Origin of the sequence: Paenibacillus sp. LHD-38 (assembly GCF_031157315.1) — a bacterium.
Lineage (GTDB): Bacteria > Bacillota > Bacilli > Paenibacillales > Paenibacillaceae > Pristimantibacillus.
The window spans coordinates 288,358-403,700 of sequence record NZ_JAVIFU010000001.1; the positions used below are offsets into that span (position 1 = coordinate 288,358).

104 protein-coding genes, 2 pseudogenes and 1 other annotated feature (2 of these 107 only partly in view) are annotated in these 115,343 nt (G+C 48.7%); of the genes and pseudogenes, 79 read left to right on the forward strand and 27 right to left on the reverse strand.

What is annotated here, in order from left to right:
- Positions 1-3,413: the 3' portion of an urea carboxylase gene (gene uca, locus RCO25_RS01240; protein WP_308994469.1), read on the forward strand. The gene continues 223 nt to the left of window position 1, outside the view; 3,413 of the gene's 3,636 nt are visible here — the last part of the coding sequence; its start codon lies off the left edge, out of view; the stop codon is at positions 3,411-3,413.
- On the forward strand, positions 3,410-5,242 hold the full coding sequence (atzF, locus tag RCO25_RS01245; protein ID WP_308994330.1) for an allophanate hydrolase: 1,833 nt from the start codon (positions 3,410-3,412) through the stop codon (positions 5,240-5,242). Before uca ends, atzF begins: the two co-directional genes overlap by 4 nt.
- Positions 5,243-5,317: 75 nt before the next feature.
- Here the strand turns inward: atzF and RCO25_RS01250 are convergent, their stop codons facing one another.
- Positions 5,318-6,196: a LysR family transcriptional regulator gene (locus RCO25_RS01250; RefSeq protein WP_308994331.1), complete on the reverse strand. Its 879-nt coding sequence runs from the start codon at positions 6,194-6,196 to the stop codon at positions 5,318-5,320.
- Positions 6,197-6,306: 110 nt separating this feature from the next.
- Between RCO25_RS01250 and RCO25_RS01255 the strand changes: the two genes are divergently transcribed.
- Both RCO25_RS01255 and helD read left to right on the forward strand, forming a co-directional pair.
- Complete coding sequence (locus RCO25_RS01255; RefSeq protein ID WP_308994332.1) at positions 6,307-7,587, forward strand: adenylosuccinate synthase; 1,281 nt, start codon at positions 6,307-6,309, stop codon at positions 7,585-7,587.
- A gap of 385 nt (positions 7,588-7,972) precedes the next feature.
- On the forward strand, positions 7,973-10,390 hold the full coding sequence (gene helD / locus RCO25_RS01260) for an RNA polymerase recycling motor HelD (protein WP_308994333.1): 2,418 nt from the start codon (positions 7,973-7,975) through the stop codon (positions 10,388-10,390).
- Between the two features lie 149 nt (positions 10,391-10,539).
- On the opposite strand, the gene RCO25_RS01265 is transcribed toward helD, so the two are convergent.
- On the reverse strand, positions 10,540-11,082 hold the full coding sequence (locus RCO25_RS01265) for a hypothetical protein (RefSeq protein ID WP_308994334.1): 543 nt from the start codon (positions 11,080-11,082) through the stop codon (positions 10,540-10,542).
- 75 nt (positions 11,083-11,157) lie between these two features.
- On the opposite strand from RCO25_RS01265, the gene rbsK reads away from it, so the two are divergent.
- From rbsK to RCO25_RS01280, 3 genes are all read left to right on the forward strand, one after another.
- On the forward strand, positions 11,158-12,084 hold the full coding sequence (gene rbsK / locus RCO25_RS01270; RefSeq protein ID WP_308994335.1) for a ribokinase: 927 nt from the start codon (positions 11,158-11,160) through the stop codon (positions 12,082-12,084).
- Between the two features lie 80 nt (positions 12,085-12,164).
- Complete coding sequence (locus tag RCO25_RS01275) at positions 12,165-12,875, forward strand: MBL fold metallo-hydrolase (RefSeq protein ID WP_308994336.1); 711 nt, start codon at positions 12,165-12,167, stop codon at positions 12,873-12,875.
- 21 nt (positions 12,876-12,896) lie between these two features.
- Complete coding sequence (locus tag RCO25_RS01280; RefSeq protein WP_308994337.1) at positions 12,897-13,460, forward strand: TetR/AcrR family transcriptional regulator; 564 nt, start codon at positions 12,897-12,899, stop codon at positions 13,458-13,460.
- A 157-nt stretch (positions 13,461-13,617) separates the two neighbouring features.
- On the opposite strand, the gene RCO25_RS01285 is transcribed toward RCO25_RS01280, so the two are convergent.
- Positions 13,618-14,508, reverse strand: coding sequence for an ROK family protein (locus tag RCO25_RS01285; protein WP_308994338.1), 891 nt, complete (start codon positions 14,506-14,508; stop codon positions 13,618-13,620).
- A 257-nt stretch (positions 14,509-14,765) separates the two neighbouring features.
- Between RCO25_RS01285 and RCO25_RS01290 the strand changes: the two genes are divergently transcribed.
- From RCO25_RS01290 to RCO25_RS01330, 9 genes are all read left to right on the forward strand, one after another.
- A complete protein-coding gene (locus tag RCO25_RS01290; RefSeq protein ID WP_308994339.1) occupies positions 14,766-16,016 on the forward strand; it encodes an MFS transporter in 1,251 nt (416 codons plus the stop codon).
- A gap of 99 nt (positions 16,017-16,115) precedes the next feature.
- On the forward strand, positions 16,116-16,799 hold the full coding sequence (locus RCO25_RS01295; RefSeq protein WP_308994340.1) for a hypothetical protein: 684 nt from the start codon (positions 16,116-16,118) through the stop codon (positions 16,797-16,799).
- A gap of 301 nt (positions 16,800-17,100) precedes the next feature.
- A complete protein-coding gene (locus RCO25_RS01300; protein ID WP_308994341.1) occupies positions 17,101-18,399 on the forward strand; it encodes an ABC transporter substrate-binding protein in 1,299 nt (432 codons plus the stop codon).
- A gap of 114 nt (positions 18,400-18,513) precedes the next feature.
- Positions 18,514-19,410 (forward strand): carbohydrate ABC transporter permease, encoded by an 897-nt coding sequence (locus RCO25_RS01305; protein ID WP_308994342.1) that lies wholly within the window; start codon positions 18,514-18,516, stop codon positions 19,408-19,410.
- Entirely contained in the window at positions 19,411-20,244 is an 834-nt protein-coding gene (locus RCO25_RS01310; protein WP_308994343.1) for a carbohydrate ABC transporter permease, read from the forward strand.
- A gap of 182 nt (positions 20,245-20,426) precedes the next feature.
- The gene (locus RCO25_RS01315; protein WP_308994344.1) at positions 20,427-22,100 is read left to right on the forward strand and encodes a family 43 glycosylhydrolase; all 1,674 of its coding nucleotides are present in this window, start codon (positions 20,427-20,429) and stop codon (positions 22,098-22,100) included.
- A 33-nt stretch (positions 22,101-22,133) separates the two neighbouring features.
- Positions 22,134-23,441 (forward strand): ABC transporter substrate-binding protein, encoded by a 1,308-nt coding sequence (locus RCO25_RS01320; RefSeq protein ID WP_308994345.1) that lies wholly within the window; start codon positions 22,134-22,136, stop codon positions 23,439-23,441.
- A gap of 10 nt (positions 23,442-23,451) precedes the next feature.
- On the forward strand, positions 23,452-25,275 hold the full coding sequence (locus RCO25_RS01325; RefSeq protein ID WP_308994346.1) for a cache domain-containing sensor histidine kinase: 1,824 nt from the start codon (positions 23,452-23,454) through the stop codon (positions 25,273-25,275).
- Complete coding sequence (locus tag RCO25_RS01330; protein ID WP_308994347.1) at positions 25,268-26,899, forward strand: response regulator; 1,632 nt, start codon at positions 25,268-25,270, stop codon at positions 26,897-26,899. The genes RCO25_RS01325 and RCO25_RS01330 overlap by 8 nt, the downstream gene beginning before the upstream one ends.
- Before the next feature lie 8 nt (positions 26,900-26,907).
- Here RCO25_RS01330 and RCO25_RS01335 read toward each other — a convergent pair whose 3' ends face one another.
- From RCO25_RS01335 to RCO25_RS01345, 3 genes are all read right to left on the reverse strand, one after another.
- Entirely contained in the window at positions 26,908-27,807 is a 900-nt protein-coding gene (locus tag RCO25_RS01335; RefSeq protein WP_308994348.1) for an ArsR/SmtB family transcription factor, read from the reverse strand.
- A 272-nt stretch (positions 27,808-28,079) separates the two neighbouring features.
- Positions 28,080-28,307, reverse strand: a complete 228-nt coding sequence (locus RCO25_RS01340; protein ID WP_308994349.1) for a 3-dehydroquinate dehydratase — start codon at positions 28,305-28,307, stop codon at positions 28,080-28,082.
- Between the two features lie 146 nt (positions 28,308-28,453).
- Complete coding sequence (locus RCO25_RS01345) at positions 28,454-29,365, reverse strand: AraC family transcriptional regulator (RefSeq protein ID WP_308994350.1); 912 nt, start codon at positions 29,363-29,365, stop codon at positions 28,454-28,456.
- A gap of 171 nt (positions 29,366-29,536) precedes the next feature.
- Here RCO25_RS01345 and yicI point away from each other — a divergent pair, with 171 nt between their 5' ends.
- From yicI to RCO25_RS01390, 9 genes are all read left to right on the forward strand, one after another.
- Positions 29,537-31,858 (forward strand): alpha-xylosidase, encoded by a 2,322-nt coding sequence (yicI, locus tag RCO25_RS01350; RefSeq protein WP_308994351.1) that lies wholly within the window; start codon positions 29,537-29,539, stop codon positions 31,856-31,858.
- 207 nt (positions 31,859-32,065) lie between these two features.
- Complete coding sequence (locus tag RCO25_RS01355; protein WP_308994352.1) at positions 32,066-32,836, forward strand: sugar phosphate isomerase/epimerase family protein; 771 nt, start codon at positions 32,066-32,068, stop codon at positions 32,834-32,836.
- A gap of 31 nt (positions 32,837-32,867) precedes the next feature.
- Positions 32,868-33,890: a Gfo/Idh/MocA family protein gene (locus RCO25_RS01360; protein WP_308994353.1), complete on the forward strand. Its 1,023-nt coding sequence runs from the start codon at positions 32,868-32,870 to the stop codon at positions 33,888-33,890.
- Positions 33,891-34,099: 209 nt separating this feature from the next.
- A complete protein-coding gene (locus RCO25_RS01365; RefSeq protein WP_308994354.1) occupies positions 34,100-34,420 on the forward strand; it encodes a PadR family transcriptional regulator in 321 nt (106 codons plus the stop codon).
- The gene (locus RCO25_RS01370) at positions 34,417-34,974 is read left to right on the forward strand and encodes an HAAS signaling domain-containing protein (RefSeq protein WP_308994355.1); all 558 of its coding nucleotides are present in this window, start codon (positions 34,417-34,419) and stop codon (positions 34,972-34,974) included. The genes RCO25_RS01365 and RCO25_RS01370 overlap by 4 nt, the downstream gene beginning before the upstream one ends.
- Positions 34,971-35,807 carry a DUF4097 family beta strand repeat-containing protein gene (locus tag RCO25_RS01375; RefSeq protein WP_308994356.1) on the forward strand — a complete coding sequence of 279 codons (837 nt, stop codon included), beginning with the start codon at positions 34,971-34,973 and terminating at the stop codon, positions 35,805-35,807. The genes RCO25_RS01370 and RCO25_RS01375 overlap by 4 nt, the downstream gene beginning before the upstream one ends.
- A 134-nt stretch (positions 35,808-35,941) precedes the next feature.
- Positions 35,942-36,628: a peptidoglycan recognition protein family protein gene (locus RCO25_RS01380; protein ID WP_308994357.1), complete on the forward strand. Its 687-nt coding sequence runs from the start codon at positions 35,942-35,944 to the stop codon at positions 36,626-36,628.
- A 230-nt stretch (positions 36,629-36,858) separates the two neighbouring features.
- Positions 36,859-37,713 carry a CAP domain-containing protein gene (locus RCO25_RS01385; RefSeq protein WP_308994358.1) on the forward strand — a complete coding sequence of 285 codons (855 nt, stop codon included), beginning with the start codon at positions 36,859-36,861 and terminating at the stop codon, positions 37,711-37,713.
- Positions 37,714-37,835: 122 nt separating this feature from the next.
- Positions 37,836-38,474 carry a 3D domain-containing protein gene (locus RCO25_RS01390; protein ID WP_308994359.1) on the forward strand — a complete coding sequence of 213 codons (639 nt, stop codon included), beginning with the start codon at positions 37,836-37,838 and terminating at the stop codon, positions 38,472-38,474.
- A 59-nt stretch (positions 38,475-38,533) separates the two neighbouring features.
- Here the strand turns inward: RCO25_RS01390 and RCO25_RS01395 are convergent, their stop codons facing one another.
- Positions 38,534-39,358: a polysaccharide deacetylase family protein gene (locus RCO25_RS01395; protein WP_308994360.1), complete on the reverse strand. Its 825-nt coding sequence runs from the start codon at positions 39,356-39,358 to the stop codon at positions 38,534-38,536.
- A 143-nt stretch (positions 39,359-39,501) separates the two neighbouring features.
- Here RCO25_RS01395 and RCO25_RS01400 point away from each other — a divergent pair, with 143 nt between their 5' ends.
- Entirely contained in the window at positions 39,502-40,395 is an 894-nt protein-coding gene (locus tag RCO25_RS01400; protein ID WP_308994361.1) for a fumarylacetoacetate hydrolase family protein, read from the forward strand.
- A 79-nt stretch (positions 40,396-40,474) separates the two neighbouring features.
- A complete protein-coding gene (locus RCO25_RS01405; protein WP_308994362.1) occupies positions 40,475-41,284 on the forward strand; it encodes a (2Fe-2S)-binding protein in 810 nt (269 codons plus the stop codon).
- Between the two features lie 195 nt (positions 41,285-41,479).
- On the opposite strand, the gene RCO25_RS01410 is transcribed toward RCO25_RS01405, so the two are convergent.
- Entirely contained in the window at positions 41,480-42,742 is a 1,263-nt protein-coding gene (locus RCO25_RS01410) for a methyl-accepting chemotaxis protein (protein WP_374992042.1), read from the reverse strand.
- 516 nt (positions 42,743-43,258) lie between these two features.
- On the opposite strand from RCO25_RS01410, the gene RCO25_RS01415 reads away from it, so the two are divergent.
- Positions 43,259-43,663 (forward strand): O-methyltransferase, encoded by a 405-nt coding sequence (locus RCO25_RS01415; RefSeq protein ID WP_308994364.1) that lies wholly within the window; start codon positions 43,259-43,261, stop codon positions 43,661-43,663.
- Between the two features lie 52 nt (positions 43,664-43,715).
- Here the strand turns inward: RCO25_RS01415 and RCO25_RS01420 are convergent, their stop codons facing one another.
- Positions 43,716-44,627 carry a TIGR03943 family putative permease subunit gene (locus RCO25_RS01420; RefSeq protein WP_308994365.1) on the reverse strand — a complete coding sequence of 304 codons (912 nt, stop codon included), beginning with the start codon at positions 44,625-44,627 and terminating at the stop codon, positions 43,716-43,718.
- Positions 44,624-45,643 (reverse strand): permease, encoded by a 1,020-nt coding sequence (locus tag RCO25_RS01425; RefSeq protein ID WP_308994366.1) that lies wholly within the window; start codon positions 45,641-45,643, stop codon positions 44,624-44,626. The genes RCO25_RS01420 and RCO25_RS01425 overlap by 4 nt, the downstream gene beginning before the upstream one ends.
- 120 nt (positions 45,644-45,763) lie before the next feature.
- Positions 45,764-46,024: a binding site (T-box leader), on the forward strand.
- A gap of 55 nt (positions 46,025-46,079) precedes the next feature.
- Here RCO25_RS01425 and trpS point away from each other — a divergent pair.
- The gene (gene trpS / locus RCO25_RS01430; RefSeq protein ID WP_308994367.1) at positions 46,080-47,069 is read left to right on the forward strand and encodes a tryptophan--tRNA ligase; all 990 of its coding nucleotides are present in this window, start codon (positions 46,080-46,082) and stop codon (positions 47,067-47,069) included.
- Positions 47,070-47,102: 33 nt separating this feature from the next.
- Here trpS and RCO25_RS01435 read toward each other — a convergent pair whose 3' ends face one another.
- A complete protein-coding gene (locus RCO25_RS01435) occupies positions 47,103-47,276 on the reverse strand; it encodes a DUF5325 family protein (RefSeq protein WP_308994368.1) in 174 nt (57 codons plus the stop codon).
- A 133-nt stretch (positions 47,277-47,409) separates the two neighbouring features.
- Between RCO25_RS01435 and RCO25_RS01440 the strand changes: the two genes are divergently transcribed.
- Complete coding sequence (locus RCO25_RS01440) at positions 47,410-47,622, forward strand: alpha/beta-type small acid-soluble spore protein (RefSeq protein ID WP_054023438.1); 213 nt, start codon at positions 47,410-47,412, stop codon at positions 47,620-47,622.
- A gap of 164 nt (positions 47,623-47,786) precedes the next feature.
- Here the strand turns inward: RCO25_RS01440 and RCO25_RS01445 are convergent, their stop codons facing one another.
- Positions 47,787-48,776, reverse strand: coding sequence for a metal-dependent hydrolase (locus RCO25_RS01445; protein ID WP_308994369.1), 990 nt, complete (start codon positions 48,774-48,776; stop codon positions 47,787-47,789).
- A gap of 61 nt (positions 48,777-48,837) precedes the next feature.
- Between RCO25_RS01445 and RCO25_RS01450 the strand changes: the two genes are divergently transcribed.
- Positions 48,838-49,173 (forward strand): hypothetical protein, encoded by a 336-nt coding sequence (locus RCO25_RS01450; RefSeq protein WP_308994370.1) that lies wholly within the window; start codon positions 48,838-48,840, stop codon positions 49,171-49,173.
- Here RCO25_RS01450 and gerQ read toward each other — a convergent pair.
- Positions 49,163-49,744, reverse strand: a complete 582-nt coding sequence (gene gerQ, locus RCO25_RS01455) for a spore coat protein GerQ (RefSeq protein WP_308994371.1) — start codon at positions 49,742-49,744, stop codon at positions 49,163-49,165. The genes RCO25_RS01450 and gerQ overlap by 11 nt on opposite strands.
- 37 nt (positions 49,745-49,781) lie before the next feature.
- Positions 49,782-50,204, reverse strand: a complete 423-nt coding sequence (locus RCO25_RS01460; protein WP_308994372.1) for a cell wall hydrolase — start codon at positions 50,202-50,204, stop codon at positions 49,782-49,784.
- A 240-nt stretch (positions 50,205-50,444) separates the two neighbouring features.
- On the opposite strand from RCO25_RS01460, the gene cyoE reads away from it, so the two are divergent.
- A complete protein-coding gene (cyoE, locus tag RCO25_RS01465) occupies positions 50,445-51,323 on the forward strand; it encodes a heme o synthase (protein ID WP_308994470.1) in 879 nt (292 codons plus the stop codon).
- A gap of 23 nt (positions 51,324-51,346) precedes the next feature.
- Complete coding sequence (locus RCO25_RS01470) at positions 51,347-51,952, forward strand: SCO family protein (protein WP_308994373.1); 606 nt, start codon at positions 51,347-51,349, stop codon at positions 51,950-51,952.
- Here RCO25_RS01470 and RCO25_RS01475 read toward each other — a convergent pair.
- Positions 51,949-52,320, reverse strand: a complete 372-nt coding sequence (locus RCO25_RS01475; protein WP_308994471.1) for a toprim domain-containing protein — start codon at positions 52,318-52,320, stop codon at positions 51,949-51,951. The two genes, RCO25_RS01470 and RCO25_RS01475, sit on opposite strands and share 4 nt — an antisense overlap.
- A gap of 393 nt (positions 52,321-52,713) precedes the next feature.
- Positions 52,714-53,883 (reverse strand): MFS transporter, encoded by a 1,170-nt coding sequence (locus tag RCO25_RS01480; RefSeq protein ID WP_308994374.1) that lies wholly within the window; start codon positions 53,881-53,883, stop codon positions 52,714-52,716.
- Positions 53,884-54,044: 161 nt separating this feature from the next.
- Between RCO25_RS01480 and RCO25_RS01485 the strand changes: the two genes are divergently transcribed.
- The 20 genes from RCO25_RS01485 (at position 54,045) to RCO25_RS01580 (ending at position 74,613) form a co-directional block, all read left to right on the forward strand.
- Entirely contained in the window at positions 54,045-54,494 is a 450-nt protein-coding gene (locus tag RCO25_RS01485) for a hypothetical protein (protein WP_308994375.1), read from the forward strand.
- Positions 54,495-54,499: 5 nt separating this feature from the next.
- Entirely contained in the window at positions 54,500-55,648 is a 1,149-nt protein-coding gene (locus RCO25_RS01490) for a transglutaminase domain-containing protein (RefSeq protein WP_308994376.1), read from the forward strand.
- A gap of 48 nt (positions 55,649-55,696) precedes the next feature.
- Entirely contained in the window at positions 55,697-57,784 is a 2,088-nt protein-coding gene (locus tag RCO25_RS01495; RefSeq protein WP_308994377.1) for a peptidoglycan D,D-transpeptidase FtsI family protein, read from the forward strand.
- A 204-nt stretch (positions 57,785-57,988) separates the two neighbouring features.
- Positions 57,989-58,948, forward strand: coding sequence for a metal ABC transporter solute-binding protein, Zn/Mn family (locus tag RCO25_RS01500; RefSeq protein ID WP_308994378.1), 960 nt, complete (start codon positions 57,989-57,991; stop codon positions 58,946-58,948).
- A gap of 27 nt (positions 58,949-58,975) precedes the next feature.
- Positions 58,976-59,791 (forward strand): metal ABC transporter ATP-binding protein, encoded by an 816-nt coding sequence (locus tag RCO25_RS01505; RefSeq protein ID WP_308994379.1) that lies wholly within the window; start codon positions 58,976-58,978, stop codon positions 59,789-59,791.
- A gap of 2 nt (positions 59,792-59,793) precedes the next feature.
- The gene (locus RCO25_RS01510) at positions 59,794-60,735 is read left to right on the forward strand and encodes a metal ABC transporter permease (RefSeq protein WP_308994380.1); all 942 of its coding nucleotides are present in this window, start codon (positions 59,794-59,796) and stop codon (positions 60,733-60,735) included.
- Entirely contained in the window at positions 60,732-61,601 is an 870-nt protein-coding gene (locus RCO25_RS01515; RefSeq protein ID WP_308994381.1) for a metal ABC transporter permease, read from the forward strand. Before RCO25_RS01510 ends, RCO25_RS01515 begins: the two co-directional genes overlap by 4 nt.
- A gap of 167 nt (positions 61,602-61,768) precedes the next feature.
- Positions 61,769-63,184: an ABC transporter substrate-binding protein gene (locus RCO25_RS01520; protein WP_308994382.1), complete on the forward strand. Its 1,416-nt coding sequence runs from the start codon at positions 61,769-61,771 to the stop codon at positions 63,182-63,184.
- Positions 63,185-63,458: 274 nt separating this feature from the next.
- A complete protein-coding gene (locus RCO25_RS01525) occupies positions 63,459-64,211 on the forward strand; it encodes a Cof-type HAD-IIB family hydrolase (protein ID WP_308994383.1) in 753 nt (250 codons plus the stop codon).
- Positions 64,212-64,218: 7 nt separating this feature from the next.
- Positions 64,219-64,701: a DUF456 domain-containing protein gene (locus RCO25_RS01530; RefSeq protein WP_308994384.1), complete on the forward strand. Its 483-nt coding sequence runs from the start codon at positions 64,219-64,221 to the stop codon at positions 64,699-64,701.
- A 20-nt stretch (positions 64,702-64,721) separates the two neighbouring features.
- A complete protein-coding gene (locus RCO25_RS01535) occupies positions 64,722-65,447 on the forward strand; it encodes a ThuA domain-containing protein (RefSeq protein ID WP_308994385.1) in 726 nt (241 codons plus the stop codon).
- 20 nt (positions 65,448-65,467) lie between these two features.
- Positions 65,468-67,102 (forward strand): putative polysaccharide biosynthesis protein, encoded by a 1,635-nt coding sequence (locus tag RCO25_RS01540; RefSeq protein WP_308994386.1) that lies wholly within the window; start codon positions 65,468-65,470, stop codon positions 67,100-67,102.
- A 177-nt stretch (positions 67,103-67,279) separates the two neighbouring features.
- Positions 67,280-67,978: a response regulator transcription factor gene (locus tag RCO25_RS01545; protein ID WP_308994387.1), complete on the forward strand. Its 699-nt coding sequence runs from the start codon at positions 67,280-67,282 to the stop codon at positions 67,976-67,978.
- A gap of 60 nt (positions 67,979-68,038) precedes the next feature.
- Complete coding sequence (locus RCO25_RS01550) at positions 68,039-69,388, forward strand: sensor histidine kinase (RefSeq protein ID WP_308994388.1); 1,350 nt, start codon at positions 68,039-68,041, stop codon at positions 69,386-69,388.
- A gap of 414 nt (positions 69,389-69,802) precedes the next feature.
- Positions 69,803-71,419, forward strand: coding sequence for a copper amine oxidase N-terminal domain-containing protein (locus RCO25_RS01555; RefSeq protein WP_308994389.1), 1,617 nt, complete (start codon positions 69,803-69,805; stop codon positions 71,417-71,419).
- A 52-nt stretch (positions 71,420-71,471) separates the two neighbouring features.
- Positions 71,472-71,819, forward strand: coding sequence for a thioredoxin family protein (locus RCO25_RS01560; protein WP_308994390.1), 348 nt, complete (start codon positions 71,472-71,474; stop codon positions 71,817-71,819).
- A gap of 157 nt (positions 71,820-71,976) precedes the next feature.
- The gene (locus RCO25_RS01565) at positions 71,977-72,900 is read left to right on the forward strand and encodes a COX15/CtaA family protein (protein ID WP_308994391.1); all 924 of its coding nucleotides are present in this window, start codon (positions 71,977-71,979) and stop codon (positions 72,898-72,900) included.
- 43 nt (positions 72,901-72,943) lie between these two features.
- Positions 72,944-73,117, forward strand: a complete 174-nt coding sequence (locus tag RCO25_RS01570) for a hypothetical protein (RefSeq protein WP_308994392.1) — start codon at positions 72,944-72,946, stop codon at positions 73,115-73,117.
- Positions 73,110-73,811 carry a Cthe_2314 family HEPN domain-containing protein gene (locus RCO25_RS01575; protein ID WP_308994393.1) on the forward strand — a complete coding sequence of 234 codons (702 nt, stop codon included), beginning with the start codon at positions 73,110-73,112 and terminating at the stop codon, positions 73,809-73,811. The genes RCO25_RS01570 and RCO25_RS01575 overlap by 8 nt, the downstream gene beginning before the upstream one ends.
- A 25-nt stretch (positions 73,812-73,836) precedes the next feature.
- Positions 73,837-74,613 (forward strand): SDR family oxidoreductase, encoded by a 777-nt coding sequence (locus RCO25_RS01580; protein WP_308994472.1) that lies wholly within the window; start codon positions 73,837-73,839, stop codon positions 74,611-74,613.
- Between the two features lie 115 nt (positions 74,614-74,728).
- On the opposite strand, the gene RCO25_RS01585 is transcribed toward RCO25_RS01580, so the two are convergent.
- Positions 74,729-74,974, reverse strand: coding sequence for a NifU family protein (locus RCO25_RS01585; protein WP_054026871.1), 246 nt, complete (start codon positions 74,972-74,974; stop codon positions 74,729-74,731).
- A gap of 98 nt (positions 74,975-75,072) precedes the next feature.
- On the opposite strand from RCO25_RS01585, the gene RCO25_RS01590 reads away from it, so the two are divergent.
- Positions 75,073-75,333, forward strand: a complete 261-nt coding sequence (locus RCO25_RS01590) for a YuzB family protein (RefSeq protein WP_308994394.1) — start codon at positions 75,073-75,075, stop codon at positions 75,331-75,333.
- A gap of 6 nt (positions 75,334-75,339) precedes the next feature.
- Here RCO25_RS01590 and RCO25_RS01595 read toward each other — a convergent pair whose 3' ends face one another.
- Positions 75,340-76,407: an NAD(P)/FAD-dependent oxidoreductase gene (locus tag RCO25_RS01595; protein WP_308994395.1), complete on the reverse strand. Its 1,068-nt coding sequence runs from the start codon at positions 76,405-76,407 to the stop codon at positions 75,340-75,342.
- Positions 76,408-76,469: 62 nt separating this feature from the next.
- Positions 76,470-77,573 (reverse strand): aminofutalosine synthase MqnE, encoded by a 1,104-nt coding sequence (gene mqnE, locus RCO25_RS01600; protein ID WP_308994396.1) that lies wholly within the window; start codon positions 77,571-77,573, stop codon positions 76,470-76,472.
- A gap of 244 nt (positions 77,574-77,817) precedes the next feature.
- Here mqnE and erpA point away from each other — a divergent pair, with 244 nt between their 5' ends.
- Both erpA and RCO25_RS01610 read left to right on the forward strand, forming a co-directional pair.
- A complete protein-coding gene (gene erpA, locus RCO25_RS01605) occupies positions 77,818-78,180 on the forward strand; it encodes an iron-sulfur cluster insertion protein ErpA (protein WP_308994397.1) in 363 nt (120 codons plus the stop codon).
- 235 nt (positions 78,181-78,415) lie between these two features.
- Positions 78,416-78,580, forward strand: coding sequence for a hypothetical protein (locus tag RCO25_RS01610; RefSeq protein ID WP_308994398.1), 165 nt, complete (start codon positions 78,416-78,418; stop codon positions 78,578-78,580).
- A 35-nt stretch (positions 78,581-78,615) separates the two neighbouring features.
- Here RCO25_RS01610 and RCO25_RS01615 read toward each other — a convergent pair.
- Together RCO25_RS01615 and RCO25_RS01620 are read right to left on the reverse strand one after the other, a co-directional pair.
- Positions 78,616-79,029: pseudogene (locus RCO25_RS01615) on the reverse strand (tyrosine-type recombinase/integrase); the annotation flags it as partial.
- Between the two features lie 197 nt (positions 79,030-79,226).
- Positions 79,227-79,502: a helix-turn-helix domain-containing protein gene (locus tag RCO25_RS01620; protein ID WP_308994399.1), complete on the reverse strand. Its 276-nt coding sequence runs from the start codon at positions 79,500-79,502 to the stop codon at positions 79,227-79,229.
- On the opposite strand from RCO25_RS01620, the gene RCO25_RS01625 reads away from it, so the two are divergent.
- The 17 genes and pseudogenes from RCO25_RS01625 to RCO25_RS01705 all read left to right on the forward strand — a co-directional run bounded on the left by RCO25_RS01625 (position 79,485) and on the right by RCO25_RS01705 (position 96,766).
- Entirely contained in the window at positions 79,485-79,736 is a 252-nt protein-coding gene (locus RCO25_RS01625; RefSeq protein ID WP_308994400.1) for a hypothetical protein, read from the forward strand. The genes RCO25_RS01620 and RCO25_RS01625 overlap by 18 nt on opposite strands.
- A 92-nt stretch (positions 79,737-79,828) precedes the next feature.
- Complete coding sequence (locus RCO25_RS01630) at positions 79,829-80,053, forward strand: helix-turn-helix transcriptional regulator (protein WP_308994401.1); 225 nt, start codon at positions 79,829-79,831, stop codon at positions 80,051-80,053.
- Between the two features lie 249 nt (positions 80,054-80,302).
- Positions 80,303-80,815: a DUF3189 family protein gene (locus RCO25_RS01635; RefSeq protein WP_308994473.1), complete on the forward strand. Its 513-nt coding sequence runs from the start codon at positions 80,303-80,305 to the stop codon at positions 80,813-80,815.
- Positions 80,816-81,307: 492 nt separating this feature from the next.
- A complete protein-coding gene (locus RCO25_RS01640; RefSeq protein ID WP_308994402.1) occupies positions 81,308-81,484 on the forward strand; it encodes a hypothetical protein in 177 nt (58 codons plus the stop codon).
- 4 nt (positions 81,485-81,488) lie between these two features.
- Positions 81,489-81,713 carry a cold-shock protein gene (locus tag RCO25_RS01645; protein WP_308994403.1) on the forward strand — a complete coding sequence of 75 codons (225 nt, stop codon included), beginning with the start codon at positions 81,489-81,491 and terminating at the stop codon, positions 81,711-81,713.
- A complete protein-coding gene (locus RCO25_RS01650) occupies positions 81,713-82,153 on the forward strand; it encodes a hypothetical protein (protein ID WP_308994404.1) in 441 nt (146 codons plus the stop codon). The genes RCO25_RS01645 and RCO25_RS01650 overlap by 1 nt, the downstream gene beginning before the upstream one ends.
- Before the next feature lie 736 nt (positions 82,154-82,889).
- A pseudogene (locus RCO25_RS35085) lies at positions 82,890-83,111 on the forward strand (transposase zinc-binding domain-containing protein); the annotation flags it as partial.
- A 290-nt stretch (positions 83,112-83,401) separates the two neighbouring features.
- Positions 83,402-85,015: a response regulator gene (locus RCO25_RS01660; protein WP_308994406.1), complete on the forward strand. Its 1,614-nt coding sequence runs from the start codon at positions 83,402-83,404 to the stop codon at positions 85,013-85,015.
- A gap of 2 nt (positions 85,016-85,017) precedes the next feature.
- Complete coding sequence (locus RCO25_RS01665; RefSeq protein WP_308994474.1) at positions 85,018-86,808, forward strand: cache domain-containing sensor histidine kinase; 1,791 nt, start codon at positions 85,018-85,020, stop codon at positions 86,806-86,808.
- A complete protein-coding gene (locus tag RCO25_RS01670; RefSeq protein ID WP_308994407.1) occupies positions 86,805-87,791 on the forward strand; it encodes a substrate-binding domain-containing protein in 987 nt (328 codons plus the stop codon). Before RCO25_RS01665 ends, RCO25_RS01670 begins: the two co-directional genes overlap by 4 nt.
- Before the next feature lie 254 nt (positions 87,792-88,045).
- Entirely contained in the window at positions 88,046-89,563 is a 1,518-nt protein-coding gene (locus tag RCO25_RS01675; RefSeq protein WP_308994475.1) for a sugar ABC transporter ATP-binding protein, read from the forward strand.
- Complete coding sequence (locus RCO25_RS01680; RefSeq protein WP_308994408.1) at positions 89,560-90,549, forward strand: ABC transporter permease; 990 nt, start codon at positions 89,560-89,562, stop codon at positions 90,547-90,549. The genes RCO25_RS01675 and RCO25_RS01680 overlap by 4 nt, the downstream gene beginning before the upstream one ends.
- A 72-nt stretch (positions 90,550-90,621) precedes the next feature.
- Positions 90,622-91,635, forward strand: a complete 1,014-nt coding sequence (locus RCO25_RS01685) for an ABC transporter substrate-binding protein (protein WP_308994409.1) — start codon at positions 90,622-90,624, stop codon at positions 91,633-91,635.
- Positions 91,636-92,123: 488 nt separating this feature from the next.
- Positions 92,124-92,855, forward strand: a complete 732-nt coding sequence (locus tag RCO25_RS01690) for a response regulator transcription factor (protein WP_308994410.1) — start codon at positions 92,124-92,126, stop codon at positions 92,853-92,855.
- The gene (locus RCO25_RS01695) at positions 92,852-93,946 is read left to right on the forward strand and encodes a sensor histidine kinase (RefSeq protein WP_308994411.1); all 1,095 of its coding nucleotides are present in this window, start codon (positions 92,852-92,854) and stop codon (positions 93,944-93,946) included. Before RCO25_RS01690 ends, RCO25_RS01695 begins: the two co-directional genes overlap by 4 nt.
- A gap of 125 nt (positions 93,947-94,071) precedes the next feature.
- A complete protein-coding gene (locus tag RCO25_RS01700) occupies positions 94,072-94,848 on the forward strand; it encodes an ABC transporter ATP-binding protein (RefSeq protein WP_308994412.1) in 777 nt (258 codons plus the stop codon).
- On the forward strand, positions 94,823-96,766 hold the full coding sequence (locus RCO25_RS01705; protein ID WP_308994413.1) for an FtsX-like permease family protein: 1,944 nt from the start codon (positions 94,823-94,825) through the stop codon (positions 96,764-96,766). Before RCO25_RS01700 ends, RCO25_RS01705 begins: the two co-directional genes overlap by 26 nt.
- Positions 96,767-96,832: 66 nt before the next feature.
- Here the strand turns inward: RCO25_RS01705 and RCO25_RS01710 are convergent, their stop codons facing one another.
- Positions 96,833-97,207, reverse strand: coding sequence for a hypothetical protein (locus tag RCO25_RS01710; protein ID WP_308994414.1), 375 nt, complete (start codon positions 97,205-97,207; stop codon positions 96,833-96,835).
- 98 nt (positions 97,208-97,305) lie between these two features.
- On the reverse strand, positions 97,306-98,070 hold the full coding sequence (locus RCO25_RS01715) for a VCBS repeat-containing protein (RefSeq protein ID WP_308994415.1): 765 nt from the start codon (positions 98,068-98,070) through the stop codon (positions 97,306-97,308).
- Positions 98,071-98,310: 240 nt separating this feature from the next.
- Between RCO25_RS01715 and RCO25_RS01720 the strand changes: the two genes are divergently transcribed.
- Positions 98,311-98,904 (forward strand): NAD(P)H-dependent oxidoreductase, encoded by a 594-nt coding sequence (locus tag RCO25_RS01720; RefSeq protein WP_308994416.1) that lies wholly within the window; start codon positions 98,311-98,313, stop codon positions 98,902-98,904.
- Between the two features lie 72 nt (positions 98,905-98,976).
- Here the strand turns inward: RCO25_RS01720 and RCO25_RS01725 are convergent, their stop codons facing one another.
- Positions 98,977-99,327 (reverse strand): hypothetical protein, encoded by a 351-nt coding sequence (locus tag RCO25_RS01725; protein ID WP_308994417.1) that lies wholly within the window; start codon positions 99,325-99,327, stop codon positions 98,977-98,979.
- Positions 99,328-99,526: 199 nt separating this feature from the next.
- On the opposite strand from RCO25_RS01725, the gene RCO25_RS01730 reads away from it, so the two are divergent.
- From RCO25_RS01730 to RCO25_RS01740, 3 genes are all read left to right on the forward strand, one after another.
- The gene (locus RCO25_RS01730; protein ID WP_308994418.1) at positions 99,527-108,892 is read left to right on the forward strand and encodes a family 43 glycosylhydrolase; all 9,366 of its coding nucleotides are present in this window, start codon (positions 99,527-99,529) and stop codon (positions 108,890-108,892) included.
- Between the two features lie 311 nt (positions 108,893-109,203).
- On the forward strand, positions 109,204-109,461 hold the full coding sequence (locus RCO25_RS01735) for a DUF7667 family protein (RefSeq protein ID WP_308994419.1): 258 nt from the start codon (positions 109,204-109,206) through the stop codon (positions 109,459-109,461).
- A 174-nt stretch (positions 109,462-109,635) separates the two neighbouring features.
- Positions 109,636-110,052 (forward strand): VOC family protein, encoded by a 417-nt coding sequence (locus tag RCO25_RS01740; RefSeq protein ID WP_308994420.1) that lies wholly within the window; start codon positions 109,636-109,638, stop codon positions 110,050-110,052.
- A 111-nt stretch (positions 110,053-110,163) separates the two neighbouring features.
- Here RCO25_RS01740 and RCO25_RS01745 read toward each other — a convergent pair whose 3' ends face one another.
- Positions 110,164-110,478, reverse strand: coding sequence for a helix-turn-helix transcriptional regulator (locus RCO25_RS01745; RefSeq protein WP_308994421.1), 315 nt, complete (start codon positions 110,476-110,478; stop codon positions 110,164-110,166).
- Positions 110,450-111,244 carry a hypothetical protein gene (locus tag RCO25_RS01750; RefSeq protein WP_308994422.1) on the reverse strand — a complete coding sequence of 265 codons (795 nt, stop codon included), beginning with the start codon at positions 111,242-111,244 and terminating at the stop codon, positions 110,450-110,452. Before RCO25_RS01750 ends, RCO25_RS01745 begins: the two co-directional genes overlap by 29 nt.
- Before the next feature lie 212 nt (positions 111,245-111,456).
- On the opposite strand from RCO25_RS01750, the gene RCO25_RS01755 reads away from it, so the two are divergent.
- Together RCO25_RS01755 and RCO25_RS01760 are read left to right on the forward strand one after the other, a co-directional pair.
- Positions 111,457-112,575: a saccharopine dehydrogenase family protein gene (locus RCO25_RS01755; protein ID WP_308994423.1), complete on the forward strand. Its 1,119-nt coding sequence runs from the start codon at positions 111,457-111,459 to the stop codon at positions 112,573-112,575.
- A gap of 83 nt (positions 112,576-112,658) precedes the next feature.
- Positions 112,659-112,952 (forward strand): hypothetical protein, encoded by a 294-nt coding sequence (locus RCO25_RS01760; RefSeq protein WP_308994424.1) that lies wholly within the window; start codon positions 112,659-112,661, stop codon positions 112,950-112,952.
- Positions 112,953-113,052: 100 nt separating this feature from the next.
- On the opposite strand, the gene RCO25_RS01765 is transcribed toward RCO25_RS01760, so the two are convergent.
- Positions 113,053-115,343 carry the 3' portion of a beta-glucosidase family protein gene (locus RCO25_RS01765; protein WP_308994425.1) on the reverse strand. The gene runs 7 nt beyond the window's last position, so only the last 2,291 of its 2,298 coding nucleotides appear in the window; its start codon lies beyond the right edge, outside the window; its stop codon occupies positions 113,053-113,055.

Genomic DNA, 115,343 nt, shown 5'->3' on the forward strand with positions numbered 1-115,343 from the left:
CGCAGGCGATTCATCCCGGCTATGGCTTCCTTAGTGAAAATGCGGATTTTGCCCGGGCCTGCCGTGAGCACGGCATTGTATTCATCGGTCCGACTCCGGAGCAAATGGAGATGTTTGGCCTAAAGCATTCGGCGCGGGAAATCGCTGAGCGGGCGGGCGTCCCGTTATTGCCGGGGACGGCATTGATTACGGAGCTTTCGGAAGCGCTGGAACAGGCTGCGCAGATCGGCTATCCCGTTATTTTGAAAAGCACGGCAGGCGGCGGCGGTATCGGGATGCGGGTTTGCGCGGATGAGGATGCGCTGCGCTCGGCTTATGACGGCGTAAAGCATTTGGCGGAAACCAACTTCAAAAACGGCGGTTTGTTTTTGGAGAAATATATTGCGAGAGCACGTCATGTCGAGGTGCAAATTTTCGGGAACGGCTTCGGCGAGGTCGTCACGCTGGGCGAACGCGATTGCTCCATTCAGCGACGCAATCAAAAGGTGATCGAAGAGAGTCCGGCTCCAAATCTGACAGATGAGGTTCGGAATGCAATGTTCGATGCTTCGAAGCGCCTCGCGGCCGAAGCGGGCTATCGCAGCGCGGGAACGGTAGAGTACTTGTACGATCCGGAATCCGGCGAATTTTATTTCCTTGAGGTGAATACGCGGCTGCAGGTAGAGCATGGCGTAACCGAAGAGGTGCTGGGCGTAGATCTAGTCGAATGGATGGTTCGAGAAGCGGCGAATGAGCTTACTGATTTGCAGTCGCTTGTGAAAGCGCCGGTTGGACACAGTATCCAAGCGAGAATCTACGCAGAGGATTGCTTGCAGAACTTCCGGCCAAGCGCGGGACAATTGGATCAAGCTGTATTTTCAGCTAACGCTCGCAATGAATCCTGGGTAAGAGACGGTCTTACGGTGACAACGCTCTATGATCCGATGCTGGCTAAAATCATCGTGCATGGCGCAGACCGGGAGGAGGCCATCGGGAAGCTGATTCAGGCGCTCGGCGAGACGAGGATGTACGGCATTACGACGAATTTGCAATACTTGCAGGCGCTGCTTGGGGATCAAGAGGTAGCGGACGGCAATGTCTACACGCAGCTGTTAAACTGTTTTGAGCCTGCCGAGCCTGCGCTTGAGGTGGTCGACGGCGGCGTGCAAACGACGGTACAGGATTGGCCGGGCCGGGTAGGGCACTGGGATGTCGGCGTTCCGCCGTGCGGACCGATGGACCCATATTCCTTCCGTATAGGCAATAAATTGCTCGGCAACGACAATCATGCTGCCGGCCTTGAGCTTACACTGCGCGGCGGCTCGTATAAATTCCGCAGCGGCGTATGGTTTTGCGTAACCGGCGCCGATATGCAGGCAGAGTTGGACGGCGTTAAGGTAGAGTCCTACAAGCCGACGTTTGCGGAACGCGGACAGGTGCTTAGCTTTGGGGAAGCGCAAATGGGCTTGCGTACGTATTTGCTCGTTGCCGGAGGCTTCGATATGCCGCGTATTCTCGGAAGCACTGCTACCTTCACCCTTGGAGGTTTCGGCGGTCACGGCGGCCGTGCGCTGCGCGCGGGGGATGTGCTTGGCTTAAACAAAGGCGCTGAACCGCTTGTTTTGGCGGAGCTTGCTTCCGCCGAACGGCCGCAAATGACACGGGAATGGACGATTGGCGTCATTCCCGGACCGCATTGCACGGGAGAATTCCTGAAGCCTGAATATTTAAACCAGCTTTCGGAGACGGCTTTTGAGGTTCATTTTAACAGCTCGCGCACCGGTGTTCGCTTGATCGGGCCGGCCCCGCTATGGACGCGGGAGGATGGTGGAGAAGCGGGGCTTCACCCCTCGAATATTCATGATAATGCCTATGCGATTGGCACGTTGGATTTGACGGGCGATATGCCGATCCTGCTTGGACCGGACGGACCGAGCCTCGGCGGGTTCGTGTGTCCGGTGACGACGGCATCGGCGCAGTTCTGGAAAATCGGGCAGCTTCATGCTGGCGATAAAGTGCGGTTCCAGCTGTTGACGCTTGAGGAAGCCGATGAGCTGCGGGACCTACAGGAGCGTAATTTGGAGGCGATTGGGAAATCGGCGCGCATTGGCCTGCCTAATGCAGAGATGAAGGCCGCATCTGCTGTTTTAACGCCGGATTATCCGCTTCTCGTTAATGAGGTGGAAGGCCGCAGGTTTCCAATTAAGATCCGCTGCAGCGGCGATGAGAATTTGCTCGTGGAATATGGCGATTTAGAGCTTGATCTTCTGCTGCGCTTTCAAGCGCATGCGCTTATGCAAGCCATCGAGCAATCGGGACGTATTCCGGTGCTGGATTTGACGCCGGGCATTCGCTCCTTGCAGGTGCATATTGACCGCTCCAACATTACGGTTAGCGAGGCATGCTCGATTATTTTGGAGCTGGACAGCATGCTGCCGCCGTTGGAGTCGATACAGGTGCCATCGCGTATTGTCCGCCTGCCGCTGTCCTGGGATGACCCGGCCACGCAGCTTGCGATTGAACGCTACCAGCAAACGGTTCGCCCTGACGCGCCTTGGTGCCCAAGCAATATTGAATTCATCAGGCGCATTAACGGGCTGGATAGCATAGAGGATGTGCAAAAAATCGTATACGAAGCCAACTATTTGGTGCTTGGCTTAGGCGACGTCTACTTGGGCGCTCCGGTTGCAACACCGGTCGATCCGCGTCATCGCCTCGTTACGACGAAGTACAATCCCGCGCGTACGTGGACACCGGAAAATGCGGTCGGCATCGGGGGCGCGTATATGTGTGTATACGGGATGGAGGGGCCTGGGGGCTATCAATTCGTCGGACGCACGATCCAAATGTGGAACCGCCTGCGCAGCACGGAAAGCTTTAAGCCTGGCAAACCTTGGCTGCTGCGGTTTTTTGACCAAATTCAGTTTTATCCTGTGGAGGCGGATGAGCTGCTGAAGCTGCGCGAGGATTTCCTTCGCGGCCGTTATGAAGCGGATATTACGGAAACGACGTTTGATCTTGGCGAGTACTTGAAGTTTCTAGCATCCATTGAAGAAAGCGCGGCGGCGTTTAAGGAAAAGCAGCAGGCATCATTCCAAGCGGAGCGCGAGAGCTGGAAGGAGCTGGGACTTGCCGAGTATGCAGCAGAGCATGAGCCGCCGCGGAGCGAGCAGGAGGAGGAGCTGCAGGAGGGTGCTGCCGCGATTCGCTGCACGATGCCGGGCAGTGTATGGAAGGTGCTTGTGAGTCCCGGCGAGCAGGTGAAAAAGGGCGATACGCTCATCATTGTGGAAAGCATGAAAATGGAGTTTTCACAGCAAGCCTCCTGCGACGGCGAGGTATGCTCGGTGCATGCGGAGCCGGGTGACCAAGTTCATACGGGGCAGTTAATTGTCGGTATTCTGCAGCATAAGGAAACGGAGGCGGTTGTATGACAAAGCGCGGATTTCCCCTTCATTTGACGATGGAATGGCTTCAAATCGGCTACAAGAGCGGGGCGTTGACGCCTGAGGATGTTATGCTGGAAATCATTCGGCGAGCGGAAGCGGATTCGGATATGAATGTTTGGATTACGCCTCCGTCGATGGCTGTGTTGAAGCCTTATTTGGAAAGGCTTATCGAGATGGACCCGGCGAATGCGCCGCTTTGGGGTATTCCCTTCGCCATTAAGGATAATATCGATGTAGCCGGGATTCCGACGACGGCCGGCTGCTCTGAATTTGCATATACGCCAGTGGAGCATGCAGCGGTAGTGGAACGGCTGGTAGCCGCAGGAGCAATTCCTCTAGGCAAAACCAACCTCGATCAATTCGCGACGGGACTTGTCGGTACTCGCAGTCCCTACGGCGAGGCGCATAATGCGCTTCGTCCGGAGCTGATCAGCGGCGGCTCGAGCTCCGGCTCGGCCGTTGCGGCAGCCCGCGGGCATGCGGTGTTTTCGCTTGGTACGGATACGGCTGGCTCCGGCCGCGTACCCGCAGCGCTAAATGAGCTTGTGGGCTATAAGCCGAGTCTTGGGTCGTGGCCGGTAAAGGGCGTCGTTCCGGCTTGCGCAAGTCTGGATTGCGTTACGGTATTTGCTCATAGTCTGGAGGAAGCGCTTATTGTGGACGGCATTGCTCGCGGCATACACGAGAACGATCCTTGGTCGCGTGATGTGAAGAAACAGCAGCCTAAGCTTCCGGCTAAGCTCTGTTTGCCTAAGCAGGCCGTTGCTTTCTTCGGGCCGTTCGCGGAGCAGTATGAGCGCGCTTGGCATGCGGCAATTGGTCGGTTGGAGCAATTAAACCTTCCGATCGAGTATGTGGATTATGATTTGTTTTCGGATGCGGCAGCGATTTTGTACGGCGGACCGTGGGTTGCGGAGCGCTGGGCAGACCTAAGCGGGTTCATTGATTCGAATCCAGGCGTAGCCTTCCCTGTGACAGAACGGATTTTACGGTCTGGCGCAGCAGCGGAGCATGATGCGGCATCAGTGTTTAGCGCCATGCATAAGCTGCAGGCATATAAGCTGGAAGCGAGAAAGCTGCTGCAGGATGCGGTGCTCGTCATGCCGACCTGCGGCGGAACCTGGACGCGCGAGCAGGTAAGAAAGGAACCATACAGCACGAACAGCGATATGGGGCGTTACACGAACCATTGCAACTTACTCGATTTGTGCGCGGTAGCGGTACCTTCGGACGCTGCAGAGGAGCGGCTGCCCTTCGGCATTACGCTGTTCGCGCTTGCGGAAAACGAGCATCTGATGAATGAAGCTGCGCGTTCGTTTCTAAGCGGAGGGGAGCGGGCTGCTGCGGCTGTTCCAGTGGAGTCGACACGATCAGTCTCGGCGCGGACAGGGTTCGCGGCAGAGGATATCGCCCTCGAAGCTAATACCGTGGAACCGTCGATTACCGTAGCGGTATGCGGTCTGCATATGCGCGGTTACCCGCTTGAGAAGCAAATGATCGGTTTGAATGCGCGTTTTATGCGCGAAGCCAGCTCAGCGCCCCGCTACAAACTGGTTAAGCTGCCAACGACGCCAGCGAAACCGGGTATGATCAAGCAGCTGCAAGGCGGAGCAAGCATCGAGCTGGAGCTGTGGGAAATGTCCCCGGCATCCTTCGGGATATTTACTTCCTTAATCCCGGCGCCGCTTGGCATCGGGAAAGTCGAGCTGCTGGACGGCACGGAGGTTTCCGGCTTCGTATGCGAGGCTTATGCGGCTGCAGAGGCGGAGGATATTACGGCATATGGCGGCTGGCGCCGCATTCCACAGTCATAAAGGTTTGAGGTAGGACTTCCTTTGTCTCGTTAATGAGACGAAGGAAGTCTTTTGCTTGCTGCCGTGCGGCAGAGCCTAGGGCAGCAGCTCAAGAAAGCGTTTGGCTGCCGAGGACCTCGGCACGCGGCGAAGCGTAGCGATGCCGATGCTGCGCACGGGTATGGGAGGGTGCAGCGGGATTTCGATAAGCGAGCCGGAGGCAAGTTCGTCTTTTACATATTCACGAATAAGGAAGGCTAGCCCAAACCCTCTCCGCGCGAATTGGGCAAGCAAATCGAAGCTGCCAAGCTCAAGCTCCGGATTCAGCTTCACGCCATGCGATTCGGTGTACACGTCAAGGAAACGGCGGGTGCTGGCGTCTTTTTCCAAGAGCAGCAAGGGTTGCCGAGATATATCCGCAAGATTCATTACAGAGCTGCCGAGCGATGAATAAGCATGGCCGCAGGCGAGTATATCCTGTATCGGCGTGCTTTCTCGAAAGTCGAGCTGACTGTCGGAGGCAGGCATGTGAACGATGCCGAAATCGATCTTCCCCTCTTTAAGCAGCGCTATCGTCTCAGGAGTTGTACGATTGGTCACACGGATGCGGATGCCGGGATATTCGGATCGGAACCGCTCCAAATAAGGCATTAAATAATGTTTGCATAACGTATCGCTGGCGCCAATGCTAATTTCACCGCTATGCAGATTATGCATTTCAGCAAGCATTTTCTCCCCAGATTCCATGAAGGTATAGGCTTGCTCGATGTAACGGTAAAGCATCTCGCCTTCTGTCGTAAGCTTAACTCCCTTTGCCATGCGAAAAAACAGCTGTCCGCCCAGTTTTGCCTCTAATTGCTTAATGGTATGCGTGACGGCAGGCTGCGTAATATAAAGCTGCTCGGCCGCACGTGACAGACTGCCTGTCTTGGCCGTCCAGTAAAAGACGCGGTACCACTCCATATTAACGATCATATCCATTACCTCACCTAATACATGATATTAGTTATATCAATTATTTTAATGCTATTTCTATCATTATAATGAACGATGTAAGGTGAAAACAAGATCGGGAGGCGATTGCTTTGACGGTAACGGCGATTGTAGGGGCGAACTGGGGAGATGAAGGCAAGGGAAAAATGACGGATGCGCTGGCGGCAAAGTCCTCTTTTGTCGTACGGTACCAAGGCGGCAGCAATGCCGGACATACGATTATAAACAGCTACGGAAAATTTGCGCTCCATATGCTGCCATCCGGTGTTTTTTATCCGGCGATTACGAACGTTATCGGCCCAGGTACGGCACTCGATATTGATGTGCTGCTGCGGGAGCGCGATGAACTGCTCAGCAGAGGCGTTCCCGAGCCTCGCATCCGAATATCGGAACGGGCGCAGGTCGTGCTTCCGATTCACCGGCTGTTCGATGAGCTGGAGGAGACGCGGCTCGGCGAGAAGAGCTTTGGATCGACCAAGCGCGGAATTGCTCCATTTTATGCAGATAAATATGCAAAGCTTGGCGTTCAGGTTGCGGATTTATTCGAGGAGGAGCGGCTGCTGAAGCGTCTCGAACAATCATTGGCTGCGAAAAATATTGTTCTGGAGCAGCTATACAACCGCAAGCCAATTCACGCAAGCGAGCTGCTGCCTGAGCTGCGCAGTCAAGCAGAGAAGCTGAGACCGTATGTATGCGATACAAGCAGTCTTCTCCATGACGCTTATCGTAACGGAGAGACGATTTTGCTGGAGGGACAGCTTGGCGCATTGCGTGACCCCGACCACGGCATTTATCCGTATTCGACCTCTTCATCGACGCTGGCTGGTTTTGCGCCGGTCGGTGCGGGACTGCCGCCTTATGCGATTACGCGAATTATTGCGGTAGTAAAAGCGTATTCCAGCTGCGTGGGAGCGGGCCCTTTTGTTAGCGAGTTGATGGGCGAAGAAGCGGATCAGCTGCGCCGATTGGGCGGCGACGCCGGAGAATTCGGAGCAACGACGGGAAGGCCACGCCGAGTGGGTTGGTTTGATGCGGTTGCTACGCGATACGGCTGCATGCTTCAAGGAGCTACGGAGGCTGCGCTTACGAATCTCGATGTGCTCGGCTACTTAGAGGAAATCCCGGTTTGCGTCGGCTATGAGCTGGATGGGCGAATCGTGAAGGATTCGTTTCCCGTAACGGGTAAGCTGCAAGAAGCGAAGCCGGTCTTGGAGCGCCTACCCGGATGGAGATTCGACATCTCGCACATACGCAGGTTCGAGGATTTGCCCGAGTCGGCGCAGCAGTATGTTCGTTTTGTAGAAGCTTCCATTGGCGTAAAGGTCGGAAGCGTATCGGTTGGGCCAAAACGCGAGCAGCTCATTACGCTCTAACGAATAGGAGATCATCTCCTTAGTTGGCAGCCCAACCGGTAAGGGAAATAAAGTTCTTTAATTATTTGTTATCACAATTCAGAGCCAGTGGACATAAAAAAGATGACCCCTGATGAATTCGAGGGTCATCTTCTGGCAGCTTATCTCCGCGGTGGTTTGTTTAAACCGTTCACAATCCGGGTCACTGTTCAGCTTTGCCGGAGGGTACAATAAAAAATAAATTGAACATGAAATAACGCTATGATATAATCGATAGCGTTATTGACAAATTAAATTAAATAGTGCGTACAGTTTTATTCCTACTTTAATTGTACATCTGGCACTTCAATTTGTCAATGCTCTTTTTTTATCCCAGAAAAAGGAAAAAGGAGTGTGTTCGGGAGAGATGGAAACGAAGGATTGGCGGCAGGAACAGGAGCGGCAGGAACGGGTCAGGAACAAGCTGCAGGCGAGAATCGCCGAACTGGAGCCGGAGGTTGCCGGGCTGCGCGATCAAGCTACGGACATCCGCAAGCGGTTTTGGGAAGAAGTTACGATCAACACAAGCACGTACGAAGATTTCGAAGAGACTTTCTATACGATTAACCAGCAGTCCGCGGTATTGGCCGAACGGGAGCGCGGCCACGAGCTGTTGACGGAGCAATGGAAAAGCATGAACCGTCTGCTCCAGTCTCCTTATTTTGGACGCATCGACTTTCAGGAGGATGGCCTGGACCTCAGCGAGCAGATCTATATCGGCGTATCTTCCTTCGTCGACGAAGATGGATTGAGCTTTCTGATCTATGACTGGCGTACGCCAATCGCTAGCCTGTACTACGACTACTCCCCCGGCCTGGCGTCTTATGTCACGCCGGCCGGACGAATCGAAGGGACGATGGAGCTCAAACGGCAGTTTCAGATTCAAAACGGGCAAATCCGCAACATGTTTGACGCGAGCGAAACGATCGGAGACGAATTGCTGCAGCAAGTGCTCGGCAAAGGTGCGGACTCGCAAATGAAGAGTATCGTGGCAACCATCCAGAAGGAACAAAACGCCATCATCCGCAATGACAAAAGCCGGATGCTTATCGTACAAGGGGCTGCCGGCAGCGGTAAGACTTCCGCGGCATTGCAGCGGGTGGCGTACTTGCTGTACAAACACCGTCAGACGATCAAGGCTGATCAGATCGTTCTTTTCTCACCGAATCCGATGTTTACCAGTTATATCTCCACCGTCCTTCCGGAGCTCGGTGAAGAGAATATGCAGCAGACGACTTTTCAAGAATATCTCGACTATTGGCTAGGTTCTTCGTTACGGCCGGAGGATTCTTTTGATCAGATCGAATATGTTCTGACCGCACAAGGAGCGCCGGGGTATGAGGCTCGTCTTCAGGGGATCGAGTATAAAGCTTCCGAGGCCTTCCTGCAAGCCCTGCAGAACTATGGAATGTGGCTGGGACGGGAAGGCATGCGATTCAACGGTATTCGGATTCGAGACCGCGATTTGATTACCGCGGAGCGAATGAGAGCGGAATTTTACGGTTATGACCGTTCCCTGCCGTTGCTCAATCGTGTCGTTCTCTTACAGGAATGGCTGCTGAATGAACTGGCTTTGCTGGAACGCATGGAACGGGAAGCGCCTTGGGTACAGGAAGAGTTGAATTATCTCGACACCGATCAGTACGCGGAAGTCTTCGGAATGCTGCATAAAGAGAAGGAAGTATTCGACGTTGCGGAACAATACGCCACAGTTCGCGAGAAAATTAACAACAAGCGCCGGGAAGATGAAGGCGACTTTGACTACGCCCAGAGGGAGGAAGATCTGCTCCGCCGAAGGATCGTGAAAGAAAGCTTTAAACCGCTAAGGAAAAGTGTGAAGAAATTCTCGTTTGTAGATGTCAAAGGCATATATGGCCAATTGTTTGAGGGCGAAGCCGCTTATCGGGAGAAAACGAATGGGGCCTTCATCCCCCCGCTGTGGCCTGAAATATGCAAGCAAACCAAGGATAACCTGCTCCGGAACGAGTTGTTCCATGAGGATGCGACTCCGTATTTATATGTAAAAGAACTGATCGAAGGCGTCCGGACGAACACGGAAATCCGGTATGTCTTCGTTGATGAGGGTCAGGATTATTCGTCGTTTCAATATGAATATCTAAAAAAGCTGTTTCCCCGTGCCCGGATGACGGTGCTCGGCGATTTTGGGCAAGCTATCTTCATGCAGGCTACAAGTTTGACCGCATCCGATTCACCGCTGGTCCGCCTTTTCGGCGAAGCCGAAACAAGCCTTGTCTGCCTGGTACGCAGTTATCGTTCAACCAGGGAGGTTGTTGAATTTACGAAATCGATGCTTCCAGGCGGAGAAGAAATTGAACCGTTTGAAAGGGGAGGCCAAAAGCCCCTTCTGACGAGACTGGACGGCGGGGAGAAGCGTGATGCGCAAATTCTGGCAGACATCGCGGTGCTCATGGCCGAGGGCTTCGATTCCATCGCCGTCATTACGAAGACCGCAGCCGAAAGCCGTGAGGCCCATGAATCGTTACGGATTCATGGAGGCGATGCTCTTCAGCTCATTACGAAGGAGACGCTGGGCTTTGAAAAAGGAGTGATGGTCATTCCCGTGTATCTCGCCAAGGGTGTCGAGTTCGATGCAGTCTTGGTCTATGATGCTTCGCTTGAAGCATACGGCCGGGACAACGAACGCAAGCTGCTTTATACGGCGTGTACGCGGGCCATGCACCGGCTTAATCTATACACGACGGGCGATTGGTCGCCGTTCGTGCAGGCATTGCCTTCGAATTTGTACGAGAAAGCGCCAAATTGACGGATCAGGGTGGCGTCTGCCGCAATAAGCTGCGCTCATGATTCAGCAAATCTTCGGCGCCATCCTGTAGCCCGTCATCAAGGCCGACACGCGGTAATAGGAGTCGTCGTGTGATTCATGCTATGTAGGAAAAAGCAGTATCCTGGCAATCAGGATACTGCTTTTTCTTTGCGCGGCCATAACGTATAGCTAAAGCTGATGACAAAATCGATGCCGAGCACGAGCAGCCAAAATCGCAGCGCTTGAAGCAAAGCTTCCGTTCGTTCCTCATCGCCAACCATGATAATCATGCCGTACAAAATGAGCGAGCCGATCACCCATGCGAGCAGATGATGCAGCCATCCGTTTCGCTCATAGCTCGCATGCTCTTTTCCGTATTTTGGTTTGCCGGCAGGTGCGGGACCGCCGGCGAAGCGGTAGGCGAACCGCTCATCCGCCCATTTAATCATCCGGTGCCCGAAGGCGATGGAAACGCCGATATATACGGCAGCCAGGCTGTGGGCGAAGGTCGCTTCCGCGCCGCCGCGCAAATCATAAACCGTGGCGATAACCAACGCCAGATCAATAAGCGGCGTACTGAATAGGAAGAGCTTACCCAGCTTCTTTAACCGGAAGATATAGCGGCATAATAAGCCAGCGAGTACAAATACCCAAAAACCAATTTCACAGCCAATAATAAAGGCGGTAATCATGTGAATGTCTGCTCCTTCTGTTAAAATAGTGTTGCGATTATCTTGAGTTTCATAATAGAGGGGATGAGTCAACCTATGAATAAATTGCTCGTGGTTGGAAGCATAAACATGGATATCGTCAGCTCTGTGGGGGAATTTCCGCTTCCAGGCGAAACAATACCCAGCGTGGCCACATCCTTCTATCCGGGCGGCAAGGGCGCAAATCAGGCCGTTGCCGCTGCCAGGGCAGGAGCCGATTGCGCAATGATTGGCGCGGTAGGCGAAGACCCTTTTGCCGAAACGCTGCTGGCAGCTTTACAAGAAAATGGAATTGGCATCGATCACATATTACGCAAGCCATGCAGTTCAGGTTTCGCAATTATTACCGTAAACGAGGAAGGCGAGAATTATATCGTTTTATCAGAGGGTGCTAACGGACAACTTACGGCATCGGATGCAGCGGCAGGCGCAGGGGAATGGACCGATGTGTATGCCGTGCTGCTGCAAAACGAAATTCCGTGGGAGACCACTTTATCGGTTATGAACAGCGCAAGCAGCAGCGGCGCCTGCGTCTTTTATAATCCTGCGCCTGCGCGCGCCATACCTCAGAATGTTCTGCCGCTCATCCATACGCTCATACTGAATGAAACGGAGGCGGCGGCCGTTACAGGCTTAGCCGTCAGCGATGCTGTATCGGCCCAAGCAGCCGCAAATTGGGTTTTGGATAAGGGGACGAAAAACGTCATTATCACGCTGGGCGAGAAGGGCTGTTTTTATCAAAATGAACAGGGATCCTCGTATATGATTCCTGCGTTCGCTGTGAAGCCCGTCGACACGACGGCAGCAGGCGATACCTTTTTTGGTGCATACGCGGCAGCAAGCGCGGATGGCCGATCAGCAGAACAGGCATTAACTTTTGCATCGGCAGCGGCAGCGCTTGCGGTTACGAAGCAGGGCGCGCAAGCTTCGATTCCTGATAAAGCAGAGATTGAAGCATTTCTTCTGAAAAACAAAGAAAAATAAAATGGGGCTTGCTAAAACTAATCGTATTAGTTTATTATAAAACTAACGACATTAGTTTTTATTCGAGGGGGCCGATTGGAATGAGAATGACGCGTGAGAAAACGGTAGTACAGCTGACCTATTTACCGAAGGTATTTCCGGTAAACTGTTATTTGGTTGAGGAGGAAAATAGCTTAACTTTGGTGGATGCAGCGCTTCCTAATAACGTTAAAGCTATTTTGCAAGCAGCGGAAAAGCTTGGCAAGCCAATTACGCGTATCATTTTAACCCATGCTCATGATGACCATATCGGCGCTCTCGACGGATTAAAGGAACTGCTTCCAGGGGTTCAGGTGTTTATTTCCAAAAGAGACGCAAAGCTGCTCCAAGGCGACCGCTCGCTGGAGCCGGGTGAACCAAGCGGGCCGATCCGCGGCGGCGTACCCAAAAAAGTGCTTACCAAGCCGGATGTATTGCTGCAGGATGGCGATCGTGTTGGCTCATTGCTCGCAGTAGCCTCACCTGGACATACGCCGGGTTCAATGGCATTCCTTGATACCAGGAACGATATTCTTATTGTTGGCGATGCATTTCAAACACGAGCAGGCGTCGCGGTTTCCGGGCAGCTGAAGCTGTTATTTCCCTTCCCGGCTATGGCTACATGGGATAAACAAACGAGCTTGGAATCAGCACGCCGTCTTAGAGATTTAAAGCCCACTCTGCTAGCCGCAGGTCACGGGAATATGATCAATCAGCCGAAGCATTGGATGGAGAAAGCAATCTCCGAAGCAGAGCGTTCCTTAGCAAAATAGAAGATTCAGGGGGATAGCCTCATGTCACCGAGAAGAGGACTAGATTTGTTGACCATTGTGGAAGAGGCGGCTGCCATCGCAGATGAGCAGGGCATACAAGAAGTAACGCTTGCATCACTGGCGCAGAAGCTTGGCGTACGTTCTCCTTCATTGTATAACCATGTAAACGGACTTACTGGTTTGCGGAATCAGCTGGCTATTTACGGTTTAAAGAAGCTGACCGCAGCCATCAATGACTCATTGAAGGATCAAACAGGCGATGAGGCGATTCACGCGATTGCATCCGCGTATATTTCTTTTGCAAGATTGCATCCGGGCTTATACGAGCTGACTCTGCGCTCGCCGGATGCGGATGACGAGGAATATGCCGCAACCGCGCGGGAGCTGGTCGATATATTAGTGTTGACGCTCAGCTATTATAAACTGGACCAGGAGCGGTCCATTCATATTGTAAGGGGCTTGCGCAGCTTTCTGCATGGCTTCGCATCAATCGAGCAGAAAGGCGGTTTTGGAATGCCGCAGGCTATCGATGAAAGCTTAACAATCACAATCCAAACGTATTTGAACGGACTTCAAAAGAGCTAGCAAACTAAAAAAAGAGCAGCAGCCTGCTATACAGAGGCTGCCGCTCTTTTTTGAAATATAAGAATTTATAAGTTTTTGTGCTTATCGGAATTCTTATATTTCACAGCGAAACGAGCTTTTGCCGCAAAGGACGGCGGCAGCTGTTACGCTTGGTTCATTAATAAGCTTGCTGAATCAGCGCAGCAGCGCCGATCAGGCCGGCATCCTGCTGCAGCTGTGCGGGAACGATTGCCGCTTCCCTGCCGGATGGGTTAAGCGCATGCTTGGATACATAATCCCTTACCGCGGAGAATAATGGTTCGCCAACCTGCGAAACGCCGCCGCCGATGACGATTTTATTCGGATCCAAAATATTGATAAGCGATACGCAGCCCATGCCGATCGAAGTGAACACGCGATTGACGAGCTCGGACATGTGCGGATCGCCTTGCGCAGCCAGCTCAAAGGCTTCTTTCGAGGTAACCTCACGGCCCAGCAGCTCCGTCGCCTGGCGGGCAACGGCTGTACCGGATGCTACGACCTCCCATGGCGTTCCGGCTTGATCAACAAGCATGAAGCCGGCATCGCCTGCGTTGCCGGTCGAACCCGTAAGGAGCTTGCCGTGCATAAAGATGCCTGCGCCGATGCCTGTACTGATTGTGATAAAGATAAAATGATCGGAATCCTTGGCTGCTCCGACCCATTTCTCGGCCAGCGCGGCAGCGGTAGCGTCGTTCTCCATTTTAATAGGAAGAGGAAGATGCGATTTAAGCTCTTCAACGACGGGAAACCCCCACCAGCTTTTTAAATTTGGCGGGCAGGTAAGCTCGCCTTTTTGTGTGTTCAGCGGACCGGGAGCACCGACGCCGACGCCTTTTAATGACGCAAGCGAAAGCCCGTTTTGCTCAGCCAACTGTTTTAGGGCGTCTGCGACCCGTGCAAGCATTACCGCCGGCTCGACCGAAAGATCGGTTTTGAGCGAGCCCTTGGCTATAACCTCTCCTTGCTCATCCACGAATCCAAATGCTATTTTTGTGCCGCCGATATCAATTCCGATTGCAATACTCACGAAATACCCTCCAATGGTTTGAAAATAATGCTGTAACCGTCTGAGAAAAGTCTATCATAATCATCGAATATAAGGAAGAACGCAGCGATTGCCGGCTTGCGGAGCAAGCCTAAATTTGCCTGTAAGTTATACTGTACAAATAAGAAGTAGTGTAGTAATATCCTATCAAATGAAGTGCTAGAAAGAGAGGATCCTTTGCAGCGCAAGGGGTCCTCTAAGCGTTTTTAAACAACATAGCGAAGAAGGTAACTGTCCAAATGGAATCCGAGTCCAAAGCTAGTCCGCGTATCGTGAAGCTAGGGATGTCAATGACCGAAAATGTCTGGAGGAACGCTCGGATCGATGTGGGAGCTTCCTGTTTATTCAGCTTGTTTAATGTGGTGATGAATCAATTTTATATCGCCTTTGCGATTCAGCAGGGAGCAAGCAATTTTCAGGTTGGGCTATTGTCGGCTGCTCCGGCGATTGGCCTTTTATTTTCTCCATTTTGGGCGACCTGGATCGAGAAAGCGAATAATCCAAAACCGTTTGTGATTATCCCGAATGTCATTGGAAGATTACTGCTGCTGCTGCCTGCTGTTTTTGCCTATCCGTCCGTTTATGTCGTTGCGGCGCTGTTATTCCAGCTGCTAATGGGCATTCAGGCACCTGCGTATGCGGCATTGATTTCACGGATGTATCCTTCCGATTTGCGCGGGAGATTAATGGGGTATGTGCGGGTGGCGATGGGAGGCATTATGATTCCGCTCGCTTATTTCGTCGGCAGCTGGTCGGATGCTTTCGGGCCGTCGGGTCCGCTCATTACGGCTTCCATCGCAGGCATGTTATCGATTGGACTATTCAATACGTTGAAGCTGCCTAAGCATGAGCCTAAGGAAAAGCCGATTGTACTCCAGAAGACGAGCCGCTTTCCGCTGCAGGAGCAGTGGAAGCTCGTCAAAGAAAACCGAACGCTCGCCGTATTCTTAGCGGCAACGACGTTTGCGGGCTTTGGCAACATGCTTGCGAATCCGCTTTACCAGATTATTCAAGTGGATGTTCTCTATCTCTCCAACCTTCAAATCGGCTTTGCACGCGTAGCATACTATATGGCATTGCTGCTTACCTTTTTGATTGCGGGTTGGATGATCGATCGCATAGACCTCAAATACACGCTGCTTTGCGGAATAGCGGCATACGCGATTGTTCCGATGCTATATGGCCTTTGGGGCACTTACGCCGCGGTCATAACCGGAAACGCGATTCAAGGCATCGGGGAAGCCATTTGGGATATCGGCATTTTAGCTTTTGTTTTCCGGCTGGCGCCGGGCCGTGAGGCGATGGTGTTCGGGCTGCATTTGATGCTCTTCGGTGTTCGGGGCAGCATTGGTCCTATACTCAGCGGCACGCTTTCCGATAGCGTATCGTTAACGCTATTGCTCGTTATCGCCTCTATTTGCGGCTGGATCGGCACGTTTCTATTCCTATCAGGCAACTGGAAGCGAAACCCGCAGCTTAGGCGAAGTTAATTTATGTTTCAGTTCTTGTTCATCTCTCGTTCATAATCGAATGCTAGAATTCGTTATGGACATAAGGAATGTCAACCACATTCATAGGAGATGAACGGTATGAACAAATGGAAAGTGATGCTGAGCGCCGTAGTTATCGCTGCGGCATTGGCAGGCTGCGGGGTACAAGAGGAGCAGGCAGCAAGCGAAGTGCAGACAGATGCGCAGACAGACGTTCAGGAAAATGGAGCGGGCGGCGGCACGCAGCGGCAGGGCGGCGGACCTGGAATGGGGCAAATGGGCGCGCAAGCCGATTTGATGGGTAAAATCAAATCCATTGATGGACAAACCATCACGCTTTATAAATCTGCGATGGGACAAGGCGGCCCGCCGCAAGGGGACAGCACGGGCAGCGCGCCTGAAGGCGCTGAAGGACAACAGCCGCCGGCGGACGGCGAATTGCCGGCTGACGGTGAACGTCCGGCAGCACCAGCCGGAGACGGAACCGCTCCCGAGGGCGGCGGACGCATGAATATGGGCGCGATGTTTTCGGATGAAACCGTAACGATTCAAGTGACGGATACAACGAAAATTACGACCATGACCTTCGAAAACGAACAAATGGTAGAGACGGAAGTGACGTTAGCAGACCTCAAGGCGGATGATATTTTATCCGTCATGCTGAAGGATGACACGCAGGAGGCGGAGTCGATTACGATCCGTACCGGCGGCTTTGGCGGCGGGGGAGGCGGAAGACAGCCTCAGCAGCAAGAACAGCAGACCGATGCGGCGGCAAGCGAATAGGCTCAACATACAAAAAGCGGTGGACCAGGTCAAAAACCTGTTCCGCCGCTTTTTTTTGATATATAAGAATTTATAAGTTTTCACTTATAAATGTGCTTATATATCACCGCGAAACGTCAGCTTTTGCCACAGAGGACGGCGACAGCCGTTTACGCTTGTTGCCATCTTATTGAGGACAGCTATCCAAAAATATGTCCATATCATCTATAAATGCGGCATATGTTTGCCCTGCCCCTCCGTTTATGATGTAACCACGGAAGACAAAACGTCTATCCAACATCATTTTTAGGGGGATAAAAAAATGAGCAAAGCACGCAATAAGTTTTCAATGCTGCTTCTGATGGTTTCTATCGTTGCTTTGATTGCTGCAGGCTGCAGCGGCGGCAATAATGGCGGCAACAACGGCGGAGAGCAAACGGCAAACGGAGGAAAGGATTCCGGCAGCGGCAAAAAGACGGACATTTTGTTCTGGTCGCCATTTTCCGGATCGGATGGCCCCTTCATGAAGAAGATCGTAGATAAATATAACGGCTCCCAGGATCAATACAAAGTAAATTTCGTCATCCAGCCTAACGGCGAATATTACAAGCAGCTGGACATAGCGCTAAGCACGGGAAAGGAAAGCCCGGATCTTATGATTATGCACGTTGACCAAGTACCGACTTACGCAAGCAAAGACCAATTGCAGCCGATTGACGATATGGCTTCGGGCGCAGGCATCAATAAAGCGGACTTTGCGGATGCGGCTACGGAATATTCAACGCTTGACGGCAAATGGTACTCAATTCCGCTGGATATTCACCCGCTTGTGATGTACTACAACAAGGATTTGTTTGAGAAAGCAGGCATTGCAGCCGCTCCGATGAACCGCGCGGAATTTGATGATGCCGTTCAGAAGCTGACGGATAAAAGCAAAGGCGTGTACGGTTATGCCGTTCCAACCTTGTGGCCGCAGCAGTTTATTTTCCCGACACTCGTATGGCAAAACGGCGGTGAGCTGTGGAACGGTACGGATGTTGCGTACAATTCGCCGGAAGCGGTAGAAATGGTGCAATGGCTGCGCGGAATGGTAGACAGCGGCGTCTCCCCTGCAAATGTGCAGCAGGACGGCGAAAACACGTTGTTCCTGCAAGGCAAGAACGCCATCCAGTTCAACGGTCCGTGGATGAAATCGCAGTTTGACGAAGCAGGCTTGAACTACGGCGTCGCACCGGTGCCGCAAATCGGCAAGGCCAAGCAAGCGGTATTCGCGGGATCTCACGGCTTTGTGGTTCCAAAGAGCGTAACGGATGAAAAAGTAACGGCAGGTATCGGCGACTTCTTGAAATATGTATCGACGAATTCGATGGACTGGGCGGAGTCCGGCCAAGCGCTTGCTTCGAAACCGATGCTTGAGAGCGATGCTTTCAAAGCGCTTGAATTCCAAAGCAATGTTGCCTCTGCTTTCTCTTACGTGCAGTTCTCACCGAATGTATTGAACTGGGGAACGGTTTCCGAGCCGATCTGGGGTGAGCTGAACAACGCTTTGTTAGGCAAAAAGGATGCGCAAAAAGCACTTGACGACGCAGCAGCCAAATCTAAGCAAGCGCTTAAGAAATAACGCCAAATCGTTTGAAAAGTAACGAGGAGGATGGGGATAGCAGAGTCCGTTCCCATCCTCTAAGGTTACGCTTGCATGGAATGGAAAATTCGCAATGCGTCAGGGGGACTCCGGTTGAAAACCACATTTATATCACGTGTCACATCGTTTTTGTTTATCCTTCCTTACTTAGCTGCATTCAGCATTTTTCTTTTGTTTCCGATTTTGTACGGGATTTATATCAGTCTGCACAATTTCGAGCTTTTGTCGAAGGAGCATGAATTCGTCGGGCTCGCCAACTATATTCATATTTTAACGCCAGGCACTTATATTAACGATATTTTTTTCAGAGGATTATGGGTCACGGCTCAATTTGTTTTATTTTCCGTTCCGCTCCTCATTGTCGTTGGTTTGGCGCTCGCGATGCTCATTAATGCGCTGCCTTCAAAAATCCGGGGATTGTTCCGAACGTTTTATTTCCTTCCGTATGCGCTGTCTGCTTCCGTCATGGCTGTGATTTGGCTGATGATGTTCGATACGAACGCCGGTTTTCTGAACAGCATGCTTGCGAATCTAGGCATTACGAGCATCCCTTGGCTCACGGATACGCCTTGGGCTTGGATCTCGCTTATTCTCACTACCCTTTGGTGGACAATCGGGTTCAATATGATTATTTTCATTAACGCATTAAACGAGGTGCCAGAGGATTTCTATGAAGGCGCTTCGATCGATGGAGCGAATGCATGGCATAAATTTACGAAAATAACGCTTCCGTCGATTCGCCCGGTTATGCTGTTTGTCATGATTACATCGACGATTGCTTCTTTTAATATCTATGCCCAGCCGTTTTTGCTAACGCGGGGAGGACCTGGCGATACAACGAAGGTACTGCTCATCAATGTGCTCGATCAAGCCTTTATCCGCAAAGAGATCGGTTCGGCTTCGGCTATGGCTATCGTAATGGCATTGCTCATCATTATCATTTCAATCGTACAGTTTAAGCTTACGAATGGCAGAAAGGGAGAGGTTTAAATGGTGAAAACGAGAAAGCTATGGCTCGTCTTGCTGGCTGTAATCGTTGCGATATTTTTCCTGCTGCCGCTCGTTTGGATGGTTTCGACTTCGTTTAAAAATGATTTTGAAGCCTTGTCCGGAAAAATGAATTTCTTTCCGTTAAAGCCAACGGTCGATAATTTCGTACAAGGCATCAACGGGGAATTAATGAACGTTCCGATTATTCGCTGGATAATGAACTCCTTGTCGGTCGGATTAATCGGAACCGCTGTCGTTCTGATTATCGATTCCATGGCCGCTTACGCGCTGGCACGATTAAATGACCTGCCGCTCCGCAGAATAATGCTGTCGTTGTTTATCGCATCGCTAATGATTCCAGGCGTGCTGACTTTCCTGCCGATGTATTTGGAATTTAATGCGCTAAATTTGATCAATACGTATCCTGCGCTGATTTTGCCGGCAACCGCCGGAGCGTTTGGCGTTTTTCTGCTCTACCAGTTCTTCGCTTCTTTCCCTAAGGAAATAGAGGAGGCAGCACGTATTGACGGCGCGAATAAATGGCAAATTTACGCGCGTATTTTATTGCCTTCCGCGGTTTCGATTATGGTCACACTAGGAATCTTCACATTTATGGGAATTTATAATGATTTCGTCTGGCCGCTTTATGCGACGACCTCACCCGAGATGCGCACGATCACAGCAGGGATCGCATTGATGGCAACAGGCAGCTATACGCAAAGCTACGGCAAGCTGATGGCAATGACAACCGTTGCAACGCTTCCGGTCGTTATCGTCTTCATTCTTGGGCAACGCTCCTTCGTGAAGGCGATTACGCAATCGGCTGTTAAATAAGAGCATGCATGATTCAATCAGAAGGAAAATACAGCATCAAAAAGAGACCTTGCCTTACAGGTCTCTTTCTGTACATTAACGAGTGTAAGCGGGGGGAAAGCATGAAAGGGATACGAAAGCGCATTTCATTAAACGTCGTAATTATTGTATCTATTATCACATTAATATTGGGGGTTCTCATCATGAATAAAACGAACCATGACACCGGGACGGGCGGCGTTTATAATGGGCATGGCGGAACATTCAAAAACACACTGGCGCTGATCGATACGCCCGATCCAAGTATCCTCTATCAGGATGGCTATTATTATATGACCTTCACGCATAACGGAACCGATATTATGATCATGAAATCGAGAACGCTCGACTTTCATCAAGCGGAGCGCAAGGTTGTCTGGTACCCGCCTATTGATACGATGTATTCTGCTAATTTGTGGGCACCGGAAATTCAATATATCCAAGGCAAGTATTATATTTATTTCGCGGCCGATAACGGGAATAATGAGAACCATCGCATGTATGCGCTGGAGTCCGAAACCGATGACCCGATGGGCAGCTATGCTTTTAAAGGACAAGTAACGGATTCGACGAACAAATGGGCGATTGACGGCCTTACGCTTGAGCATGATGACCGGCTTTATTTCGTCTGGTCTGGCTGGGAAGGCGATATGAACATACAGCAAAATACTTATATAGCGCCAATGAGCAATCCGTATACGATTAGCGGTCCGAGGGTGCTGCTAAGTGAACCGGATCTCGATTGGGAAAAAGCGGGCGGCCCTCCGTTTATCAATGAAGGGCAGGCGATTTTGAAAAAAGACGGACGATTGTTTATCGCTTATTCCGGAGCGGGCAGCTGGACTCCGTTTTATAGCATTGGCTTGCTTGAGCTTGATTCTGGCGCAGATCCGCTGGATGCCTCCAAATGGAAAAAAGCTGAGGAGCCGCTCATGCAAATGAATGGGGAAGCCGAAGTCTACGGTCCCGGCCACAATACCTTCGTCCGTTCGCCTGACGGGACTGAGGATTGGATCGTCTATCATGCCACCAGCGGACAATCAGACGGCTGGAACAACCGAAAGGCGCGTGCCCAGCGAATCGAATGGCAGGCTGACGGGATGCCTGCATTCGGAAAACCTTTAGCTCTGAATACAGCGATCGAGGTTCCGGCCGGGTCGGGTATATTTCTAGCAGAGCATGGGGTTAGCACGGGAGAAGAGCTTTTATCCTTTAGCGGTATTCCTTCGACGATTACAGCAAAATCGCCCTTGCTTATGCATTATACCAATGAAAGCGAGCAGGCGCTGCGATTGCAGGTTGGCGCAAATGGCGCAGCTGCATCTGAGATCATACTTCCACCGACCAAACCGAATGAGGTTGGTTATGTCTATGCAGAGCTTATGCTGGACGAAGGCCTAAATCGTATCGACCTTCATGGAGAGTATGCAATCAAAAGTATCATCGCCGTCGAGGTACCTCGTTTTGAAGCTGAATACGCCCAGCTTTCTATAGACAGCGAGCTGATGGAGAGTCCATTAAGGTCGAATGGCCGCTCTGTTCTTATTTTGAAAGGGATCAAGGAAGCTATACGATTCGATAATGTAAGGGTGCCCGTAAAAGGAACCTATACCATTCGTTTGAATGTTGCCAATCCTACAGGCATCGAGCAGCAGCTTCAGCTGGAAATAAATGGCGGTGGCGTTCAAAAGCTGACCGTGCCTGCTGGCGAGCGCGATCAATTTGCAGAAATTGAAGCAAGCGTGAAGCTTAACGGATCTTCCAACACACTGAACATCGGAGATGCAACCGGACAGCTGGAAGTAGATGTTTTGGATATCATCTCCGCAAAGCAATAAGGTATGGAATAAAACAAAGGCAACGGAGGCCTCATGATGCAAACAAAGAAACGGGGAGCGCAGTGGTTGATCTATATGTTTATTGGTCTCCTAATCGCAGCTTTGACCAGCTGTGCTTCCAAAGAAACGGAAGTTCCGTCCGAGGATGGAGCGGTGGCTTCTACGGTAAGATTGGAATTTTGGACACCGTTCAGTGGCGGCGATAACCAGTTCATGACGGAAATGGTCAATCGTTTCAATAGGGAAAATAAAGCGATCGAGGTCGTACAAGTCAATTCCCGATTGGATGACTATTACTCGAGATTAAAAACCGCCATTATGTCTGGGAATGCACCGGATCTGGCCATTTTGCATCAAACGAGCCTGCCCCAGTTCGTTCAAAACGGCTATATTGAGAAGCTGACGGAGCCGGCAAAGCAAATTGAGCTCGATTGGACGGGCTTCAATAAAAATATTCTCGATTCGATTGTATACGACGGCAACCCGTATGCGGTGCCTTTAGACACGCATGCCTTGGTTATGTATTACAATAAAAGCTTTTTGCGCCAAGCAGGACTGCTGGACGCCAGCGATAAACCGTTAATCAACATCGGTGCGGAAGGTTTTACTGCCTTCCTTCAGAAGCTGAAAGATTCTTTACCGCCAAACATAGCGCCGATGGCTCAGCCAAGTACGAGGATTGACTCCGTCTGGCTCTGGTGGAGCCTCTATAATCAGATTAATGGCGGCGGGGCCTTCTATAATGAACAAAGCACTGAAGCGATATTCAACAATCCTAAAGCATTAAAAGCTTTAAACTACGTGGATCAATTGTACAAAAAGCAGCTGATTCCCCCGAATATTAATGATTCATTTAAGCTGTTTTATGACGGCGAAGCTGCAGTGCTCATTACAGGGATGTGGGGAACAGGTGCTTTCGAGAAAGCGCCAGCCTTAGATTTTGGCGTAATTCCGATGCCAGTATTGTTCGATAAAGCAGCGGTTTGGGGAGACTCGCATACCATGGCGATTCCGACAAAGCATGCTATGACGGATGAAAAAAAGCGGGCGGCGCTAACTTTTGCAAAATGGTGCGTGGAGCATGGCGCAATGTGGGCGGAGGCCGGTCATGTGCCAAGCATGACGAAGGTTGTTGCAAGCGAACCGTTTAACAGCTTGAACTATCGCAGCGCTTATGCCGCAACGGCTAATTATGTTGCTTATTGGCCTCGCCATATTAGGCAATGGTCCATTGTAGAAGTCCTGATTCAAGAATTCGAAAAAATGAATTATTCTCAGCAAACGCCGGAGCAAACGCTGCAGGCTGCCGTGAAGCGGGTGAACAACGAGCTGAAGAAGTAAGGAGATAACCATGAAGTGGATAAGCAGGACGATTGGGTGGTTCAAAAACCAGGAGCTGGCACGGAAGCTTATTTTAATTAATTTCATACTCGTCGTGCTCCCACTCAGTGTCATGGGTTATTTCGCTTTTACCCGTTTTGCCGTCACGCTGGAGCAGAAGGTTGGCGATTATCAGCTGCAAACGCTAAAGCAATTGACGCTTAACCTCGATACTTATATGGCAGAGCTGGATCGCTTAACGCTTATGCCTTATCAATATGAGCAGATTATTACGTTTTTAGAAAGCAAGAAGTCCCATGGCCAAGCACTGACGTTAGAGGAAATTAAGCAGCTAAACAGCTTCGTTTCCCAAGTGTTTTTGAACGGTCGAATCGATATTGTCGGCGTATCGCTGTTTGGGGAAAACGGCGCTTCGTACGTGGTGCTGCCAGAGAGTCAATATGTCACGACATACCGGCTGGATGAAAACGCGCTCTGGCTAAAAAACGAACAAGTAAGCAACGGGCAATCGACCTTTATCGCCACGCATACTATTCAGTCTACGAGTGGAACGGATTTTTCTGTTTTTTCGATTGCCAGGGAGCTGCGAAGCTTTGACAGCGGGAAGAAGCTCGGCTATATCGTCATTGATGTTGACCCTTCGGTCATTCATAAGATATTGTCACAGGTCACGCTTGGAGGCCATGAAGCTCTCTATATAGCTGACCAAACCGGAGGTATCGTCGTCGGCAAAGATCCATCGCAGCCAATAGAGAAAATAACAAGCTTAATGGACGACAATTTCTCTGAAGGGGTTACCCATTCAACTGTAAGCGGCGAGCGACAGCTGGTTTCTTATGTAACGTCATCCATTACCAATTGGACAACGATAGGGATCGTTCCGGTAGATGAGCTGATGAAGGATAGCATAATCATACGCAATTCCATTATGCTGTTTGGCATTATTAGCGTAGGCTTAGCCATGCTGATGTCTGTATATCTAGCATTTCGGATAACGAAGCCGCTGCGTGGCTTAATTAAGCTCATGCGAAAGGTGGAACGGGGAGATCTGCTTGTGTCCTTCCCTGTAAAGCAGTGGGATGAGGTGGGCCATTTGGGAAAAGCGTTTAATACCATGGTTTCCAAGCTGAGCGAGCTTGGCTACTTGCTTTATGAAACCGAAATTCGGGAAAAGGACGCGCAAATTGCCGCTTTGCAAAGTAAGATCAATCCTCATTTTCTGTACAACACGCTTGGCTCGATCAGTATGTACGCAGAGGTCGAAGGCAACCAAGAAGTCGTAAAGATGACGAACAATTTAAGCAGGCTGCTTCGTTACAGCTTAAGCGGGCAAAAGGAACGCGTTAATCTTCGGGATGAGCTTGATCATGTCATGGGTTATATGACGATTCAAAAAATGCGCTACGAAGACCGGATCGCATTTCATCTAGAGCGAGACGAAGCTTCGCTCACCTGCAAAGTCATTCCGTTAATGATCCAGCCGATCGTCGAGAATGCCATTAATCATGGCATCGACCAAGGGATTGGCCAAGGGAAAATCACCCTATCATGCAAATTGGATGAAAATCTGCTGCGAATCGTGATCGAGGATGACGGCATCGGGATGACAGAGGATCAGCTGGGTGCGATACGCAGGAGATTACAGCATTCGAAGGATCTCGGGGGGAGCTCCGGCAACGGACTGCTTAACGTGCATAGAAGAATTGTACTTCAATACGGTGAGCCGTATGGCTTAACGCTTGAGAGCATGCCGTATCAAGGGCTGAAGGTGATGCTGACTTTGCCGGCCATTCAGGAAAAGCTAGATTACATGGAGGGAAATGCTCATGCCTAGAATCGTTATCGTAGATGATGAATCCATATTTCGCAAAGGCTTGCGCAAAATGATTGCGGATCTCGATCCGGATTGGGAAGTTGTCGGAGAGGCGAGGGACGGCTATGAGGCTGTGCAGTTAGTCGAGGAGCTGAAGCCTGAAGCGGTTCTGACGGATATAAGAATGCCTCGCATGGACGGTATTCAGCTTCAACAAATGCTGCGCGAAAGATTTCCGAACATTTTATGTGTCGTGGTAAGCGGCTTCGACGATTTTATATATATCCAGCAATCGATGAGGCAAGGCGCAAAAGATTATATTATGAAGCCTATCGAACGAGAGGAGCTGGCTAAGGTGCTGAAGCTGCTGGGAGAGAACGTTAAGCTTCAGCAGAGGCAATACATGCCGGTTAGCAAATCCCATCGCGAAGAACATCAGATTCGTCAGCATGTTAGCGAGCATCTCATCACAGGCTTGCTGCGAGGAAGCGTGAATGAAGCAGATTTGGAGCTGCTTCAATCGATTGGCATTGATTTTAAGGAACCGTTTTTTACATGTATGGTCATTAAGCTCGACAAAAACTCAATCGGAAGCAAGCGCTATAATCAGGCGGATCCGTCTTTGTTTCAATTATATATCCAACAGCTTGTTCAGGAGGTGCTGAGCAGAAGAACAAACGGCTTTTGCTTCATCATGTCGGAGACGGAAGTCGTAGCCTTGCTTAATATTCCTAACGGGGAGCAGGCGATGCTTGATGTGAGAGAAATAGGAGAGACCATCCGCAGACAAATAACCTCGTTGTCCAATATGACGGTTACAATCGGTATCGGATCGGCTGCCGAAGGCTTCAGGTCGATATCGGGCGCTTATCATGAAGCGGAAATCGCCCTTCTGCACAGGCTTATCGTTGGCGGCGATAAAGTGCTCGCTTATAACGAGATGGCTCGGGATGAGCGCTTCTACAACGAGATAAAATCATTAACTTGGGAGAAGCTTGAACTGGCGATGAACGAGGGGAAGCTGGGACAGGTGGCTGAGGCTGCGCAGGCGTTGGTCAGCGAGCTTTGCAATAAGGCGCTTACGCCGGAGACCGTGCATCAGCAGCTTTGCAAGCTGCTTCTTCATTATTATGAAACAGCAGGCAAACTTGGGCTTACAAAACAATGGCTTGGGATCAAGGATATGAAAGCGGTGCTGTTTCATATTTGTTCTATATCCTCGCGAGAGGAGCTTACGGAGGAGTGTTCGCGTTTGCTTGTCCGGTTATCGGAATGTATCAACGAAAACTTGGTGCAGCCCGAGCATGATCCGATAGAAAAATCGATTCGGTACATCGAGCAGCACTACGCTAAGGCATTGACACTAAAGGAGGTTGCTGACTCCGTCTACTTGAATGCGGCTTATTTCAGCACATTGTTCAAGCAGCGGACAGGGAAATCCTTTGTAGAGAGATTAACCGAAATTCGAATCCAAGAGGCCAAACGGCGAATGGCTCAAACTGATAACAAAATTGCGGCCATCGCCGAGCATACCGGCTTCACCAATATTCGGCACTTTAACCGCGTATTTAAAAATGAAACCGGCATGTCGCCGAAGCTTTACCGCGATCAGGTTCATGGGAATACGGAGGCCGTTCGGCCGTAGCTGTCATGTCAGTATGCGATGTAGACTTGGATGTCTTGGTCGTAATTTCCGAACTGCTTGCCGAACATGCTTAATCCGCCGCTGTGCGTGGCCGTTTCAGGCGCACATATCCGGAACCGGATATCTTCACTGAACCCAACGCCAAGATCTTTGACCGTCCGGTCGGACATTCGAATGCCATCGATGTAGGAGCCCTCCGCATCGATGGTAATTTGTTTAAGCAAGCCATGCTGCGTACCGAGATCCCACCAGGCTGGAGTATAAACTCCCTTTACTGCGCCGAAATCCCCTGGACAGGTCCAAACCCCGATGCAAACGTCATTCAAGTAGAAGGAAAGGTCTGAAGGCCAATTTTCGTTGTAGTGCGGGGCTTCCGAGCAAATCTCGAGTGAGACGGAAATGCTTCGTATGCTTTGTTTTCCGACTAAGTAATTAGGTATGCGGTACTCGATATAGCCGCTTCCGAACCAGAGATGACATGCCTTTACATGCTCGGGATCGGAGAAATAGCGAGGATCGTCGACCATTCCGATGATTTTTGTATCCGAAGTCAGGCCGCAGGTCGGCTTTACCTCATAAGAGGAGTACTGTCCGATGGGAATGGAAACCGCATAACGGTTTTGATCCGCTTGCTCTTTCACGCGAAACTGCAGCGTGGCCGATTCAAGCGTCAAGTGGCATATTTTTTGGCGGCCGCGCGAGCTCGGTACGCTTTCTGTCGTTATAATGGAAGCTTCCTCAAGCTTTTGTATATGTTTGGTTACGATTGCTGACGAAATCCCAAGCGCTTCTGCCAATTCTTTAATATTCATGGGCTTGATGTTCAACAATTCGATGATTTTAATTCGAGTATCCGATGAAAAGCATTCAAGAAACTTTAAATTGCGGCTGGTAACCTCGATGTTCATAAAAAGCGCCTCATTCCGTCCTTTTGCTCCTATTATATAATCTGAAAGTTAATTACACAACTTTTTAGTTCACTATTCCTGCTTCCTGATACTTGGAATGCTTACCGAAGGAATGCAATAAAAAAAGAGAGAAGCAAGTTAAAATCTTGCTTCTCTCTTTACTTGTGTTTACACCCATCATAATCCATTGTGCAGTGCTGCTGTTAGATAGCCACAATAATTAGTTTCTTATATATGACGGCGAAGCCTCGCCGAAGCAGAACAGATTTGTATTAGTAAAGGGAAATAGTCAGGGTATCGCGTTCGAAATAGGAATGCAGAGTCGCTTCACTGCCTACAATTTCAACGCTAATCAGCGATTTGATACATGTTTTAAGAGCGTTTTTACCTGTAGTCAGCTTTCGGTTCAGTACGGCGGACAGCTTTTCAATGGCTTGTTTATTTGTATCGGTCAAATAGACGGGTATCGTTTTATTTTGGAACATCAGCATGGTTTTCATAGTAAGGACCTCCATCCCGCGAAGGATTTTTTTTATTTTCACTAGTGTAACTGACAATTATTAAATAATTCTTAAAATTCGGTGAGTATTTGGTTACAAAGCTGTAACTTTTGACAAAATGTCATCAAATCCTGCCTTTTTGCTAATCAAATTCGGCGTTCCGGTGCTTCCAGCTGTTTTTTACGGAACTGGGAAGGTGTACATTTCATCATTTTGCGAAATACTTTAACGAAGTAGCTGATATGATCGAAGCCGACATCGAGCGCTACAGCCGATATTTTAAGTTCGGGCCGCAGCAGAAGCTCGGCTGCCTGTCTAATTCGGTAGGCATTCAAATACTCGATTGGCGTTTGCCTTGTCATGGTTTTGAAGAAGCGGCAAAACTGTCCCTCACTCATTGGGATTTGGTCTGCAATCTCAACAATGCGGATGGGACGGTGGAAATTTTGCTGCATATAAACAATGGCTTTCTTCAGTCTGTCAATCTTCGTCGTGTCGGCCGTGCTTGTCTCGCTGCGGTTGCAGAAGCAGCCTTCAGCTGCAATTTCATGGAGCATTAAATAAAAATGTCCTTTCACGGCAGACTCAAGTCCCGGCGACTCGCTTTGACAGATCTTCATAATGCTTTGCAAGTGTTGAAGCAGGGCGCTTCCCCATGACGTGTTAGGCTGAATATGCCTGGGGAATGTTCGTTTCTTATCTTGAAGCGGCGAGATAAAACGTTCTTGCACAGCATCATAGCTCGCGCTTGAAAGCAAATGGGTGTCGAACACAATCGCGCAAAATGAGCAGGCTTGATCGCCAAGGGCATGTCCAGCATGGATATCGCCGCCGTCTATGAACACAGCCTCACCGGCCCGAACGGGAAAATAATCGGTATCTACCTGGAACAGTACTTCGCCTTCAAGTACATAAAAAAATTCTGCTTCTGCGTGCCAGTGGCAATCCAGTACGGGTACGCCAGATTCTTCATGCTCAATCCAATAAGCGGCAAGCGGAAACATGTTGTCACCATGCAGACGGTCTTCCTTTAATGAGTGACGTGTTGTTTGATCCATTTCGAAAGGGCCTCCTGTGCTTGAGACGTGTTAGTTGGAAGGGTAAGAGGCACATCATCAAAATAGTGCTATAGTTGAGCATTATTCTGTTAGATTTGTCTGATTAATTATCAGTATAATGCAATTATGTAGGAATGCAAATAAAACCAAAGAGGAAGGTTGGTTCAGTCCATGAAATTTACAGACGGCAACTGGCTCATTCGTGATGAATACAAAGTATTAGGAGCAGTGCAAGTACATGATTTTGAGCAAAAGGACGGCAAGCTAACGGCTTATGCATCGCCGCAGCCAATCGTAACACGGTCTAATATGTTGGATACGATGCTGTTGACGGTACATTTTCATTCTCCGCTGCCGGGGATTATCGGCGTAAAGCTTGTGCACCATGCCGGCGTAAATGAGCGCGGCCCGGTATTCGAGCTTTCCTCGCAAACCGGAAATCATGTTGTAATTGAAGAAAATGACGACGAGGCCGTTCTAACCAGCGGCAATCTGAGCGTTCATATACGCAAAGGCCCGGTATGGGCAGTAGATTTCTACCGCGGCGGCGAACGCATTACGGGCAGCACGCAAAAATCGATGGCTTATATTAAAGAAAACAACGGCAATACCTTCATGCGCGAAGAGCTTGATGTAGGTGTTGGCGAGTGGGTATACGGACTAGGCGAGCGCTTCACGCCTTTCGTCAGAAATGGACAAGTCGTTGATCTATGGAACAAGGACGGCGGCACAAGCTCCGAACAATCTTACAAAAACGTGCCTTTCTATATTACTAATAAGGGTTACGGCGTATTCGTCAATCACCCCGAACTTGTATCGTTTGAAATCGCGTCGGAGAAAGTAAAAAAAGTACAGTTCAGCGTGGCTGGCGAATCGCTCGAATATTTTATTATCGACGGTCCAAGCATGAAGGAAGTATTGGGTAAATATACGGATTTGACAGGTAAGCCTTCGCTTCCGCCAGCATGGACATTTGGCTTGTGGCTGACGACGTCCTTTACAACGAATTATGACGAAGCAACGGTTAATTCATTCGTTGATGGTATGGCAGAGCGCGATTTACCGCTGCATGTATTCCATTTTGACTGTTTCTGGATGCGCGAATTCCACTGGACGGACTTCAAATGGGATGAGCGTGTATTCCCGGATCCAGTCGGCATGCTGTCACGCTTGAAGGAAAAAGGACTTAAGATTTGCGTTTGGATTAATCCATATATCGCTCAGCGTTCGCGTTTGTTCGAAGAAGGCAAGCAAAACGGCTATTTAGTGAAGAAACCAAACGGTGATGTATGGCAGTGGGATCTATGGCAGCCGGGCATGGCGCTTGTTGATTTCACGAATCCTGCTGCGTGCGAATGGTATGCCAGCTACCTGCGCGAGCTTGTAGATATGGGCGTGGACAGCTTCAAAACGGACTTCGGCGAGCGGATTCCAACGGATGTAGCATACTTCGACGGATCTGATCCAATGAAGATGCATAACTATTACACGCAGCTTTACAACAAAGTAGTATTTGAAGTGCTCGAAGAGAAGCTGGGCAAAAACGAAGCGGCATTGTTCGCCCGTTCTGCTACAGCCGGCGGCCAAAAGTTCCCTGTTCACTGGGGCGGCGACTGCTACGCAGACTATGAGTCGATGGCAGAGAGTTTGCGCGGCGGTTTATCGCTAGGTATTTCAGGCTTTGGTTTCTGGAGCCATGACATTGGCGGGTTTGAAAATACAGCGCCAGAGCATGTATTCAAGCGCTGGCTCGCTTTTGGCTTGCTGTCCAGCCACAGCCGCCTGCACGGAAGCAAATCGTACCGGGTGCCTTGGGCGTACGATACGGAAGCGGTTGACGTAACGCGCTTCTTCACGAAACTGAAATGCCGCATTATGCCATACCTGTTTAATACGGCTGTACAAGCAACGGAGCTGGGCTTGCCATCGATGCGTGCAATGGTGCTTGAATTCCCTGAGGATCCGACAAGCGAAATACTCGATCGTCAATATATGCTTGGCGACTCCCTGCTCGTAGCTCCAATCTTTAACGAGCAAGGCAATGTTACGTATTATTTGCCAGCAGGCAAATGGACGCATCTGTTGTCCGGTGAAATCATCGAGGGAGGCGCATGGCGCAAGGAGAATTATGATTTCTTCAGCCTTCCGCTATTCGTTCGTCCGAATTCGATCATTGCGCTTGGCGCTAACGATGTTCGTCCTGATTATGACTATGCGGACGGCGTATCGCTTGAGCTTCATAATCTCGAGGACGGCAAAACAGCAGCAACAACGGTTCGCGATGTAAAAGGCGCTACGGAGCTGACTGTAACGGCTAGCCGCCAAGGCGGAGTAATCTCTGTTCAAATTGACGGCAGCGGCAAACCATTCTCGTTTGCGCTTAAAGGTCTAGGCGATATCATTTCGGTAGACGGCGCGCAAGCGGAAGTAAAAGGCAGCGTTGCACAATTTGCTTCAGGATCGAAGCAGCTGGCATTCACAATCAATATCTAAACCATAAACGAGCAGCTCTTTCACGGTCCGTCAGCGGACGGGTAAGAGCTGCTCCTATTTATTCGTCAAAAATTTAGGCATTGACCAAAATCGCATAAGAAAATGTTAATAAAATAGCTGTTTTTCGTACGTAACTGTCGATATAATGAAAGTCGGAAAACAAAATCAAATACATCAAAATAAGAGATATAAGGGAGCGCGGCTCACATGACACGAATGAATGTTGGTTTGCAGTTGTACACAGTACGGGATGCTACGGCACAGGATTTCGAAGGCACACTTCGTCAGGTTGCGGCAATGGGCTATGAAGGCGTAGAATTTGCAGGCTACGGAGATATTCCGGCCGAAACGATGCGTGATTTGCTTCAAGAGTTGAACTTGAAAGCAATCGGCAGCCACATCGGGTTACAACTTCTTGAAGAGCGCCTTGACGAAGAGATTGCTTATCTTCAAACGATCGGAGCAAAATATGCGATTTGTCCATGGCTCCCGGCGGATGCTCGCGATACCGAAGCTTGGCGCAGCCATCTCGTGAAATTCGAAGAATATGGGAAGCGTTTCCGTGATGCGGGCATTTCATTCGCTTATCATAATCATGAATTTGAATTTGAAGTGGAAATCGACGGACAAATCGTATTTGATGCGATGTATGAGCGTATTGATGCGCAGTACTTGAAGGTTGAAATGGATATCGGCTGGGTGCAATATTCGGGCGTTGATCCTTTGGCTTATATTGCGAAATATGCAGGACGCTTGCCGCTGCTGCATCTGAAGGATTTCCGCGCGGGCGAGAAAGGGCAGCAAATCGATACTGTTGAGCTGGGCCGCGGAGATTTGCCTCTGCTGGATATCATTAATGCTGCTTCGAACGCATCGGTTGAATGGTTGATCGTGGAGCAGGACACATGCGCGAATCCGCCGCTTGAAGCCGTTGCGGAGAGCATGGAATGGATGAAAACAAATTATTTGAACAAATAATCTAATTCAGAATGGGTAGGGGAAAATATCAATGTCAAAAGTACGCGTAGCAGTTATAGGTTGCGGATCCATATCGAAATACCGTCATATCCCGGAATATGCCGCACACGAGAATGTTGAGCTTGTTGCATTCGTAGACCCGATTATCGAACGCGCAGAGCTTTATGCTAACCTTCACGGCGGCAAAGCTTTCGCAGATTATGAAACGATGCTGGCTGAAATTAAGCCGGATGCTGTGAGCGTATGTACGCCAAACGCGCTTCACGCTTCTATGTCCATTACGGCTGCTAATGCGGGCGCTCATGTGTTGGTTGAGAAACCAATGGCTGTTACGGACGAAGAAGCAGAAGAGATGATCGAAGCGGCTAAGAAAAACGGCGTTCATCTGATGGTTGGCCACAACCAACGCTTTATGCCGCCGCATGTGAAGGCGAAGCAAGTTTTGCGATCAGGCATCCTTGGAAAAGTTCTTACATTCCGCACGTCCTTCGGTCACCCAGGACCTGATGGCTGGAGCATTGATGGCGCAGAAAGCTGGTTCTTCCGTAAACCGGAAGCAATCATGGGCGCTATGGGCGATCTAGGCGTTCATAAATCCGATCTTATCCGCTGGATGCTGGATGATGAAGTGTCAGAGGTTGCCGGCTTTGTGGGCACGCTGGACAAAAAAGGCACGGAGGTTGACGATAATGCTTCTTGCTTGCTTCGCATGAAGAGCGGCGCGATCGGCACGCTTGTAGCTAGCTGGACCTACTACAAAGGTGAGGACAACAGCACAATTCTATGGTGCGAGAACGGCGTTATGAAAATCGGTACGCATCCTGACGATCAAGTTATCGTTGAATTGCGTAACGGCACCGTTGAGAAGCATAAAGTCGGCGCGATCTCCACAAATGATAAACAAGAATCAAGCGGCGTTGTTAATGCGTTCTTGGAAAGCATTCTAACGAACACGACTCCTGCCGTTAGCGGAGAAGACGGCCGCGCATCCTTGAAAGTAATTTTGTGCGCATTTGAATCACAAGCGACAGGCAAGTTCATAAGCGTAAACTAAGATAAGGAATACCTCCGATAGACGGCTTAGGCTGTAATGTCGGAGGTATTCTTTTTTGCACACTATCTTGCATTGTAGAATAGTATGTGTTAAATTGTAAAAAAGAGTAAATCACTTCGATGCGCTATTCTATAATGGTGAATAGTAAGTTATGCTTCATATACATTTTTGAAGCGGATCAGCTAAAGTTCACATATGGGGGACAGGAAATGAACATTCAGTTTAAAAAAGGCGTACTCGAAATTTGCGTTTTGGTCTTGGCCACAAGAGGAGACCGTTACGGGTATGAGCTTGCGGTCAAAATATCCGAAAAATTTGAGGTAGCTGTAGGAAGCGTCTATCCCTTGTTAAACAGATTGACACAGGACGGATACTTCTCGACTTATTTGAAGGAGTCGAACGAAGGGCCTCCACGCAAGTATTATCAATTGACGCAGGAAGGTTGGAGCCATATGCGCAGATTGATTGCCGAATGGGAAAGTTTCACTCAAGCCGTAAATGAAATTGTAGAGGAAGGTCTGAAACCATGACGACAAGAGATCAATATATGTTAGAGCTTGAAAGTATGCTTAAAGTAATTCCGGAGCCTCAGCGAAAAGAGTGGTTGTATGATTATTATATTCACTTTCAGCAGGCGGTTGAGAACGGTCAAAGTGAAGATGATGCGGCACGTGAGCTGGGCGACCCAAGAATGATTGCAAATGAGCTGTTGCTCGGATACCGGGTGGTGCAGGCGGAGAAAAATAACAGCTTCGGAAAGCTCTCGAAGGCGGTTTTTGCAACGGTAAGCCTCGGTTTATTCAATATTATATTCATATTAGGCCCTTATCTCGCTCTTGCAGCGGTCATCATCGCTTTATGGGCATCAGCGGTTGCGATCGGTATCGCCGGTATCGGAATCGTGGTCGAAAGCTTATGGAACGGCACGTTCTCCATTCCTCAGGCTCTAACGCTTGGCTTGATCAGCAGCTCGATAACGATTTTGCTAGTCATAGGATTAAAGGCACTTACAACCTCCTTCTATAAAATGACTTTAAAATATTTGAAATTCAATACAAGAATTGTAAAGGGGAATATCAAATGAAGAAACTGGCGGCGGTTGCGCTCATTATGCTTGGAATCGGTGTGCTATGTGCATTCTTTGTTTTCAATAAAAGCGATTTAGTTAAGTTTAAAGGAGATCCGTATTCAGAGGAGAAGACGGTAGATGCCTCAACGATCCGGTCGATTCATGCGGAGACCGATACTTTTAACGTTACTTTTGTACGCGGGACATCAAAGGATATTCAAATCAAGCTTGATGGCAATGTAAACAAAAAATCATTGGACAAAATTATTTTCACAGCCGAAACAAAGGGAGATACGCTTTATATCGAAGGAAATACGAAAAACAGCTTTACTATTGGTATCTCCATCGTTAATTTGAAGATGACAGTCGAACTGCCGGAAAAGCTTTGGAATACCATCGATATCGAAACAGATACAGGTAATATTGTTCTTGATCAGATGGAAGGGAGCAAGCTTCACATTACGGCGGATACAGGTAATCTGAAGGTATCTAATTACAGCTTCGCGGAAATCGATTTCGAAACCGACACGGGCAATGTAACTTTCACAGATGGAGAAGGTATTTTAAAGGGAGAAACGGACACGGGTAATGTGCGTATCGAGACAGCCGAACTGCGGAATGATATTTCGTTGCAATCAGATACGGGCAACATCACGGTTAATGTAGATAAGGAGCCTGCTTCCGCAGCCGTCTATATCCAAAAGGATGTTGGCAGCAGCAAAGTCGAGTGGGAAGGCTTCTCTGATTCCAATGATTCTAAAAGCATCGTGGATGGCAAGATCGGCAGTGGCGATATTAAGATCGATATCAAGTCGGAAGTGGGTAACGTCAAGTTAGGCACGAGATAATAACTAGAGGAATATTCCATGTAAGAAGCAGGCCATATCTGCAAATGGCCTGCTTTTTGCTTTTTTGCCGTTTCGGGTCATCGCTTTTAAGCATAGGATAATAATAATATTTTATCGAAAGGAAGCGATGCTGGATGGCTGTAGAACGCAAAAACTTCCGTAGGTTTACTTATACGGAATATGTTGATTATTTGAAGCCGTTTCACTCAAAGGTAAAGTTCTCGCAGGTACATGTGCATGGGACCTGGAAGCCCACGATTGCGGATTACCGCAGAGCAGCGGATAAAATGAAAATTATCCAAGCAATGTGGCGTTTTCATGCCGTCACTCAAAATTGGGGCGATATCGCCCAGCATGCAACGGTTGATCCTGACGGGTATATATGGGAAGGGAGATCGCTGCTGGAAGCACCAGCCTCTTCTATAGGCTACAACGATGCCGACAAGGACCGTATCCATCCATTCATGTTCGAGATGATCGGGAATTTTGATATTGGGGCTGAGAAGCTTGAGGGTGCTCAGCTTGCGACAGCGGTAAAGCTAACAAGTCATATCGCAACAATGTGGAAGCTGCCAGAATCACAAATTAAGTTCCACCGCGAATTGAGTCCGGCCAAAACATGTCCAGGAAGCTCAGTGAATAAAGCTTCATTCCTAGAGCTTGTTCGCGATTGGAGAGATATCCAAATGAGTCCTGCCGACGCAAACAAAATCATTTCAACTTGGCTGTCGCCTGCTTGGTTTGCCGCTGGTACAAAGGCAGAACGAGACGAAATTCATCGTTTGGCTAATGAGCTGCGCAAAGCCAGCGGTCAGCTATAAACGCTTATTTTTGGTGATGAGTATATTCTCATAAAGCAGTAACAGTGCTGTTTTGCAGGCCATTTTCACGTTAATTCCAGTTTTTGTGTCATGAAACGGCCAAAACCCCATGGTAAGATAAGTGGCGTCGGGAAGAACGAAACGCAAACAAAACGAATGCGCTGCTTCATAAAGCATCAGCGTATATCGCTTTTGTATAAAAAAACTTATCTTATTAGGAGGAATTATTCATGAAGATGCAACCAATACGTGTAGGTGTCGCTAGTATAATCGCAGCAACCGTAATCGGCGCAGGATTTACAGCTCCAACTGCAGGTGCAGCACCGGCTGTGAAAACATACTCCAACTGTCCAATGATTACTACGATTAGTCAAGATACAATCAAGCAGATTGCAGATAGATACGGAGTAGATATTAACCAGCTGCTGGGCGGCACAATCAAATGGCCAACGACAGGCAGCGGTACAGTTACAAAGCCGAGCACGGGTACAGGAACTGGTACAGTAACGAAGCCTAGCACGGGTACAGGTACTGGTACAGTAACGAAGCCGAGCACAGGTACAGGAACTGGTACAGTAACGAAACCGAGCACGGGTACAGGCACTGGTACAGTAACAAAGCCGAGCACAGGTACTGGCAGCGGTACAGTAACGAAACCTAGCACAGGTACAGGCACTACAACTAACCCAGGAACAGGAACAACTACTGGAGGTAGCTTGAGCGCATTTCAATCCCAAGTCATCGATTTAGTCAACCAAGAACGTGCGAAAGCTGGACTATCGGCAGTTAAAAATGATGCTTTGCTTACGAAAGTAGCTACGGAAAAAGCAAGAGATATGGATGTTAATAATTACTTCAGCCACACATCGCCGACATACGGCTCTCCATTTGATATGATGCGTTCTTACGGCGTAACTTATTCTTATGCAGGAGAAAACATTGCTTCCGGCCAAAAGACTCCGCAAGAGGTTATGACGGCTTGGATGAACAGTTCAGGTCACAGAGCCAACATCTTGAGCCAAAACTTTACTAAAATCGGTGTCGGTTATGTAAATGGCGAATGGGTACAAATGTTTATCGGCTAGTTTGTCCCGTTTAATATTGGACAAGAGGACCACATGTTAAGGGCGCCCAGCGCCCTTAACGATATTTATAATAACGCTATCGAAGTTGTGAAACTTCGGAAGCGCACAGGAGGATTTACCGCATGTTTAAAAAACGTACTTTAGCAGCAGCAGTAATTGGGTTATCCGTTATGATGGCGGCAGGAACGGTAGATGCAGCTTCAAAAACACATACGACGATTGACAATGATACATTCTGGAAGCTTTCTAAGCAATATAAGGTCCCTTTGGATGCACTGATGGAAGCGAATCCAAAAGTTAATCCTCTCAATTTATCGATAGGCTTGAAGCTGAACATTCCAACCACGGAAGCGGCTGCGGCAAAGAAGACAATGACAATGAAAGCATCCGTTGACGATTCCTCTAAGACGGTTACTGCGATAAATGGTAAAGAATACGCTTACTCCAAATCGTTTTCCGTAAAAGCTACAGCCTATACGGCAGCTGCATCGGAAAACGGCAAATGGGGAGCAGTTGATTATTTTGGCGATAAGCTTAAGGTTGGCACGATTGCGGTTGACCCTAAGATAATTCCTCTCGGCACGAAGCTTTATGTGACGGGCTACGACTATAACGGGCTGCCTCAAGGAGGCATGGTTGCAACAGCTACGGATACCGGCGGTTCGATCAAAGGTAAACGCATCGATATTTTCGTTCCTGGGGTAACGAGCCAAGCGAGATCATTTGGTTTCCAAAACGTAAAAGTGTTTATTCTTAAATAAGCAGAAAAAGTAATAACGGCAATTCCCTCCTAGGAGCGAATTGCCGTTTTTTTTTGTTATTAGCGAGCCGCCGGCTGACCTAACAGCTCAGGCAAGGTGACGAGCTCGTAACCTTTGCCGTGCAGCAGCCTAATAAGATTTGGCAATGCATTTACCGTTCCGTATAAATTTTGGCCCACACCGCCTCCGGCATGCTGGAGAATAATCGAGCCTGGCTGAAGCGTTTTTTTTATGTTTTTCAAAATCAAGGCGCTGCTAGGATTGTCTTTCCAATCGACGGAATCAACATCCCAATTCACGATGGAAAAGCCGGCCTGCTTGCTCCACTTCACCTGCTGGGGCAGCAGTTCGCCGTAGGGCGGGCGGATGAAGTGAGGAGAGTAGCCAATTAAATTTGTAATAATGGCATCAGTACGCCAAATTTGCTTTTGATAGTTCGTTAACGTAAGCGTGGATAATACAGCATGGTCGTAGGAGTGGTTGCCGATGATATGTCCTTCGTTATGTATCCGTTTCACAATCGCTGGATAATGGGATGCACGGTTTCCAACGATGAAGAAGGTTGCGCAAACATCATGCTGGGCTAAGATATCCAATATCATCGGCGTGTATTTCGGATCAGGGGCATCATCGAAGGTAAGCGCAATCCGCTTCGAATGACGCGGGCCGTTTAATAAAAAGGTACTCGGAAATTGCTGGTGAAGCTTTACCCATGACATGGAGGCAGCTCGGCGCTTCTTTTTTTCCTTATCGGGCGCGAATTGCCCTGCTTGCTTTCCGCTGACAGATGCGGCATACGCGTCAGCCGAAATTCCAAGCAGTAAAATACTGAGCAAAGCTAGACCTGCAGCAGCCAGCCATTTTTGATGCTGTTTTTTTCGCATACCTTATCAGTCCGTCCCCATGATTGAGAATAAATAGCTGTGCCGCTATTTTACCCAAGAACCTTTCTTTCATGCACTTTACAAGGAAAAATAGGAAGCTTAAGATGAATATAGAATGTTCGTTATACAGGAGGAGAATGATTATGAAGCTGCTGCAGTTTAAACTCTCGGATGATGTATTGCTTGGGATGAAGACGGAAGAAGGTGTTATCGATATTGCAGCCGCATCACAGGCAATAGGAATGGCTGCGCCTAGGTCAATGGAAGCTGCTCTCTTAGGCGGCGAGGCTGTAAGAGCACAATTGGAAGCGCTTAGAGATGCTGTGCAAAAAGAAGCAAACCCTGCCTACTTGATGGCGGAGTCGAGCCTGACGTATGCGCCGGTCGTTTCCAATCCGCAAAAAATTATTTGCGTAGGCTTGAATTACCGAAAGCATGCGGAGGAAACGAAAGCGGAAATTCCATCCTCACCGATTCTGTTTAACAAGTTTGCCAATGCTCTAAGCGCACATGGTGATAATGTCGAGCTTCCTCTTACAAGCGATGAGGTAGATTACGAAGCAGAGCTAGCCATTATTATTGGTAAAACAGCCAAAAATGTTGAAGAAACCGAGGCGCTTGACTATGTTTTTGGTTATAGCTGCGCAAATGATCTATCCGCACGCAATCTACAGCGTCGTACTTCGCAATGGATGCTTGGGAAAAGCTGCGACGGTTTCGCGCCGATCGGACCGTATCTTGTGACTGCCGACGAAGTGGTTAATCCGGATGAGCTAACGATTTCCTGCAGCGTGAATGGGGTACAGAAGCAGAATTCCAATACAGCTGATATGATTTTCTCATGCAGCGCCATTATCAGCTATATATCCAAACATATGACGCTTGTGCCCGGGGATGTTATTTTAACGGGAACGCCTGAAGGTGTCGTCATTGGTTATCCCAAGGATCAACGGGCATATCTGAAGTCAGGCGATGTAGTGACCGTTAATATCGAGCAGCTGGGAGAGCTTACGATCAAGATGGCTAAATGTAATTGATAATCATTATCGCATACGGTATAATAATTTTAATGCCAAATTATTGTACATGTATGGGGATGAGAGGACGATTGCATCGATGAATGAAGCAATGCTGGAGCTGCTGGAGAGTAATTTTGATCTGACGGTAAAAAAACGGGATGATCTCTTATTCAGCTGTCCCGCAACGGATCTGCTGGATGAGGATAAAATGAAGCAGCTATTGGAGATCTATACTCCTTTAGTAAAAGGAAATGATCCTTCTGTAGGAGAAGCCTATACGGCGGGATGGTTTCGCGGACCGATGCTAGGTTTGATTTATATGCTCTCAGCATGGAACAAGACCTTGGACTTATCATTAGATAATATTACGGTTCAAATTTATACGGCTGACTATAACGGATATAAATATACGGCAACTAATTTTTATTTGAATCAAACGGATCTCATAGCTGCACCTGAGCAGGAACATGAACATGCGGCTTGGACGAAGGACAGAATCAGCGGTTTTTTTGAGCATACGGTACTGCCGATTTTTGAATCCATTGCCAAGGTAGGCACATTACAGGTAGGCATGCTCTGGGGACAGCTTCCAACCTCGCTCGCTTACGGCTATGACCGACTGATGGATATGGATGTGAGCGAGCAGGTAAAGCAGCAGGCGCACAACAATTTTGAGCTTGTGAAGTCGCTTGAGGCTTCGGTTTTTGCACGAAACAAAAATCCGCTTAATGTAAAGTTCCGTATGACTGAAGCGATGGATAATCCAGATAAGCAGGTTCGCCTGAAATCATCCTGTTGTTTATATTATCACGTAGACGGCGGTTATTATTGCTATACCTGTCCGAGAATCAAAGAAAGTGAACGCGAGGAGCGCCGGCAAGAGTATAGAGCTAAGCAGCAAGCCTAATGGTGCCAGTCGAATTAAAAAGACCGTAATCAACCCGCGATAAGAGGGCTTGATTACGGTCTTTTTTCAATATATAAGAATTTATAAGTTTTCACTTATAAATGTGCTTATATATCACCGCGAAACGTCAGCTTTTGCCACAGAGGACGGCGACAGCCGTTAACGCTTGTATACGCTTAATTCGTGAAGCGAAATTTATTTCATTTTGAAAACACTAATCGTTCGGAGGAGCTGGCCTGCCATCGTGCGCATGCGTTCGGTTTCTTCCACAACCGCCTGCACGGACGCGATCTGTTCGTTCATGGAAGCAGAAACCTGTTCGGTGCCTGCAGCGGATTGCTGCGTAATCGCAGAAATGTTCTGGATCGCACCGGATATTTTCCGGGCGCTCTCAAGCATCGCATCGCTTTCCTGCGAGAATACAAAAATTTTGTCCGTAATAAATTGTACGCTTTGAACGATTTCTGAGAATACGAGTTCCGATTCCTTGATATGCTCGGTTTGCAGCTTAACGACCTCTTCGTTCGTTTTCATGTTGCTGATGGTATGCTTGATGCCCTCATCAATGCTCTTCACCAGCTGGAATACTTGTTTGGTTGAAGCGCTGGATTCCTCCGCGAGCTTGCGGACTTCTTGGGCGACAACAGCAAAGCCTCGGCCATGCTCGCCTGCTCTTGCTGCCTCGATCGAAGCGTTCAAGGAAAGCAAATTGGTTTGTTCAGCTAAATCAGAAATGGTCGTCGTAATGGCACTGATCCCCTTCGCTTTGCTTGCGAGATCTTCGATCGTAGCCGATACCTTTTCCGTGGCTTCCACGTTGCGGCGCATACCTTCGGCTTGTACATCCAGAGCCTTCATGCCTTTGTCTACGAGCTGCAGCGTCTGTTCTGAGCGTGTGTTCATCTCTTTCGTAGAGGAAGCATAGTCGGACACTTTCTCTTCGATTTCAGTGATTGACTCGCTCATATCCGATACATCTTCGGAAATTTCATTTGCCCCGGTCGCAAGCTCGTTAGCGGAGGCTGCAACCTGCTGCATAGCGATTTGGATATTATTGTTTTTATCAAAGATGCTGTGACTCGTATCGGACACGTGACGGATAATGTTTGTTGTTTCCGTCAAGATGTCGCGAAGCTTATCAATCATGCTGTTGAAGGAATGTCCCAGCTCCCCTAAAGCGGAAGAGGAATTAGTGTCGATTTTTTGGGTGAAATCACCTTTGGAAATTCGAAGTGCGGTTCCTTTGATTTCATCGAAAGAATTGTTGATCGATTTCTCAATAAAGGAAACAAGCGGAAACGTAGCGATTGCCATAATGATTGTGACGATAATGCCTGTAAGAAGCGAGCCGCCAGATATCGATAAAACGAGAAGCGTAATGAGGGCGAACACTGCTAAATTCAGATAGGAAGTGATCATCAGCTTATTGCGTACGGAAAGCGAATAGTACCATTGGATCATTATGTAAGCGCTCCTTTTATTAGATTATCCATATTATAGCACCACCCGCGAAATTGGTCTATAATTGTCGATTTGCAAAATATATAAATATTTAGTGCCCGCAAGCGCCTTTTCGGAAAATACCAAATACGTTTTCGGTGTAACGCAAATTAGAAAATGATACCATTAGCGGTAATCGTAATTAGTTATTCGATTTACTGTTATTTATTAATGATGGTTCAAATATCCTAAATACCGATTATAAATTTGGGAAAAGCAGGTGGAGCCAGGCGATAGAACTAATAAAGCGGATATCTTAGTCCAAAAGATTCATTTCATATTTGTGCATTAATGATTATCTTATTTAAATATGTAAAAAATAAGCATTAAAAATTATTTATTGGTCGAAAATAATCGAAATTTTAAAAATAATGTTGAATAATATATTGTAAATGATAGAAATGAACTATATAATATGCGTTGAGACCTATATGGAAACTCATGCCTAATAAATCATAAAGGAGGATAATTTGTATGCAAACGGATTCGACATCACTCGCTCGTCAAGTAGAATTTGTATTTCGCCAGCTTGAAGGTGAACTGACTAACGCTACTGCCGGTACGGTATTAATTCATGTAAGAAATAATGCGGTAGGAAAGTTCGGGGTTAGACATCATCCCATTGAAAGCAAAAACGGAAAGTTTGAGAGTGGGGATAAAGGCCTTACAGCGGTTCAAGTCCAAGCCTTTAAACAAATGGCAATTGAGTCGCTGAAGTACAGGAAGGAATGGTCGCATGGCGAAATTTTGTACGATTTCTCTGTACGGACAAGCTCCAACACTTGGTCAGCCAGCATCCTTTTTGAGTCCAATTACAATATGGCTAATTGGAATTCACGTTATTATCCGAAAAGAAATGATTTATGGGATTCACAATAAACAGACACAGCGAACAAGAAAAAGAGCTGACGACCGCCGTCAGCTCTTTGCTTTATAGACCAAAATCGAGATCAGGATACACGTAAGGCGATTCCGGTGTCTTTATTCTCTCCAGTTTAACGGCATCCAATAGGATAATTTCGTTATTCATATAGGTTGAGGTAGTCAAGGTGCCTTTTACGGTTACCCATTCGTCATCCGCATACTCGCTCGCTTTTGGCCAATTAATCATTAGTCCGTAAGGCAGAGCGTCCGCTGAACAGCAGCTCATCGCGAATCTGCTGACTGCAAAACGTTCCTTGCCCATATCCTCTTCGCGGTAAACAAAGCCGGTTATTTCAATTTCCTTTCCCATGAACGCTTCCCGAAAGAGATCGAGCGTCGTTAAGGTCTCGATAAATTGCTTTTCCGGTATGCTGATAAGCGGCTGGGCATAAAGCTTTTTCCCATAAGCGGCATGTGCTTCTGTATATTCATCCGCTGGAAACAGCTTGTCTATGTCGTCGCCGGCGCCGTTGCTGCCCTGTGCTGCATGGGGAGTATTCACTGTCGCGTTTTTGACATCCGGTGCCGGCGTGTTGTTAGATAGGGTCCGCTCGAAGCCGGCGCTGCCGGAGAGGCTCATCCCTTTTTTTGCGGCAAGCGCACTGCCGAGCGTCCCGGTAGGAACGAGGAAGCCGAGCAGCAGCGGAAGTATGAACAAGCCATAAATGATGATGTTTTTGAAAATGGAAGGCGAGGGCTCATGTTCGCAATCGCAGCTTGGCGTTTGATTGTCCATCCGCTTTTGAAGCGCGGCATACACTTGATAGATTGCAGCCGCATAAAGCCCGAGCGCTGACAGCTTGACGTAAAGCTCCATTCTTGGCGCGATGTAAAGCATCATTTCGCCTGTACGGTCCAAATAGACAATAAACATGGCGAAGCCGGTTAAGATGGCTGCCCGTATCAAATGATGAGTCATAATAATACCTCCGTTATCCAAGCGCCGATGAAGGTTAGCGCCGCGGTTAAAGCAATCAGAATAAATACGAATTTAACGCGGAAGGTGCTTAAGAGCATCAACGTATTTTTAAGATCAATCATGGGACCGAATACAAGGAAAGCCAGCAGCGGTCCAAAGTCAAACATACCGCTGAATGAGGACGCGATGAACGCATCTGAGGTCGAGCAAATCGATAGAATAAAAGCAAAGCCCATCATGAATACGTATGAAAAAATAGGTTGATCAGCAAATGCCGCAAGGGTGCTGCGATCAATTGCGGTTTGGATAATAGCGGTTAATAAGGCGCCGAAAATCAAATATTTTCCCATTTCAAAAAATTCGTCTGACGCATGGGATAGGATCGAGGCGACTCGGCCCCTGAACCCGCTGCCGCTTGCTCCGTGGTCATGGCTGTGGGAATGGCCATGATGGGCCATTTGTGCCGCTTGCGTTGTCTTAAGCGGACTGTTTTTCATAAATTTATAAAGCAGCAAGCCGACAATGACTGCGATGACGAAGGCTAGTCCCATTCGAGAATAAGCCATTTCAGGTTTTGTGCGGAAAGCTGTGAAAGTAGAGGCATAAACAATTGGATTTACGATAGGACCAGCGAGCAAATACACAATCCCGATGTAGGCAGGCATGCCTTTGCGTATTAATCGGCGGACGACAGGAATCATGCCGCATTCGCATAAAGGAAACAAGATACCAAGCAGCGCACCGAATAGAACGCCGGCTACCGGATTTTTGGGCGTGAATTTTTGGATCAGCTCGTCCGTCACAAATACTTGCAGCAGGGCTGAGAATAATACGCCAAGGAGAATGAATGGAAAAGCTTCTAATATAATGCTTATAAATAATATTTTGAAGGATTGCAGGTTTGCGGCGTTGAAAATATTTGTCGGCAATTCTCGATTAGTAACGATAAGGGCAAGCATTATTAAGCATCCTACCCCAAGCAGCGGGGTCCCGAAGCGAAAAACGAACTTTAGCATAGACCAGTATCCTTTCTTTTTGTAAGGATTACGAATATCAGTATAGCCTATGCAAAAAATGGTAACAATAGGACAACTATTTCGCCGCTTGACTTTACAGTTTTCACAGGTATAATCGTGATAAATGCAATGATGGGAAAAAGTAAGCTCGATTGATTTGCGTGCAGAGAGCCGGTGGTCGCTGTGAACCGGTGCAAGCATCGATGCTGAATGGGCCCCGGAGCCTACAAAAGGAAACTGGCGGCATTCGCAGCCGAAGATGTTTGTACGGTAGCTCCCCGTTATGGAGCAATAAGGCTTATGGGTTTATCATGCGCTTTGTTTTACAGAAAAGCGTACCATAAGCGAATTAGGGTGGCACCACGGTCCCTCGTCCCTTGCGGCGGGGGATTTTTTGCGTTTTTTTAAGATCATATCAGAAAGAGGTTGAAGCATAATGAAAAAAGTTCTCTCGGGCATACAGCCAAGCGGCCAGCTTACGCTTGGTAACTATATTGGCGCAATGCAAAATTTCGTGAAGCTGCAGCATACGGAAGAATGTTTCTTTATGGTTGTTGATTTGCATGCGATTTCCGTTCCTCAAGACCCGGCTGCACTTCGGGAACAAACAGAAGCGGTAGCCGCTTTGTTTATCGCAGCCGGCATTGATCCACTCAAAGCCAATGTATTCGTCCAATCCCATGTCCGCGCGCATGCGGAACTTGGATGGTTGTTTACGACACTGGCGAACATGGGTGAGCTGGAAAGAATGACGCAATTCAAAGATAAATCTGCCGGCAAGGATTCGGTCGGCGCGGGTTTATTCGTTTATCCTACGCTAATGGCTGCGGACATACTGGTATACAATGCTGATCTTGTACCGGTTGGTGACGATCAGAAGCAGCATTTGGAGCTTACACGTGATTTGGCTCATCGCTTCAATACGAGGTTCGGCAAATACTTTACGATTCCGGAGCCTTATATTCCTAAGGTAGGTGCCCGGGTAATGTCGCTGGACGATGCCAGCAAAAAGATGAGCAAAAGCAATCCGAATGCAGGCAGCTTTATCGCATTGCTTGATCCGCCTGATGTCATTCGCAAGAAAATTAGCAGGGCGACGACGGATTCTGGCCGCGAAGTGAAGTTTGATCCCGCGAATAAGCCGGAAGTCAGCAATCTAATGAGCATTTACTCTCATTGCGCGAATATGAGTATCGAAGAGATTGAAGCTCGTTACGAGGGGCAGGGATATGGACCTTTCAAGAAGGAACTCGCTGAGCATGTCGTATCCGTTATCGAACCGCTCCAGGCCAGATACAATGAAATTCGGAGTTCGGGTGAAATCCATCAGATATTGAAGCAAGGCGCTGAGCGTGCTTCTGTTATTGCAGACCGCACGCTAGCAGATGTAAAGGAGCTTATGGGCTTTCTTCCTCCTCGCGGATAGAGATTAAAACGGCAACAGGGCTGACGCCACGCGTCAGCCCTGTTTTTTGCGCAAACGAGCTTTAACGATAAACCCGGCTCCGATGGTAAAGAGGCTCAATAATCCAAATAATAATACGAGCCAACCACTATAGCTGATTGAGACGGCCATAGCGCTCATAAATACGATAGCAACGACGGAAAAGAACAAAGAAAGCGGCTTGGACATGGTGTTTTCTCTCCTTAACAAATCATCAATATATTTTTTTGAATTTTAGAATAGTTTCTTTGAAGCAGCACATAATAAGTTTGCAAGCTTGCAACACACATCAAAGTGCAGAGGACGAAAGGAGAAATACATTATGGCAGGAAGCAGAAATCAACTTGTTGTACCACAAGCAACTGCAGCATTACAGCAAATGAAACTTGAGGCAGCACAAGAGCTGGGCGTGCAAATTCCTCAGGATGGATACTACGGTAATGTTTCGACGCGTGATGCAGGCTCCCTAGGTGGTTATATCACTAAAAAGCTAGTCCAAATTGCTGAACAACAGCTTTCTGGCGGCTCCCGATAATCGCTTCTTATACACAATGGTGAATGAAGCCCAAGGCTTGCCTTGGGCTTTTTAGTTAGGTTAGTCATCATTTTATCACAGCAGGAATGATGATGGACTGAACTTTTTTAACAAAAAAAAGAAAGCCCCCTTTATCATGCGGCAAGGGCTTTCCAACGTCAATATTAATAAGTATCCATACGCAGTCTTTTCATTAAGCGCTCATCGCTGAGCCAGCCCACATAAGAGCCGATCGTCTCATCGTTTTTGTTCATGAGCAGTACGCCAACAAAAGGATACTGCTTGCGATGACGGTATCTTACATCGCACCATCTGACCTCGTACCCCCAATGATGCTCCCTGACATCTGCGCAAGCAAAGCTGGTGAAATATAAAAACGAGCGGATCGCCGGATCGTTTTTGGATTTGGCGACGGAGGGATGGTCGGAGCACTGCACCCGATCCAGCCATTTTAATTTGCTATTGCGCAGGTTGCCAATGACGAAGCCGCCATTTTTAGCTTGCTTGACCACATTCCATATCGAAAGCGAAATCGTTGGGATCGCAATATACACATCGCCCTCTTCGTATTCAGAATCGAGGGTTTTCATCTTTTGTACCGTGCTTCTCGCCGTTATTGTCCTCCATACGAAGTATACGGCTAGAAACAGATACATAAGAGGAAAGATAAATGCTGGATTTACGAAACCGCCGGCCCACAGTAAAATAGCAATGACATGCGTTGTGAAAATAATGGGATCAAAGATGTGGATGATGTTCCAGGAGATCCACTTGTCTGTGAAGGGCCGCATGGCCTGTGTGCCGTAGGTGTTGAACAGGTCGGTGAAAACATGAACGCATACGGCGAGCAGCACCCAGCTTCCAATATGCAGCCATGGCAGGTTGCCGCCGTAAAATAATTGAAGGATGACGGTAATCAGCACCGTCCAAATGGCGATCGCCGGCAAAGAATGAGAAATGCCGCGATGGTTCCGAATATATACCGCGTTACCCTTTAAACGAAGCAGACTGTCTAAGTCGGGTGCTAGCGATCCGGCTACCGTGCCAAACAATACAGCGGTTTGAATGGATTGATCTGCTGCAACTAAGGGATCGATGGCTGCTGCCAGTCCGGCGAGCCCGATACCCATGACGAGATGTGTGCCTGTGTCCATGTCGAGTCCTCCCAAGGTAAATGAATAGGTGTAGTATCGACGGACAGGGGGAACTTTATCAATGTATGCAAAAGGAGACTTGAGGCAAATGTACCTTTGTTTTGCGGAATACCGTATTTTACCGGAATGGCGTGAGCATTATCTGACGACTACGAAGGAACTTCTGCTGCAGGATCATGAGGTCTATTTATATGAAGGAACAGATCAGGAAAATCTTTTCGTTGAGGTTTGGCAAGCGTCCTCGCTCGAGCAGGCCGAGCAAATCAAAAAAGAACGCTGCAGCGAGCGCTCTTCTTGGTTTCAACTATCGGATTGGATCGCGGGCGGGCCGGCTAAATTGCATGTATGGACATTTAAGCCGGCACATTCACGCGGTGGCAGCTCGATTAACGGCTAGAATTAACCGTTCCTAAGGTAGCCATGCCGAGCGGTGTAGAAGAGGTCACGACGTTTCCGTTAAATGGATATTCGTAAGCGATAGGCTCGTCGAAGGTCACATAATCGAGATTAAGCGTCAAAAGTAAGTAACGCATACCCGTCGTCGGATCGCTTATTACGATATGGTCGCGACCGGCAGCCTCGATAATTCCTTTGAAAATTTTGGCGTTCCACTCGCGGTTGTTTTCGTAAGTCATATAGAAGGTTGCCATTTTACCGCGGTTTAGACGCAAAATGTTTTCTACATAGGATTCCTCAATTGCAGGAAGAGTAACGATGTTGCCGCCGGCAGGGGTAACGAAGGCTCCGCTTGGTACAGCTGGCGGCATTTGCTGCATTTGAGCAGACTGTACTTGCATCCCGGCAGGAAACGTAGTTGGCTGCCCCATTGGCATGCCGGCAGGAAGCGTAGTCGGCTGCTGCCCGCCCATTGGATATGGATAGCTGCCATATCCGCCGTAACCGTAGCCATGATGTGGCCCTACATTTGCGGGACTTACCTGAGTTTTGTAGCCGTAACCGTTAGACATCTTGAAATTCCTCGCTTTCACACATTAGAAATTGAAATTAATAGACAGCTGGGCATTCGCCTTGCTTTGGAATGTAGAAGCAATGCGCCTTATATCTTCCGCTGTGCGTTTGGTTCCACCAAGTAGGGGGACAGCTTCCAGCCGGACGGAAAAACCACAGCGCGTTGGAAGCCGGATGCTGACGCTCACCGTTGATCATCCGCTTCGCCAATCGAATATCTTTTTCGCGGGCAGCTTGGTAAAAGTAACCTTTGGTTATTGCTTCGAAGCCGCCGGGCCGTTGGTTGACCATCTGCGGAATGGAGCGAATGTTTTTAAAATCAAGACAGTTGCCGCGAATACGGTTTACGCCGACATTGCCAACCATAAGCATTCCAAGCTCACCTTCGCCCTCTGCCTCGGCTCGCATGAGGCGGGCGAGCATCTTCGTGTCCTCGGAGTTCGTTTTAATGACTGCCATAGACTTGACGTTTCACTTCCCTTCGCATACTTTAGGACGGTTTGACGCGCGGATTGGAATGGGCATCAAACTACATAGTCATTGTACTCGGCGCCCAGCAAAATGGTTACTAAATGATTTGTCACAATTTGCGTGGCAAAATGATGAACAAAGCCGTCGAACGTTGTCATCGCAATCTTTTTTCGGTATGATTAAAAACGATTCATCAATGGATGATAGACGCTATAAGCGTCTTGTCGCATAACTCGGGAGGCTCGCTTCGTGCTGAAAGACTTGATTGCTTTAACAAAACCGCGGCTACTTCGACTTAATGTGTTTGCTGCGCTGGGTGGCTTTTTGGTTGCTTCCAAATGGGACATCGATTTCCTATTGCTTATATGGGCGCTTATCGGTTCAACTTTGACGATAGCGTCAGCCACCGTCATTAATAATTATTGGGACCGGGAATTGGATTTGAAAATGGAGCGTACGAAGGATCGCGCGCTGCCTACCGGTCGCATGCAGCCTGGAACGGTATTGCTTTACGGCATTATTTTGGGCATAGCCGGACTAGCTGTCTTGTTCATACTCGTGAATCCTTTGTCGGGTTGGCTGGGCCTTCTCGGATGGTTCGTTTACATTGTCATTTACACGATGTGGCTGAAACGGACATCCACTTGGAGCACTTCGGTTGGCGGGATCTCGGGAGCTATGCCGCCTGTTATCGGATACTGCGCAGTTACGAATGAGGTTGATGCAGGAGCTTGGATTTTATTCGCACTGCTATTTCTATGGCAGCCCGCTCATTTCTGGTCGCTTGCGATTAGAAGGGTGGAGGAATACCGCGCCGCCGGCTATCCTCTGCTTCCGGTTGTGAAGGGTATCAAGCGGACTAAACTGCAAATGATCCCCTACATCGTGCTGCTGCTGCCGACAGGGATTTTCTTTACCGTCTTCGGATATGTAGGCAATTACTTTTTAGTTATTTCTGTTTTGGGCGGACTGCTGTGGCTGGTTCATACGCTTCGCGGTACGGGAGCCAAGGATACGGAAAAATGGGCAAAAACAAATTTCCTTATTTCGGTCAATTATTTAATGGTAATTTTCGTTGTTATGATTCTGAATACGACAGGGTCATAAGTATTGATTAGGGAGTGACTTTCGTGGTTTTTTTGAAGAAGCATAGCTTCAAGATAGCAGTGCTGGCGCTTTGCGCGGCTATGGGCATTTATTTATTTATAACGTACGGCATGCAGCCGAAGCAGACGCTTCCCATCGAGATGGCTGCTCCGGCCTTCGAACTTACGGATATTGACGGACAGCAGGTTTCGCTCCAATCCACCAATGGCAAGGCTCGGATCGTTTATTTCTATTTTGCGAATTGCCCGGATGTGTGTCCGCCGACGACCTTCCTGCTCTCCCAGGTACAGGATCAGCTTGAAGCGGAAGGCAAGCTTAGCACAAAGGCAGAACTGATTTCCATCACGTTCGATCCGGAGCGCGATACGCCGGAAGTCATTCGCGATTTTGCGAAACGCCATTTTGCCGATACGAGCAGCTGGCGCTTCCTGCGCGGAGAAGAAGCGAGCACGCTTCAATTGGCTAAGGATTTCGGCGTGGCTGTGATGAAAAACGAAGACAGCTCTTATACACATATGAATGTCATCACTATCGTGGACAAGGACGGGCAAATCCGTAAATGGATTGACGGCAGCAAGGAAGATTTAACAGCTAAAGATATCGTCGATGAATTAAACAAGGTGCTTTAAAATTCATCTTTGCTCCAACTGGAAGCGGGACTCTGCGCAGGATAATTAATATGCGCATCGAGGCCCGCTTTTTCTAATTGCTCAATTAAATATTCCAGAGGGGTATGCTCAACACCTGAATAACCTCTGCGGGTATAAATATGCTCTGCGTCTGGAAAAACATCGCGAAGCAAAAACCGGATTCTTTTTCCGGAGGAATCATTGTCGGTAAAAATATAGGCTTGATTAGGCCCCACCTGCTTGCGAAGCTTGTCCAGCTGGTCGGAGCCGGGCGTGCCAAAGGTGCAATAGATCGGCACCTGATCATCGAGAACGCGCTTTAGTCTTGCTTTATCATTTTTACCTTCTACGATAATGGCAATTTCCATTGAAGTCACCTCGAATACGAAAGTCGGTGCAGCTGGTTGCGGCATATTTATAGTTTACCACCAATTATCGATTTTACCGATAGCGGGTATATTGGAAAACAAACGGCCTGCTCTCAGCAGGCCGTTCACATTTTAACCTAGTATAGGCAAGTGCACGCGATGATTACGAGCAGGATAAACAGTACGAGGATAATGCCGATATTCGAATTGCCGTGGTGTCCGCAACCTTGATTCAATCCACCCACATTATTTCCAGACATATATGAGTCACCCCGTTTCTTTTTGCCTAAAAGCTATGATAGCCGTCAGCGGGAGCCGACTGTCTTGGCTGGTCATTTGCCATAATGTATGTTATGTAGAGGGGGGGAATTAGCCCTGTGCGTATACCCATGCCTACGAAAAATGGGTGCGGGAGGAAAGAGAGCGGGTACGATGCAGCGGCAGAAGCGTCACGGCTATCATCAGTGCAATGAATGCGATGTAGTAAGGAGAAATATAATCGCGTACCTGCCCGGCAGCCATAGGACCGATAAATGCGCCGATTGAAAATGCAATCGATAAGACAGAGAAGGTACGCCCATAACGCGCACCGCCGCTAAGCTCGATTAGCAATGTTGAGAGCGCGGGTAAAATAACCCCTTTGGCCATCCCGACCAAAAGCAGCATCAAGGTGAGAGGAGCCGGTATTTGAGAGGCGATGCCGAAATAGACAATGGCAAGAAAAAGCGAGCCCCACAGCGTACGCTGGTAGGCGGATACCCGGTTTAAAAACAGCATGCTCAGCGTAACGAGAGCACCTATGCTGACGACGGAGAATAGGAGACCGGTCGTCATCATGGCTTCCTTCGTCTTGGCTAGAAGCGGCAGCTCGAACGATAAGATGCCCTGTGCACAGCTTAGAGCAACCGGCAGTAAGTAGACGAGCCACGGTATGGAAACCGGCTGTTCCAGCGGCAGCTTTTCTTTGCTTTTTCCTTTATTTGCTTCCACCGGAGCTGCTGCCTGCACGGCACTCCCGCGGATATCTCTTATAAAGAAGAGAGCGCAAACGGAAGTGACGATCAGAATCCAGCCAAGCAGGGTAAATGCGGTCGTAAATCCGATTTTGGCAACAAGATAGGCGCCGGCTGCGGGAGAGACCACGGAAGCCAGCGTATGGACTAGACCGTTACCCGCCATAAGCTTTCCTTGTTCCGTTCTGTCGCTCGTCATTTTGGCGAGTAAGGACAGGCAGGCCGGTGAGAGGAATGCCAGTACGAAGCCGCTTATGGAGCGCAGCAGAAGCAACTGCCAAGGATTCGTAACCTGCGATTGGAACAGAAGCACAATGCCCGCTGCCATGAGACTGAACACGATAAAAAACCTGCTGCCGTATCGGTCAACGCCGAAGCCCGCAATAAGATTGCCTGGCAAATGCGTAATGGAGTACATGCCCATCATAAGTCCGATAAAAGAAGGTGCCGCACCCAAGGAAATAGCAAAAGGCGTCAAAATCGGATATTGCGCATGCAAATCAAAAAAAGCAACAAACAAAAATAAATAAAGCCAAACCGCTGTTTTCACAGGGCTTCCCCTCCTTGCCAATTACACACTTATATACTTGTACGTTTAATTGGGACAGGATATGTCTGCATAAAAAGGAGGCAAGCGTTTACGCCCTATATTTCGTAGGTTATAATATTTTGTAATGAGATTTTGTACGAGGTATAATGGAGGGGATGCAATTGGATTTTTTGGATTTTTCGACTTATGATACGGACACATGGATGACTTTCTTTAAAGACCATTGGTTAGTGCTTGTTATAGCACTTGTTGTACTATTTATGATTGTGCGCATTGTGAAGACCGTGCTCAAATGGGCGATCGTTGCGGCAATCGTTCTTGGTATTGTTGTTTATAGCGGCTACAGTATGGATGATCTTAAGGAGATCGGGACTAAGGTAGCGGATACAGTGAAGCAGGAAGCGGTTAATGCCATGGTAGGCGAGGCAAAGGATGCTGCTTTCGTGAACAACTCGGACGGTACCTTCACCGTAAAAACTAAAAATGTAGAGCTTACCGGCGTGCCGGGCGAGAATGAGGTAGCCGTATCCTTTCGCGGGACCGAGCTTGGCAAGTGGGAGCTTGACAGCACGATACAAACCTTCATTGACCAAGCGAAGCAGAACGGGTAATGCTTATGACTAGCTGGATAGGACGATTAGATGAGTTAGAGCCCATTGCTGTCATTGTGCTTCTGCTGCTGCTTGGCTCTCTTGTTCAAGGGATGAGGAGAGGCGCATCGGGTTCTGCGAGGCGTCTTTTCTTTTTTGTCTGGGAGGGCATTGTCATTGCTGTCTGTTTACTGCTCTCCGCTCAGCTTACGAATAAAATATCGCCCGTCATAGCGGCTTGGCTCGCCGAGCGCGTAAAGGTTCCTGAGCATGAGATCAGCAGCTTGGAGCAAGCATGGTTCACGCTGCTCACGAGCCTGCGGGATTTCGCGTTGCTGCGCTATGGCGTCTTATTCCTGCTAGGCTATTTGCTGCTGCGAGCATTGGCTGCATTCGCGGAGCCTTTTGTAGAACGCGGATTGCAAGGGATGCTGCGCAGCGGGAGGGAAGATTCAGCCGCCAGCCTGCATAGCAATAAAAATGCAAGCCGTGCGGTTGGGGCATTGCTTGGCGCCGTTCATGGCGCAGGGCGGTCATTTCTATTCATAGCTTTCTTATTCGTCTATGTGTCTCTTATGCCAAATGGCTGGTATGTCGATAAAATATCCGATTCGCAGGTTTATAACAAAGCAGCTGCTTTGCTAAGTCCGGTTGCGGGAGATGTTCTCGAAGGACAAGGGCCGGTTTTCACCAAAGCGGTTGAGGCGCAGTTTAAGCAAATTTTACAACGCAAATATGAAATGATTGATTATGCCATTCCTGCTGAAATCGAGCAGGCGGCCCTTTATGTAACGAAGGATGCGCAAACGGACGAGGAGAAAGCGCGCAGCCTTTACGAGTGGCTGGGGACAAGAATTGCTTATGATTATGACAAAGCTAGCAATTATGAGGAGCATGGGATTTGGAAGGAACAAACACCTCCCGAGACATTTGATACGCGAAAAGGCGTATGTATAGATATAGCCCGTTTGTATGCGGTAATGGCGAGGTCAGCAGGCCTTGAGGTACGGGTTGTGACGGGGATGGGTGCCGACGGGCGCGGAGGCTTTGGTCCTCATGCTTGGAATGAGGTGCAGATCGGATCAGACTGGATTCCGCTGGATGCCACATGGGCAAACGCAGGCGACTGGTTTAATCCGCCGGCATTCGATGATACGCATATACGCGAAGCATAGCCGGGTTATAGGAAATCGATTTATTTTAAGGATATGAGGTGATTCAACGTGCAAGATGATCCGCAAAAGCGGGAGATCATAAACCGGCGGCATTTTTCTTTTCGGCTGAACTTATTTTTCTTTATTACTTTCGCATTATTTAGCATATTGATCGTTCGTCTGGCGATATTGCAGTTCGTGGAAGGGCCGACGCTTAGCGCGGAGGGCATCAATAAGGCGACCCGCAGCGTGAAAATTCCGCCTATACGGGGTAATATTTACGATTCTACAGGTTATCCAATCGCCTATTCCACTTCAACGCAGTCATTGTATTTCAGCATACAGCCGGAGCTTAAGCTGGAGGATGCCAAAGAGAACGCCAAGGAAATGGCGGCAAAGCTGGTCGAAGTCTTTACGAAATTCGGCGATCCTACGAAAGCGATGACCGTAGATGACATTATCAGGCAGATGGACTTGGATTTTAGACGGAATACGATCTCGACGCCAAGACGTATCAAATCCGGCTTAACGAATAAAGAAATCGCTTATTTTATGGAAAACCGGACGGACTTTAAAGGAGTCGACATCATGGAGGAAAGCGTTCGGAATTACGATACCAATTCCATCGCGGTCCAGCTGGTCGGCTATTTGAAGAAATATAAGGGCGTTAGGGAAACGGTTGATTTCTATAAGGAAAAAACAACGGAAGACGATGCGACGCTTCAGTACCTCGAAGAAGAGGACGTGGGCATGGACGGCTTGGAGTACATGTACCAAGACGTTTTGCGCGGAACAAACGGCTTGAAGACGTACCCGGTTAACAATGCGGAACGTATTATTGGCCCTATGCAAATAACGAATCCTCAAAAAGGGTCTGATATTTATTTGACCATTAATAAAAACGTGCAGCTAAAAACAGAGCAAGCCATTATGGATCAATTGAAAAAAATAACGACCTCAAGCAATAAATATGAGCGTGCGGAATACGCCAAAACAGGCTTCGCCGTGGCCATGGAAGTGGATACCGGCAAGATCGTCGCGATGGCAAGCATGCCGGATTACGATTCCAACATTTGGGCCGGCGGAAGAATTAGCTCCGAAGATTACGAAAATTTCTCGAACGTACTGGAAAACGGAACGATTCGCAGCGTTTACGGGAAATACGACTCGGAGGAAGAAAGAAAAAAACACCCTTCCTCTATCGTGCCGCTCGGTTCTACGATGAAGCCGTTGTCCGTATTGATCGGGCTGAATGAGAAATTATTTACCACATCGAGTTATTATCTCGACACGGGTGTATTCACCTACGGTAGAAAAGGTTATGAGGTATTTATTCGAAATTCGCAGCGGCATGTATATGGCAACATAGACGGCGCTGAAGCTATCGAGCATTCATCTAACCCGTTCATGGCTGCGATGGTCGGAGATAGGCTTTATAATCGCGGCACCGTTAACGGAAAGAGCAGCGTAGAGATTTGGGATGATTACATGAAGCAGTTCGGACTAGGCGTTCTTACGGAGAGCGGTCTAATGGGAGAATCAAAAGGGATTATCGAATATTTTGATTCGGCCGAAAGATATAGTTCACAAGCAGCGCTCATTTTGGCTTCGTTTGGTCAGCAAGGACGTTATACGACGCTTCAGCTTGCGCAATATGCAGCGATGCTGGCTAACCACGGAAAACGGCTTAAGCCGCAATTCGTTAACCAAATAAAAGACTCGGACGGGAATGTCGTGCAAGGCTACACGCCCGAGATTTTGAATGAGGTGAATTTTCCGGCTGAATATTGGAAAGAGATAGAAACCGGCATGTCCATGGTTAGCTCGCAGGGCTTTGAAGGCGTTGATTATACCTATCGACGGAAGACGGGTACATCCGAGCAGGATGTGGCTAAGCGCACGGCGGAAAATGCGGTCTTTATCGCATATGCACCTGCAGATAAGCCGAAGCTTGCCGTAGCCGTTGTCGTGCCTGACGGCGGCTTCGGCAGTTATGGAGCATCCCCAATCGCGCGGCAAATATTCGATGCTTACAACGAAGAGATCGGCCTGTACGGCGTCCCTAAGAAAAAGACTGCGGATGCGGGAAATGCAGGGAATACAGCTGATGGAAATGCAGCGAATAATACGGCGGACACGGCAGATACGAACGAATAAGCATGTTTTATTGGTAAAGGCAGGCTGGAGCGATGGCTCCAGCCTGCCTTTTTTTTCCACGGAAAGAGCCTATTTAAAAATAAATGTTGCACTAGTGAAACATTTTTGTGTATTATTAAAAAAAAGGCATTAGGCAAACTAAGATTCATAAGGGCAAACTGTATTGAATATAAAAATAAGATAAGGTTATAGGAGGTCTTTATTATGCGTAAAGCTTATAAGCCGAATTCTGCTCTTCGCAGATTCATCATGACAATTGTATTTTTGACGGTGACAGCCGTCTTAACATCTGCCTGCGGGCAGAATGGATCATCCGGAGGCAGCGGAAAGCTAAACATAACGGCGACAACCGGAATGATTACAGACGTCGTGCAGGAGGTAGGCGGCGAGTATGTCGAGGCCAGCGGTTTGATGGGAGCGGGAATCGATCCCCATTTGTACAAAGCGTCGCAAGGCGATGTGAAGAAGCTGGATGATGCCGATATTATTTTCTTTAACGGCTTGCACTTAGAAGGAAAAATGGGTGAAATGTTTGAAGCCTTGGAGCAGCGTAAACCGACGGTCGCAGTATCCAAGTATTTGAAAGAGGATCAGCTGAACGCCGCGCCGGGGCAAGGTCAAGGCATGCATGATCCGCATATCTGGTTTAACGTAAAGCTTTGGATTTCTGCAACGGAGGTCATTCGCGATACATTAGTCGAGAAGGATGCTGCCCATGCAGACTACTATAAAGATAATGCTGCAGCCTATATCAAGGAGCTTGAGGAACTGGATGCTTACGCGAAGGAGCAAATTGCAACGATCCCCGAGGCCAGCCGTATTCTAGTAACCGCACATGATGCTTTCGGCTATTTCGGTGAGGCATACGGGTTAACTGTCACGGGTTTACAAGGCATGAATACGATGTCTGAATACGGCTCTAAGGACGTCAGCAAGCTTCGCGACTACTTGGTCGAGAAAAAAATTAAAGCGGTCTTTATCGAATCCAGCGTACCGAAAAAATCCATTGAATCGGTTATCGAAGGTGCACGTCAATTAGGCCACGAGGTGATAATCGGCGGAGAGCTCTTCTCCGATGCGATGGGAAATGCGGGAACGGTGGAAGGAACCTATATCGGAATGGTGAGACACAACGTGGATACGATTGTAGCCGCTTTGAAATAGCAGAATATACACGTAGGAAAGCGAGTGATGAACTTGAGCCAATCTCAAACAGCAGCTAAGCAAGACGTGAAATCAACAATAGCGCCGCTAAGCATTAAAGGACTAAGCGTCGCTTATCAGAAGAAACCCGTCCTTCGTGGCGTAACCTTTGAAGTAAAAGAAGGGGAGCTAATCGGTGTAATCGGTCCGAACGGAGCCGGTAAATCAACGCTGATGAAGGCGGCTCTTGGACTCATCCCGAGCATTGGCGGTGAAGTGCTAGTCTATGGGAAACCATATAAGCAGCAGCGTAAAATGATCGGTTATGTACCGCAGCGAGAATCGGTCGATTGGGATTTCCCTACCAATGCGCTGGATGTTGTGCTAATGGGCCGTTATGGACATTTGGGCTGGTTCCGCCGCCCAAGCGCGAAGGATAAGGCACTTGCATTGGAATGCCTCAGCAAGGTAGGCATGGCTGACTACGCAGGCAGACAAATCAGCCAGCTGTCAGGCGGGCAGCAGCAGCGTGTGTTTCTAGCGCGCGCGCTCGCGCAGGATGCGAAGCTGTATTTTATGGATGAACCCTTCGCTGGCGTGGATGCCGCGACGGAGAAAGCGATTATTACATTGCTGCAGGAGCTGAAGCTGCAGGGGAAAACGGTTATCGTCGTGCATCATGATCTTGCGACGGTACAGGATTATTTCGACTCTGTTCTGCTTCTGAATGTGGAGCTGCAAGCATTTGGGCCGACAGAGAAAACTTTTACGCAGGAGAAATTGCAGCGTACTTACGGCGGCCGGCTTGCCTTCCTTGATCGCAGCCTGCAGTCCCCGTCACCATTTGACGGAAAGGGTGAGTGAGGATGGAAAAGATTTGGTTAATGCTGTCTGATCCGAATATGCAGTGGATTTTTCTCGGATGCACTCTGCTTGGTTTAAGCAGCGGGGTCATCGGATGCTTCTCTTATCTTAGGAAACAAAGCTTAATGGGCGATACGTTAGCTCATGCGGCGCTCCCGGGAATTTGCATTGCGTTTATGCTTACGGGTATCAAATCAATTGGCCTATTTCTAATCGGTGCGGGCGTGGCGGGAATTGTCGCAACATTCGGCATTGGATATATTACACGCAATTCCAAGCTTAAACAGGATGCGGCGATGGGTATTGTATTGTCGGGATTTTTTGGCTTAGGCATCGTGCTCCTCACGATAATCCAGCATGGAAACTATGGAAATCAATCAGGTCTGGACAAGTTTTTATTCGGGCAGGCCGCTTCAATGATCGCTTCCGACGTGATTACGATGACGGTGGTATGCATTTCGTTGATTACAATTTGTACCTTGCTGTTTAAGCAGTTCAAAATTATCTCGTTTGATCCGGGCTTTGCAAGAGGCCTTGGCTATCCGGTAGCGTTTCTTGAGCAGCTGCTCATGTTTCTTATTGTGGTAGCCGTAGTATCCGGCATTCAAGCGGTCGGCGTTGTGCTTGTGGCAGCGCTGCTGATTACTCCAGCCGTCTCAGCCAGGTATTGGACGGATCGTTTAGGCTTCATGGTTATATTGTCCGGCTTATTCGGCGCTGTCAGCGGCGCCATCGGGACTTGGTTCAGCGCCTCGGTCTCTAACCTGCCGACTGGGCCGGTAACCGTACTGGCAGCGACGCTGTTGTTCTGCTTTTCCATTCTATTTGGACCGCAGCGCGGCCTTATTGCGAAGCGGCTGCTTCGTCTAAGGGTAAAGCAGCGCTTTAATCGTGACAATGAGCGTCTTCTTGAGGGCAATGTGAAGAAGGAGGCGGCGTTATGAGCGACTTTTGGATTTTGCTTACAGGAGCACTGGTAGCGAGCTGCTGCGGGGTGCTTGGCGTATTTCTTGTTCTGCGCAAAATGGCGATGATCGGTGACGCCATAAGCCATTCCGTCATGCCGGGCATCGTTATCGCGTTTCTGCTTAGCGGCTCGCGCGATTCGCTGCTTATGATGTTCGCCGCATTATTATGCGGCTTGCTGACGACCTTTCTCATTCAAATGTTCCAGCAAAGCGGCATTCAATCGGATGCGTCTATCGGTGTTGTATTCACGGCATTATTTGCAATCGGCGTCGTGCTTGTCAGCTTATATGCCCGTCAGGTCCATTTGGACCAGGATGCGATTTTGTACGGCGAGATTGCTTATGTGCACTGGAATATATGGGAGCTCGGCGGTGTCAATATGGGGCCCAAGGCTGTATGGCTGCTTGGATTTACGCTTCTTATTATTACGTCCGTGATTGCCTTGTTTTATAAGCAATTCAAGCTTTGCGCGTTTGATCCTGCCCTTGCGGCAGCCATCGGCATTCCTGTCGCACTGTTTCATTACTTGTTAATGGGACTCGTCTCCATGGCGACGGTCAGCTCCTTCGAGAGCGTAGGAGCGATTCTTGTAGTCGGCTTGCTGATTATTCCGGCTTCAACGGCTTATTTACTGACAGACCGGCTCGGAATCATGATTGGCCTAAGCGTAGCCGCAGGTATTGCCAGTACCTTTATCGGTTATGGAGCAGCGGTAGTGCTGGATGCTTCAATCGCAGGCTGCATGGTTTGCGCGGCAGCATTATTGTTCGTTATCGCTTTTTTATTCTCGCCGTCTCACGGCATTGTGATAAAGAAGCTTCGGCTGCGGAAGCTTGCATAACCAGAGCCCAAATATTAATAAAAAGAAATAATCGAGAAAAGAGCGGCCGAATTTGGTTGCTCTTTTTTTTTTTGCAACAAAACATAAACCAAAAATGCAACTTTTATCCAGTTAAGGACGTACTATATTTGGGACTTATTAGGAGATAAAAGGAGAGAGAATTACAAATGAAGGTTTGGTCAAAATTCGTAATACCGTTTGTCGTCATGACCCTTATGTTATCGGCATGCAGCTTTGGGGGAGACGATAAGGGAACAGAGAAAGATCAGCAATCGACACTAAAAGTTATGTATTATGACGAAGGTGCTTTTTTCCAAGATTACGGCATGATCTTCTCGGCTTTATATCCTAATGTTGAAATCGAGGTTGTGTCCACCCAGGGAATCTATTCGGAGGATCAAAAAGACTACGATGCTGCTTATAATAAGTTTATTGAAGAAAAGCAGCCCGACCTTCTTATGCTGGATACTGAGAAATATAAAAAGATGGCACAGGATGGGAAGCTTTATGATCTGGATGCGGTTATCGAGAAAGAAAAGTATGATACGGAGGGACTTATTCCCGGCATGCTCGATTATTTGAGAGAACTCGGAGGCGGCAGATTGTTCGGGATCACGCCTAATTTTTATAGCCAGGTCCTCTTTTACAATAAGGATTTGTTTGATGAATTCAAAATCGAGTATCCGACCGATCGGATGAGCTGGAACGAGGTCATACAGCTGGCGCGCCGTTTTCCCGTCGAAGGAGATGCCAAGGACCGGATCTATGGTCTGAAAATGGGCTACAATGAAAATTTATTTGAAGTGGCGAGCATGCTTGCAGCTTCCGACGGGATTAGCTATGTGAATGCTGCCCAAAGGGAAATGACGATCAATACGGATTCTTGGAAAAATGCAGTCCAGACTGCCCTGGATGCTGTAAATTCGAACTCACTTTATTTTGAGAGCATGAATAATCAAGAATCAGATATGGCGCAAACCTATGAGGATTACCTGCTGCGGGATCCCTTCATATCCGGCCGCTTGGCCATGGCAATAGGCGATAATAATTATATTAGCCAAATGAAGCAAGCAGGCGAAAACGAAAAGGTAAAGGATAAAATCGTGAAAAATTGGGATCTGGTTACCGTTCCAGTCGGACAACAAAACCCGGATCAATCCAATATGACCTCCTTCCAAAATCTTTTTGCGATTCGTGCAGAATCTCCTAATAAGGAGACAGCATGGGAATTCCTGCAATATGTAACGAGCGAAGAATATGCTAGGGTAAAATCGAAATCCAATAACTATAACGGCTTGCCTGTTCGCACCAAATACATAACAGATGCCGAAGGACGCAACTTCGCGGCATTTTATAATTTAAAGCCAAGCACATTCAACAGCTATAAGGATTTCGAAAAGCTGCCTGAAACCTTCTGGGGCGACTTTAACGCGGCTACGCAGCAGGAGTTCCAAAAGGTAAAAGATGATCAGCAAACGATTAATGAGGCACTTGATATTTTACAGGTAAAAGGGCAAGAGATGCTCTTGAAGGAGTCTCCTGCCATCAAGGAGGAAACGCCTGCCGCAGAGGTGGCGGAGTAAGCTGGGGTTAAAAGCAAAGGAGCATGCTTTCGCGTATTCGCGAATGCTGCTCTTTTTTTCAAATATAAGAAAGTATAAAATTCAACCTTATACGTTGCTTATATTTCACCGCGAAACGAGCTTTTGCCGCCAAGGACGGCGTCAGCCGTTTACGCTTGAAATGGATAAGAATTGATAAGGTTAAAGGACGATCGTTTGGAATCTGCCGCAAATGTGCTAAAATAATTTACTAGCGGGTTGCATCAGTGAACGGCATTTATGAGGAGGCACACTATTGGGAGAGTATAAACTGTTGGCGCTCGATATGGACGGGACGCTGCTAAATGAACAAAGTGAAATTAGTACGGAGAATGCGGAGTGGATTCAAAAAGCGCTGGATGCTGGCGTAATAGTCAGCTTCTCTACCGGACGCGGCTTTCGCAGCGCGCTGCCCTTCGCGGAGCAGCTGAAGCTGGAGACGCCGATGATTACAGTCAACGGGAGCGAGATATGGCATCGTCCGCATGTACTGCATAAGCGCACGCATCTAAGCCATGTCTATGTGCAACGCTTGCATGAGCTGGCTCTTTCTCACGGTGAGCCGTGGTTCTGGGCGTATACGGCCGATGATATTTTTAACAAAGAAAAATGGATCAATCCCGCTGATGACTACGCTTCGCATCACTGGCTGAAATTTGGCTATTATACGGAGGATGACAGCATTAGAGAAAAGCTTCTGGCTGAGGTACAAAGCTGGGGTGCGCTTGAAATTACGAACTCATCGCCTTGGAATTTGGAACTTAATCCGCTGGGCGTGTCCAAGGCTAGCGCTTTGCAAGAACTTTGCGGTTTGCTTAACATCGAAATGTCGCAGGTTATTGCGGTCGGCGATAGCTTGAACGATATCGCTGCGATCCGTGAAGCCGGTCTTGGCGTGGCTATGGGCAATGCCCAAGAATCCGTCAAGGAAGCAGCGGATTTCATTACCCATACCAATAATGAGCACGGCGTTGCAGAGGTTATCAAACGATACGTTATGAAAGGATGATTAACGTATGGATATTTTAGGCTGGACATTAGTTATTATTTTGTTCGTTGTGGGAATGGCCGGGGCAGTCTATCCGATTTTACCTGGCGCTCTTGCTATTTATGGCGCGTTTTTTGTTTATGGTTTCTTTTTCTCCTTTAGCGAATTCGGTGTATGGTTCTGGCTCATCCAGACCATTATTGTCATCGTACTGTTTGTCGCCGATTATGCGGTCAGCGCCTGGGGCGTCAAACGGTTCGGAGGCTCGCGGGCCTCTGTAATCGGCAGTACGATCGGTCTTATTTTTGGTCCTTTCGTAATCCCGGCGCTAGGTCTTATCATCGGGCCGTTTGCCGGCGCCGTTATCGGAGAAATGATTATCGGAACAAGATTCGATAAAGCGCTCAAGGTCGGCCTAGGCTCCGTGGTCGGATTATTTACGAGCGTTGTTGTGAAGTTTATTTTGCAGCTGGCGATGATTGTGTTGTTTGTGCTTTGGCTCGTATTCTAATTGAAATGAGGATTCATTCGATGATTAAAGTGACGGTATGGAATGAGTTTTTGCATGAGAAGATTCACGAGGAAGTAAAAAACGTATATCCCGACGGCATTCATCAAGCGCTGGCCAAAGGCATCGCGAGCGGCGATTTCGAAGTGGCAACTGCGACGCTGGAAGAGCCGGAGCACGGGTTAACGGTAGAGCGTTTGGCTAATACGGATGTTCTCATTTGGTGGGGGCATATGGGGCATGATCAAGTTGATGATGCCATTGTTGAACGCGTACAACAGCGCGTGTGGGAAGGCATGGGCTTAATCGTGCTGCACTCGGGACATTTCTCGAAAATCTTCAAAAAATTGATGGGTACAAGCTGCGATCTGAAATGGCGCGAAGCGGGCGAGAAGGAACGGATTTGGGTCGTTAACCCGGCACATCCGATTGCTGCCGGCTTGCCGGAATACATCACGCTGGAGCATGAAGAAATGTATGGCGAGCACTTTGATATCCCTGCACCGGATGAGCTGATATTCGTAAGCTGGTTCGAAGGCGGAGAAGTGTTCCGCAGCGGCTGTACGTTCAACCGCGGTCAAGGCAAAATCTTTTATTTCCGCCCGGGCCACGAGACGTATCCTACTTATTACAACCCGCAGGTTTTGCAGGTCATTCAGAATGGCGTGCGCTGGGCGGCTCCATCGCTTGCAGCTGCGCCGGTTCGCGGCAACCATCAGCCGCTAGAGCCCATTGGCAATAAAGGATAGGGAGACTTCGGAATACCATTATGCTAAAAAAAGACTCATTACTAAAAGGTACCATTATTTTGACTGCTGCTGCCCTGGTCGTCCGTTTTCTCGGCTTATTCCAGAGAATACCGCTCGATTACATGCTGGGATCGCTCGGGCAGGCAGCCTTCAACTCAGCAAATACCATCTATTTATTACTGTTAACGATCGCTACCGGCGGCATTCCGCTGTCGATTAGCAAGATGATATCGCAGCGCTATGCGCTGGGCAGGCCGGACGAGGCGAAACGGATCTATCAGGCCGCTTTAATGTTCGGCGCTGCGACAGGCTTGCTGCTAGCCACTGCCTTGTTTGTACTGGCGCCTGTCTATGAACGCTTCACGCGAGTGCCGGACTCGGCTTTATCACTCCAAGCCATAGCGCCTGCGCTGCTGCTGTTTCCCATTATTGCGATGATGCGCGGTTACTTTCAAGGCAGGCAAATTATGGCCGCAGGCGGCATATCGCAAATCATGGAACAAATTTTACGGCTCATCGGCGGTATCGGGCTCGCCTTTATCATACTCGGCTTAGGCTGGGGTGATAAATACGGCGCGGCTGCCGTTGCGTTTGGCTCGGTACTCGGAAGCATCGGCGCATTTTCGGTCATGATGTGGTTTGCCAGAAAGCTCAAAAAGCAGGATCGTAGCGAAGCATCGGCCGTAACAAGCGACAAGGCAGCAAAGCCAAGCTCCAAGCTGCCATTTCGTACGATTTACCGGGAAATATTCAGAACCTCGATTGCGGCCGTCGTAACGGCTATGACCGTGCAATTTGTCTATTTCTTCGATCAGACGCTTTTTGTGAGGCTGACGACTGCTTTTTATAACCATGACACGGCTATACGAGTACTCGCGGAATATCAGAACAAAGCGATGGGTATTGCGGGCATTCCGCCTATTTTGGCTATCGCCCTTGGCGCTTCGATTATTCCGGTCATTTCTTCGGCCTATGCCTTGAAGAATATGCAAGAAGTACAGCGGCAATCCTCGCTCGTTATGCGGATTGTTTGCTTTACTGGCGTACCGGTTGCTTTGCTGTTCACCGTCGCATCCTATTCGGTAACTGGTCTTTTATTTAAGAGCCCAAGCGGCAGCGATACCGTTGCTTTGCTGACGGCAGGAGCGATTTTTCAAATTACGATGATGATCTCTAACTCGATTCTCTACGGACTCAATAAACCCAAGCAGCCCATGAATCATACGTTTATCGGGATTGGTTTAAAGGTCGTTACCAGCTTTGCGCTTGCTCCTTTTCTCGGTGTATACGGACTCATTATCGGATCAACAATATGCTTTATTGTCATTACTGTCCTGAATGTACGAACAATCAATAAGGAAGTCAATTTGAATATACTCGGCAGCAAGTGGCTGGCCTATATGGCAGCAATTGCGATTCCGGCCTTGGCAGGCTGGGGCGCAGAATATGCCGTGCTGTCATGGACAGATGCTTGGGCTGACAAGCTATCCTATTTCTTAGCGTTTGCCGTTACTTCGGCCATTGTAGGAGGACTTTATCTCATTTTACTGGCAGCGCTGCGCGTTATAACGCCGGAGGATATACGCTCGTTCCCGGGACCTTTGCGTAAGATCCTCTCCCTTGTTTTAAAACCTTTCTATAAGAAAGCGGTATAAAGGCTAGAAAAGTTAATGGCGAAGGACGTTTCCATAATAGGGAACGTTCTTTTTTTGTTGACTAATATGCATAAAATAACCAAAATAAGCATAGCAATGCTATATTTTTATTCGACTCATGAATCTTATCCAAGTTTAATAAGCTGTACGTGGCTTTCGGTTGAAAGGAGCACAAGCATGACAAGAGAAACCATTCTGATGGTCGATGACGAGAAAGAAATTTTAAGCTTAATGGACATCTATTTTAAAAATGACGGGTTTACGATGCTAAAGGCTTCCAACGGACTCGAAGCGCTCGCGCTGTTAAATAGCCATAAAATTGATCTAATTATCTTGGATGTGATGATGCCCGTTATGGACGGTCTCGAGGCATGCATGAAGATACGCGAAAGTAACCATATTCCGATTATTATGCTTTCCGCCAAAACGCAAGATATCGATAAAATATCGGGTCTCAGCCTCGGAGCAGACGAATACGTAACGAAACCATTCAGCCCGCTGGTCCTGTTGGCAAGCGTAAAATCGCATATTCGCAGAGCAAAGCAGTTCCATGCCCATTCGGTTCGGAACGAGCATGAAATGATCGTAGATGATCTGGTGATCAACACGGCTACGCATACGGTTACCGTGGATCAGCAGGAGGTTAAACTCACACCCCGTGAATTCGCCATTCTTAGCTTGTTGGCCGTGAACCGGGGAATTGTCCTTAGCATGGATAAGATTTATGAGAGCGCATGGAACGAGCCCTTCATGGAATCAAAAAATACAGTTATGGTCCATATCCGCAAAATTCGCGAAAAAATCGAAAAAGACACTCAACATCCCAAATACATAAAAACCGTGTGGGGAATCGGCTACAAAATGGAGGCGCTCTAATCATGAATAACGTGGAGGAGCCTTCGTTTTCAAGCAAACCCTTAAAATACAGGAGATGAAATGATAAAAAGAAACCGATTAAAAATGGCTGCAGCGAGCCTCGCAATCGCTTTGGCGCTTACATGGCTCGCACGGCTGCTGCTTGCGTTCATGATCAAAATTCCTCCATATGACAAACCGCTGAAATGGATTGTTGAGCATATCGGCTCTTCGCCAATCATGCTGGCCTCTGTTATTTTAATATTTGGTCTTTGCTATAAAAAGCTGTTCAAGCAAAATCTGGCCTGGCTCCCAAGCGGGCATCGCGAATCGTACCCGCCCAGTCAGCCGAGCCATCCGCTTTTCCGCACGATCCGCTGGACTTTTATGGCAGCTTTTCTAAAGAGCCTAGGTTTAATGCTTTGCTCTGTCATTGCGGGGCATTTATTCGCCTTCGTGCTTATTCAATATACACCGTACGACCGGACTTTGATCTGGATCGTCAACCATATCGGATCGACGCCGGTTATTGCTCTATTCGGATGCCTGCTGTTTCTTGGCTTTTTTTTCTGGACGAGTCGAAACATGATTCTATATTTGAAGGAAATTCGTTATGGATTGCAGCAAATGGCTTCCGGCAAGCTTGATCATGAAATTCCGGTCAAAGCTGCGGATGAGCTCGGTGAAATCGCCAGCAGCATCAATGAATTAGGCAAGCAATTTAATCATTTGCTGCAAGAAGAAAGAAATACAGAGAAATCGAAAAACGATTTAATAACGGGCGTTTCACATGATTTGCGTACGCCGCTTACCTCCATATTGGGCTTTCTTGAGCTGATTGAGCAAGATCGTTATCAGGATGAAGTAGAGCTTCGTTACTTTGTTAACATAGCGTATGAGAAATCGAAGAATTTAAAAGGCTTAATCGACGATTTGTTTGAATACACGAAGTTAAACAACGATATGCCCCTTACCTTAGCTAAGCTGGACATCGTAGGTTTTGTGAGGCAGCTCGCCGAAGAGTTTGTTCCGAGCCTTGAGAAGGCGGGAATGAGCTGCCGGATTCATACCGATGAGCCTGCAATATGGATCTCGGCTGACGGGGAACTGCTGGCCAGAGCCTATGATAATCTCATCGCAAACGCCATTCAATATGGACATGCGGGGAAATTTATCGATATCCAAGTGGAAAGGCTGCATGAAGAAGCCGTGATTCGAATCATAAATTTTGGCGATCCCATTCCAGCGAAGGATGTACCTTATATCTTTGACCGTTTCTATCGAGTTGACCGTTCACGAACGGCGGAGTCGGGTGGAACAGGGCTCGGTCTCGCGATTACGAAGAGCATTGTTGAATCTCATAGCGGAAAAATTTCTGTCAGCAGTTCGGCGAAAGAAACCGTATTTGAAACCTGCTTTCCGCTGCTGTGACTCAAAACTTAAGATTTCATTAAGCAAATGATAAGCAGCAGAAGGCAGTTGCGATAAGATCTTCCCCTTACAATATCCAGTAGTTGGTTATTGGAGGGGAAGCAAGATGGATCGTACTCATCAGGCGGGAATCGCAATCGTTGTTGCTGTTGCTATGCTAGTCGGTTGGCTGCTCATGGGCTGCGCTTTTGCGTGATTTTTGCGAATTTTTCGGCTGGGCAGCACGTCCGAGCAAGTCAATCAAGCAGGTAGAACTCCTGAGACAATATTCGCTGTAAAAAAGCGCAGAAGTCTAGTAAAATCGACAAAACTAGAGCTTTCCATACATTTACATTAACTAGAGTCTCCTGTACAATGAATAGAGTTTGTCAGTAAAAAAGGCCTACTATATTCAATCATAAAGGAGACGAATGGATGAGAAATTTTTTTGAAAGACCTAAAAAGCTGACCATGCTGTTATTAGCATTTACACTCGTTTTTGCAGCAGGCTGTCAAGCGATTTCTAATTTGGATTTTAATACGGTATTAAAAAATTCCTTGAAGGTAACTTCCAGCGAGAGCAAACAATCCGTAGAATTAAAGCTTTTGCTTGATGATGCCGCATATGAGGGATCCTCTGAAGAGGATCTAGCCATGATGAAGCTTGTCTCCAATGTAAAGCTGCAGTTGAATAACGTGAAAACGCAGGACGACTCGCATATTTCTTTTGACGGCAGCTTGATTTTTGGAGAAACCGCAAGCATTAAGTTTACTTTGAAGATGTCGGATACCTTAGCGGTAATGGAGCTTGAAGGCGCTAAGCAGCCGTTTGTGCTGGACCTGACAAGCGGGAGCCTGCTGGGTATGTCGGGTGTTGCAGGTCTGACCGGTTTGCCTGTGGAAACCGCGTCAGAAGAGGTTCCCGGAGTAGACGAAGCAGCGGTTACGGCGCTCGGTCAACAGTTAATCGATACGGTAGGAACTTACGTCATACATAACCTGCCGAATCCGGAACGCATTGATGTGAAGCCGGTATATGAGACAATTAACGGAACGGCAACTTCTTTGATGAAGGTGCATGTTGACTTAGACGGCCCTGAAATTTGGGCATGGGTTAAAAAATACGTAGATGCGCTTATCGCTGACCGTGCAGGGCTCGATAAGATGGTTGCGGGCGTATTCGAAATTTTGCAAAGTAACCCGGACATTTGGGAAGCAGCCGGTACAATTCCTTTTGAGGAAGGCGGGCTTGATACTGCTGATCCAGCAGAGGCGCTTAAGGAAGCAACGGATGGCATCGCTCTTATGCTTACCGAGCTGCAGGATGAGCTAAAGCTGCTTGAGGAAGAAGATCAGGAAACGCTTGATGAAATATTCAGCAAGGATCTTACGATAAAAGCAGACGTATTCGTGGACAACAAGCTCGATATTCGCAAGCAGGTTTATGAACTTTCGTATGTACCGAGCCAAACTCCAGAAATTGGGGTACTGCCGATTAAAGGTCTTACCGTTAAATTTGAGAGCGAATCCTGGAACGTAAACGGACAGGTGAAGGCGGAAGTTCCAGTCGCATCCGCTAAGGATTTCCCGGTCGAAAAATTGTTCTCGATGCAAGGCTATCAAGTGTTGAAGCAATTTGATGAAAAATCTGCGATTTACGATCTGTTGAAAAACAAGCTGCATATTAATAAACAAAACCTTACATGGTATTCTTACCAATATTATAATCCGGTTATCGTCACCGCCAGTCACGTCACGCTTATACCGCTGCGCAATACGGTCGAGCAGCTGGGCGGAGTGCTTACCTATGATAAAAAAACAAAAAGCTTGAAGGTATTTGATGAAGCGACGAATACAACGATTGTTTTGAAGAACGGCAGCGATACCGCTGTTGTTAACGGCAAAAACGTTAAATGGTCATTCCCTGTGACTGTTATTGACGGGGTAACTTACGTGCCTGCACGCAATTTGGCTGCGGCAATTAAAGCAAAGATTGGCTGGACGGATCTTGATGAGGATATGAAAGTATTTTCGCTCGATCGGGAAGTCTAATCCATAGCTGGGATAACGTAAAATCATTTATTAGAACCGTTAGGGGTGCAGCATGAGAAAATTAACGACAGATGAAGCGTTTCGCGAAGCGGTTGCAAGCGAAGGGCTCACGATTGCGGTGTTTAAAACAACCTGGTGCAAGGATTGTCATTTTATTAATCCCTTCATGCCGGATTTGGAGCGTCAATATGAAGGCAAGGTCACGTTCATTGAGTTAGATCGCGATGATCTTCCTGATTTATGCTCAGAGCTGAACATATTAGGTATTCCGAGCTTTATCGCTTTCCGCAGCAGCAAGGAGCTTGTCCGTTTCGTAAGCAAGCTGCGCAAGTCGCGTGAGGAAATCGAGGAATTCGTAAATCGCGCGATACAAGTCAGCGATGCGTTGACCCAAAAGTAATCATTAGTCCGCGTTTCAGGGGGAAATAGTACCCGGGCGCGGGCTTTCCTTTTTTAATCGTGTTTTACTCGGAAGTGTCACATTTTCAACATGGCTTTTGCCTTTTTTTATAGCTATAATTGAACTGTTATTAAAACACGAAATAAGGTGATTTATTATGGTAACCGGGCGTTTTCGCGCGTTGGCTGTCGCTGCGTGCATCGGAATGCTTCTTGTACTGCTCGGCGGAGCACTTGTCACGAATACGGATTCTGGACGAGGCTGCGGTGATGATTGGCCTTTGTGCCATGGGAAATTTATACCGGCTTATACGATTGAATCCATGATCGAATATTCACATCGGCTTATAACTGGCTTTGAGGGACTTCTTGTTCTTGCTTCTTGCGTTTCCATTTTTTTGCGGTATAGAAAAGATAGGACGGGCTTTAAGGAGCCTCTTTTTTATGCAGGCGGCGCTCTACTCTTTACGATTATTCAAGCTTTAATGGGAGCAGCAGCCGTTATGTGGCCCCAATCACCGCCCATTATGGCGATTCATTTTGGAATCTCATTAATCGCCTTTGCTTCAACGCTGCTGTTGGTCATTTGGACTTTCCGTGCCAAAAACGGACCGCCTGAGGTGTTTAAGGTACCGCGTTCGATCTTTCCCCGCGTGCTTGCAACAGCTATTTATAGTTACGTCGTTGTTTACCTTGGAGCCTTTATACGGCATACCGATTCAGGGGGCGGTTGTCTAGGCTGGCCGCTTTGTAACGGAGAGATCGTTCCAGAAATCAATGGCGCTACCGGAGCTGTGTTTATACACCGCGTAGCAGCCTTGCTGCTAGCCATCAGCCTAGCTGGCCTATATATGCACATCCGTAAAGTCAGTAAGGGCGGAGCCGGCTTAACTAAGCCCGCTGCATGGACGCTTGGCCTTGTTGTTACTCAAATTTTCAGCGGCGCTCTGTTGACGGCTACGATAACGAATTCGGAATGGTTTTTGTTCACCAACCTTTTGCATAATTTAATTGTTACCGGCTTATTCGGAATACTCATGGATATTTTAGTTCGTTCGTGGAGGCTGCGCGAAGGGCGGTAAAGGCGTAAAAAAGGATCGCGGAGAAAAAAAGCGAATATGGGACATGCTGAAGGTAGATGTATATGCATTTCCTTCCAGTCATGCGCCAAACCTGCAAGCCTGCAAACGTGAAAATTCGCTTGCAGGTTTGCCTGCTATTACGAACTTAAATTTTTGGTTGGCAGATGTCACTCTTTTGATGAAGGGACTGATCGATGATGCTGCGCTTCATGTTTAATGAACCCTTGAGAGAAGCGGAAGGAACCCTAGCAGAAACATTCCGTTTAATGGATCAGTTCGTTGCGATCCTGTCCAAAAAAATAAAGGCAGGCGGAGAAGACGTCCAAAAGCTTCGCAAATATGAAATATGGACGCTAGGCCTGCGTTCCTCTTTGGATGAGCTTGAGCAAAGCCACTATGTATCGCTGCACTTTCAACATAAAGTTACCTCCTCTTCGCTTAATCAAATGACAGATGAGGAACGAATCTATTATAATCGTTATATCTACTTCGATAAAAATGCCTTTATCCGCGTCTTCTCCTTGCTGGACAAGCTCGGTACGCTCCTTAACGAGCTTCTCGATATGCGGACGGAACGGATCAAAGCCCATTTTTCTTATTTCACGGTTTTGCGGAATATGAGGGAGAAGAGAGCTCATCCGGAGCTTACTTGGAAGCTTAATGACGTGAAAGAGAAATACAAGGAGCCGATGACAAGGCTGCGGAAACGAAGGAACACCGAGATCCATTATATGAACTCGGAGATGCAGGATGACTTGATTCAAAGCAATCGGATGTACGGCGAAGAGATCAAATTAGAAAATGTGGCGGATCAATCTGCCGATTTGACGCAGGGCTTGTACCTGGCGATGGAATCACTACTTCTTACGTTTCAATACGCATGCGGATTGATGCGAAACAAGCACACATAATCCCGAGGGGGGAAAACTCGTGGGACTGAGAGGCAAAACAGCATTAGTAACAGGCAGCGCGAAAGGACTCGGCAAACGAACGGCGATCCAGCTAGCCGAGCAAGGCTGTAATGTTGTCATTAACTACTACGAGAGCGAGCTTGAAGCACAGCAGGTTAAGGCACAGATCGAGCAGCTGGGCGTAAAGGCGATTACGGTACAGGCGGATGTCGCAACCGTTGAGGGGGCAGAGAAGCTCGCGAATGCTGCGGAGGAATGGGCTGGGGGCGTTGACATCCTTGTCAATAATGCAGGCCCATTCGTTCGCAAACGGCGTCTATTCAGCGAATATGATGAAGCGACGATCATTAGGCTGCTGCATGGCAATTTGTTAGGCGTAATGCTGCTTGACCATCGATTGCTGCCAGGCATGCGTGAACGCAAGTGGGGACGCGTCATCCATTTCGGCTTCGGTCATGCGGGAGAAGCAAGAGCCTGGCCTCACCGCGCCGTATATGCCGCCGCGAAGACGGGGCTAGTATCCTTTACAAAATCTTTAGCGGTAGAAGAAGCACCGCATGGCATCACCGTTAATCTCATCGGTCCTGGAGATATTCGCGGCGTGAATAAAGAACGGTCCATAGCTGAGGTAGAGGAAGAGTACGACAATGAATCTCCAATCGGCCGTCCAGGCGCAGGAGAAGATGTAGCGCGAGTAGTGCTTTTCCTTTGCGACAGACAGTCGAATTTCTTAACAGGGAACGTCATTGACGTCACAGGCGGCTTTGATCCCATTGTGGCTAACATTAAAGGCATGTTTTAATCGCGAATAAGCAAAAAAAAGAGTCTTATCAATGAGCAAAGGAGCAGGGCTCCTTGCTTCTGATAAGACTCTTCATCATTTGTGTTTCAAGGCAATCATGATTCGTTCTTATATATTAGAATACTTGAACGACTTCAATTACACCTTCAACTTCTTCAAGAAGAGCACGTTCGATACCCGCTTTAAGCGTGATCGTCGAGCTTGGGCAGCTACCGCATGCCCCCATTAGGCGAAGCTTGATGATGCCGCCTTCGACATCAACTAACTCAACGTCGCCGCCGTCGCGCTGCAAAAACGGACGAAGCTTATCGAGTACGTCCAAAACTTCGTCATACATCGTGTCTTGTACTTGTTCACTCATTGCAATCATCTCCTTTCTCCCCTATTATAGTACAAAGTGAAGCAATTGAAAATGGATAGTAACTAAGTAAAGTTAGGTGAAGCATGGTGTTTAAACCAATGATCGAGTTTTGTGCCAGTAATATGCATCACGGCACGGACCGGATAATGAAAATATTTGAAGAAAATGATGAATATGAAGTGAGCGAATACGGCTGCTTGGGCAATTGCGGCGAATGTTATTTGAACCCGTTCGCGTTAGTAGATGGCGCAATTGTATCTGCCGAAACGGTAGACGAACTTCATGAGAACATATTGAAAGCAATAGACCAGCAGCAGGCCGATAAGGAAGCTTTGGACAAGCTGCTGGATGATCTGTAATCGGTGCTAGCCAAGATGGCGCTTAGAGCGCCAGAGCACGCCGCTCTTAACAAGCCGCGGCACACGCCCTATGATGGCAGTGCCCCCCATCAGGCCAAATCCGCTTTTCTTTCCAAGTGAGCCGAGTACGCCCTTTAGCTTCAGCTTGCCAAGACGAGGCGTTTTATCATGCCACATCGCCTGCAAAACCTCGGCGATTTGCTTGCCTTGGGCTCCGGCTGCTTGACCGCTTGGAGAGAGCGGCAGCGAAGCGCAGTCGCCTACGATGAATACATCGTTATGATCAGGCAGCTGATGATATTCGTTTATTATGAGTCTGCCTTGGTTATCCTTAGGCAAATTCATGCGTTGTACGATCGGTACTGGCTGGATACCGGCCGTCCATACCGTCACATCGGTATAAATAGGCGTCGTTGAATTACAATCATGCAAAATGCCGCCTTCGACTCTAGTAAGTCCAACATGGCCGCGCATTTCAACATGATGCTCCTCGAACCATTCCGTAACAAAGGATTGCAGCTTGCTCGGGAAGGCAGAAAGCACACTTGGACCGCGATCCAAAATTCGGATATTAAGGTCAGGCCGGCTTTCGCGCAGTTCAGCTGCAACCTCAACGCCGCTCAAACCTCCACCTACGATTGATACCTGTCCGTATGGCTTAATATCATTCAGCTGAGCATAAGTCTTCCGGGCTGCCGAGAAGGTCTGAATGCTTGTCGAATATTGCTCGGCACCCTCAATTCCATGGTATTTATCCGTACAGCCAAGACCAATAACCAGCCATTCATAAGCCATCGATTCTTGGCCTTCGATATGAACAAGCTTTTGCTCCACATCCACATCGGTAACTTCACCGTAAGCTAGTGAAATTCTCGGATCGACCGGGAATTTTACGCGAAGCTCCAAATCGGAAACCGTACCGGCAGCAAGGGCATAATATTCTGTTTTTAAGCCTTGAAACGGCATCCGATCAATTAATACGATAGATACGTCGATTGGCATTTGCTTTTCAAGCAGTTCATTTGCAATGGCAAGGCCGCCGTAGCCGCCGCCCAAAATAATAAGTTTTCTCATAGGATTTCCAACTCCACGCCTCTTGATGATAATCTATTTTGTGCTTCCGTGTTGCTGATTACTCATTCATAAACTTTAATTTCATTGTAAAAAGTATCGCGTTCAACCGGGATGCGGCCTGCGCCTTTAATTAACCAGATCAGATCCTCGCGGGTAATGCCTTCTGGCGTAAGGGCGCCAGCGGCATGGCTAATTTTTTCCTTGACGATGGTACCGTGCGCGTCCGAAGCGCCCATTGTTAGAGCAACCTGCGTCAGCTGTACGCCGATGTTAATGAAATAAGCTTTAATATGCTGAAAGTTATCAAGCATCAAACGGCTGATGGCAATCGTCTTCAAATCCTCAAATGCTGAGTTGCGGCGGCGAATGCCGGCTCTCGGATTGATCGGCTGCATCGAAAGCGGAATAAATACAAGGAATCCGTTCGTTTCATCCTGAAGCTCGCGAATATGCATCAAGTGGCGAATACGATCCTCTTTGGTTTCAATCGAACCGTAAAGCATCGTCGTATGCGTGCGCAAGCCAAGCTCATGAGCCGTGCGATGTACCTGCAAATATTGGGTAACATCGGCTTTGTCTACACGCATTTTTTTGCGATAATGATCGGATAAAATTTCGGCTCCGCCGCCAGTGAGCGACTGCAAGCCGGCTTTCATAAGCTCTTGAAGTACTTCACGGTAGGATAAGCCGCTAATGCGCGAGAAAAAATCGATTTCTGCAGCCGTGTACGCTTTAAGCGTTACTTCAGGAAAACGATCCTTCAATGCTTTGAGCGAATCCACATAATATTGGAATGGAACATTCGTGTTGTGACCGCCGACGATATGGAATTCGCGAACGCCAGGGTGAAAATGCTTCTCTACGTATTCAATCATTTGTTGACCGCTTAGCGTATATGCGCCTTCGTCGCCTTCATCTTTGCGGAAGTTGCAAAACGCGCAATGGGCTTCGCATACGTTCGTGAAGTAAAGACTCATGTTTTCGATAAAATAAACCTTTTTGCCATTTTTGCGCAAAGCGACTTCATTAGCAAGCTGTCCAATCGTGAGTAAATCATCTGATTGATATAAGTAAACGCCATCCTCTAATGTTAAACGCTGTCCATGACGCACTTTTTCAATGATTTGCTGCATTTTTGTATCTTCTGTCGGTATAACGACGTTCATGGCCGGGCCACCTCGATATCTTTAGATTGTGAAAAAAAGAACTTTCTTTTCCGATTAAGAAGCTGTAACTATTATAAACCTCATATGTAACATGAGCAATAAGAAAAGTAAGCGGTACGCCAAAAAATGGGAAATGCGTTAGTAGGCATGCTGCTATTGAGCAAGTGAAGAAACTGGAGTATACTACAAATAAGTAAGTGAGTTGCAACACATTCGATTAAACGGATAAACGGAGGGATGTAGCATGATCACAATAAGTGATACAGCATCTGACAAAATAAAAAAAATGCTCGCAGAAGAAGGCGGACCTGAGCTTTTCCTGCGTATCGGAGTAAAGGAAGGTGGCTGCAGCGGCTTTTCCTACGGAATGGGCTTTGACGATGAGCAGCATGACGGCGACAAGGAGCTAGATATGGAAGGGCTTAGAGTTGTCGTCGACGCAGACAGCATTAAATATTTGAATGGTCTCGTTATCGATTTCAAGGAATCGGCAATGGGCGGTGGCTTCACGATCGAAAATCCAAATGCCAGCGCAACATGCGGCTGCGGCTCCTCGTTCCGCACCGCGAGCGACGCGGGAAAACCGGCTGCTGCCGGTGAGTGTTAACGCAGTAACGGCGCGGGATTCCAGCGTTTTTCATATACGCTGATCTGGACGTTAGCCTACTCGGAAGCCACTCGGTAAAATGTGCGTGGGGATTGCGGATTGTATAGTGGAATTGGTATATTAACAGCCCCTCGCGGGTATGTAAACAATCCCAATATACGCGATTAAGGGTTGTTAACTACGGCCTCCTGTGACGGTAAATGCGTAATTTACTCGTTATTGGAGGTTTTTTATTTTGGCGTTAGCGAAATGGAAAAGACGCATCGAAGTAGGGGCATCATCACATCCGGAACTCACGTTACAGCAAGCGCTCGACTTGGTCGTCAGCGGTAAGAGAACGGAAGGATTGCGCGAGCGAACGATTACGAAAAGGATTATCGGTATTTTACGAAGTGGCTGACGGAGTTTCATCCGGAGATTGAATACGTGCACCAGTTATCCGAATTGCGTATGTTGGTCTCGATTATGTTCATCGTTTACTCTGACATAACTACGAGTAGTTTCAATATCAGCGTGAGACACTATACGATGTAACGTAAATAAATCACCGCCGTTAAGTAAATATGCTGTATAAAAATAGCTGCGGAATTGATGAGGGTAAGCAAGTTTAGGATCAACGCCAACTTTAATTGCGTACTCGTTTAACGATTTAAGAAATCGGTCAGCTTTTAATGAATCACCTTTTTTAGATAAGAAGATATAATCTGATTCAAAATATGTTTTATTTCTCTTGATAAGCGATAATAACTCGCGCACAGTCCCTTGTGATAGAGGTACAACGCGTGGTTTACGGTTCTTGTTCATCCAGCCGGGCAAGTGGATACAGCGAGCTTTCACATCTAAGAGCTCCGTAGTTAATTTTTTAACGCTTCTTGAATGCGGAAACCGCCGTCAGCTAAAAGTATCATTTGATCTCCATTACTAAACGCCTCCGTATGTATGGTTTTGCCCACCTCAATACTGCTCAAATCGATTCTAGTTACTTTCCAGTATAAACCAACGGTTACGCAGAGGGAACGCTTTAATACACAAAAACCGCGTCCAGGTTATTGGCTCGCGGTTTCTTTTTCGTTATCAGGTAAGCGTTCGATTATATCAGCAACGGTACAACCTAGAACCTTACATAGTACATCCAGTGTCTCGAATTTTATGCCTTCTGTTTTTTCATTGTAAAGCTTTGTAATTCCATTACGATGAAGCCCGTTCCCGAACTCCTTTGTCATTCGCTCTATGTCCGCAATCTTTAAACGACGCTCGCCCATAAGTCGCGATAAATGTACTTTTGTAAAAGCGCACGTAAGACGGTGCAGAAATCGATACAACGCGGCAAGAAGGCGACCGTAAAGGCAGGTAAAAAGATCATATACGCGTGGTGGTTCGAATATCCGTACTGGCTATCGGAGAAAGCGATGCTAAGACACGTCGGCAGCTACGAGCGGTCGTATGATCCGGATAAGATTTCGCAATTATCAGCGGCGCGGCAGCGTTCGGAGCTTATGGGCGGCCGGACGGGACGGAGAAACAGCGCTAAGAACAGGAAGAACGCGGACTATTAATTTAACTGGCGACATTCTCCTATAGATGGGAAGAAGGGTTCTTTTATTTGCCCTCTTAGTAACAATTCAGATACAGAAGGGAGTTTTGTGACATGAATGGAGACGCGGTAAGAGTAATCCGTATCAGTAAGGACATGAATCAAAAGGAATTTGCTGCGATATTAGCTGTCTCGCGGTCGTGTATAGCAGCGGTCGAGAGTGGCCATCGTGCAGTCTCTGATAAGCTTCGAACACGAATCGCGCAAACGTTCGGCGGCTATGAATCCGTTATGGAAGCGTTTAGACGAGCAAAAGAATTCGGTAAGTTGGCGCTGTGATAAGCGCTATTTTTATGCGCAAATGTCCTACGAGCTGACGTAAAACGGACGGGCTTCACGCGGGCTCCAATAAGAGACGGAAGGAGACCGCAGCCTCCGCAATGAGGAAGATACGAAATGACAACCGGAATCACGTAACGTAAGCGATCGGCGCGTAATCTGCTCGGAGTAAACGTTTAGCGCTCAATCGAATAGAAAATAGAATGAATGACAATAATAGCTATAGATAAAAATATAAGGGATGGTATCATGATATATATCTATAATGACTATGGTGGGACTCATACAACAGCTCTGGCAGCCGCCTATCATTTAAAAGAAATTACCCAATCAGAACGAAAACTAACTAAAGAAGAAATATTAAATGTTAACTATTTCAATAAATTAACTAAAGATGATATGGGAAAAATCATTTTTCACGGAATAGATGAAAATGGAGATTCAGTATATACAATAGGACGGAAATCCTCCAAACTTGTTGTTCCAGCATTAAAAAACTTAAGCTTATTACTACAAAGCAAACATCATTTTAATGAAAAAATAATATTCTCTAATACGTCACCAACAGTACCGTTCGTCATGTCAATTGGGGGTTTTCTCTCAAAAGGACTAAAAATTGATTTTATAGGTGTACCGTTATTAGTTATAGGTGCAAAACAATGTTGTGATAATATTTTTCGGTTGGTTGAAAATACGAAACAATTAGGGAAGTCCTCAAATGAGGAAAAACTTATTATTTTAGAAAATGAAAACTATAAGTAATAATATTTAATGTTTTATCTATGAGAATAAAAGATTGCCTTAGCACATAGGAAATCGTTTGTTACATTTATTAAAAGGTCAATTCGGCTACGTTGAGTCAACCATTAATGTTGCTCTTTGTTGTAATACATCCAGATCATACTACGTAACAAAACGCAAAGCCTTCGGAATAACTCCGTGGGCTTTTTCTAATGCGATTTACCGTCATACATGACGTTGCAAGTGCGGAGGGTGTTATCCTACTCGGCGCTTATTTGCGCGTCTTAAACACGGCGAAAACACGGGAAAGTGTACGTAATATGCGCAATTATTCGGAGGTGAAACGATATCGAACAGCAACGTAAGGATGCGGCTCAATACTGCGGCTTTTTTCAAAATGGATTATGCGCGTTAAGGCCGAACGGCGACCACATATGCAAGCCGTACAGGGACCCGCCGAAACGGTGCGTGCTTCTAACTACGCAAATAGCGAATAGAAACGGAGGTCGTTAGATGCTCTTTGTATCCGCGATAGAATCGGTCAGTTCGTACCTAAAGCGCGTGACTATCGTTGAGTCTACTACGGGTGAGATAACCGGCGTGCTGACGTATGGCGACTCCGTAAGTGATCGGCACATCCGCATGTGGTCGCCGTCTCTAATAAACAAAACCAAGAAAAAGGGGAAATGAAAAAATGTATAACGGTAAAGTGAAATGGTTTAACGCGGAAATGGGTTTCGGATTCATTACACGCGAGGATAACGGAGTGGATGTGTTCGCACATTTCAGCTACATTCTCGCCGACGGTTACAAGTCGCTTGAAGCGGATCAAATTGTAAGCTTCGATATCAATAAATCGGATAAAGGCGATTACGCCGCAAACATCAGCGTTATCTATCAGTCCGAAGAGAACGAATAATGAACGAACGCCTGCCGGATTACGCCGTCACACACGCGAATATAGCGATAACGGCGACGTCAGGCGGGCAGGTAGCGGCAGGCGTTGAGCTCTGCAGGCGAATAAGGACGGAGGAGGGCCGTACGGTGTACGAGCCTTATTTTGTGATGTCGTGGATCCGCGGCGACCTCCGTACGTTCCAAAAGGGCCAAGGTGAAATTTCAGGTAATAATATGCTATCTCCGGAGGGAAAAAAAGCCGCGGAGAAAGAGCTGCAGCAGAGTCTCGGCGTTGATTTCCTTAAAAAATCCCATACAAAGAAGCAGGAATACGTAGCCAATCTTAAAAAGGCGATTCGCGACGCTGACGGGGTCGTATACGCAAATCTCATCGAAATGAGCTTTTTCCGCAGAGGACGGCATCAGCCGTTTATGCATAGCTTTTCGTCTTCACGTCTATAGATCAATCACCTTGGGGGATAGCGGCACATGAAATTCATTCATGATTATAGACATTTTATTGAAGTAGGGTGTACGTCTTGCGGCAGGAAGCACACGGTTCAAAAAGGAAGCTATAACGTAACTATGCAAGGATATTCGTTCCATTAGTTGTTCTTGCGGCCTAGTGGCAATCACGGCGATTAAGGAAAAACGAAATTGGACAAGCAAAGCGGATCCTAATGACATAATGAAGCGAAGCAAAGCGACAACGACCAAAATGATGCTAGTTATTAGTTTTGTTATCGTTTTTTTCGCGGGTGAAATGGTTTATATGTTCCAATAGTGAGCGATTTACGAAATCAAAAATTTTCGATTGCATGTATAAGCCCCGAGAAATAGGTGCATGATAGTATTGACGGTGTGAAGAGAGGTGTGGTTCCGTTGGACCAATTGGTGCTAGGGCTGCAGGAGGAACTTATTTAATTTAATCACTAAGCTTTTATGAAAGCGAGGGGTTGTGCCGCAGAGCACTTCTGAACACACACGCTTATTGCAATCCATTAAAACGGAATGCAAAAGCGGTGCCCAAGTATTCTTAATAATGTGAAGTGTTAGATGTGAAGAGACTCGAACGATCAAACACCGTCGAAAGAGGAGCCTGAAAAGGCTCCTTTTTTCTACATATAAGAATTTACATGTTTTGGGTTTGGGGTAAGCGAAGCTTACCCCTTATTTAAATTTTTGGTAGAATGGAGATATGGACTCGAACATCTTAAAGGAAATCTTCCTCGATAAACATCAACATTGGGATACGTTTGTAGAAAAACATAAAGAGCATATTCGGCCAAATGTCCTCAAAGAGATACAAAAGTTCCGTGGTTGTGGCGATCCTAGAAATGGATTTAAAATTTTAGTCTGCGAAGGATGTCATGACATACGGAGAGTGCCCTATCGTTGTAAAGGTCGTTTTTGCACAACACTGGAAAGTTGCGTGCGTCATGTCACTTACGAGTGCAATGCTAATTGTAATTGCAGTTCTGTTATTCTGTATTTGGTTGACTTTTATAAACTTCGTCCAAGATATTTCAAGAGAACTGAGTGGAATTTCAAATGCTATATATGTTTTGAAAGCAAAGGATATCTTGGACGAGGAGAATGAGACGGAAATGCAGGCAGTAGAATAGAAGTTGCTTATAAGCGGAGACACACCCCGCTCTCCTATGGTAAAATCGCTTTACTATAAGGGAGAAATTCGGATCGGGGATGTCCATGTACAAAATATTGCTCGTAGACGACGAAGCCGGTGTCCGCGAAGGCATCCGCAGACGGATCGCTTGGCAGGAGCACGGCTTCGATTGCGTGGGAGATTGCGAGAATGGCTTTGAAGCGCTGGAGGCGGCGGAGCGGCTGGCGCCCGATATCGTGTTGACGGATATCAATATGCCGTTCATGGACGGGCTGGAGCTGACCCGCCAGCTGGCCGAGCGGTGCCCGCATGCCAAGGTCATCATTCTGACCGGATATGACGATTTCGATTATGCGCAGCAGGCCGTGAAGCTGAAAGTGATGGACTTTATCCTGAAACCGATTACATCAAACGAACTTACAGCCGTCCTAGAGAAGGTGCGGGGGGAGCTGGATGCGGAGAAGCTGCGGCGGGAGAACCTCGACCTGCTGAAGCGCCAGCTGCACGAAAGCCTGCCTCTGCTCAAAGAGCGGTTTCTAGAACGCCTTGTAAGCGCGGATATTGGACAGCGCGAGGCGGAGGAGCGGATCGCTTATTTCAGGCTGCCGCTGGAGGGACCGGACTACATCGTGTTCGCCGCCGATGTCGACCGTTTCGCCGAATCGCATCCGGAGGCAGATCATGAGCTGCTGAGATTCGCCGTCTTTAATATCATGCAGGAAATCGCGGGCCGTGAAGACGGCGCCGCCGTATTTCGCACGCGCGAGGAGAAGATCGTCTGTATTCTTTCCGGCGAAGGCGCAGATGCCCTGCTTGACCAAGCGCAGCAGCTGGCCGAAGAAATTCGCCATGCGGTAGAAACCTATTTGCGCTTCACCGTGACGATCGGCATCGGCAGGCCGGAAACGGGCTTGCGCGGAATCCGCCGTTCTAGCCGGTCCGCTCTAGCCGCGCTCGATTACAGGTTTATGCTGGGCAGCAATCGGCTGATCAGCATCATGGATATGGAATGTCGCCGGGAGAGCGGAGATTCCGTGCCTTCGTCCTGGGAGAAGAAGCTGCTCGTCGGCGTGAAGACCGGGACTCGCGAGGAGGTAAGCCGAGCGATTACGAGCATCGTCAGCCATCTGAAAACCTCGAATTTGTCGATCAGTCAGTGCTACATCCGCATCCAGAAAATATTGATTTCACTCATGCACACGCTGGACGAGCTGGGCGGATCCGATGCGGAGCCGTTCGGCGACCGCGTGAATCCGCTCACGGACATCTACGCGTTCAAGACGCTGGAGGATATCGAAAGTTGGCTGCATGCCACATGCCTTCGCGCCGTAGGCCGGATTGCGGATGCGCGGAACGATTTGGCCGAAACGCAGATTCGCAGGGCGGAGGCATATATTAAAGAGAACTACCATCTGCAAGAGCTCTCGCTGAAGACCATCTGCCAGGAGGTCCATATGAGCAGCAGCTATTTCAGCGCTTTGTTCAAACAGCAGACAGGCAGGACGTTTGTCGAATATCTGACCGCCCAGCGGTTAGAGAAAGCCAGGGAGCTGCTCAAATTCACCGATCTCAAAACGTACGAAATTGCAGCTAGGACGGGATACGCCGACCCGCATTATTTTAGCGTCCTGTTCAAGAAGACGACCGGCGAGACACCGTCCGAATACCGCCAGAAGACGGCGGTGGAGAAGCCGTGAATATGTTCCGTTTCAAGAGCATCCAATCCAACATTGCCGCGGCCTTCGTTGTGCTCATCCTGCTTACGGCAGTCTTCATGGGCGTGATCTCCTACCAGCTTTCGGCCGTTGCGGTCCGCGATACGGCTAAGGATTTTACGGGGGAGCTCGTCGAGCAGGTTAACGCCAACATCCAGTCCTACGTGACCAATATGGAAAATATTTCGCTGCTCGTCCTGAGCCACCGGCCTGTCCGCGAATATTTGTCTCAGGATGCCGAAAATGACGGGAGCATCTCCGAATTTTTTCGCACGATTATGATTTCACGCAAGGATATTGCCTCGATCAGCGCATTCGGTTATGAAGGGCAGAGGTTCGTTTCCGACCGCAATGGCGCAAGGCTTAATCCGAACGTCAATGCGGCCGGCCAATCCTGGTTCCGGGAAGCGCGGGCTGCGGAAGGCCGTACGGTCGTCTCGCCGCCTCATGTGCAGCCGGTATTCGACGACGACTACCGGTGGGTGGTATCCCTGAGCCGGGAGATTCGAAGCGCAGATAATACGAGAGGGCTGGGGGTGCTGCTCGTCGATCTGAACTTCAGCGTGATCAACGACATCGTGAGCCAGATCGAGCTCGGCAAGCGGGGGTACGTCTTCATCGTCAACGACGAAGGCAAGATCGTGTACCATCCGCAGCAGCAGCTGATTTACAGCAGCCTGAAGACGGAGGCGATTGACAAGGTGCTGAGCGTTCGCAGTGGCACCTTCATTTCAGACGAAGCGGGCCAGCGCAAAATGTACACCGTCCAGGATTCCGAATTCGGCTGGAAAATCGTCGGTGTCTCCTATGCGGACGAGCTGATCGGCAACCGGCGCGAGATGAAGCTGTCGTTCGCGGCGCTTTGCGTCTTTAGCTTGTTTGCCGCGATTCTGCTGTCCGTGCTGCTGTCGCGCAATCTGTCGAAGCCGATTCATCAGCTGCAAGAGCATATGAAGGAAGTGGAGAAGGGCAACTTTAATATCCAAGTGCCTGTGGACAGGACGAAGGAAATCGGCAGGCTCGCCCGTACCTTCAACCTGATGGTGTTCCAGATCCGGGAGCTTATGGGTCAGGTCGTGAAGGAGCAGGAATTCAAGCGGAAGAGCGAGCTGAATGCGCTGCAGGCGCAGATCAATCCCCATTTTCTGTACAATACGTTGGATTCGATCATCTGGATGGCCGAGGAGAAGAAGTCGGAGGAGGTCGTCCTTATGACGTCCGCGCTTGCCCGGCTGTTCCGCGCTTCCCTCAGCAAAGGGAAGGAGCTGGTGTCGCTCCGGACGGAAATCGAGCATATCGCTAATTACTTGACGATCCAGAAAATGCGCTACCGCGACAAGCTCGATTTCCAGATCGAGGTCGATCCGGCGATCCTTTCGTATGTCACGCTGAAGGTGACGCTGCAGCCGTTGGTGGAGAACGCCATTTATCACGGCATCAAGAACAAATACGGGACAGGTACGATTCGGATTACGGGAGAAAGGTACGGGGAAAAAATTTTGCTGCATGTCGCGGACAACGGCGTCGGCATAGACGCGGAAACGCTGGAACGGCTGCTGGCGCCTGTCCGCAGCGGGGGATTCCGCGAAGGCAAAGGGGTCGGCATGACGAATGTGCATGAACGGCTACGGCTGTATTTTGGCCATGACTACGGGCTGACGGTGGAAAGCGAGCCGGACGCCGGCACGACTGTCACAGTGGCGATTCCATTGCTGCTTCCCGAGGAAGCGGCGCGAAAGGAGGCGGCTGACGTATGGCAGGAAGGAGAACGATGATCAAATGGTTCTGCTTGCTGGCGGCCGCGGCCGTTCTTGCAGCGCTTATGTATAACTTGGCTGATGCGCTGCGTGGCGGCTCGACGGAACGCCCGCGAGTTACCGTACTGATCAAATCGACGGAGACCGGAATGGAATTTTGGGGCGTGTTAAGCGACGGTGTCATGGAGGCGGCCAAAGAATTCGACGTCGAGGTCAATATCATCGGACCCGAGCGGGAGACGAATGTGGATCAGCAGATCGAGCTGATGGAGCTGACGCTGGAAAAGAAGCCGGACGCGCTTGTATTGGCAGCTACGGATTTCAATCTTCTGGTTCCTTATGCTGAGCGGTTCGACGAAGCGGGAATTCCGCTGATCACCGTCGATTCGGCGCTTAATAGCGATACAGCGAGGAGCTTCATCGCAACGGACAATATCGAAGCGGGGAGCAAGGTCGGCCGTAAGATGGCGGAGCTGTCCGGAGACAGGTCGAAGATCGCCATCATCAGCTATGTCAGGGGCACAGCGTCCCAAATGGAACGCGAGCAGGGCGTCCGGGCCGTACTCGAGGCGGATCCGCGCTTCGAGATCATGGAGACCTACTACAGCGACGGTGATGAAATGAAAGCCTACGAGATCGCGATATCGCTCATTCGGGACCATCCAGACTTGACCGGGATCGTCGGTCTGAACGAACCGTCCACGGTCGGTGCAGGCCGCGCGATTCAGGATATGGAGGCGGCGGGCCGGTTGACGCTGGTCGGATTCGACAGCTCGGTCGACGAGGTGCGGCTGCTGGAGGAAGGCGTCATGCAGGCAACGGTCGTGCAGCGGCCGTTCAATATGGGCTACCTGGCGGTCAAGACCGCGGTGGAGGCGCTGAGGGGCGAGAAGGTTCCGGCGCGCATCGATACCGGCTCGGTCATTGTCACGAAGGACAATATTTACGAGGAGGAGCATCAGAAGCTGCTGTTTCCGTTTGTTAGCGTGAATGGAGAGTGAGCTTAGAGGAGGCGTGCTAAAGCAGCTTTGTAATCGTCAGAATGGATAAACATGGAAGGGGCTGTCCCAATGTAGGTAAACCTACATGTTGGACAACCCCTTTTTTCACTTTTCCCCCTCGTCCCCACCATCCGGCGTCAGACGAATCAGAAAATAGTTACCTTTTTGAAGAAGATATTCAATTCCTGCTATCCGCTGCTTCTCTTACAATAGGAACTATAACCGATAAATGTAAGCGGGGTGGCAAGATGACGATTGGGAAGCAACTGATTTTGATGGAGGGCATAACCAAATCATTTCCTGGCGTGAAAGCGCTTAACGACTGTCGCTTCGAGCTGCTGGGCGGGGAGGTTCACGCTCTGGTAGGCGAGAACGGCGCAGGAAAATCGACGATGATGAAGGTGCTGACCGGCGTCTATCAGAAGGACGAAGGCCGGATCGCGTATCTTGGCAGCGAAACCGACATTCCAGATACGAGAACGGCGCAGGACCTCGGCATCAGCATGATCCACCAGGAGCTTAACCTGGCGCCGGACCTGACCGTCGCACAGAACATTTTTATCGGCCGGGAGCCGCGGCGGGCATTCAAGCTGTTCCTGGATGAAAATAAACTGCATGAGCAGGTGCGGGAGCTTTTCCGGAGGATGAATCTGCATTTGGATCCGCGCCAGCCGGTATCGGAGCTGACGGTAGCCAAGCAGCAGATGGTCGAGATCGCCAAGGCGCTCTCCTTCAACGCCCGGGTGCTCATCATGGATGAACCGACAGCGGCGCTGAGCGACAGCGAGATTGAGGATTTGTTCGTCATCATCGGGGAATTGAAGCGAAACGGTGTCGGCATCGTCTACATTTCCCACCGGATGGACGAACTGAAGCGGATTACCGACCGAATCACCGTCATGCGCGACGGCTCCTATATCGATACGGTGCGGACGAACGAGGTGACGACCGACCAGATCATCTCGATGATGGTCGGCAGGGCCGTTTACCACGAGTCGGTGCCTGACGCCAAGAAAGCAAGTGAAGAGATCGTACTTGAAGTAAAAGACGTAAATCGCGGCAGCGTGCTGAAAGACATCGGATTTTCGCTTCGCAGGGGTGAAATTCTTGGGGTTGCCGGTCTGGTGGGCGCCGGGCGTACGGAGATGGCGCGGGCGGTATTCGGCGCCGATCCGGTCGATTCGGGCGAAATGGCCGTCCACGGCCGCAAGGTCGCCATTCGTAGCCCGTACGACGCGGTCCGGCACGGCATCGGTTATTTGTCGGAGGACCGCAAACGGTACGGGTGCATGGTCGATATGGACGTGAAGACGAACGTTGCAGTTGCCAGCTACGGATCTTTTTCGGGGCCGCTCGGTTTCATGAAGGACGGTGCCATCGGGCTGGCATCCGAGAGGGTTGTGGAAATGCTGAAGGTGAAAACGCCCGGCGTGGATCAGGTTGTGAAATTTCTGTCCGGCGGCAACCAGCAGAAGGTCGTCATCGGCAAATGGCTTACGCGGGACTGTGACATCCTCATCTTCGACGAGCCGACCCGCGGCATCGATGTCGGCGCAAAAAGCGAAATTTACAAGCTCCTCGACGAGCTTGCGGAGCAGGGCAAATCGATCATCATGATTTCCTCCGAGCTGCCGGAAATTCTCCGGATGAGCCACAGGATCGTCGTCATGTGCGAAGGCCGCATTACCGGCGAGCTTACGCGTTCCGAAGCGACGCAGGAGCGCATCATGGAGCTTGCCACCAAGCGAGTATTGAAGGAGGTATTAATATGAAGCTTTCCGTAGCACGCAATCCGGTTCAAATCAAATCGGGCGCGCTGCAGCAACTGCTGGCGTTTACGAGCCTGGTCGTGCTGGTCATGTTCTTTTCGCTCTCATCAAGCAATTTCTTCGGCTTCTCCAACATCGTCGGCATTCTGCTCTCCACCGCGGTCATCGGAGTGCTGGCGCTCGGCTCGACATTCGTCATCATTACCGGGGGCATCGACTTGTCCGTCGGCACGGTGATGACGCTCAGCGCAGTGATGACCGGCGTGTTCATCACGTTCTGGGGCGTGCCGGTACCGCTCGGCATCCTTGGCGGCATTCTGACCGGCGCCTTCTGCGGGTTATTGTCCGGGCTCAGTGTCGCGAAGCTGAAAATACCGCCGTTCATCGCCACGCTGGCGATGATGATGATCGCCAAAGGACTTGCGCTCGTCATCTCCGGCACGAAGCCGATCTACTTCAACGACACGCCGGTATTCCGCGAGATCGCTCTGGGCTCCTTGCTGAACTCGATCATTCCGGGCTTCAAAATACCGAACGCGGTGCTGGTTTTCTTCCTCGCCGCCATCATTGGCACCATTCTGCTGGCAAAGACGATCGTCGGACGCTACAACTTTGCACTCGGCAGCAATGAGGAAGCGACCCGCCTGTCGGGCGTAAACGTGGACAAATGGAAAATTATCATTTATACGATTACCGGCTTGTTCACAGGTCTTGCCGGCGTGCTGATGGCTTCCCGTCTGAATTCTGCGCAGCCTGCGCTCGGCATGGGCTATGAGCTGGAGGCGATTGCGGCTGTCGTCATAGGAGGAACATCTCTCAGCGGCGGCAAAGGCACGATCATCGGCACCGTCATCGGCGCGCTCATCATGAGCGTCCTCACCAACGGACTGCGCATCATGTCCGTTCCGCAGGAATGGCAGACCGTCGTTGTAGGCTTCGTCATCCTGCTGGCGGTATACGCGGATATGCTTCGCCGCCGCAAGAAGTAAGCGATTCCGGCAGTGCCTCCCGATTCTTCGGGAGTTTTCATACAATAAACCAAACTAAGGGGAGATTCCGGTATGAAAAAGATGTCCGTTCTGATCTTATTGCTGCTAGTTGCGGTAACCGTCCTAAGTGCTTGCGGAGGCGGAAACAATAACACAGGGAATGCAAAAGAAGGCGCGGCAAACGCGAACGCCGAACCTGCTGCCGCAGGCGGGGAGAAGCTGTATATTCCGATCATCTCAAAGGGCTTCCAGCACCAATTCTGGCAGGCGGTCAAAACAGGCGCCGAAAAAGCGGCGAACGAGCTGGGCGTGGAAATCACATTCGAGGGTCCCGAGACGGAGTCGCAGGTCGACAAGCAGATCGAGATGCTTCAGGCCGCGCTTGATAAGAAACCTAGCGCCATCGGCTTCGCAGCGCTGGACAGCCAGGCGTCGATTCCGCTGCTTCAGCAGGCGAAAGATGCGAAAATTCCGGTCATCTCCTTTGACTCCGGCGTAGAAAGCGATATCCCGGTTGCAAGGGCTTCGACGGATAACATTGCGGCGGCCAGTCTGGCAGCCGACAAGATGGCAGAGCTAATCGGCAATAAAGGAAAAGTGGCGCTGATCGTGCATGACCAAACGAGCCGTACAGGTGTCGACCGCCGCGACGGCTTCGTGAAGCAGATTGAAGCCAAATATCCTGATATCGAAATCGTCGACATCCAATACGGCGGCGGCGATCATCTGAAATCAACCGATCTTGCGAAGGCGATCATGCAGGCCAACCCGGATCTGAAAGGTTTCTTCGGCGCCAACGAAGGCTCCGCCATCGGCGTCATCAACGCCGTATCCGAGCTCGGCTTGGAAGGTAAACTCACGGTGATTGGCTACGATTCCGGCAAGCAGCAAATTGACGCGATCAAGAGTGGGGCGATGGCGGGCGCTATTACCCAGAACCCGATCGGCATCGGCTATGAAACGGTGAAAGCGGCAGTAGCCGCCGTAAACGGCGAAGCCGTCGAAGCGAACATTGATACCGGCTTCTACTGGTACGACAAAACCAATATCGATAACGAAGAGATCAAAGCGGTGCTGTACGAGTAATCCATAAGCGGGAGAAGAGGCGGGTTTGGTGACCCGCTTTTCTTGGTTCATCAGCTTGCCATCAGCTTGCTTGAAAAGCGATTCTTTTCTATACTCAACTTTTTAATTCGTTTTATGAATAAGCTTTGCAAAAAAGGTGCATGATAGTATTGACGGTGTGAAGAGAGGTGTGGTTCCGTTGGACCAATTGGTGCTAGGGCTACTGGAGGAACTTATTTAATTTAATCACTAAGCTTTTATGAAAGCGAGGGGTTGTGTCGTAGAGCATTCTCGAACACACACGCTTACTGCGATCCATTAAACCGGAATGCAAACAAGCGGTGCCCAAGTAATCTTAACAATGTGAAGTGTTAGATGTGAAGAGACTCATACGATCAAACACCGTCGAAAGAGGGGCCTGTAAAAGGGCTCCTTTTTTCTGTTTTGCCTCCTGCGAACATTAATGTAAGCTATAATTGTTAGAAATGAAAAGGATGAGGGGGATCCCCGTGTATCGCATTTTTATCGTGGAGGACGATGACAAAATCGCTTCTATTTTGAAAAATAACATGAATAAATATGGCTTTGAGGCAGCTGCCGTCAAGCAGTTTCGCGATATTATGCCAGAGCTGGAGGCCTTTGAGCCGCATTTGGTGCTGTTGGACATTAATTTGCCGTATTTCGACGGTTATTATTGGTGCAGACAAATCCGTGCCAGGTCGAGAATTCCGATTATTTTCATCTCTGCAAGAGCAGGTGAAATGGATCAGGTAATGGCGATCGAGAACGGCGGTGACGATTACATAACGAAGCCGATTCATTTGGATTTGCTTATGGCGAAGGTGAAGAGTGTGCTGAGGAGAACCTATGGGGAATATGCGGCACCCGGATCGACAACAGCAGCTGACACAGGAGCCGTGTCGCATGGGGAGTTGTCAGCAAATGGCTTGCATCTTTTTTTGAATCGCAACGAATTGGAATGGAGCGGCCTGCGCGTTGAGCTGACGAAAAATGAACAGCTGCTTGCTGAATGCTTAATGAGGCAATCCGGCGTCGTCGTGTCACGCGAGCAACTGCTGGAGGCGCTCTGGGACGACGTGCAATTTGTTGACGACAATACGCTCACCGTAAACGTGACGAGACTTCGGAAAAAGCTTGAGGAGCTTGGGCTGCAAAAAGCGATAGAAACCGTGCGCGGTCAGGGCTATAAGTTGACTATCCCAAAGGGGGCGCCCCGATGAGAGGCTTGTCGTTGGCGTTATTTTTGCGTGACAGGTTGTTGTTTATTTTTATGGCTTTGTTGATTATTTTGCTGTCGTTCAGCATGCTGCTTCTTGAGCGGGAGCGTTATCCAGGCCTTGTCGAGCTGGGTACGGTTTATTATTTTATGGTGCTGGCCTTATTTTTTCTTGGGGTATGGCTGGCTGTTGATTATGTTCGTCAGCGTGCTTATTTCAAGCAATTAATCGATGCAATTAACCGGTCTGAAGAGCTCAAGGCTACGTCGATCATAAAAACCACCGTTACACAGGAGCAGAAGCTTGTCTCCAAGATGCTCGAGGAGCAGAACCGTGCCTATTTGAACGAGCTCGGCAAGTATCGCCGGCAGCAGGAGCTGCACAATCATTTTGTGCTCCAATGGGTACATCATATGAAGACGCCAGTATCGGTTGTCGACTTGCTGGCGCAAGAAGCGCTGCAGAAACCCGCATCCACTCAGGAAGAACAGAGGCTGCTCGCGCTGAGCCTGCAGGAAGAGACGGACCGAATGACGCGCGGGCTTGAAATGATGCTTTATACCGCAAGGCTGGACAAGTTTGAAATAGATCTCCATGTTAAGCAAACGGCGCTGCATGCTTTGGCAAGGAACGTGGTAAATGCGCATAAGAAGCTGTGTATAAGGCACTCCATTTTTCCGCGCATTGACGGCGAGGCTTGGGTGGAAACGGACGAGAAGTGGATGACATTTGTGTTAAATCAGTTCGTCAGCAACGCGATCAAATACAGCAAAAGCAAAGCGGGCGCCAAAAAGATTATTTTTACGATGGAAGCTTTCGGAAATGCCGGAGGCAAGCTTACCGTGTCCGATGAGGGTATGGGCATAGCTTCGCATGAGCTGCCGCGTATTTTTGATCCATTCTTTACAGGAGAGAACGGCCGTACAACAGGGGAGTCGACAGGGATGGGTCTCTATTTGGCGAAGCAGGTATGCAGCCGGCTGGGCCACGAGCTGTCCGTAACCTCCGTATTGGGAGAGAGCACGGCGATGACTATCGTATTTCAGCCTCGCGGCATTCATATATTGGGCAGCCAGGAGGAGGAGGGTATCTAGGTGACAACTTTGTAAGGTTCGCAGCAGATAATTGAAAGGGAAATCGATGGGATTCATGTATCCTTCTCGTCTATACTAAGGCTATCGAAGCACACTATAGATCAGATTTGGGGAGGAACAAAGCAATGAGCGTACTAAAAGCACAAGGGCTAGGCAAAATATACAGCAGCAAAGGTAACGTTGCATATAAAGCGCTTGAGGATATTGAACTGCAGGTTGAAGCGGGAGAATTCGTAGGCGTAATGGGACCTTCAGGAAGCGGGAAAACAACGTTACTAAATTTATTATCAACGATTGATCGGCCAACCTCTGGCGAGATCGAAATCAACGGCGTCAATCCAAGCAAGCTGACCGATAAGAAGTTGGCTTTATTCCGCCGGCGCGAGCTTGGCTTCGTCTTCCAGGATTTTAATCTGCTGGATACGTTATCGATAAAGGAAAATATCATTTTGCCGCTCGTATTGGAGGGCATGGCACCGAAACTAATTGAACAGAAGCTGAATCCGCTAGCGGAGCTGCTGCAAATCGCAGCGATACTGAATAAACGGACCTATGAGGTATCCGGCGGACAGAAACAGCGGGCTGCGATCGCACGGGCTATTATTCACCAACCTTCGCTTGTGCTTGCCGACGAGCTCACCGGAAATCTGGATTCGAAATCGGCGAAAGATGTCATGGATTCGCTCAAGGATATGAATGAGCGGTTTAAGGCGACAGTGCTCATGGTGACGCATGATCCGTTCTCGGCGAGCTATTGCCAGCGAATTGTTTTTATCAAAGATGGGAAGTTTTTCTCGGAAATTCGCCGAGGTTCGAATAGACAAGCGTTCTTCCAACAAATTTTAGACGCGCTCAGCGTGCTGGGAGGTAATTTCGATGACGTTCCGTTCGCTCGCGCTTAGTAATATTCGGGGCAACTGGCGATCATACAGCGCATTTTTTCTGAGCAGCGTGTTTTCCGTTATGATCTTTTACATTTATGCGGCATTTCTGTACCATCCCGAGGTATTGAGCGGCCATATTATGGCGGCATCGAAAATACGTAAAGGCATGGAGTTCTGCGAGTACATTATCGTTATATTCTCGTTTTTGTTTGTGCTGTATTCGAATTCCGCCTTTTTAAAGACGAGGCAGCAGGAGTTTGGTTTATTCTCCTTATTCGGCATGACAAGAGTACAGCTGCGAAAGCTGGTCATCTACGAAAATGCCGCGATCGCCTTTTTGGCCATCGTCGCAGGGATCGGACTCGGCATGTTGTTCAGCAAGCTGTTTTTTATGACTCTATCGGTGCTGTTGAGTTTAGAAAAAACGATTCCTTTTGCAGCGCCTGTTAAAGCGATTGGACTTACCGCAGGCGGATTTTTTGTCCTGTTTATGCTTATTTCCATTTTGACTGCGCTGCGCATCGGCCGTACCGAAATTGTCGATTTGCTGAAAGCCGCGCGCAAGCCAAAGGGGCAGCTCGTGTTTTCACCCTGGCTGGTTGCCGTGGCTGTATTCTGTTTAATGGCAGCTTACGGCATGGCCTTGGCCATGAACAGCGGAACTTTTATTATACTGGCACTGCCCATATTGGTTACCGTCGTAATCGGTACGTATTTTCTCTTTACGCAGTTCAGTATACTGCTGCTAAGGTTTATCCAGAAACGGGCGGCGCTTTACTATAAGCGCACGAATATGATTGTTTTCGCTCAGCTTGGCTACAAAATAAGAGACAATGCGCGAATTCTATTTATCGTATCGATTCTGAGCGCCGTCATTATGACCGCCTTAGGAACCGTATATATTTTGCAAATAGGCGGAAAAAAAGGAATGCTTGAGAATTCTCCCTTCTCCCTTGCCTACAGTGAGACGGGCTTAAATACACATAAAGTCATCGATCCTGCTGAGCTTAAGCGCATCGTCGCCGAGGATGGCTTTCAAATAACGGAAGAAATAAAGGCTGCCGGCGTGCTTATTAATCGTTATTCCGTCCAATGGGGAGATGAGGAGTTCCGCGAATCGGATTTTGACGCGTTGATTCTCTCGGCTACGGATTACAATAAGCTTGCTGAATTAACGAATCAGCCGAACATTCAACCTGAAAATGGCAAGGTAATTCTAGTTTCGTCATTTTCCAGAAAGGATACAAATCCGACCGGCGTTGTAAAAGGGAGTATCAACGGCAAAGCAGCACAATTCGAAATTAGCGGCGAGATTGAAGCGACGGTAATGAACGGGCTTCAGAGCAATTATTACACGTTCGTAATGGATGATTTCTCCTATATAGAGCTGTTATCGGATGTGCCGGAGGATCAGTTGTTTACGATGTACGGCTACGAGCTAAGTGATTGGGAGAATTCAGCTGCGACTGCTGATAAGCTGAGTAAGCTGGTACCCGAAGAACTCCAAGGTCAAATAGATTTTAGGCGCGCAGACCATTTGGAACAAATGAACGAGACGGTTTCATTAACACTGTTTATAGGCATGTTCATCAGCTTGTTATTTTTTATCGCTTCCGGCAGCATGATTTATTTCAAGCTGTTCACCGAGCTGCAGGAGGATCAAGCACAGTTTAGAGCGCTGACCCGAATCGGCATGACAAAGGGCGAGATTCGCAAAATCGTGGTTACGCAGGTCGGTATCGTTTTCTTTGTTCCTGTTGTCGTCGGTATTTCTCACGCTTTGTTTGCGATGCAAGCACTCGATAATATGATGGAATCCTCTAACTGGATCTATTCCTTTATCGTTATCGGCATTTATATTGCGATGCAGACGCTGTACTTCCTTGTCGCATGCAGCAGTTATATGAAGAGCATGCTTCGCGGTGCAAGCGCATAGTCGATATCTAATAAAACGGCTTCCTTCTCATTCTTTGAGAGGAAGCCGTTTTTTTGAAAGAAAAGTTTAGAAGCAAGTAAAGGAGTTGATTTGACGCAAATCTATTCCCATATACATCCATGATCTTCCGAACCAACGGAAGCCGGCGACAGAATTACGCCCTACAAATACGGGGAAAAACCAAAAGCTTTGACCATTTGCTAGCCAAACAAAGGTATTTCGGAACAGACAGCCGGAAATAGCGCCAGGATCAACGGCGAACAAGGACTGTGAAGGCTGCTGCGGCGTAAACGAAGGGGGCGGCGCAGTTGGTGCACCCATCATTCCTTGTTGTCCTTGTTGTCCTTGTTGTCCTTGCGGTACTTGTGGGCCAAACGGCCCGATCGGTCCAAACGGTCCAAACGGTCCTGGAGGCGGGCCGGGAGGAGGCATAAATGACATGCATAATCACTCCTAATCAATTGGGCTAGAGCATTGTATGCAAAAGGGACTTACAAGGATTGGGCCATTTGACTATTCGCGCCATCACGCCAAGAGGGTTAGAAATGGGAGATGAGCTTCGTGCCAAGAATGGCAACGGTCAGCCTGGAGGATGTAAAGGAGCTTCCTTCAAAGCTCAATAGATTCTCCACATACCCTAACGTATCGGCGTTTGTTGGTCCGATAATGCGCTGGAGAGCAAGCAAATCAAAGGATATGCGATTTTCATTTGTCACGATCGGGTTCAATGCCGCAATCGCAAGCACCTCGCCCTGAACGGGCTTTTTTAATTTTCCGTTGTCTTTGTAAAGCTCATTTAAGTAACGGCTTCCTTTACCGCTGATATCAATCAAGAACAGCACATCCAGCTGGGGACTCGATACGGCTACCTTGTAGTGGTCTTCAAAGTTGACGCGAAACTTGTACTCCTGATTATAGTCTAACGAATCAAACCGTTTGCGCAGCGTGTTGTTTGCAAAGGAATAGATATAAAAGGTTCCGTATCCGCCGCTTCCCCCGGAATCAATGCTCACGAGAATATCCGGAATTTTATTCTGATCGAAATCGCCAAGCAGCACCGAGGCATTGTATCCGGCATTATTTTGCAAAGCAACGACAATTCGTTTCTGGGAATAGCCATCCTGAATGACGAGCTTGATCTGATCGGCGAAAATGCCGGATGGACCATCCGGTTTATGTCCTATTAAGTAAACCTGATCGGGTATGCCGTCTCCGTTTATATCGCCTTGCTTCATATCAAGCAAATATTCATCTCTTGAAAAGCCGTTCTGTTGAAAGCGGTGTGTATGGAAAGATGAATGCATGACCATTCCTCCAAGCAGCAATTTACAGTTCTCCTGTCTATACCTATGCAGGCGTATGTGTTTTGGATTGTGCGGATGCCCATTTCAAAGACATAGGGCCAAGCCGGGAAAAGCGAATATCAAGAGCTTGCGGCAAACCTTTGGATGTGGAGCGAACAGCAGGTCGGCCCTACATAATGCAATGAGATTTGGCCAAACTAAGGCCGACCGATTCTCATATCTGTGGAGGTGTCATTAATCATGAAGCATTTAATCATTTATTGTCATCCGAATCCGGACAGCTTTAACAATGCGATCGTCGATGCGTTTATCGGATCGCTCAAGGAACAGGGGCATGAAGTCATCGTGAGGGATTTGTATGCGATGAGCTTTGATCCCGTGCTCAAAGCGAGTGATTTCGAGTCTTTGCGCGCAGGCAATATCCCAGCGGATATTAAAACGGAGCAGGAGCATGTGAAGTGGGCAGATGCCTTTACCATGGTGTACCCCATTTGGTGGACCGGTCTGCCGGCACTTATTAAAGGATATATTGACCGTGTATTTTCCTACGGTTTCGCTTACGTTTACGGGGAGAACGGGACTATAAACAAGCTTCTAACCGGTAAAAAAGGACTTATTATTAATACGCATGGAACGCCTTCGGATATCTATAGCAAGACAGGCATGTACGATGGGCTCAAAATAACATCGGACACCGGTATTTATGAATTTTGCGGCATCGAACCGGTGGGGCATATCTTCTTCGGCAGCGTGCCGCAAATTGACGATGACGCCCGCAAGCAAATGCTTGAGGAAGTGAAGGGAAAAGCGGTAAGCTTGTTTGAAACACAATGATAACGGCAAAAAATAGGTGCGCCAAAAGGTCTGATTGACCTTTCTTGGCGCACCATTTTTAATGTAATGAGTTTAGCGCTCATAGCCGGGATAATTGTAATCGGTATCCTCCAGCTTGGCTAAAATGTTCATCTGACGGATATGGGCTCTGGTTTCATCCGTGCCGAGCTCATATATGGCGTGATAGACCTTAATCAAATCCTCATTAAATTTATCCGTCGCTATGTCGTGTTCCGAGGATTTGTAGGGGATTGGAGCCCGGAACTGCGTGATCTCATCATCCCGCTGAATTTGGTCCAGCTGCTGCTGGAGCTTATTCATCTCGTCAGGCGTTCCTAATACGGTTAGTTGGTCATTAATAGAAGGCTCAGGCTCGATCCGCTTTCCGGATATAGATACATAGTACAATTTTCTCTGTGTCATGGCCCTCACTCCTCTAGGGATTCGTTACTAAGTAATAAAACAAGTTTGACGCCGCTGAAGCATCGAGGCAGTGCTGATTTTTAAATAAAATAGCATTTTATTGCAAATACTTGTCTTCCTGTTTTACCTATAATGGATGAATAATGATTACTAAACGAACTTGGTTTAGTGTCTTATCCATAGGGAGGGAATAGAACAAGTGCAGAAATTTCTAATCAGGAAGAAAGGTAATTCATTTCATGCTATCATGTCTTGTTTATTATGCGTTTGCTTGTTAGTTACCTTTGTGCCGTCCATGCCGGCGGTGTCTGCCGCTGAAGGGCAGCCGCTGGCCGTATTCACGGATGACTTTAACGACGGCAATGCTGATGATTGGGATAAATACGGCTCGGATAATGCGGGCAATCGCGGGGTATGGGCGGTAAACCAAGCGAAGGAATACAGTATTAACGGCGCTCCTGGAGCCAAAACGGTTGCAGGCAGCACTTATTTTACCGATCTGGTCTATGAGGCGGACCTTCGGGTATCCGGCTTCAATTCAGACATGACGGGCGTTCTATTCCGGACAACCCAACTTTCCGATAACGCGCTTGACGGCTATAATGGCTATTTTGCGGCGATAACGGTCGACAAAAAAGCGGTACTCGGCCGTGTGACCGGGAATAACGAGTGGAAGGAGCTGGGCCGTGTCGCGATCCCTTGGACCAGCGGCAAAATTAAGGTTGTAGCTGTCGGCAATCACATTCAAGTTTACGTGAATGATATGGTTACTCCAAAAATCGATGTTATCGACAATGACGGCAAACAAATTGTGACGGGAGGCGCAATCGGCCTTCGTACCTGGTGGGGAACAAGTACAATCGATAACATCAAAGTAAGGGAATATTCCGCAGAGGCGGCTGCTCCGCCGCAATTCAGCCTGGAAAGCGGAAGCTATGAAACACAGCAAACCGTCGCAATGACATCGGCTACGCCGGATGCCGTAATTAGATATACGCTTGACGGCAGTGAGCCGAATGCAGCTTCCCCTGTGTATACCTCACCATTCGTGGTGACTTCAGCGGTAGGCATTAAGGCATATGCGGAGAAAGTCGGACATATGGCGTCCGATACTGTAAGCGCTCTCTATGTGATCGCAGCAAGCACGAGCCTGCTTGAAGAATCGTTCGAGGATGGCAATGCGGAAGGCTGGACCACGTATACAGGTGTTCAAAACGGGGCTTGGTCCGTTGCAGATGGCCGGTATAACGTTCAAAATCCGCGGGGCGACAAAGCTATGATTCAGGCTGTGCCTGAAAACTTTGTATGGGAAGGCGATATTAATGCCGGCAGCAGCGGGCAGGACAACGGCCTTGTGTTCCGGGTAACCGCTCCTGGCAACGGTGCGGATCGTATGAATGGCTATTATGTTGGTTTTAATTTAAAGGGATTCGTGCAAATTGGGAAAATGAATGCGGATGCGAACAATGGAAACGGTTCGTGGATGGAGGTAGCCAAAGCGGCTGCGGAAGTATATCCGAATCAAGATAACCATCTGAAAATAATCGGAATCGGTACGACTTATTACGTTTATGTGAATGACAAGCTGACGACGCAATTCACGGACGCGGATTATACTGCGGGGACGGTAGGAATTAGGGCATGGAACGACGGCAGCAAGGTTTCTTATGACAACCTGAAGCTGACGGGTTTAACATCGATTACAGAGCAAGCTGCTCCGCCGGTGTTTGAACCGCAAACTGCAAATTTTGCCGAGTCGCAGCAGGTTGTTATAGCAAGTCCAACAGAAGGAGCTGTCATCTATTATACGACGGACGGAAGCGCGCCAACTCATGCTTCTGCCGTTTATAACGGGCCGGTTACGGTAACGGAAACGACGACTGTGAAAGCAATCGCTGGTAAAAGCGGCTTGTTTGATTCCGCTGTCCGCAGCGGCGTGTATACCAAAAACAGCCCGGGCTTCGCCGAAAACTTCGAAGACGGCAACGCGGACGGATGGTCCGTCTATGGGGGGACTTGGAATGTTTCCGCAGGAAAGTACAGCGTAAACAAAGGAGCTGGCTTCAAGGCAGTAGCTAATGGCACTAACTATAGCAACTTCGTATATGAGGCGGACATTCAAATTAACGATGGTGCCGGCCCTGATAATGCGGGCTTAATTTTCCGGGTGAGCAATCCATCCGTCGGAGCCGACAATTTAAAAGGCTATTATGCCGGCATTGGCATGAATAACCGGGTTCAGGTCGGCAGGCTGAATAACAATTGGACGGAACTGGCTTCCATTCCTTTTACCGTCAAGCTGAATACGGTCTACCGGATGAAGGTAGTTGCCGATGGACGCAATATCGAAGTGTACATCAACGATGAAATCGTCGTCAGTGTCGTCGATCGGATGTTTACGGAAGGAGCTGTCGGCGTAAGATCACATTTCCTGAACACGTCGTACGACAATCTTTTGGTAACGGACACAGGGCCTGTCACGCAGCCAACCTATGATTGGTCTTGGGTGAAGGGAGCCGTATTCGTTCCGACAAATGTAGTCAATCAAATCCAGCAATGGAATGAGTATGACCATGTTATTAATGACAGGGAGCTTTCCTACGCCCATGACTACGGCATTAACTTTGTGCGGGTGTTCGTCCATAACCTCCTTTGGGAAAATGATAAGGAAGCGCTTCTCGCTAATTTGGAGGATTTCCTTCGGCTGGCGGATAAGTATGACATCAAAGTGGAGCTGGTTTTCTTTGATGATTGCTGGAATGATTACCCTGTATTTGGACCGCAGCAGGCACCAAGGTACGGGGCCCATAACAGCCGCTGGGTAGAGGGACCGGGAGATGCGGTCAAATCGAATTATGGCGCTAATAAACAAAAGCTGAAGGAATACGTTCAAGGCATTGTCAATGCGCATAAGGATGATCCGAGAATCGCGTTCTGGAACGTCTATAACGAGCCGAGCAACGGCGAAAGCGGCTTGATGGATGTGGTGACGAAACAAATTATGAACGATGCGCGGATTTGGATTAAAGAAACGGGCTCAACCCTGCCAATCTCATCGACGGGAGGGCAATTCTCCGGCGGTCCGTTCTCCGATTTCATCACTTGGCATCCATATGAATCGGATTATCCGACGCCATTTGGCGTAAGCAAGGAAGTGCTTGCCGATGAGCTGATGAACAGGTTGACTCAAACCCTTCCGGGCGTAGTCGAGAACTACGGCGGCAGAGGTATGGGGTATGTGATTTGGGAGCTGGGCATCGGCCGCTCCAATACGAGATTCCCATGGGGCTCGGATGTAACGCCGCTAACCTCGGAGCCAGAGGTACCGTTCCACGGCATTGTGTATCCGGATGGCCATCCTTGGGATGTGAATGATGTTAAAGCGCTGCTGGGCGAGGGCTTCGAATCCTTACCAGTGTTCAACGTTCAATATTATAAGGACGACAATTTCTCGCAATTGGCCAAAAAATCGATTACGACAAGAATAGATTTTGATCTTGGCAACGAGAAAGGAACAGGCTCTCCGGAACCGACAGCAGGCATTGGCGAGGATCATTTCTCCATCCGCTGGACAGGAACGATCATGCCGGAGCAGACAGGGGAATACACCCTTTACGCGGACAGCGATAATATCGCAAAAGTCTGGGTAAACGGCGAACAGGTTATTGATAAAACCAGCCTCGCAAGGGAAGAGGTTAGTGCCAAGCTGAACTTGATAGCAGGCCAAAATCTTCCGGTTAAAATTGAATATGTGCACGCAACGGGTGATGCCAGCTTGCATCTGAAATGGTCCGCAGCGGGGATGCCTAAGCAAGTTATGCTTCCGATCTATTCTGGAAAAAGCGTAGAATCGGTCGCGATTACACCGGAATCCGTAAGCTTGAAGGTGGATCAAACGAAGCAGCTGATTCCGGTGCTTACGCCGGTAGACGCATCGAAACAGGAAGTGCTTTGGAGCTCCGATAAGCCCGGAGTCGCAGTTGTTAGTGCAAGCGGCGTGGTTAAGGGCGTGAGCCCTGGTACGGCAACGATAACCGTAACGACGGTTGACGGCGGCAAAACCGCAACGGCTGAGATCTCGGTTGCGGCTAGCACGCTTTTCCAAAATCCGATCGTGCCGGTAGCTGGCGGTGCAGGTTCGGCTGATCCGAGTATCGTCTTTAAGGATGGTTACTATTACTACGTGAAATCGGAGAAGGATTCTTCTCTGCAGGTAGCCAAAGCAAAAAGGCTGCAGGATATCGGTACGGCTCCGCGCGTGACAGTATATACGCCGCCAACCGGCACGATGTATTCAAAGGAGCTTTGGGCGCCGGAGCTGCAATATTTGAACGGTAAGTGGTATATCTATTTCGCGGCGGACGACGGCAATAACAACAACCATCGCATGTACGTGCTGGAAGGCATGTCACAGGACCCACAGGGTGAATATGCATTCAAAGGAAAAATAGCAGATGCGACGGATAAATGGGCGATTGACGGCTCCGTCTTGGTTAAGGACGATCAAACGATGTATTTTGTTTGGTCAGGCTGGGAAGGCGATGTCAATGTGCGCCAAAATCTTTATATCGCTCCGATGAGCAATCCTTGGACGATTAGCGGTCCCCGCGTGCTAATATCGACTCCGGATCAGGCATGGGAGTTGAACGGTTCGCCATTCATCAATGAAGGTCCCGAGGTGCTGAAGAAAAACGGGAAAATCTTTATCGTTTATTCGGCAAGCGGCAGCTGGACGGATGATTATACGCTTGGCATGCTGACGAATACGGATGGCGATGTGCTGAACGCGGCTTCATGGACGAAGAGCGGGCCCGTATTCAGCAAAGTGCAAAAGGCTTACGGTCCAGGACATAACACGTTCACAACCTCGCCGGACGGCACAGAAGACTGGATTGTTTACCATGCAACCTTAAACAGCGGCGGAAGCTGGGCAAACCGAAGCGTGAGAGCGCAGAAGTTTACTTGGAATCCAGACGGCACGCCGAATTTTGGAACACCGGTTGCTTACGGCGAGCAGATTGAGCAGCCTTCAGGTACGCCTGCCGCTCCGCGATATAAATTAGAAGCCGAGGATGCCGTGCTTGGCGGCACAGCCAAAGCAGGCGATTCAGGAAATGCATCGGGCGGTAAGGTAGTCGGCCATTTGGACGCGCCGGGCAGCGATTATATAGAATTTAACGTTAACGTGCAGCATGCCGGCGATTACAACTTGGTTGTTATGGCTGATAACGGCAGTGCCGGAGGAGCGACCGTGAAGCATGCCATAACGGTTAATGATGGTGCCGAACAAGAGATCGCGTACAAAAACTTCGGTTGGAACCAAATTAACCCGTCATCTATGGATGTTACGCTGCAATCGGGAATAAATACGATTCGCTTGGCGAAGAAAACGAATTTTGCTCAACTGGATTCGATCATATTAACACGAATTCTGGAAGAGGAAGGCTCAGAGCCGGTAACCTCGCTCCGGGTAGATCAACCAAGCTTGACCGTGACTGCAGGGGATTCAGCGGCTATCGTCGCTTCGGTCCGCCCAATCATGGGGACGAATAAAAATGTGATTGTCACTTCTTCTAATCCTGAAGTGGCTGGCGCAGCGGTAACGAGCAAGGATACCGCATCGGGCAGCATCATGATTGCGGTTAATGGGTTGCAGAAGGGTACAGCCCAAATCAAAGTAGTAAGCGCGGATAATGCTGCGATTATTGCGGAGAGCACCGTGATCGTCCGCGGGGAAGCAGGCGAGCCAAATCTAGCCGGGTATACGGTAGATCAGTTCGACAACACGACGCTGGACAACGGGGTATGGTCGATTTTCCAAGAGAGTGCTGGCAATTGGAGCTTAACTCAAAACCCTGGCTCGATGACGATCCATACGACAGCTACCGATGTGTATCAAGACAATAATTCGCAAAATAACGTGTTCCTTAGAAATGTCCCGGGGGACGGCGATTTTGAGATCGTTACGAAAGTAACGGCGCCCATTGCCAAAAACCATCAGCAGGCGGGATTGTTCGTTTGGCAAAATGCGGATAATTTCATCAAACTTGCCCATGTTTGGGTAAATGGCAACGCGGTAGAAACCGCCTATGAAATAAACCGCGTGTATCAACAACCGGCTAATCAAGTTAAACATCCGGGCGGAGATACCATGACGCTTAAAATCCGGAAGATCGGAGACCGCTATACGACCTATTATTGGGACGGGTACGAATGGATACAAGCGGCTGCTGCCGTAACAGCGAATCTTACGAATATTAAAATCGGATTTTTCGCGAACAACATCGTTGCCGGGAATGATCCGATCAACGCGAAGTTCGAGTATTTCGCGGTAAGAGCGATTCAGGGCGGCGTGGACCTGGCACCTAAGACGCTAACACTTGAAACTGGAGAAACGAGTCAGCTAACGAATTTAGGCGCAAGCGGCACCGAAGTGATCTGGACATCCTCGAATCCGGATATCGCTGCCGTGAATGCGGAAGGTTTGGTAGAAGCGAAGACTTCAGGAAGAGCCGTTATTAAGGCAGTATCTCTTTCCGGAGACTTTAGCGGGCAGGCCATCGTAAATGTACGGGAGCAGACGCCGCCTCCAAGCTTATTGTTCGAGGAGGACTTTACCAGCTACAACGAAGGCAGCTGGGGCACTTACGGAGGAGAATGGAAGTCCGCAAACGGCGTTTATTCGGTAAATGCGGGAACCGGGTACAAATCGGTACTGCAAGAACGTAAATTTACCGATTTCGAGCTTGAGGCAGACGTGAAAATCGTAAGCGGAAACGAAGCGGGCCTTATTTTCAGGGCATCTGGGCTTGGTGTCGGACCTGATGCTTTGGAAGGGTACTATCTAGGCATTAATGCGGCTACGCATACAGCCGTGCTTGGGGAAATGAGCGGCGGCAAATGGAAGGAAATCGCTTCAAAGAGGCTTCCGATCTTTACGAATGTCTCTTACAAAATAAAGGTCATTGCCGATCAAAACCACATTCAAGTCTTTATTAACGATAATCCGCTAAACGTAAACGGTTATCCTAAATTTGATTTGCTGGACAGCACACATGTCGCAACGGGCTTTATCGGCTTCAGAACTTGGAATGCGAATGCCGAGTTTGATAACGTGAAGGTCAGCTCGTACTCGGAAAATCTAACCGAACCGACCTATACGAATTCATTGCTTGGAAACATCGCGGATCCGTTCGTGCTGTCGCATGAGGGAATGTATTATCTCTACGGCACAAACACGACGGCAGGCGGAATGAGGGATGGATTCAAGGTGTACACTTCCGAGGATCTGGTCCACTGGTCAGAGCATGACCAATTGGCGCTTTCGAACGAAGATTCATGGGGCAGCACCAATTTTTGGGCACCGGAGGTCATTGAACGCGGAGGCAAATTCTACATGTACTATGTAGTAGAAGAGCATCTGGCGGTTGCAACAAGCGACTCGCCGCTTGGACCATTTGTCCAAGACGTGCAAGAGCCTATGCATGCGACGAAAGAGATCGACGCGCATATCTATACGGATGAAGATGGAAAAACGTATATTTATTTTGTCCGCTTCAACAACAACAATGAAATTTGGGTAGCTGAGTTGAACGACGATATGAAAACGATGAAAGACGAGACGCTGCAGAAGGTGTTTAGCCCGACCCAAGAGTGGGAGCTGAGCCAGAAGCCGCCAGTCGCGCAAATTAATGAGGGACCGTTCGTCATCAAGCATAATGGAACCTATTATATGACGTATTCCGGCAATCACTTCCAAAGCCCGGATTACGGCGTAGGGTACGCGACTGCACCGACTCCAACGGGACCTTGGACAAAATATGAGTATAATCCGATCATGAAATCGAATGTCATCGTGCCTGGCGCAGGTCATCATTCCTTGGTCTACTCGCCAGACGGCACAGAGCTGTTTATGGTGTATCACACGCATTACAATGTTGACCAAACCGAACCAAGAAAGCTCGTGATTGACCGCGTACAATTTGTTAAGACGGCAGATGGACTGGATGTGATGGAGGTATGGGGTCCGACGATCACGCCTCAGCTTATGCCATCTAACCAAAAACCGCCTGTAGAGGTGCCGGTGCTGTCCGTTGAAGTCACAGGAGAGGACGGGGCAACAACGATTACTGAAAATGATGGTAAGCTGCAGCTGCATGCTTCCGTATTGCCGGAGGATGCGACGGATAAAAGCGTAGCATGGTCCATCGTAAGCGGAGAAGCCTATGCGACAATCTCGTCAACCGGTTTGTTGACGGCAGCAGCGGACGGAACGGTCATCGTAAAAGCCGTATCAATCAGCACGCCGGCTGTTTATGGGACGATTTCGATTACGGTTACGGGACAAACAACGGGCGGCGAACCGAATGTGCCTCCTGTCGTGACACCGCCGGCGGATGCTCAAGCGGAAATTGACGGCAATTCGCTGAAGCTTCCTGCAGGTAAGCCCAATGGTGAAGGATTGCTTGCAATCGCGGTTTCAAGCACGGACCTCAATAAGCTGCTCGCACAGGCAGCAGGTGAAGGGATTCATATAGAGGTTCGTGGCTTTGAAGCAGCGAAGGAAGTATCCTTGGCCTTTACGGACGGTCAGTTGGAGGCAGCGGCTGCTAAAGGAGTCAAGAGCCTAACTGTTGATTTGGGCCTTGCATCGTTTACCTTTAATCCGAGATCTTTCACAAGCCATGAAGACCCGATGGCAAAAATCGTCTGGTCAGTATCGAAATCGGATACCGCTTCATTGCCTGCTGAGACAAAAGCGTTACTCGGAAATAAACCTTTGTTTGATTTCAAGGCAGCCATTAATGGAGTAAACATTACTGCATTCAGCGGTGAGCTGATTAAAGTTATGCTGGATTACGATCTCCAGCCTAATGAAGATCCAAACCTCGTCGTTGTGTACTATATCAACGAGAGCGGCAAGCCTGAAATCGTGAAAAATGCAAAATACATCGCGGAAACAGGCAAGGTTGCCTTTACGGTGTCCCACTTCAGTAAGTATGCAGCTTTGCATAAGAAGGTCATCTTTAGCGATCTTGCGAAAGCGGCGTGGGCTAGAACGAGCATTGAAGCATTGGCGGCCCGTGAAATGATTAACGGAGTAGGCGATGATCGATTTGCGCCAAGCGATAAGGTTACAAGAGCGCAATTCATTACGATGCTGATGAGAGCCTTATCATTATCAGCTGATGATGCAACCAGCTCATTTACCGATGTGCAGCAGGGGGCCTGGTACTATGAGGCGGTAGCTGCGGCACAAAAGCTTGGCATTGTTCAAGGCAAGCAGGACGGCAGCTTCGGCATTAACGATGCGATCAGCAGGGAAGAAATGGCTGTTATGGCGTTTCGGGCTGCGAAGGCAGCGGGTGCCGCTCTTGCCGGGGATGGTACTGCTCAGCCATTTGCGGATCAAGCCCAAATTAGCGCTTACGCAGCTGTGAGTGTTGCAGCAATGCAGCAAGCAGCTATCATTAACGGAAAAGGCAATGACCGCTTTGCTCCGAAAGAGACAGCAACAAGAGCGGAGGCCGCGAAAATCATTTACAGCTTGTTCCAATTGCTGTAAGCGAATGAACGGGCTTTAATAACAGGATGAAAGACACCCTTTAGGAATAACAGAGAAATAACGGCAAGCCGGTTATTTCTCTGTTTTCCTAGATATATAAGGATTTATAAGTTTTTACTTATAAATGTGCTTATATATCTCCGCGAAACGATAGCTTTTGCCACTGAGGACGGCGACAGCCGTTTACGCTTGGGGTGTTTTTTCATTTTGAGAAATAATAGAGTATGAGATTAGGAAACAGGGGACTATTTTCAAGAAAATGGGGAAAGAATGGAAAGGAGAGTACATCTTGACGGATAGGAATGATCGATATGATGAATATTCATTGGCGAATGGCCGAGCTTTGGCTGCTGCAGCAGAGCCGGGGCCTGACGGAACAAGAAAACTCAGAGCTGAATTCCTGCTTGAAGCTAAACGCCAAATATGCGCAGCGGCTGGCCGAGCAATATAATTTTGGGTATATGGCGAGCATGACGGGCGATGAGTCATGGCTGTTGGAAATTTCAACGGACATCGATAAGATGGAGCGGTATTATGAAAGCAAGCGGCCGGCATTTTTTGAGAAATAACCGAAATGCTTACCGGCAGCGAACCGCTTGTTTTTGCGTGTGCCGCAATCTCAAAAAAATAGCAATCCAAAAGAAATCATAGGCTGTAAAAAATGCTAGAATAAGGATATAATCATATCGATTCGATATGTATCCTAGCAAATGCAAAACATTCTAATGAAGAGGTGATTGGTCTTGGCATTTAAATCCAGTAATATTTTTGTGAATCTTCCGGTTAAAGATCTGAATAAGTCCGTTGCGTTTTTTACGAAGCTTGGATTTGAATTTAACCCGCAGTTTACCGATGAGAACGCCACTTGCATGATAATCGGAGAAAATATTTTTGCGATGCTGCTGGTCGAAGACTATTTCAAAACATTCATCGACAAAGAGATTGCGGATGCCTCGAAAACGGCAGAGGTTATCGTAGCTTTATCAGCGGAAAGCAGAGAACAAGTGAACGATATTGTAAACAAAGCGCTTGCGGCGGATGCAAAGCCTTACCGGGATCCGGTTGACCATGGGTTTATGTACAGCTGGAGCTTTCAAGATCCGGATGATCATCTGTGGGAGCTTGTGTTTATGGAGCCTAGCGCCGTCGAGCAGGGCTAAACGATTTACGAAGAAAGAGGCTGGCGAATTTCGCAGCCTCTTTTTTGTGCTTTTTGCAGTCGGGAGCCGAGTTAGAAATTCGAACGAATGCAGAGAGCGGGAATCCCCGCATCAGCTATGTTTGGAGACTAATTCCCATAGCAGCTCACGCCGGCTGTTTACGCCCATTTTGACAAAAATGGATTTGAGGTGGTCTTGGACGGTGTAGGCGGAAATATGCAGGGATTGCGCCATTTCCTTGGTGGAGAAGCCTTTAATGATTCGCTCGGTCACTTCATATTCCCGCACCGTCAGTGCGTATGCATGCGTAATAAGCGGGAGGATGTCGGCCGGTTTGGCAGGCACCATCGTTACCGCAAGCTGGACAAGGCCAATCGAGTTTTCAAGCTTGGATGCCTCAATTGCCAGGTATAACCCGTCCGGCATCAGAAGGCACACCTTCGCTGCGTTCATCTGGGTTGAAGCGGCATATTCGCGGCTTTGACCGAGCGCGCGAGCAAACCGCCCGCAGCGGTCTAGGCAGCGTCTCCGTGTCGATTCGCTCCAGCTTTCTGAGCTCGGCCAGCCAGTGGGCGCCGGAAGCATTGGAGCTGCTCAGCTCAAGCGAGTCAGTCAGGATAAGAATGCCTGATTCCTTTGCTTTGGCGGTAATGTTTGACGAAGACGGCTTTAGCGCTACGTTTTTTATCGTTTTCGCCAGACCGGGAGCAATCGCGGCTAGGATCAGACGCTCCTCCTCATTGAAAGCCGGCTCGCCGGTTCGGCGAAATAACGTTAAATACCCCCAGCAGGCTCCTTCGCTAAGCAATACGGCGCGAAGCTCGTCGCCAAAGCCGGCAGGCGCAAGCACCTCCCGGAATCGCCCGCTGCGGCTGAGCATCCCCTCTGTCGAAGCGCTTAAGCTGGCAGCCGGAAGAGGCGCATGGATCAAGTGCTCATAGCTGTTATAGTCCTCATGCCCGTGGCCGTATTCATAGGCAAATAACTGATGATGAATGGCCTCAACGACATCATCGGTAGAAGAACCGGTCGACAGCAGCGTTACTGGATCCACGGAGGTGCAGCATGCAGCCGCAAAAGGAACAGTATCCGAAATCATGGTCAAAGCGGCCTCACGGCATTGCTGCACAGAAAGCGTTGAGGATTCCAGCGTGCCTAATTTACGTTTCAAAGCTTCCAAACGATCAGCCATAGCATGGCCTCCTACTCAAAATCCCCACATTTGTGGGATAGCGTTCATTTTGGTCCTCATGAATAATGAAAAGTAATTCCTTTTTATTTTACAGAACAGAGACGAGGATGAACAGAAGAACGCGGATAGGAGAGAGCAGCAATGAAGGAATCAGATGTGTCGATGGACGGCAATGAGAGCTTGTTCGAGATAAAGAAAAGTAGGGCTTCGTTATGAAAACAGACATTATAGTAGTTGGCGGATACGGTCATGTCGGAGGGCAGATATGCAAGCTGCTTTCAGCTTCATATTTTGGCAACGTCTATGCAGCAGGCAGGAGTCTCGAGCGGGCGGAGGCCTTCTGCAGCAGATTGGGAGGCGGGGTTAAGCCTCTTGTTATAGATGCGGAGAAGCCGATAAGCAGGCAGCAGCTCGAGAGGGTCAAGCTCGTCATTATGTGCTTGGATCAGACCGCGGCGGATTTTGCGAAGGCTTGTTTAAAAGCTGGCGCGGATTATATGGATGTATCGGCAAACGGCCGTTTTTTTGAAGCGATGGAGCAAGTGAAGCAGCAGAAAGAGGAGGTAGACGGAACTGCGCTGTTAAGTGTCGGTCTTGCGCCCGGCCTTACGAATCTTCTTGTGCTTAAGTCCATGCAAGCCTTGGAGGAAGTCACCAGAGCCGACATTGGGATTATGCTCGGATTAGGAGACACGCATGGGAAAGCTGCAATTGAATGGACGGTAAACAGCCTTGGCGCGACTTTCGATATTACGGAAGAGGGCCGTACACGGAAGGCGGACAGCTTCACGGAAGGAATCAAGACAGACTTCGGCGATGGATGGGGAACAAGAACCGCCTATCGTTTTCCTTTCTCCGATCAACAGACACTGCCGAAGACGCTCGGCATGCCAACGATTTCGACGTTTTTATGCTTCGATTCTCGAATAGCGACAGTATTAATCGCTTGGTTAAGGAAAGCCGGATTCGTGCGTTTCATGACTTGCAGCCCCCTTAAGAAGCTAATGATCCATTCGTTAGGAAAGCTGAGGTTTGGTTCGGAAGGCTTTGCGGTGAAGGTTGCCGGTTACGGAAAGCTTGACGGCACTGCCACCATGGCCGAATTTGGGCTTCAGGGCGAGAAGGAAGCCGATATAACCGCTGCGGTTGCCGCGGCGGCCGCGAAGCTGATGTACGAAAACAAGCTGCCGAAGGGCATCTTTCATATCGAGCAGTTGTTTGAGCTGGATTTAATGGATGATGGGATTACGCTGCGTCTAACTCATTATGAGGGAACAGGCTCCCATGTGGTTATCCCGTCTATTCAAAGCTGGTCTCGCATGCAAAGCTAGTGCTTTCATCCAATGATTTGATATAATTAGGATTCATTTACCATTTATATGGATCGTCAACGGGATCGGGGGAGGAGTGAAGCATGGATAGGACAGCTATGATTGCTTTTATTTTGGAGGAGTATGAGCAAACGAGTCAAAATAACCGTGAACCGTTTCATGCGGGGCTTCAGCAGATTTTTGCATTCGAAGGCGAGCTGACGTCTGAAAATTTGCTGGAATGGAACGAACAGGATCTTTCCACGCTGTATAAAATCTTTTCCGGAATGAGGCTGACACGCCTGCATGTGCCGAATATGATTGATGCGTATGCCAGCATGGATACGAGCCAATTGCCCTCGCGTGTATCGTTCGGCCGCATAGTTGAGGAAGAATGAGCTTTATCACGAGCAGCATCATTTGATGGAGCCCGACGATTAAACGAAAAAAGGAAGAGCTGTCCAGCGGGTCTTTAAAAACCGGCGGGACAGCTCTTTTTTACGGTACAAGGACAGCTTTTGGCTGCATTTCGTTCATTTGCGCAATAACCCGCCCAATAGCTTCTTCTGTTACTGCCCCTTGGCTGAACATGGCAAGCGCCCGAAGCGGCAAAAAGTTCAGCATGGCTTCCATCATCTCGGGAGCGTCCTCCATAAGCGAGCTCATCATGCCGCTGCCCTCGGAAAATTGCTGCAGCATGCCGTTTGCAACCGCGGCCCGTTCGGGATCCTGAAGCAGGTCGCCAAAAGTCGTATTCATCGTCACAGGCTTGCGGATGCTGACTGTGGATTGTACTTGCACGGTTTGGCTGCAGGCGATATCCCTTGAGGAAGCGCCCACGAGTATCTCGAATTCGCCGGTCTCTACATGCCAATCCTTTAAGCCTACATGATAATAGGCAAAAGCGCGTTTGCTCAGCTGGAAGGAAACGTTCTTCTTCTCACCTGGCTGAAGTTCAATCTTGCTGAAGCCCTTCAGCTCCTTGGCAGGGCGGATAACGGTGCTTACGGAGTCTCTTACATAAAGCTGCACGATTTCCTTGCCGGTAACCGTTCCTGTATTCGTGACATCGACGGTAACGGTTACGGTATCCTGATCCGTAAACTCCGTTTTATCCACGATCAGATTGCTATAAGCAAAGCTTGTATAGCTAAGACCAAAGCCGAACGGGAAAAGAGGTTCGACTTCCTTCGTATCATAATAACGGTATCCGACAAATACGCCTTCCTTGTATTCGACTTTATCGCCCTCGCCGGGGAAGTTTAAGAACGAAGGGTTATCGCTTAGCTTAACCGGGAATGTCTCGGCAAGCTTTCCTGAAGGGTTGGCATCGCCGAACAAGATGGCAGCAATCGCGCCGCCAACCGCTTGGCCGCCCAGATAGCCTTCAAGCACAGCTTTGGCTTTGCCAAGCCATGGCATGACAATAGGCGATCCGTTGCTTAGCACGATGACAAGGTTTTGCTGAACCTCTGTTACGGCTTCAAGAAGCGCGAGCTGGTTGTTAGGAATGTTCAGATGCTGGCGGTCATAGCCTTCCGATTCGTAGCGGTCAGGCAAGCCGAGGAACAATACGACAGTATCAGCTTGGCTTGCCGTATTTTTTGCTTCCTGCAATAACTGCTCATCCGAATCATCATTTTCCAGCTTGTAGCCCTGCGCGTAGGAGACATTTGCTGTTTCTCCGGCCGTGCGTACGATCTCTGCGTACGTGTTATCGAGCTTAGTCGGTTTAATATGCGAGCTGCCGCCGCCTTGGTACCTTGGCGCATCAGCGAAGGCGCCGATCACAGCGATCGATCCGCTTTTTGCCAGCGGGAGTATGGCTTGATCATTTTTCAGCAGAACCATGCTCTCGGCCGCGACCTTCATCGCCAACTGATGATGGGCTTCCGCGTCATAAGCTGCGTTTTCCTTCTTGTTGTCCACGGATTTAAATACAACGGTCAAAATCCGTTCAACCGCATCGTTCAGGGCAGCCTCGGATATAAGGCCTGCTTGAACCGCTTCGACGATTTTTCGGTCTCCTGCGCCATTGCTGGACGGCATCTCCAGCTCAAGCCCGGCAGCCAGGCCGGCGGCGCGTTCATTGACTGCGCCCCAGTCGGAGACAACAAAGCCTTGGTGGCCCCACTCCTGCTTCAAAATATCCGTAAGCAAGCGGCTGTTTTCCGAAGCAAAATCGCCGTTTACTTGATTGTAGGAGGACATGACCGTCCATGGCTGCGCTTTAATGACCGCTCCCTCGAAGCTGGCCAAATAAATTTCGCGCAGGGTGCGCTCGTCCACGATCGCATCTACTGTCATCCGGCGATGCTCCTGGTTGTTAACGGCGAAATGCTTGAGCGAGGTGCCGACACCTTGGCTTTGCACCCCGTTGATATGCGCAGCAGCCATTTCCGAGGATAAATAAGGGTCCTCTGAGAAATATTCAAAGTTGCGTCCGCAAAGCGGCGAGCGTTTAATATTGGCGCCCGGCCCTAGCAGTACCGCTACATCCTCTGCTTGGCATTCCTCGCCAAGCGCAATGCCGACCTGATGCACGAGCTCGACGTCCCAGGAGCAGGCAAGCCCCGCAGCGGACGGGAAGCAGGTTGCCGGAACGCTGTCCAGCAGGCCGAGATGATCGCTGCTCCCGCTTTGCTTACGAAGTCCGTGGGGACCGTCCGTCACCATGACGGACGGAATATCTAGCCGCTCTACACCCTTCGTATGCCAGAAATTAAGCCCTGAGCATAACCCCGCTTTTTCCTCCAGCGTCAGTTGCGATACGATTTTCTTAATATCTC

Bases quoted from the DNA above. Each gene is read 5' to 3' on its own strand.
- atzF (WP_308994330.1), top strand. From the start codon at position 3,410: ATGACAAAGCGCGGATTTCCCCTTCATTTGACGATGGAATGGCTTCAA.
- RCO25_RS01250 (WP_308994331.1), bottom strand. From the start codon at position 6,196: ATGATCGTTAATATGGAGTGGTACCGCGTCTTTTACTGGACGGCCAAG.
- helD (WP_308994333.1), top strand. From the start codon at position 7,973: ATGGAAACGAAGGATTGGCGGCAGGAACAGGAGCGGCAGGAACGGGTC.
- RCO25_RS01265 (WP_308994334.1), bottom strand. From the start codon at position 11,082: ATGATTACCGCCTTTATTATTGGCTGTGAAATTGGTTTTTGGGTATTT.
- rbsK (WP_308994335.1), top strand. From the start codon at position 11,158: ATGAATAAATTGCTCGTGGTTGGAAGCATAAACATGGATATCGTCAGC.
- RCO25_RS01275 (WP_308994336.1), top strand. From the start codon at position 12,165: ATGAGAATGACGCGTGAGAAAACGGTAGTACAGCTGACCTATTTACCG.
- RCO25_RS01280 (WP_308994337.1), top strand. From the start codon at position 12,897: ATGTCACCGAGAAGAGGACTAGATTTGTTGACCATTGTGGAAGAGGCG.
- RCO25_RS01290 (WP_308994339.1), top strand. From the start codon at position 14,766: ATGGAATCCGAGTCCAAAGCTAGTCCGCGTATCGTGAAGCTAGGGATG.
- RCO25_RS01295 (WP_308994340.1), top strand. From the start codon at position 16,116: ATGAACAAATGGAAAGTGATGCTGAGCGCCGTAGTTATCGCTGCGGCA.
- RCO25_RS01300 (WP_308994341.1), top strand. From the start codon at position 17,101: ATGAGCAAAGCACGCAATAAGTTTTCAATGCTGCTTCTGATGGTTTCT.
- RCO25_RS01310 (WP_308994343.1), top strand. From the start codon at position 19,411: ATGGTGAAAACGAGAAAGCTATGGCTCGTCTTGCTGGCTGTAATCGTT.
- RCO25_RS01315 (WP_308994344.1), top strand. From the start codon at position 20,427: ATGAATAAAACGAACCATGACACCGGGACGGGCGGCGTTTATAATGGG.
- RCO25_RS01320 (WP_308994345.1), top strand. From the start codon at position 22,134: ATGATGCAAACAAAGAAACGGGGAGCGCAGTGGTTGATCTATATGTTT.
- RCO25_RS01325 (WP_308994346.1), top strand. From the start codon at position 23,452: ATGAAGTGGATAAGCAGGACGATTGGGTGGTTCAAAAACCAGGAGCTG.
- RCO25_RS01330 (WP_308994347.1), top strand. From the start codon at position 25,268: ATGCCTAGAATCGTTATCGTAGATGATGAATCCATATTTCGCAAAGGC.
- RCO25_RS01335 (WP_308994348.1), bottom strand. From the start codon at position 27,807: ATGAACATCGAGGTTACCAGCCGCAATTTAAAGTTTCTTGAATGCTTT.
- RCO25_RS01340 (WP_308994349.1), bottom strand. From the start codon at position 28,307: ATGAAAACCATGCTGATGTTCCAAAATAAAACGATACCCGTCTATTTG.
- RCO25_RS01345 (WP_308994350.1), bottom strand. From the start codon at position 29,365: ATGGATCAAACAACACGTCACTCATTAAAGGAAGACCGTCTGCATGGT.
- yicI (WP_308994351.1), top strand. From the start codon at position 29,537: ATGAAATTTACAGACGGCAACTGGCTCATTCGTGATGAATACAAAGTA.
- RCO25_RS01355 (WP_308994352.1), top strand. From the start codon at position 32,066: ATGACACGAATGAATGTTGGTTTGCAGTTGTACACAGTACGGGATGCT.
- RCO25_RS01360 (WP_308994353.1), top strand. From the start codon at position 32,868: ATGTCAAAAGTACGCGTAGCAGTTATAGGTTGCGGATCCATATCGAAA.
- RCO25_RS01365 (WP_308994354.1), top strand. From the start codon at position 34,100: ATGAACATTCAGTTTAAAAAAGGCGTACTCGAAATTTGCGTTTTGGTC.
- RCO25_RS01370 (WP_308994355.1), top strand. From the start codon at position 34,417: ATGACGACAAGAGATCAATATATGTTAGAGCTTGAAAGTATGCTTAAA.
- RCO25_RS01375 (WP_308994356.1), top strand. From the start codon at position 34,971: ATGAAGAAACTGGCGGCGGTTGCGCTCATTATGCTTGGAATCGGTGTG.
- RCO25_RS01380 (WP_308994357.1), top strand. From the start codon at position 35,942: ATGGCTGTAGAACGCAAAAACTTCCGTAGGTTTACTTATACGGAATAT.
- RCO25_RS01385 (WP_308994358.1), top strand. From the start codon at position 36,859: ATGAAGATGCAACCAATACGTGTAGGTGTCGCTAGTATAATCGCAGCA.
- RCO25_RS01390 (WP_308994359.1), top strand. From the start codon at position 37,836: ATGTTTAAAAAACGTACTTTAGCAGCAGCAGTAATTGGGTTATCCGTT.
- RCO25_RS01395 (WP_308994360.1), bottom strand. From the start codon at position 39,358: ATGCGAAAAAAACAGCATCAAAAATGGCTGGCTGCTGCAGGTCTAGCT.
- RCO25_RS01400 (WP_308994361.1), top strand. From the start codon at position 39,502: ATGAAGCTGCTGCAGTTTAAACTCTCGGATGATGTATTGCTTGGGATG.
- RCO25_RS01405 (WP_308994362.1), top strand. From the start codon at position 40,475: ATGAATGAAGCAATGCTGGAGCTGCTGGAGAGTAATTTTGATCTGACG.
- RCO25_RS01415 (WP_308994364.1), top strand. From the start codon at position 43,259: ATGCAAACGGATTCGACATCACTCGCTCGTCAAGTAGAATTTGTATTT.
- RCO25_RS01420 (WP_308994365.1), bottom strand. From the start codon at position 44,627: ATGACTCATCATTTGATACGGGCAGCCATCTTAACCGGCTTCGCCATG.
- RCO25_RS01425 (WP_308994366.1), bottom strand. From the start codon at position 45,643: ATGCTAAAGTTCGTTTTTCGCTTCGGGACCCCGCTGCTTGGGGTAGGA.
- trpS (WP_308994367.1), top strand. From the start codon at position 46,080: ATGAAAAAAGTTCTCTCGGGCATACAGCCAAGCGGCCAGCTTACGCTT.
- RCO25_RS01435 (WP_308994368.1), bottom strand. From the start codon at position 47,276: ATGTCCAAGCCGCTTTCTTTGTTCTTTTCCGTCGTTGCTATCGTATTT.
- RCO25_RS01440 (WP_054023438.1), top strand. From the start codon at position 47,410: ATGGCAGGAAGCAGAAATCAACTTGTTGTACCACAAGCAACTGCAGCA.
- RCO25_RS01445 (WP_308994369.1), bottom strand. From the start codon at position 48,776: ATGGACACAGGCACACATCTCGTCATGGGTATCGGGCTCGCCGGACTG.
- RCO25_RS01450 (WP_308994370.1), top strand. From the start codon at position 48,838: ATGTATGCAAAAGGAGACTTGAGGCAAATGTACCTTTGTTTTGCGGAA.
- gerQ (WP_308994371.1), bottom strand. From the start codon at position 49,744: ATGTCTAACGGTTACGGCTACAAAACTCAGGTAAGTCCCGCAAATGTA.
- RCO25_RS01460 (WP_308994372.1), bottom strand. From the start codon at position 50,204: ATGGCAGTCATTAAAACGAACTCCGAGGACACGAAGATGCTCGCCCGC.
- RCO25_RS01475 (WP_308994471.1), bottom strand. From the start codon at position 52,320: ATGGAAATTGCCATTATCGTAGAAGGTAAAAATGATAAAGCAAGACTA.
- RCO25_RS01490 (WP_308994376.1), top strand. From the start codon at position 54,500: ATGACTAGCTGGATAGGACGATTAGATGAGTTAGAGCCCATTGCTGTC.
- RCO25_RS01500 (WP_308994378.1), top strand. From the start codon at position 57,989: ATGCGTAAAGCTTATAAGCCGAATTCTGCTCTTCGCAGATTCATCATG.
- RCO25_RS01505 (WP_308994379.1), top strand. From the start codon at position 58,976: ATGAACTTGAGCCAATCTCAAACAGCAGCTAAGCAAGACGTGAAATCA.
- RCO25_RS01510 (WP_308994380.1), top strand. From the start codon at position 59,794: ATGGAAAAGATTTGGTTAATGCTGTCTGATCCGAATATGCAGTGGATT.
- RCO25_RS01515 (WP_308994381.1), top strand. From the start codon at position 60,732: ATGAGCGACTTTTGGATTTTGCTTACAGGAGCACTGGTAGCGAGCTGC.
- RCO25_RS01520 (WP_308994382.1), top strand. From the start codon at position 61,769: ATGAAGGTTTGGTCAAAATTCGTAATACCGTTTGTCGTCATGACCCTT.
- RCO25_RS01530 (WP_308994384.1), top strand. From the start codon at position 64,219: ATGGATATTTTAGGCTGGACATTAGTTATTATTTTGTTCGTTGTGGGA.
- RCO25_RS01535 (WP_308994385.1), top strand. From the start codon at position 64,722: ATGATTAAAGTGACGGTATGGAATGAGTTTTTGCATGAGAAGATTCAC.
- RCO25_RS01540 (WP_308994386.1), top strand. From the start codon at position 65,468: ATGCTAAAAAAAGACTCATTACTAAAAGGTACCATTATTTTGACTGCT.
- RCO25_RS01545 (WP_308994387.1), top strand. From the start codon at position 67,280: ATGACAAGAGAAACCATTCTGATGGTCGATGACGAGAAAGAAATTTTA.
- RCO25_RS01550 (WP_308994388.1), top strand. From the start codon at position 68,039: ATGATAAAAAGAAACCGATTAAAAATGGCTGCAGCGAGCCTCGCAATC.
- RCO25_RS01555 (WP_308994389.1), top strand. From the start codon at position 69,803: ATGAGAAATTTTTTTGAAAGACCTAAAAAGCTGACCATGCTGTTATTA.
- RCO25_RS01560 (WP_308994390.1), top strand. From the start codon at position 71,472: ATGAGAAAATTAACGACAGATGAAGCGTTTCGCGAAGCGGTTGCAAGC.
- RCO25_RS01565 (WP_308994391.1), top strand. From the start codon at position 71,977: ATGGTAACCGGGCGTTTTCGCGCGTTGGCTGTCGCTGCGTGCATCGGA.
- RCO25_RS01570 (WP_308994392.1), top strand. From the start codon at position 72,944: ATGCTGAAGGTAGATGTATATGCATTTCCTTCCAGTCATGCGCCAAAC.
- RCO25_RS01575 (WP_308994393.1), top strand. From the start codon at position 73,110: ATGTTTAATGAACCCTTGAGAGAAGCGGAAGGAACCCTAGCAGAAACA.
- RCO25_RS01585 (WP_054026871.1), bottom strand. From the start codon at position 74,974: ATGAGTGAACAAGTACAAGACACGATGTATGACGAAGTTTTGGACGTA.
- RCO25_RS01590 (WP_308994394.1), top strand. From the start codon at position 75,073: ATGATCGAGTTTTGTGCCAGTAATATGCATCACGGCACGGACCGGATA.
- RCO25_RS01595 (WP_308994395.1), bottom strand. From the start codon at position 76,407: ATGAGAAAACTTATTATTTTGGGCGGCGGCTACGGCGGCCTTGCCATT.
- mqnE (WP_308994396.1), bottom strand. From the start codon at position 77,573: ATGAACGTCGTTATACCGACAGAAGATACAAAAATGCAGCAAATCATT.
- erpA (WP_308994397.1), top strand. From the start codon at position 77,818: ATGATCACAATAAGTGATACAGCATCTGACAAAATAAAAAAAATGCTC.
- RCO25_RS01630 (WP_308994401.1), top strand. From the start codon at position 79,829: ATGAATGGAGACGCGGTAAGAGTAATCCGTATCAGTAAGGACATGAAT.
- RCO25_RS01635 (WP_308994473.1), top strand. From the start codon at position 80,303: ATGATATATATCTATAATGACTATGGTGGGACTCATACAACAGCTCTG.
- RCO25_RS01640 (WP_308994402.1), top strand. From the start codon at position 81,308: ATGCTCTTTGTATCCGCGATAGAATCGGTCAGTTCGTACCTAAAGCGC.
- RCO25_RS01645 (WP_308994403.1), top strand. From the start codon at position 81,489: ATGTATAACGGTAAAGTGAAATGGTTTAACGCGGAAATGGGTTTCGGA.
- RCO25_RS01650 (WP_308994404.1), top strand. From the start codon at position 81,713: ATGAACGAACGCCTGCCGGATTACGCCGTCACACACGCGAATATAGCG.
- RCO25_RS01660 (WP_308994406.1), top strand. From the start codon at position 83,402: ATGTACAAAATATTGCTCGTAGACGACGAAGCCGGTGTCCGCGAAGGC.
- RCO25_RS01665 (WP_308994474.1), top strand. From the start codon at position 85,018: ATGTTCCGTTTCAAGAGCATCCAATCCAACATTGCCGCGGCCTTCGTT.
- RCO25_RS01670 (WP_308994407.1), top strand. From the start codon at position 86,805: ATGATCAAATGGTTCTGCTTGCTGGCGGCCGCGGCCGTTCTTGCAGCG.
- RCO25_RS01680 (WP_308994408.1), top strand. From the start codon at position 89,560: ATGAAGCTTTCCGTAGCACGCAATCCGGTTCAAATCAAATCGGGCGCG.
- RCO25_RS01685 (WP_308994409.1), top strand. From the start codon at position 90,622: ATGAAAAAGATGTCCGTTCTGATCTTATTGCTGCTAGTTGCGGTAACC.
- RCO25_RS01695 (WP_308994411.1), top strand. From the start codon at position 92,852: ATGAGAGGCTTGTCGTTGGCGTTATTTTTGCGTGACAGGTTGTTGTTT.
- RCO25_RS01700 (WP_308994412.1), top strand. From the start codon at position 94,072: ATGAGCGTACTAAAAGCACAAGGGCTAGGCAAAATATACAGCAGCAAA.
- RCO25_RS01705 (WP_308994413.1), top strand. From the start codon at position 94,823: ATGACGTTCCGTTCGCTCGCGCTTAGTAATATTCGGGGCAACTGGCGA.
- RCO25_RS01710 (WP_308994414.1), bottom strand. From the start codon at position 97,207: ATGTCATTTATGCCTCCTCCCGGCCCGCCTCCAGGACCGTTTGGACCG.
- RCO25_RS01715 (WP_308994415.1), bottom strand. From the start codon at position 98,070: ATGCATTCATCTTTCCATACACACCGCTTTCAACAGAACGGCTTTTCA.
- RCO25_RS01720 (WP_308994416.1), top strand. From the start codon at position 98,311: ATGAAGCATTTAATCATTTATTGTCATCCGAATCCGGACAGCTTTAAC.
- RCO25_RS01725 (WP_308994417.1), bottom strand. From the start codon at position 99,327: ATGACACAGAGAAAATTGTACTATGTATCTATATCCGGAAAGCGGATC.
- RCO25_RS01735 (WP_308994419.1), top strand. From the start codon at position 109,204: ATGATGAATATTCATTGGCGAATGGCCGAGCTTTGGCTGCTGCAGCAG.
- RCO25_RS01745 (WP_308994421.1), bottom strand. From the start codon at position 110,478: ATGCCGGACGGGTTATACCTGGCAATTGAGGCATCCAAGCTTGAAAAC.
- RCO25_RS01750 (WP_308994422.1), bottom strand. From the start codon at position 111,244: ATGGCTGATCGTTTGGAAGCTTTGAAACGTAAATTAGGCACGCTGGAA.
- RCO25_RS01755 (WP_308994423.1), top strand. From the start codon at position 111,457: ATGAAAACAGACATTATAGTAGTTGGCGGATACGGTCATGTCGGAGGG.
- RCO25_RS01760 (WP_308994424.1), top strand. From the start codon at position 112,659: ATGGATAGGACAGCTATGATTGCTTTTATTTTGGAGGAGTATGAGCAA.